Below are 115,343 nucleotides of genomic sequence, written 5' to 3' on the forward strand. Positions count from 1 at the left end.
AGGCATTGGCATTCTCTACGCAGCAGCCGTTACATTTAAATGGCACTCGTCTGTATACCCAGCGCTTTTGGCAGTACGAGCAGCAGTTAGCCGCCAGTTTGAAGCAGCGTATGGGGCAGGCAAAAACTCAACCAGAGAATTTAACCGAGTTATTACATCGCTTATTCTCCGTAAAGAGTGTCATCAACGGGCAACCCGTGGTGGACTGGCAAAAAATCGCCTGCGCCTTAGCCAGTCAGCAATTTTTCACCTTGATTACTGGCGGTCCGGGAACTGGCAAAACCACCACAGTGGTGCGTTTGCTGGCACTATTGCAACAGGTGGCGTTACAACATAATCCAAAGCAACCCTTAAGAATTCAATTAGCGGCGCCAACCGGTAAAGCTGCGGCTCGGTTAACAGAATCCATTGGCGCTCAAATTGAGCAATTGCCGATTGCGGCAGAGGTTAAGCAACAAATTCCGAAAGAAGTACTGACTCTGCACCGGTTGCTGGGTAGTCAACCTGAAAGCCGAGCCTTTAGGCACAATCAAGATAACTTACTGATGCTAGATGTGTTGGTGATTGATGAAGCCTCAATGATTGATTTAGAGATGATGTATAGCGTGCTGCAAGCGCTGCCAGTGCATGCCCAGCTGATTCTGCTAGGCGATAAAAATCAGCTGGCTTCAGTTGAGGCGGGTGCAGTGCTGGGGGATCTCTGTCACTTTGCTGAGCAAGGTTATTATGCGCCAGAGTTAATCGAGCAACTGTCGGCTACTACAGGGGAGCCAATCGCCAGTGAAGGCTTGGTTTCAGGTCAGCACTTACTGGCGCAGCATACCGTTATGTTGCGTCATTCAAGGCGCTTTTTTGCCGACTCTGAAATTGGTCAGTTAGCCACTGCGGTTAATCAAGCAGAAGCAACTCAGGCTGAACAGCTATTAATTAGGCCAAGCAATCAAGAGTTGTTGCATTTATCAGCGATCAGCAGCAATGAACTGCTGAAGTTTGTGATTAACGGCGTTGCCTCAGGTAACTCTCAGCGTTTGGGTTATGCGTATTATTTAGAGCAGCTAAAAGCTAAACGTCCTGACAAAGCCTGTTCCGATGTGAATCAATGGCAACAGTGGAGCGCAGAGGTCTTAAACGACTTTAGCCAGTTTCAACTATTGGCAGCGGTGCGTAAGGGCGAATACGGTGTTGAGCAACTCAATCAGCGCATTGCTGAACGTTTGGCCAAAATGCAGCTTATTCATCAGCCGTATGGTTGGTACGAAGGCCGACCGGTGCTGATCACTCAAAATGACTATAGCTTAGGCCTGATGAATGGCGATGTGGGCATAGCACTCTACGTGCCGACCTTTACCCAGCAAGGCCGAGTCAGTGAAGGGCTGAGCTTAAGGGTAGCCTTTGCTAAAAATGATGGCAGTGGCGCAGTGCGCTGGTTGCTACCCAGTCGTTTAAGTGCAGTGGAAACGGTATTTGCGATGACCGTACATAAATCCCAAGGCTCGGAATTTACCCATACCGCACTGATCTTGCCTGAGCAATTAAACCCAGTGTTAACTAAAGAACTGGTCTATACCGCCATTACTCGGGCGAAACAAAAATTCAGCTTAATTGAGCCAGTCCGCGGAGTGTTTTCTCAAGCAATACAGCGTTCAGTCAAGCGTAACAGTGGATTGTTAGAGGCTATTCTTAATGATTAGTCACAAAGCCAGCAGGGAATAAATTATTGGTTTGATGGTCAAACCAGCAATCGCTGGTTGCGAAGCCAGGTAAATAAAGCAAGTCACAGGAGTAACGAAAATGATTGTGACCACAACGCAATCGGTAGAAGGTCAACGCATTACTCATTATCACGGTATTGTGGTGGGTGAGGCTATTTTAGGCGCCAATCTATTTAAAGACTTGTTTGCCAGTGTCCGAGATATTGTCGGTGGCCGCTCAGCTACCTACGAAAAAGAGCTACAAAAAGCGCGCAGTATTGCTTTGCAAGAGCTAGAGCAGTGGAGTGAACCCCTTTTCTTGGACTCTTAAGCCACGCTTTTACTTAGGTACTGAGCTCTGTATTGAGCAGGGCTCATCTTTAAATTAAGCATGATTCGTTCGTTGTTATAGTAGCTAATGTAATCTTTTATTTCCTTCATCAGTGATTTTTCTGATTTGCCCTTGAAACGATAAAAGAACTCTTTTTTAAAGGTAGCGAAGAAACTTTCCATGGCTGCATTATCGTAGCAATTACCTTTGCGAGACATGCTTTGAGTGATGTTGGCGTTAGCCAACGACCTTTTAAAGTCATACATGCGGTAATGCCAACCTTGATCTGAGTGCAGAAGCGTTGTCTTGCTGCTATCAAGCTGCGGTATTACTTGGTTGAGCATCTCCTCTACAAGGCTATAGGTAGGCCGTTTTGAGATCGTGAACGCTGTTATTTCACGATTAAACAGGTCCATTATCGGCGATAGATAGTATCTTTTACCCTTGAACTTAAGCTCTGTAATGTCTGTGGCAAGCTTGGAGTCAGGCTCTTTCGCTTTAAACTTTCGAGCTAAAATATTTTTGACTGCAGCACCTTTAGCTGAGCCTTGCAGGTAAATATATTTACGTTTGGGGCGGACAGCTTCTAGATTAAGTTCGTTCATAAGACGCAGCACTTTCTTGTGATTAACGATTAAGTTTTTCGCTAAGCGTAAAGCCATCGTTATCCTACGGTAGCCGTAGCGCTGCTTGTGTTGCTGGTAAAGCTCGCTGATATCTACCTTTAGCTGCGCATCTTTATCGTGTCGCTGCAAACACTGCAACTGATAATAGAACGTGCTTTTCGCAAGCTGTGCTGCACGCAGCAGCAGTTTTAAAGCATGCTCCTGCCTTAATGCATCAACAATTATCGTTTTTTCTTTGGCGCTGACTTTTTGCTTTGCATTAAGGCGTCCAACTTTTTTAGATAAGCATTCTCCGCACGCAAGTACTCTATCTCTTCAAGCGCTTTAGCCAGGGCCTGCTGCTCTGGAGTGCGTTTTTCATCAGCGTTAGAGTCTTTGGGTTTATTTACCTTCGCAGCCATACGCTCACCTTTTGATTTAAGAGCATGAATGCCACCTTGCTCGTAAAGCCTCTGCCAGCGCTTCACGGTGCACTGACTACCCAGGTTAAATAAAGCGGCAGTAGCAGAATAAGTTAGCTCATCTTCTTCCATTCTCTGCAAGACAGATCGCTTAAAGTTAGCATCATATCGGGTTGATACCTTCAGTTCGACATCAAAAGCAGACTTACCATGCTGTTTATAACGATCAGCCCATCGCTTTAATGTTGCGTCATTAAGTAAGTATTTTTTTGAAAACTCAGCACTACTTAAATGCCCTTTAAGGTATTTTCGTACCGCGTTTATTTTAAAAGCTTTGGTGTGTTTCGGTCTTTTCATTGTGAACCCTTCCAGTTGAAAGTTTAGTCCAACTTTAGGGGTTCACTCCAGCAGCGCGCTGCAGCACTGGGCGCTAATGCAGTGGTTGGCGTTGATTTAGACTTTGAAGTGCTAGGTCAAAATAACGGCATGCTCATGGTCTCAGCCAGTGGAACTGCAGTGACCATTGAGTAATTAGTCGTCTTGCATTCACCTAAGGCCTTAGCAAATACTGAGCCTATTCATTTGATCAATTAATAGCGGAGTTTTTATGAGTGATATTAATAACGTAAGTCATAATGCAGACAAGCTTTGCTTTGAAACTACAGTAGATGGGCATAGAGCCCATTTAGATTATCGAACCATCGATGAGGATACCTTAGATTTTCATCATACCTTTGTACCAGATGAATTAAGAGGGCGTGGCGTGGCCGCAGATTTGACCGAAGCGGCTTTAGCTTATGCAGAAGAGCAGGGGTTCAAGGTGCACCCCAGTTGCTCCTACGTTGAAACCTTTATGAAGCGTAAGGGAATTCCTGCCGCTTAAATTAAAGGCTCTGCCGTTGAGTTAGCGGCAGAGCCTTTTTAGCTTTAACTAAACAACGCTTCGAGCTTGATTTGATCTTGGGCGAACTGGCGAATGCCTTCAGCTAATTTTTCGGTTGCCATAGCATCTTCATTATGAGCCCAACGAAATGCGGCTTCGGTCATTGCTGGTGGTCGCTCTTGCAAGCTCGGCACAGTTAATTGAGGTGTCAATTCACCACATTGTGCAGCTAACTGCTCAATTAACTCAGGACTAATAGTTAAACGATCGCAACCGACCAGTTGTTCGATTTGTCCGATATTTCTAAAGCTAGCGCCCATCACAATGGTGGGGTATTGGTGCTGCTTATAATATTGATAAATTCGGCTTACCGATTGCACGCCTGGGTCTTCAGCACCCTGATAATCAATTCCTGAACGTTTTTTATGCCAGTCATAAATGCGTCCAACAAACGGGGAGATTAGATAAACTCCTGCTTCAGCACAGGCAATTGCCTGTGCCATCGAAAATATCAAGGTGAGGTTGGTCTGAATACCTTGCTGTTCTAAGCGCTCCGCCGCTTTAATTCCCTCCCAAGTGGCGGCAATCTTAATTAAGACGCGCGCTTTTTCTACTCCAGCAGCTTGATAAGCAGTAATCAAGCGTAATGCTGCCTGATAGGTTGCTTCGGTATCAAATGAAAGGCGTGCATCCACTTCGGTTGAAATGCGCCCAGGAATTTGTTGCACAATTTCACTGCCCACCGCGACCGCAAAGGCTTCAGTGGCTGCCTGTAGATCAGTAGCATGCTTTTGCTTAATCGACTCGATTAAGGCCTGATAAGGCTCAAGTGCTGCTGCTTTTAGTAATAATGATGGGTTAGTAGTAGCATCTTGTGGCTGCAAGCGTTGAATCGCATGTAAATCACCGGTATCAGCCACAATGACGGTATGTTGCTTTAGTTGTTCAAGTTTAGAGGACATAATGCTCTCTTCGTCAGGAGTTCTAAGTGTCAGCAGCGGCTTAGCGCGCTAGTTGGCGTTAGTGTTACGCTGTTTTAGTCAGGCTAACGTCGCTGTATTACCTTTTAATTTCTTCTTCAGGGTTATTAGCATAGGGTAACGGTAACAGCAGCAGTTCTGGTCCATCAATAGCTCCTAAGCGTACGCTACCTTGCAGTGCCGACTCTTCTAATGCGACCGCTAATAATTCAACCACTGATTCCGCTGGATTGAGTGCTGCGATAATGACCTCACCAATGGCATTGTTTTTGTCCACTGAAAATACCCGGGTGCCCGCTGCAGGCAAATCCTCACTGTTGAGAGCAAAGCGAAATAAATGACGCTTTAATTTGCCTAGGTATTGCATTCTTGCCACAATTTCTTGGCCGCTATAGCAGCCTTTTTTAAAGCTGACTGCGTCCAATGCAGGTAAGTTAAAAATTTGTGGAATAAAGCTGTCGCTGGTTGCTTCAGTAATATAAGCAATACCTGCACTGATTAACCCCAAATGCCATATATTAGTGTCGCTTTCAGTTGCACCGTGACTGATTAAGCGCTTGGTTAAACAACTGGCTTCATCTGCAGGGCACCATAATTCGATAAGGCTAGGACTCACGCGTACTGCTGTTAGGTGATTTAAATGCACTACGCTATTACTTTCATAAGGCAGCTCTAGGCCTAACGCTTGAAGTGTGGCCTCAGCATCGACTAAACCAAAGCGAGCCCATTCTGCAGAAACATTGCTTAAGCTCGATTTAGAAAAAAGCGCGTATTTTTTTAACTCTTCAATTTGCAGGTCAACTAAAGAGTGATCCATGGCTAATAAATAACCTTCTGCGACCTGCAGCACGCGAAAGTTTGAGATCATGCGTCCCTTAGGATTGCATCTCGCGCCTAAGCTGGATCGGTTATCATGTACATAGTCGAGATTACAGGTGATCTGACCTTGTAAAAACTTTTTGGCATCACTGCCTTTGACCGATAAAACACCTTGTTCAGAAAGCAGGGTAAAATATGCTTGGCTCATTACTCAAATCTCACTTAATAAGTTCTGCTGATTTTCACTCATCATACTCGCTATTTTAGTAGCGAGTGCGCTTAGGCACGTTGTCGCCTATACTTAGCTCATTCGCTAAGGGGAGTTACTTATGGATTCAAATACAAAGGTTTCACAAACTGAATTAAATCGCCTGTTTTGGCATAGTCGCCGCGGCATGCTTGAGCTAGATGTGCTGCTAGTACCTTTTGTTAAAGAGGTCTATCCAGAGCTATCTGCTGAAGATCAAGCGCGCTATCGCAAGCTGTTAAGCTGTGAAGATCAGGATATGTTCGGTTGGTTCATGCGACGCAATTCTCCTGAAGATAGCGATTTAAAATATATGGTTGATATGATTTTAACGCGTGCCCAAAACCCATAACACTTTCAGTATAACCCTACAGCCTTCTAAGTGTAGAAGGCTGTTGGGCATTTGTAGTCTAGTACTGCTTTTAATGAGCAGTTTTTTACTGCAATGGTCATGGAGTTTGTTCGGGGTATATGTCGCAGCAATACTAGCCAGTATCTGGGAAATGCAGTTAGCCCGCTCAACAGGTAAAACCCTCAGTTATTCTGCCCAGCAATGGCATCTTGCTACGGCGCAAAATCCTGCGCTTAGTCACCCAATCCAAGTCTACGGCGAAACGGTGGTCACGCCTTGGTTAGTAGTTGTACTGTACCGGCTGCCTAATCAATACTTTAAGCGTTCGCTGGTTATTCCTGCCGATTCACTAAACTCCCAACAGCACCGCCAATTAAGAGTCAGGCTCCGTTTTTCGCGAGCGATTATTCATCATTAAGGCTGTGATCACTCAGCTTATAGTTATCTGGCGTAAGCAGTGTAGGGATCGCTTTGGCTAATGTATCAGGATAATCGAGAGTGTAATGTAAGCCGCGACTTTCTTTGCGGGCAAGGGCGCAATTAATGATTAATTCGGCCACAATGGCTAAGTTTCTTAGCTCCAGTAAATCTTTACTGACTTTGTAGTTAGAGTAAAAATCTTGAATTTCACTCTGTAATAACTTAATCCTGTGCTGCGCCCGTAAAATACGTTTATCAGTACGCACAATACCAATGTAGTTCCACATAAAACGGCGTAACTCATCCCAGTTATGGGCGATGATAATGTCCTCATCAGAATCAGTTACTTGTGAGGCATCCCAAGCGGGAATTGGGTAAGGCGTAGCAACGGGGTGCTGAATAATATGTTGAGCCGCCGAGCGAGCATAGACAAAGCACTCAAGCAAGGAGTTGCTGGCCATCCGATTAGCTCCGTGCAAACCGGTAAAACTAGTTTCACCAATGGCATACAGCCCTGCAAGATCGGTTTGTCCATGCTGATTCACCCAGACTCCACCACAGGTGTAGTGAGCGGCTGGCACTACTGGAATGGGTTGCTTAGTAATATCAATGTCAAAGTCTAAACAACGCTGATAAATCGTCGGGAAGTGTGCTTTAATGAAGTCCGCTGGTTGATGCGAAATATCGAGGTAAACGGAGTCTAGCCCCCGTTTTTTCATTTCATGGTCAATGGCTCTGGCCACAATATCACGGGGCGCAAGCTCGGCCTTAGGATGATACTGCGGCATAAAGCGCTCACCTGATGGCAGCTTGAGATAAGCGCCTTCACCGCGTAAAGCTTCAGATATTAAAAAATTCTTGGCATGCGGATGATATAAGCAGGTAGGGTGAAACTGATTAAATTCTAAGTTGCCCACCCGACAACCGGCACGCCAAGCCATCGCGATACCATCGCCAGTCGCACTATCTGGGTTACTGGTATATAAGTACACCTTAGCTGCGCCACCTGTGGCCAAAATCACTTGTTTGGCGGCGTAAGTGGCTACTTGATTGGTGCTGGCATCTAGCACATAGGCACCGACGCAACGTTTGGCTGAAGGATTAACGCTGCATGGTTGAGTAATAAGATCAATCGCTACTTGATGCTCAAAGAAATCAATATTTGCCTGTTGTTTTGCATTAGCCAGTAAGGTGGTAAAGATAGCCGCGCCGGTCGCATCAGCGGCATGAATAATTCGTCGCTGGCTATGTCCGCCTTCTTGGGTGAGGTGAAAGTCTAAAATAGAACGACTATCTAAGGGGGCACCATCATTTTTAGTAAAGGGCACGCCCTGATCAATTAACCACTGAATAGCCGCGCGACTATTTTCCACGGTAAAACGCACCGCGTCTTCATCGCACAAACCAGCGCCTGCAACTAAAGTATCTTGAATATGCGACTCTACCGTATCGCCTTCATCCAGTACCGCAGCAACGCCGCCTTGGGCCCAGTAAGTAGAGCCTGCATGCAAAGAGCCTTTACTGAGAATGGCAATGCTATAGCTAGCCGGTAGATTGAGCGCTGCAGTTAAACCAGCGGCACCACTACCGATAATTAACACATCATAGGAATAGTGAAGGCTCATAACAGGGTATCGATTCTAAGCAGTAAAAGAAGCTAGCCAATGTAAACCCGATAGGTGTTTTTGGCTAGCTGTTATCTTTATTGTTTGGCTTGCCATTGAGCTGGGCGCTTGGCGATAAAGGCATCAATTCCTTCAATGGCATCGGCTTGGGTTAAATTATCCACCATCACCTGTCCCGTATAACGATAGGCCTCAGTTAACGGCATATTCAGTTGCTGATAAAAAGCGTGTTTACCTAGCTTTAAGGTGGCAGGTGATTTACTGGCAATTTTTTCAGCTAAGGCCACGGTAAAGTCTGCAAGCGAGGAGTTGTCCACGGCATGATTAATCAACCCTATTGCAACGGCTTGCGTTGCACTAATCATCTCGCCGGTGAGCAGCATTTCCAGTGCATGCTTGGGGCTAACCACCCGAGATAGCGCCACCATCGGCGTTGAGCAAAATAAGCCAATATTAACGCCTGGGGTAGCAAAGCGCGCACTCTCTGCGGCAACTGCTAGATCACAAGAAGCTACAAGCTGGCAGCCTGCCGCGGTGGCAACGCCTGACACCTCGGCAATCACTGGTAAGTCTAAGTTCACTACTTGCTGCATGACTTTGCTGCACTGATCAAATAGCGCTTGATGCTGCTTTGGGTCACCAAAAGCTTGCTGGATTTCTTTAAGGTTGTGGCCTGCACTAAAGGCTGGACCTTTGGCTCTAATAATGAGTACATGGATCGCTGGATGCTGTTCAGCTTCGAGTAATCGTTGCTCTAACTCTTGCAACATAGCCAGTGATAGGCTATTGCGTGACGATTGATTATCAAGGGTAATAACCCCGACATGATTGGCTAAAATCTCTAAGGTAATAGGCTCGGTCGACATAATGCATATCCTAAAAAATAATCGGTTAAGCCTAACTGAGTTCGAATCTAGAGAGTTACCGACTAAAGCAGGGGGCGCTGTAGGGATGAGAAAAACAACCTGCGGTGGCTGTGTTAGAATTTGTGGCTTTTAATCGTAACGTACTGGAATACAACTCATGTTAGGAATGTTTCGTGCATATCGCGAGCGCGGCTGGCGAGAAATTAGCCCTGCCGAATATGCCCATTGCTGGGAACAATGGGGCGGCAGTGTGATCACTCATCCGCGTATTGTTGAGCGCTTAGCTTTGCTGGCCGAAATTCCGGTACGTTATTTAGGCTGGCCGGCCAGCGGAGCGCTGCAAGCAGCGATTCCAACATGGGGCCAACACTTAGCGCTAGCTAAAGCGGTGCTTAAGCGCAAAGGCAAGCGTGGCTTATTTGATTTGGGCAACGCCGAAGTGATTTTACCCATGGCCGAGGGCGCCCACATTGACTTGCGCTTTAAGGCAGAAAACCTGTCTGAGCGCAGTGCGGCGCAGATTAAACAAACACAGGCCCATCCCTTTGGTTTAGCACTGGCCCGAGCGCCTGAAGATTACAGTAAAAAATTTCGCTATAACCAGCGCCGTGAACTGCGTCTACTAGAAGAAGCCGGCGGGCAAGTCCGTGACATACAGCAGCTCACTCCGGTCGAGCGGGCCACTATTTATAGCCAGCTATTTGAACGGCGTTGGTCTTTTGATGTGCCCGGTAAACAGCACCTCAGTGAAGTATTTACTTTGTTGGATGAGTTTATGACTGGCTCGGTGTTGTATTTAGCGGAGCAACCGATTGCGATTCAAATTCTATACAAGGTGCAGTCACCGCAGTGGATCAGTGTTGAGTACGTCAATGGCGGCGTTGCGCCAGATCATAAGGACTTCAGTCCAGGCAGCGTGTTGAGCTTTATCAATACCCAAGCCGAGTGGCAATTAGCCAAGGCAGCCGGTAAAACGCTGCGCTATTCTTTTGGCCGTGATGAGCAAGCCTATAAGCAGCGTTGGTGCCATTCGTCAGCTATTTATTTCACCCGCTAAGGTGGTGTTATGTCGAGTAAAAAACAACAGTTACTCCAGCAGTTTCGGCGTAAAAAACGCCTTAGTTTGTTATTGCTGCTGACAGTTTTAGTGCTGCTCAGTGCATTCTATAGCCTGTGGTTGCTGCCGTTAGCTTTAGTGCTGACGTGGGTCATCCATGAGGCTTGGTTTGCCGATCACTTGTTTTACTCGCCGCGCAGTGATTATCACTATCAGTTTCCAGAGTATAGCCAGCAGCTGGCCTGTCAGTTACAAGATGGCAGACTGCAGCTAGCACAGGCGTTGCCCGGGTCAATTGGGGCAGGCAGTACTTTGGTACTTGCAGTTCATTTACGCAGCAGCTGGTTAGGTCGCCTATTTGATCCAGTGCTAACTGTGGGCTGCGATCGACAAACGTTTGAGCGGGGAGTCTGTGGGGTGCGCTATCTCAATTTAACTGGGCAATTGTCAGAGTTGGTTGAGCACGGCTTGCCGCTGAGTACACGTTTTTGTCAGGTTCAGCTGCATGGGCCGATCGTAGCTTGGCCGGTTCAAGACTTGAGTCAGCGGCGGATTATGTTTATTGCTCCCCATGCTGATGATGCCGAACTGGCTGCCTTTGGCTTATACAGTCAAGCCGCAGATGTTTCGTTGGTGACTTTAACTCAAGGTGAGATAGAGGCAGAAACCTATCAGCAACTGGGTTTAGCTCCTAAAGCAGCTGCTAAACTCAAAGGGCGCTTGCGTAGCTGGGATAGCATGGCCATTCCTCTATGGGGTGGAGTACCCACCAGCCATTGTGTACAGCTGGGCTATTATTGCTTGCAGTTACAAGCAATGCAGCAGCAGCCAAGCCAAGCATTTGGCTCTAAAGAGTCTGGCGAGGCAGATACCCGTAGCGTACGCCAGATGAATGTCTGCCGATTACCAAGCGATGCAAACGGGGTGCCCAGTTGGGAAAACTTGATTGCCGATCTTACACAGCTTATCGCTGATTTTAAGCCAGAGCTTATTGTTACCCCGCACCCAGAGCTAGATCCCCATGGCGACCATATTGCTGCGACTGCTGCCGTGCAAGAGGCGCTAGCCCAGCAACCCCATTCGGTACAGGGCTTACTGCTGTATGCCAATCATTTAGCAGACAATGATCGCTGGCCGATGGGCAATGCCGGAGAGGGCGTTGCCTTGCCGCCAGTAACCGATGCAGCGTTACCCGCCGATGAGCTCTGGAGCTATGTACTAAGCGTGGAACAACAACTAGATAAAGCATTGGCACTAGCGATGCAGCATGATTTGCAAGGGTCATTGCCGTTGAAAAAACGTCTGCGTCGAAACCTGCAAAAGCTATTGCTGGGTCGTCGTTGGCCTGTTACTGGTGATAATGAGTTTTTTCGTAAAGCTGTACGGCGGCACGAACTGTTTTGGGTGAGGCCGTTACAGCAAACAAGTCCGCATGATTAAACACGCTGCTTATTTTTGCCGCGGAATACCATAACGCTGTCGCCGTTCCCATAAGCACTTACGACTAATACCGAGTTGTTTAGCTAACTCGGTTTCGGTCATTTGTTGCTGATTATTGATTACAAACTGATAAAAGTAATCGTCTAGGGATAAGTTGTCAGCAGGGGATGGTTCAGAGGTGGCACTTGCCTCAAGATTGCCAGCTTTAGCTGGGGGTGACCACTCGATACCCAGTAAATCAGGAGTAATCTGTGGCTCATCACATAGAATGACTGCTCGCTCAATAGCATTTTCTAGTTCGCGCACATTGCCAGGCCATGGATAGTTTTGTAACAGCTGCAATGCCTCAGGGCTGAAGCTTAAGGCCGCTGCATCGGTTTTAGCTAGCTGCTGCTGCAATAGCTTTTCTGCCAGTTCGATCACATCTGACCCGCGTTCGCGTAGTGCAGGAATATGCAGCGCAATCACATGCAAGCGGTAATACAAGTCTTCACGAAAGCTTCCCGCTTGAGCCCGCGACTTAAGATCGCGGTGAGTGGCAGCCATAAAGCGGACATCGACCTTAATTGAGTTAACCGAACCAACGCGCCGCACTTCTCCTTCTTGAATTGCCCGTAATAACCGTGCTTGAGCTTCTAACGGTAACTCACCAATTTCATCCAAAAATAAAGTGCCGCCATTGGCTGCCTCAATCAATCCGGCACGGGCTTGATTAGCACCAGTAAAGGCGCCTTTTTCATGGCCAAACAGCTCTGACTCAATCAAAGACTCGGGAATAGCGGCGCAGTTGACATTAATTAATGGCCCCTGAGCGCGTTTAGAGTGCTCGTGGATGGCTCTAGCCACTAACTCCTTACCAGTACCTGACTCACCTAAAATCAAGACGTTGGAATCAGTTGGTGCCACTTTCATGATTTTGTTAAACAGTGCCTGCATCACCGCACTGCTGCCAATAATGTTCAGTTTACTGGCAAGGCTGGAGTTTGCTGTTTCGGGGGAAGTCGTGAGGCGGTCTTGAGTTTTTACTGGGCTATTGGCTTCTTGTAAAATACGCGCAACAGTACTGAGCATATCGTCATGGTCAAAGGGCTTAGCAATGTAATCGACCGCTCCTTGGCGCATTGAGTCAACCGCTGAGCGTAAACTAGCGTAGCTAGTCATAATCAATACCGGCAGATCTTTTGCAATCTCAATTAAATCAGTGCCTGGCGCGCCAGGTAAACGCAAGTCGGTAATAATTAATTGCACAGTCTGAGTATTAAGCAGCGCTTGGGCTTCAGCCACGGTACCTGCTTCAAGAACGGAGTAATGATTTCGCTCCAAGAGCCGCTTTAGCGCCCGCCGAATAATGGCTTCATCTTCAACAATTAAAATAGACTGCATCACAACACTTTATACCTCAAAATTCACCGCCTGAGTAACAGGCAGTAATGGACTCGCGGTTAAGGCCGCAGGCAACTGAATGATAATTCGTGTGCCTTTTTGCTGCTCGGGTAGAGCAGGACTGATAATGTCAATTTTACCTTGGTGCTGCTCAATAATCGAAAACACCATTGCCATGCCTAACCCTGTGCCTTGGCCAGGATCTTTGGTCGTAAAAAATGGCTCAAAAATTCGTTTAAGGTGCGCCTGCTCAATACCATGCCCCTGGTCCTCAACCTGCAATTCAATATAAGAACCCTTCAGGCGCGAGCGCAAGGTAATCCCCCCAAGAACAGGACTTGCATCACGGGCATTGCTTAACAGGTTAACCATAACCTGGACTAAACGTTGCTGATCACCCAAGACATTATGTTCAGTTGCACATAGATTAACAAAGTGCACCTCCTTGGCTGCTTTATTCAATTCCAATAGGCTAATGGCTTGCTGGCAAACCGCTCTAATAGAGCACGCGGCATAGGGCGTGATGGCATGTTGCTCACCGGCATGGGAGAAGTTCATCAAAGATTGCACAATAGCCGTTATACGCTGGGTCTGCTCTAAGATAGCCTGGCTGTTTTCTAGAATTTCTGGGTCATTGGCATAATCGGTCAGCTGGTTTTGGGCTAAGCAGGCAATGCCGGTAACCGGGTTACCAATTTCATGGGCCACTCCAGCAGCTAAGCGCCCGATTGAGGCTAAACGCTCCGCATGCTCTAAATAACTTTCTAGGCGCTGGGTTTCAGTGGTGTCTTCAATCAGGAGTACCACGGCCTTGGCTTGATAGTGCTGGTTGGGCGAATCATCAATCGCTGCTTTGTGTAAATTTAACCAACGGGACTCATAGTTACTTTTAAGCGGATATTTATACCAATGAGCTTCTTGGCTGAGATAAAAGTTTAGCAAAATATTGCGCCAGGGCTCATCTAGAGCGTCTAAGCGTGAGCCTATCACCCGTGAAGCGGCTATTCCGGTCATGACCTCAAGGGCTTTATTCCAAATGAAAATTTCCTGATCTTTAGCCAGTGAGCAAACACCCAAAGGCAAATCTTGCAAGGTTTGTCGGTGAAAGCGACGTAAGGTATCAAGTTCTGCAGCTAAACCGGTTAGGCGTGACTGGTAGTCTTCTAAGCGTGATTCAATTAGATGCAGGTCTTCACTACGAAAGCTGTGGGCTTGTTTTTTATAGGGAATAAAACTGCTAATAATTTCTTGTGCAATACTGGGGCCCATCAAGCTAGATAGATTCACTTGCAATTGCTGGCGTAAGCGGCGTAAGGCAAAAGGACGTTGTTCATCGTAGCTGTATTCCAGCTCACGTAAGGCCTGCTCCAGCTCTCGTTGAGCGGTGACGGCACCTAAGGGTTTGGCTAGTGCGGTGGCAAAGTCTTGTGCAGAGCTTGCCTCTAATTCGCTATGCAAATGCTGGCGCGCCTGATTGATGCAACAGGTTTCGGCCGCTAGCGTTTCTTCAACGCTACGACTGCTAAATAACGAGACGCCGGCAAAGGTTAGGGTATTAACCAGCAAGGCAAAAATAGCAGCTAGGTGCCAGCTATTGTCGGTAATAGAATCCGAAAAATTAAAATGACCTAAGCCTAGTTGTTCTAAAGGAATAAAGGTAGGTAGCAGCAAACACACAAACCAGGTGATTAAGCCTAAGGTCACCCCAGCAATAAAACCTTTTTTATTAGCCGCAGGCCAATACAGGACTGACAGAGCAGCGGGCAAGAACTGCAGGGAAGAGACGAATGAAATTAACCCCAACTGGGAAAGACTGTGTCTTGCTTGTAACAATAAATAAAATACAAAAGCCAGCATTAACAGCGCAATAATTAACCAGCGTCTTGCACCGCGTAACCAGCGATAAATATTAGTGGTGTGCTTGGGTTGATACAGCGGCAGTAAAACATGGTTTAGCAGCATGCCAGATAAAGCGAGGGTTAATACAATGATCAAGCCACTGGCCGCCGACAAGCCACCGGTATAAGCCAGCAAGGCCAACATGGGTTGCTCTAAATGAATTCCTATCGCCAAAGTAAAGTACTGTGGCTCAGCGGCTAAATTAAGTTTTAACCCTGCCCATAAAATAATCGGAATCGGTAAGCTCAGTAAGAGCAGTAACAAAGGGACGCCCCAGCTGGCAGTATTCATTGCCCGCGGATTTTTATTTTCGGTAAAAATCATGTGATACATGTGTGGCATCACAATTGCAGCGGCAAAAAATATCAATAATAAGGTGCGCCAAGGACCATCTTGTAATGGGGTATGTAGGGCGTTTAGTTGAGCTTGATGGGTGTGTAGCCAAGTCTCTAATCCAGAAAGCCCACCCAGTACTTGAAACAGCAAATAGCCGCCAATCAACAGTAAAGCGATGACTTTGAGTAAAGACTCAAAGGCCATAGCAAAGACTAAACCTTCATGTTTCTCCCCTGAAGCCACCTGCTTGGCACCGAACAAAATGGCAAATAAGCCAATTGCGATACAAAAAATTAACGCTGATGCCAAGGGTGGTAATTGTGGGCTTAGTAATTGAATGCTTTCAGCAACAGCTTGAATTTGTAGAGCTAACAGCGGTAAGCAACCTATCAGTAAGCCTAAGGTAGTCAGTGTGCCTACACCTTGGCTACGATAACGAAAGGCAAACACATCGGCTAATGAGGTTAACTGATACTTGCGGGCTAACTGTAAAAATGGATGCAGTAGAACTGGAGATAAGAAAAAAGCGCCAGAAATACCCAGATAAATCGCCAAGTAGCCATAGCTGTATTGATGGGCTAGCGCCACCGAGCCATAAAATGCCCAAGCACTGGCATAAACTCCCAGAGATAAGACATAAATGGCTGGGTGTTGTTGAATCTTTTGCGGAATCCAGCCCCGTTCGCTGATCCACGCCACGCCAAATAAGCAGCCTAAATACACCAGGCTAATCAACAGTAGCTGATAAAGGCTAAAGTTCATCGTGTTTTCTATGGGGTTGCAAAAAGAAGGTCATCACGATTAAGCAAAACCACAAAATAAAGGGTCGATACCAGCTATTGGTGTTGCTTGCTGTCCACCACTCCATAATCGCTGGGGAAAACAAATACATGCTTACCACCAACATAAGCACTAATCGATGCAGATACATAGTTTGCCTAATTTTGTTGCATTAAACAGAAAATGAAGCTGTCACTTAAAGTAACAATTATTGATTCTTGGGCACAGACTAAGGCGGAACTAAGCAGGGCGCGATTAGACGTATTAACTAGCTAAACCTAAATTTACCCTCTAGAGTATAGGAGGTAACTGACGCAGAAATTACAGGAGTAAGCATGCAAACAAAATCAACAGATGTACTAATCATTGGTGCAGGCACTGCTGGCTTATATGCTTTAAGAGAAGTTAAGCGCGCTAAAAAAGACTATTTAGTCGTCGATACAGGGCCGCTTGGCACCACCTGTGCCCGGGTCGGCTGTATGCCCTCTAAGGTGTTACTGCAAGTAGCACAGGAACACCAAGCCGTTCAGCAACTGGTGCAAGATCAGGTTCTTAGCGCAGCGCCACCAGCCATTAATGACCAAGCCGCACTCAAGACGGTGCGCCAGTTACGTGACCGATTTGCCACGGGGGCAGCACAAGGAGCTCAGCGCGCAGCAGGTGAACATTTGATTATCGGAAAGGCCTCTTTCTTAGCACCTAACCGGGTTCAAGTGGCAACCGCTGAAGGGTTGCAGGTGATCGAGGCACAGGCGATTATTTTAGCTACCGGTTCTAGCCCTGTAGTGCCTAGTTTTTTATCTGCAGTGGCTGATCGCATGTTAACGACAGATGCTGTATTTGAGCTCGAACACCTGCCTAAACGCTTAGGTATTATGGGGCTAGGTGCCATCGGTCTTGAGTTGGGCTTAGCTCTAGCACGCTTAGGTGTGCAAGTGACTGCAGCCGATATGGCTGATCAATTAGGAGGTGTTCAAGATCCCGCTATTGCTCAGGCAGCGCAGAAAACTTTTTCCAATGAGATGGATATCTGGTTAGGCCATCCCGCGGAAGTTGAGCGCACCGAACACGGGGTGTTACTCAAGGCCGGCGATCAAGCCGTTGAAGTGGATCAATTGTTGGTTGCACTTGGGCGTCGACCTAATTTAGCCGAGCTGGCGCTAGAGAACGCTGGATTGCCATTAGATGACAAAGGCGTGCCGGTGTTTGATCCGCACACTATGCAAGTAGGTGATACCCGGGTTTTTATTGCCGGTGATTTAAATGCCGACCGAACCCTAATGCATGAAGCCTGTGATGAGGGAGCAATTGCTGGTTATAACGCCAGCCGTACAGTAGTAACTGCTTTTGAGCGTAAAGTACCTTTAGCGATTGCCTTCACTAAGCCGGATATTGTGAGTGTGGGAGCAAGTTTTCACTCATTAACTGCAGGCAGTTATTTGGTGGGTGAAGCCAAAGCAAATGGGCGAGCAATTATTAAGCACGATGAGCAAAGTCTGATTCGCCTGTATGCGGACTCCCATTCTGGCAAGCTGCTCGGTGCCAGCTTATTAGGTGTCGATACGGAACACCTTGGGCACTTTTTAGCGCTAGCGATTATGCAGCAGATGACAGTTGCAGATTTGCTACAGGCACCGTATTACCATCCAGTAGTTGAGGAGCAGCTGCAAGCGGCGTTACAAGATTTACTAAAACAGCTACCACAACTGCAAACAGGCTTACCTTTTGGATTAACCCAAAAAAGTTAGGCTCACTAAGCTGGCGCTTAAAAATAAGCGCCAGTTCTTCTTAGCGAACCCAAGAATGTTCATCAATCAGTACCGAACACCAAGTGAACTAATCTCTAGTTCAGCACTCAATGCTGTGCTTATCTTTAGTAGTTCACGAATTTACGCTCAATTTAAGTTAAGCTAGACGGACTGAGTAACTGTTAATGTATGAAGTCTTTTACTTATATCAGTCTATTAGAATTTAAGGAATGTACATGACGCCTGAAGATGATCAGCAGCTGGTAGAGCGCGTTCAAAAAGGCGATAAGCGCGCTTTTGATTTGCTGGTACTCAAATATCAGCATCGAATTTTAGGGTTAGTAGTGCGCTTTGTGCATGATCCACATGAAGCACAAGATGTTGCCCAAGAAGCTTTTGTAAAAGCTTATCGGGCTTTAGGAAACTTTCGGGGTGATAGTGCGTTCTATACATGGCTATATCGAATCGCTATAAACACCGCGAAAAACTACTTGGTTTCACGTAACCGCCGTCCACCGAGCAGTGATGTGGATGCCGGAGACGCTGAGTTTTTTGATGGTGATCACGCGCTAAAAGATATTGAAAGCCCAGAACGTATGATGTTGAGGGATGAGATCAAGTCAACGGTACAACATAGCATTAGCCAGCTACCAGAGGACTTGCGAGTAGCTCTCACTTTGCGTGAGTTCGAAGGATTAAGTTATGAAGACATTGCTACGGTTATGAAATGTCCCGTTGGAACGGTACGGTCACGAATTTTTAGAGCCAGGGAAGCAGTAGATAAGGCGCTACAACCTTTATTGAATAATGAAGCTTGACGAGTAATCGGTTGAGCAGGAGTGAGAGTAAATGAGTACTAAAGAAAGCTTGCAGCAAGCGCTATCTGCTTTGATGGATAATCAAGCAGATGACTTGCAGTTGCAACGAATACTTCAATCCATAGATGACTCAGAAGTACGTGAAACCTGGGTGCGCTATAATGTGGCACGCGATGCAAGTCTAGCTGCAGATGCGCAGGGAGTATTTGCAGGTGTCGATCTCTCTGCAGGCATCAGACAAGCGATCCAGGAGACTGAAGATAGCTTAAAAGCTCAGACCGCTGAGCAACCAGCCGCTCGCTCAATGCCTGTTTTTGGTCGTTTAAGCAAAGTCGCGATTGCAGCCTCAGTGACCTTAGCGGTCTTGGCTGGTGTGCGTTTTTTAAATCAGAGCGAATTGGCCTCCACAGAACTTACAGCAGATGCTGGTGAGCCAATGGAAATGCTTGAAGCTGTGGGCATGCCTGGACAAATCTCCGAATTAACCAGCTTTAATGAAAGCAAACATAGCCCAGTGGCAGAGGCCTTAGAAGGTGAGGGTAACTGGCATAATGATCGTCTGCCAGAGTATTTACGTCGCCATGCCCAGCAAGCACCTGCTCACGCCGATACTGATACCCAAGTAACGCCAGTTAATACCGCACAAGAGTAACCTCAGCATGAAATGGCTATGGGCTATCAGTATCCTGTGTATGACTAATAGCCCTGTGCTTTTAGCCGATCAAGCAAAAGACCTTACTTCCGAACAGTTGGCTTGGTTAGCGCACGTGCAACAAGCCGCTGTTCATACCAGTTACAGTGGCCACCTAGTCTATGAGCGCAAAGGCGTATTTGCTACCTATGCCACTCATCACTTGGCTCAGAATCATGGCTTTACCCAACGCATTGTTCGACTAGATAATACCCAGTATGAGTTGCTACGTAATCAGGAAGGTGTTTTGTGCAGTTTTTCAGAAACCAGCACGCAAACACCTTTTTATTTGTCTGACTGGCCAAGCAGCCTCGCGAGCTTGCAACATATAGAACAGAACTATCAATTAAGCTGGGGGGAAGAAAGCCGAATTGCTGGCCGCCCAACCTATAGCCTCAACTTTGCCGCAAAAGATTCTTATCGCTACTCCATGCAACTCAAACTGGATCAACAAACGGGGGTTCCCTTACAAACCTTGCTGCTTAATAACCGCCAACGACTGTTAGAACGCACGCAGTATGTATCATTCGCTCCTGTCCAACCTGTTCCCAGTGCACTACAGGCCTCAGCTAACTGCAGTCGCCAAGCAGTGCAACAAAACTCGCATTCAGATAGCGTATGGGATCCTAAATGGGTGCCAACAGGTTTTGTTAAAGTGCAAAGTAGCGTTTTTCAAGTAGCAGGTAAAACCAATACCTACAACCGTAGTTACAGCGATGGTTTAGTACACTTTTCTGTATTTATTGAACCTAATCATTCGCGGGTTCGCTTGCCAGAAGTTAAAAAGTCACGCACTTTAGGCCCCACTGCGTTAGTCAGCTTATCTGGCTGTAAACACGTTAAACCACCAGTAGTTATTACGGTTATAGGGGAGTTGCCGATGTTAGCTATAGAGCGTATTGCGCATTCTGTATGTCCTAAAGGTCTGAACAGTGATTAAAGAGCAGGGCACAATTATTGCAACCGATGCCGTCAATCAAGTGGCTTGGGTTGCGCTACAAAAGCATACAGCCTGTGGAGCCTGTAAGGCTCGAGCAGGTTGCGGCCATGGTAAATTAGCCGATTTACTGCAAACAGCTAACAGTCCACAGGTAAGTACCCTTAATCTTCCCTTAAACTCCAATCAATATTTTACTCCAGGGGATACCGTCGAAGTGGCTATTCCCGAGCAAGGGTTATTGTTGGCTTCTGTTCTGGGCTATTTGCTGCCATTGCTTGGGCTATTGTCAGGCTTACTAATGAGTGCTGCATTCGATGCCACAGAGCCACGGATAATTCTTTCAAGTTTTTTCGGGCTCTTTGCAGGCTTGCTGCTTGCTCGTATGATAAGCAATCGGTACATGCGGCGGGGCACGCTTGCTCCGCAACTTAGCAAAAGTTCTTCAATTACTAATTTAAGTTAATCTGATCGACGTTCTTATCATTTAGGAGTGTTAAATGAGCAAAATGAAAACGTGCATTGCCGCGGTATTTTCAGTCTTTTTATTGAGCAGCAATGTAACTCTAGCTAAAGAACTGCCTGATTTTACTCAGCTCGTAGAGCAGTCCTCCCCAGCAGTTGTAAATATCAGTACGCGGCAAAAAGTTAACATCCAGGCGCAGCGAGCACCACAGCATTTAATGCCAGACCTCGAAGGTTTGCCGCCCATTTTCCGTGAATTCTTTGAACATAGTTTCCCGCAACCACGGCAAGCGCCACGCGGTCAGCAACCACAAGCACAATCTTTAGGCTCTGGTTTTATTATCTCGCAAGATGGTTATATTTTAACCAACAATCATGTGATCGATGGGGCTGACGAGATTTTAGTTCGCCTATCAGATCGCAGCGAGTTACAAGCTAAGCTAATTGGCGCTGATCCTCGCACTGATGTGGCGCTGCTTAAAGTAGAGGGTAAAAATTTACCTGTGGCTAAAATCGGTCAGTCGAACGATTTAAAGGTGGGTGAGTGGGTATTGGCCATTGGCTCACCTTTTGGTTTTGATCACTCGGTTACCAAAGGCATTGTTTCAGCTAAAGGCCGTAGCCTGCCCAACGAAAACTATGTGCCTTTTATTCAAACTGATGTTGCAATTAACCCAGGTAATTCTGGTGGCCCTTTATTTAACCTTAAAGGTGAGGTGGTGGGGATTAACTCACAAATCTTTACCCGATCAGGGGGATTTATGGGGCTTTCCTTTGCGATTCCTATGGATGTAGCAATGGGTGTTGCCGAGCAGCTAAAAGCTGAGGGTAAAGTGAATCGTGGTTGGTTAGGTGTCATTATTCAAGAAGTGAATAAGGAATTAGCTGAATCCTTTGGTTTAGATAAGCCCGCTGGTGCTTTAGTGGTGCAGATTTTAGAAGATGGCCCTGCAGCTAAAAGCAAGCTACAAGTAGGCGACATTATTTTATCCGTAAACCAGCGAGCAATTACTTTATCTTCAGATTTACCGCACTATATTGGCACTTTAAAAGCAGGCGATACCGCCAAGCTGGAAGTGCTACGCTCAGGTAAAAAACAAAATATTGCAGTTAAAGTAGGTGGCTTGCCTGAAGAGGGAGCAGCACAAGCTAGCGCTGCTAAGCAAAGCAGTAATAGCCGCTTAGGTATGAGTGTGCAAGACTTGACCAAAGAGCAATTAAAGCAGCTGGAAATTACCAGTGGCGTGGTTGTGAATCATGTTGAACAAGGTCCTGCGGCATTAATTGGATTGCGTCCAGGTGATGTCATCACACACTTGAACCAGCAAACCATTGAGTCAGCTAAAGCCTTTAGTAAAATCGTCGCTGAGTTACCTGCCGGCAAATCATTGTCGATGCGAGTGCTACGTCAAGGGCGAGCCAGCTTCATTTCATTTAAATTATCTAAGTAATTGATAACACTCCAAAAAGCGGCTGAATAAGCCGCTTTTTGGTTTTTCTGGTTCGCATTTGCGAACAAAGGTGACGAGCGCTAGTTAAATCAAGTAAACTTAGCCCTATTTTTCGGCCAGCATCAGGTTGGCGCTACTTATTTTTGGTGAAGTTCTGTGAGTGACTTGAGTCATATTCGTAATTTTTCAATCATTGCCCATATTGACCACGGTAAGTCTACCTTGGCAGATCGATTCATTCAGATTTGTGGCGGCCTTAGTGAACGTGAAATGGCCAGCCGCGTGTTGGACTCCATGGACCTTGAACAAGAGCGTGGAATCACCATTAAAGCTCACAGTGTGACCTTAGGTTATACCGCAGAAGATGGTAAAACCTATCAGCTAAACTTTATTGATACGCCAGGCCACGTTGACTTTAGCTATGAAGTTAGTCGCTCATTAGCAGCCTGTGAAGGCGCATTATTAGTAGTCGATGCTGGACAGGGGGTTGAAGCTCAGTCAGTGGCTAACTGTTACACCGCCATTGAGCAAGGCCTTGAAGTGATGCCGGTGTTAAACAAAATTGATTTACCCCAGGCTGATCCTGAGCGGGTACAAGAAGAAATTGAGCACGTCATTGGAATTGATGCAACGGATGCCGTGACCTGTAGCGCTAAAACCGGACTAGGAGTAGAAAACGTTATTGAGCGTTTAATCAAAACTATTCCTGCTCCAGAAGGTGAAATTGATGCACCACTACAAGCCTTGATCATCGACTCTTGGTTTGATAACTACTTAGGCGTCGTTTCTTTAGTGCGAGTCAAACACGGTCGCGTGAAAAAAGGCGATAAAATTTTAGTGAAGTCGACGGGTAAAGTTCACCAAGTTGATAGTGTTGGGGTGTTTAATCCTAAACATACCAATACGGCTGAACTTAAAGCCGGTGAGGTTGGCTTTATTGTTGCGGGTATTAAAGAAATTCAAGGCGCACCAGTTGGTGATACCTTAACCTTATCTAACACGCCTGAAGTAGAAATGCTGCCCGGATTCCAACGGGTAAAACCTCAGGTTTATGCCGGTGTATTCCCAGTTAGTGCCGATGACTTTGAAGCCTTTCGTGATGCTTTAGAGCGTTTAACCCTCAATGATGCCGCGTTACAATACGAGCCCGAAAGCTCGGAAGCTCTTGGTTTTGGTTTCCGGATTGGCTTTTTGGGCATGTTGCACATGGAGATTATCCAAGAGCGACTCGAGCGCGAGTACGACCTTGATTTAATCACCACCGCGCCTACGGTGGTATTTGAAACGGTCATGAAAAATGGCGACATTATTTATGTCGACAACCCTTCCCGGATGCCTGACCCTGCCAACATCCAAGAAATGCGGGAACCGATCGTTAAAGCCACGATCCTAGTTCCTCAAGAGCACCTTGGTAGTGTGATTACGCTCTGCGTTGAAAAGCGTGGTGTGCAAACTGACATGCAGTTTATGGGAAATCAAGTGCAAGTCTGCTATGACCTTCCTATGAATGAAGTGGTGCTTGATTTCTTTGACCGACTAAAATCAGTGAGCCGTGGTTACGCCTCACTTGACTACGCTTTTGATCGTTTCCAAGCAGCGAATTTATCGCGCTTAGATATTTTAATTAATGGCGAAAAAGTCGATGCATTGGCGCTGATTGTGCACCGTGATATTGCTGTTAGTCGTGGCCGTCTACTGGCCGAAAAAATGAAAGACTTAATTCCACGGCAAATGTTTGATGTGGCCATTCAAGCGGCTTTAGGTGGACAAGTGATTGCCCGTACCACAGTTAAAGCACTACGTAAGAACGTACTGGCCAAATGTTATGGTGGGGACGTTAGCCGTAAGCGTAAACTGTTAGAAAAACAAAAAGCAGGTAAAAAACGCATGAAGCAAGTAGGTAACGTAGAAATTCCACAAGAGGCATTCTTAGCTGTGCTAAGAGTGGATGATTAATGCACATTGATTTTCCCTTGCTCTTAACCCTTGCGGTTATTATTACTGGAGCCTTGGCATTAGTTGATAAGTTCTACTTTGCCAAGCGCCGAGAGCAAGCAGTTGAGCGTTATCGGCAGTCGGTAGCGACAACTGCGCCAGAAACCTTAGAGCAGTTGACTAAGCAACCCGCTGTACTTGAGTTTGGGCGCTCATTATTTCCAGTGCTGGCATTTGTTTTTGTATTGCGCTCATTTTTATTTGAGCCGTTTCAAATTCCCTCAGGCTCGATGATTCCCACTTTACAAGTAGGGGACTTTATTTTAGTAAATAAATTTTCCTACGGAATTCGCTTACCAGTGATTGATAAAAAGCTGATTCCGGTCGGTGATCCGCAGCGTGGCGATGTTATGGTGTTTAAGTACCCAGAAGATCCACGAATTAATTACATTAAGCGGGTAGTTGGGGTGCCAGGTGATCACATCGAATACACCTCAGGCAAGCGCTTAATTATCAATGGGCAGTCAGTGGCTGAACAGCTGATTGGCTCAGAGCCTGGCAGTTTAGGCAGTGCGAAAATTTATGCTGAGTCCTTAGGGCAAGCAGAGCACCAGATTCGCAAAGAAATGGATCACTACCGAATTGAGCCAAGTCGTGAGTGGACAGTGCCTGAAGGGCACTATTTTATGCTTGGCGATAACCGTGATCGCTCAAAAGATAGCCGTTATTGGGATGATCCCCATATTAGCCCTGAGTTACAAGGTATGGTGCCAGATCATTATATTGTGGGCAAAGCCTCAGCAATTTGGATGACTTGGAAAACGCCAAAACTTAGCCATTTACCGAGTTTTGAACGCGCCGGTTTTATTCAATAATTGTGGCTCGCTGCTGCAGGCTACAGTAGCGAGCACCTCCTTCCTGTTTTATTTAACAATACGTGTGTATTTCTAGTGAGCAACTCCCTACAAAAGCTACAAACTAAACTTGGCTACGAGTTTAATGATGCTGCGCTACTCAAAATTGCGCTAACTCACCGCAGTTATGCGGGAAAAAACAATGAACGCCTCGAATTCTTAGGCGATGCAGTTTTAAACTTTATTGCAGGTGAAGCCTTATTTAAGCGCTTTCCTGAAGCGCGCGAAGGACAGTTATCACGTCTACGCTCTCGCTTAGTTAAAGGCGAAACCTTAGCTATTCTGGCTAAGGGCTTACACCTAGGCGATCATTTATTGCTGGGTTCTGGCGAGCTAAAAAGTGGTGGGTTTCGTCGTGAATCTATTCTTGCCGATGCAATGGAAGCCATTATTGGAGCGATTTATTTAGATCGCGGTATGACAGCCGCTGGTGAGCGCATTTTGTTTTGGTTAGAGCCGCACTTTGAAACTTTAACGTTAGTTGATACCAATAAAGACCCTAAAACGAGACTGCAAGAGCTTTTACAGTCTCGAGGCTGTGAACTGCCTAATTATGAAGTGATTAATATTCAAGGCGAGCCGCATTGTCGTGTATTTGATGTAGAGTGTAGCGTAAGTCTCTTAACTGAAAAAACCTATGGTCAGGGTGCTAGTCGCCGAATTGCAGAGCAAATGGCAGCAGAAGCTGCATTAACTGCGTTAAATCTTGAGAAAGGGGCAAAGCATGAGTGAGTTACGCTGTGGTTATGTCGCCGTGGTGGGGCGTCCAAACGTAGGAAAATCTACGCTGGTCAATCATATTTTAGGGCAAAAATTAGCCATTACCTCGCGCAAGCCGCAAACCACTCGGCAAAACATGCTTGGCATTAAAACCGAAGGTAACGTACAAGCCATTTACGTAGATACCCCCGGCATTCACCAAAACACGGTGACTGCCCTGAACAACTACATGAACCGCGTAGCCCAGCAAGCGCTACGTGATGTTGATGTGGCGTTGTTTGTGGTGGACCGGATGCGCTGGACCGAAGAAGACGAGCTGGTGTTTAATCGCATCAAGCACCTTAGCTGTCCATTAATTGTGGCGGTTAATAAAGCTGATCGCTTAGAAGACAAAAGCCAATTGCTTGAGCACTTACAGTGGCTGTCAGAAAAAATGCCCAATGCCGAGATTGTGCCAATTTCGGCGTTGCATAATCAAAACCTGGAGCGTTTAGAGCAGTTGGTTAATCAGTCTTTGCCAGTGAGTCCTTTTTATTATTCAGAAGAGCAAATTACTGATCGCTCCAGTCGTTACCTTGCGGCTGAATTAGTCCGCGAAAAAATCACCCGTCAGCTGGGGGCTGAACTGCCTTATCAAGCAACCGTTGAGGTGGAAGACTTTAAGTATGAAGGACGTATTTTACATATCCATGCGCTTATTTTAGTGGAGCGGGATGGACAAAAGAAAATCCTGATTGGTGAGAAAGGTGAGCGGATTAAGCGCATCGGCCAAGAAGCGCGAAAGGATATGGAGGTCCTATTTGACAGTAAAGTCATGCTGAATTTATGGGTTAAAGTCAAAGGTGGTTGGTCGGACGATGAGCGCGCGCTACGCTCGCTGGGTTACCTCGACTAACCCATGCATGCCTACGTGTTGCACTCACGGCCTTACAAAGAAACCAGCGCCTTGCTCGATGTGTTTACCGAGCAAGGACGACAACGGGTAGTATTACGTGGGGCAAGGCGCAGCAAAGGGCATAAAGTGCAGCTATTTAGCTTATATGCCATTGAGTGGGCAGGGCGCAGCGAATTAAAAACCCTAACTCAGTTTGATAACCTGGAGTTTACGCCACCACTTATCGGCGAGCGATTATTTTGCGGCTTTTACCTTAATGAACTATTAACTCGCTTATTACCCGAGCACGACGCTTACCCAGTCTTGTTTGAGCTTTATCAGGTGGCTCTTTTCGCGCTACGTGAACAGCAGCCCATTGAGCCGATATTACGGCAATTTGAGTGGCAGTTAATTGTGCAACTAGGTTATGGCTACTCATTAACTGAAGACAGTGACCAGCAACCGTTACAAGCTGAACAGTATTATCAACTACAACCCGATGTGGGCTTTTGTGCAAGCTATCCTCATCAGCAGCATTATCTCGGAGCTGATATTTTATGCTTATCCGAGGCTGACTGGGAGAAACAACACACCTTGCGCGTAGCCAAGCGTTTAATGCGCCAGACCTTAGCCTTTCATTTAAAAGGTCAGCCTATTATTAGTCGCGAGTTTTTTACTCGACCATTATGAGGAACAGATTATGAATCTTAAGCAGCGTATTTTACTGGGTGTAAACATTGACCATATTGCCACTGTTCGCCAAGCCCGCGGCACCAGCTACCCTGATCCAGTTAAAGCCGCGCTTGATGCCGAGCAAGCCGGAGCCGATGGCATCACCATCCACCTGCGTGAAGATCGTCGACATATTCAGGATCGTGACGTAAAACTACTAAAAGCGGTGATGCAAACCCCAATGAACTTTGAAATGGGGATCACCGAAGAAATGCTGCAAATGGTAGAGCAAGTTAAACCCGCGCACGTTTGCTTAGTACCAGAAACCCGTGAAGAGCTAACCACTGAAGGCGGCTTAGATATCTTAGCCCAAGAGCAGCGAGTGCAGCAGGCGGTAGAACGCCTAACTAATGCTGGCTCAATCGTTTCAATTTTTATTGATCCAGAAGCCGAGCAAATTCAAGCCGCTGCACGTGTAGGCGCCACCACTATTGAGCTGCATACTGGCCGTTACTCTGAAGCAAACTGTGTGGCTACACAAACTGCAGAACTTAAGCGCATTCAAGCAGCGGTTAAAGCAGCGCAAGCACAAGGATTGATCATTAATGCGGGGCACGGCCTGAATTATAACAACGTAGAGGCCATTGCCGCGATCCCTGGCATTAATGAGCTAAATATTGGCCATGCCATTGTTGCCCATGCGCTATTTGTTGGCTTTGCTCAAGCTGTAAGCGAAATGAAACAGTTGATCACTGCTGCAGCTCAAGCTTAAGTCGCTAGGGCCACCAAGTCTTTTAGTGACCAGTTGTGGAGTTATAGTTTTAATACCGACTCTAAATAGGCATACTAGGCTTATCTGAAACTGACTTGGTGGTCTTATTATGCAAACAGTACCGCGTAAAGTTCGCGAATTTAAACGCCGTGAACAAGAAATTTTAGATACAGCGCTGAGTTTATTTTTAGCCCATGGTGAAGATAGCGTCACCGTGGAGTTAATTGCTGATACCGTTGGGATAGGTAAGGGCACTATCTATAAGCACTTTAAGTCAAAAGCTGAGATTTATTTGCGCCTAATGCTCGACTATGAGCGCGATCTTAACGCCTTATTTCAGTCTGAAAATGTTGCCCGTGATAAAGAAGCTTTGTCGCGAGCTTATTTTGGTTTTCGCATGCGTGACCCACAGCGCTATCAGCTGTTTGATCGGCTGGAAGAAAAGGTCGTCAAAGGTCAGCAAGTGCCTGAATTGGTAGCCGAACTGCATGCTATCCGTGCCTCAAACTTTGAGCGCTTAACCGATTTAATTAAAGATCGGATTAATGAGGGCAAGCTCGAAGATGTGCCCCCGTATTACCACTATTGCGCGGCCTGGGCCTTAGTCCACGGCGCAGTAGCACTTTATCATTCGCCATTCTGGAGTAATGTTCTGGAGGACCAAGACGGTTTTTTCCAATTCTTAATGGATATTGGGGTGCGCATGGGCAACAAGCGTAAGCGTGAACACGACTCCAAGCTTGAAACAGAAGAATCTTAAGATCAGAGGTGAACATGAGCCAGTTGTTTCCTATTGAGTACATTGAGCCGGTGTTTCGTCCACCGAGTGAGGCCAATTCGTTAATTCTGCCGGTAACCAATGGTTGTTCATGGAATAAGTGCACTTTCTGTGAAATGTACACTGCGCCGCAAAAAAAATTTCGTGTACGAGATGAAGCGCAAGTCATTGAAGAAATTAGGCGCACCAGTGAGCAGTACCAAGTACGACGAATCTTTTTAGCCGATGGCGATGCCATGGCGCTTTCAACCCGGCGCTTAGTAACGATCTTAGAAGCTATTCGCCAATATATGCCTGAGGTGGAACGGGTCAGCAGTTACTGTTTGCCAAGTAACTTGAAAAACAAATCCGTGGCAGAGCTCACAGAACTAGCTGAGCTGGGCCTAACCATGGCCTATGTTGGCTGCGAATCTGGAGACGATGAAGTACTACGTTTAGTCAATAAAGGCGAAACCTTTGCTAGCTCTGAAAGTGCCTTAAATAAACTCGGCGCTGCAGGGATTACACGCTCGGTAATGATTTTAAATGGACTCGGTGGGCAACGCTTATCAGAGCAACACGCTACTCACTCGGCACAGCTAATGAATGCTACCCAGCCAGAGTATGTATCCACGCTGGTGGTTAGCTTTCCTTTAGGCGAACAGCGCTTTCGCAGTGAATACCCTGATTTTAAGCCCTTAACCCAGCTACAACTGTTTCAAGAGCTTGAGTTGTTTTTAAGCACTCTCGATTTACAGCAAACCGTATTTCGTAGCGACCACGCCTCCAACTATTTGGTGCTAAAAGGGGTGCTTGGAAAAGATAAAGCGCGCTTATTACACCAAGTGCGTCAAGCGATTGCCCATCCAGAACAGGCACACTTACGTCAAGAGTGGCAACGAGGACTCTAACCATGGCCAATACGCTGAGCTTGCAACAACTCGCCGAGCAATTAGAGCAACAGACCGAAGCGCCTGCGATTAACCAATGGCAACCCGCTGACTGTGGCCCTTTAGCCATGCGGATTGATCACCGTGGCCAATGGTTTTACCAGGGAGAGCCAATTCGGCGGGAGGCTTTAGTCAAGATCTTTAGCGATATTTTGCGCAAGGAAGGTCAGCATTATTATTTAGTAACGCCAGTAGAAAAATTTCAAATTCAAGTGGATGACTTACCCTTCATTACACAAGAGCTAGAAGTGAAGCAAGACCCAATAACCCAGCAGCAGCTACTGGTTTTAACCTTAAACCACGGGCTTAGCGTTACCCTCAGCCAAGCACAACCACTAATATTTGCGCCTAATGCGGAAGGTGATCTTTTGCCGGCAGTGTATGTGCAGCGCCAATTGTTAGCGCGTTTACATCGCAATCATTATTACCAGTTAGCTGAACTTGCTGAGCCAGCTGACTCCAACGCAGCTCAGGACTCAGAGCAATGGGGTGTATGGAGTAGCGGCCAATTTTTTCCGCTGATGCCGGCTGACCCTTCAGCCAATTTTAATCTCTAGGTAAAGCGTGCAGTTTATGTCAGAAGCATTAGTTATCGAAAACCTAAAAAAGGTGTATGGCAACGGCCATGTTGCCCTAAAAGGTATTGACCTTACCGTGCAAGAGGGCGATTTCTTTGCCCTGCTAGGTCCCAATGGGGCAGGAAAATCCACCACTATCGGCATTCTTTCGACCTTAGTGAATCCAAGTAGTGGTCAGGTCAAGGTGTTTGGTCACGACCTAGCCACTGACCCTTCGGCAGTTAAGCGCTGCCTAGGTCTAGTGCCTCAAGAGTTTAACTTCAACCAGTTTGAAACAGCCTTTAATATTTTAGTTACTCAAGCAGGCTACTACGGTATTGCCCGTAAAACAGCGGTAGCACGTGCCGAAGCCTTACTTAAGCAGTTAGGCCTATGGGATAAACGTGATACCGCCTCACGCATGCTCTCTGGCGGAATGAAACGCCGGTTAATGATCGCTCGCGCGCTGATGCATGAGCCACGCTTGCTGATTCTTGATGAGCCAACAGCAGGGGTAGATATCGAATTGCGTCGCTCGATGTGGGAATATCTGACCGAGCTGAATCAACAGGGCACGACGATTATTTTAACTACTCACTATCTAGAAGAAGCTGAGCAACTGTGCCGCAATATAGCCATTATTGATCAGGGCGAAATTGTTCAAAACACCAGTATGCGCAAGTTGCTTGATCAGTTACGGGTAGAAACTTTTATTTTAGATTTAGCCCAGGCGCAAACTAAAGCCCCAGAACTACAGGGTTATCCCTGCCAATTAACCGATGCCCAAACCTTAGAAGTGCAGGTCGATAAAATTATGGGCATTACTGGTTTGTTTACCCAATTGGCCGAAAAAAATATCGAGGTGATGAGCTTACGCAACAAAAGCAATCGCTTAGAAGAGCTGTTTGTGTCCTTAGTTGATAAGCATTTAGAGGAGAAAAAACATGCAAACTGAGTTCGCATCTAACTGGATTGCCTTAAAAACTATTGTTTACCGTGAAGCACGCCGTTTCCTTCGAATTTGGCCGCAAACGTTATTACCACCGGCTATTACCATGGTGCTGTATTTTGTGATTTTCGGTAATTTAATTGGCAGTCAAATCGGCGATATGCGCGGCTTTAGCTATATGCAATATATTGTGCCCGGTTTGATTATGATGTCAGTGATTACTAACTCGTACAGTAACGTGGTATCGAGTTTTTTTAGTGCTAAGTTTCAGCGCTCGATTGAAGAAATTTTGGTCTCGCCGGTATCTCCGCATACGGTATTGATTGGCTTTGTTTTGGGCGGCGTAATGCGTGGGCTGTTGGTCGCGGTGATTGTGACCTTACTATCATTGTTCTTTACTAAGCTGACCATTACTAATCTGTGGGTCACGATCATCGTGATTTTCTTTACCGCGACGGTGTTTGCTTTAGGTGGCTTTGTTAACGCGGTGTTTGCCCGCAACTTTGACGATATTTCAATCATTCCCTCGTTTGTTCTAACCCCTTTAACCTATTTAGGTGGGGTGTTTTACTCGATTGATTTACTCTCACCATTTTGGCAAAAGCTGTCACTGGCTAACCCTATTTTGCACATGGTGAACTCCTTTAGATACGGCATTTTAGGGGTTTCAGATATTAATATCTGGACCGCTATCAGCTTGATGCTACTGACCACTGCAGTCTTGTATCTGTGGTGTATTCGCCTACTCAAATCAGGCCGCGGTATGCGTCAATAAACCTGACTTAGATAAACGTACTAAGCATAAAGTCACACAATGGGGTAAAAAGTTTGCAAGTTAAAATAGGGGCGTGCAAAATACGCCCTTATTCTTTTCCCACAGATTGATGCTATGGACTCTATCAAATCTTTTTTGCGCTTGGTGACGCCTTTAGGGTTAGCTACTTTACTCTCAGCCTGTGCTTCTTTTAATGAACAGACCGAGTTGCGTGCGCACCCAGTGTCAGCCAAACACGTTAGCGCCAAGCAGCATGCTAAAGCCGAAGCCATTCACAGCTTACTGGACGATATTGAACAAACCACCAGTGACCTATTACTCGACAACAATGAATATCAGCTGCCAAGTTTAGCCGACTCTATTTTAGAAGGCGGCTTAAAGTTATTGGGCACACCCTATGTTTGGGGCGGCAATAACTTAAAAACCGGATTTGATTGCAGTGGTTTTATTGGCTATGTTTATCGCAAGCAAGCCGGTATTGAGCTGCCACGAACTACAGCTGATTTGTACCGTATGGATGCCCCGGTAATTGCCCGTGCTGATTTAATTCCAGGCGATTTAATTTTGTTTAATAAGCGTGGGCGCGGACAAGTCAGCCATGTAGGCATTTACATGGGGGAAAATAAGTTTTTACACGCATCTAGCAATAAGCGTACCGGCGGGGTACGGGTAGATAGCTTAAGTAATAGTTATTGGAGCGCCAGCTTTATGCGCGGCAAACGTGTGCTTGAAGAAGGTTTTGCTGAGACTGCGATTAACTTAGCCAGCAACAAGTAATCAGCTGTTACTGGCAGCGATTGATCATTAATAGGGGTAACGATAGATGCCTAGAGTATGGTTAGTGGGGCTGGGAGTCAGTCTATTATTAGCAGGCTGCAGCAGTCAGCCTAAAGCGCCTAGTAGCTCCGTGAGTCAACCGTTACCTGAAATCACCTATAAACCGCAGACTGGGCACTCACAAAATGTCTTATTCCATGCGCTTGGTTTAATCGGAACACCCTACTTATGGGGCGGCAACACCCCCGAAACGGGCTTTGATTGTAGTGGCCTGATTGCCTATGTATATGATCAAAGCGCTGGGCTGCAATTACCCCGTACCACCTCGCAGATGCACAGTTATAGCTCAGCCCCCAAAGTGGCGCGCAATCAATGGCGTAGCGGCGATATACTTTACTTTGCTACTGCCGGCAATGGCAAAGTGAGTCATGCGGGTATTTATGTGGGGGAAGGACGTTTTGTGCATGCGCCGTCTTCTGGTGGCACCGTGCGTTTAGACCGTATGGATAATATCTACTGGAGCAAAGCGTATATTGGTGCTAATCGTCCGCTAGCTAAAAACTAAACAAATTAATTCATCTATTTATACCGCCCCAGTGCTTTTTTGTACTGGGGCGTTTTGCGTTAGGCTAAGCCTAATAAGTTGGCCACATAGTCTGCGTCCTTATCACCACGGCCAGACAGGTTTACTAAAATCCGTTGTTCAGGATCCAAACTTGGTGCAATTCGTATAGCCCAAGCTACCGCATGGGCACTTTCTAGAGCGGGGATAATACCCTCAACCCGAGATAAGCGCATAAAGGCATCTAAGCATTCTTGGTCTGTCACGCTGTCGTACGTCACTCGTCCATGATCTTTTAGATAACTGTGCTGTGGCCCTACGCCTGGGTAATCTAAACCCGAAGCAATCGAGTGTACTGGCAGTGGTTGACCTTGTTCATCCTCTAATACATAACACGCCATGCCATGCAAGGTACTAGGTTTACCTAGTGTTAAAGTGGCTGAGTGCTGATCGGTATCAAGCCCTTTACCTGCAGGCTCAACCCCCACCAACTTTACCTCCGGATGCTCTAAAAATGCGCTAAACATACCAATCGCATTTGAGCCACCGCCGACACACGCAGTTACGTAATCTGGCAGTTGATTAAAGCGCTGAGTGAATTGCTGCTTTGCTTCTTTCCCAATAATTGCTTGGAAGTCACGCACCATTTTGGGGAAAGGATGAGGGCCTACCACAGAGCCAATAGCATAAATAAAATTATGGGGATCTTTTAGGTATTCTTCAAAGGCGCTATCCACCGCATCTTTTAAGGTTGCAGTGCCACGGGTAACAGGCACGATAGTGCAGCCTAAAACCCGCATTTTAACTACGTTGGGATGCTCTTTTTCAATATCCACTTGGCCCATGTGAATTTCGCAGGGGATTCCAACTAAAGCGCAGGCAGTCGCCAGCGCAACGCCATGTTGCCCGGCGCCGGTTTCTGCAATCACCTTGGTTTTACCCATATATTTGGCAAGTAAGGCCTCACCTAAACAGTGGTTAATTTTATGCGCACCGGTATGGTTTAAATCTTCACGCTTTAGGTAAATTTGTGCGCCGCCTAATTGCTCACTGAGGCGTTTGGCATGAAAAATCGGACTAGGGCGGCCAACATAGTCAGCAAATAACGAGGCCAACTCTGTTTTAAACTCATCACATTGGCAGATTTCTTCATAGGCTTGATTAATCTGATTCATGATTTCTTTGAGTGGCTCAGGCACAAACTGGCCACCATACTCACCAAAGAAACCTGCTTGGTTTGGCATTTCTGCAAACGCTAAGTCACTCATTGACAGATCCTTAATACTGTATTGTGTAGTTATTGACAATCATCGGCTTGGGCAGCGCGAACTTTTTTTACCGCAGTCACTTTAAAGCCACTGCTGTAGGCCTGACATAATTCACAGTCTGCCGCAGGTTGTTTAACCCCTTCCAATTCGGCAAAAACCTCTTGATAGGGTTCTACTGTTAGATTGTCATAGGCTGTTTGCAAGGTATTGAGCTGCATTTCATCGCCATACAACCATGCATCATCCTTGGCTTTACATTCCTTAAAAGCACTGACTTCATGGCCTAAAATAATATGACCGCGCACTAACGAAGAAGAGGAGCTTGAAGAACAGGCAGTGAGTAAAATAAACGATACCCCTAACAGGGAGTAAGCGAGTCGTTTAAACATAAATTTCCTATAAAAACCAAATGAAAAAGCTAGTATACGCAATTGTTACTAAAAAAATTATTTTGGTTTATCGCCTTTAAGATTAGAGGCTGTTGATAATATTCTAATCAATGTTTTTATTGACTCACATCAGCAAAATCTAATTTAATCCTTGACTAGCTGTGATCTAGTGCTTACTTTGAGCACGCAAAGGAAAATGCATTAGGTTCAATCCTACACCCGCCCATTGGGTTACCCAGTGTTTTTTATTAGTACAGGTTATTTGGATGTTCGTGTATTAATGTCAAATGGTATTCAGGTAAGCATTCGAATGACCAATAATCCTAAACTGATAGATATCGTGGATAAAATTAAGTTGAATATTCCCCCAGAAGTTATTTTCGATGAGAGCAATGCTGCCACACTCATTGAGCATAAAGACCTACTCTTAGCTAAAGGGCCGGGCATGGTTGATGCGTTCTATGCCACCTTAATGAACTACGAAAAAACTAAAGAAATTTTTAAGGAAGGCGAGCTACCCGATCGGATGCGCGATTTTCTTGCTTGGTGGGAGCGCTCAGTCCAAGGCCCGTTTGATAACTCCTATTGGGAATGGCAGGCCTTTGTTGGGGTGATTCATGTACAACGTGGCGTCACTAATGCAATGATGCTTAGTATGTGGGGCTGGTTACAAAACTACATTGAGCAAGCCATTACCGATGAAGTTGACTCCAGTGTACGCCTAGCTATATGCCAGAGCTTACGTAAACTGGCATCAACTGCCCAAGCCTACGCCGCAGACAGCTTTATGGAAACCTACGTGAATGGTGTTATGCGTGCTACCGGCTTTAAGCGAGTATTACTTGATCGCATGGTGCATACTGAAATCGACGATATCGTTAAAGATCATCGTGATTAACAGGCAAGTTAACCTTGACTTGAAAACCCATGGGTAGATTGCTAAAGCACAGCTGCCCTTGGTGCTGCTCTATAATTCGCTGCACAATGGTAAGCCCCAAACCGTAACCCTCGGCTGCATTCTGCCCAGCCACCCGATAAAAGGGCTCACTTAGCTTAGCTAAATGCTCTTCAGCCACACCTGGTCCATCATCACAGATAGTGATGCAAAGTTGCTGCTCAACTAACTGCCAACTAATTTGTACCTGATGCTGGGCAAAGCGCCAGGCATTACGCAGCAGGTTATCCAGTGCTCGCTCAAAGGCAGCAGCTTGCACCTGTACCGATAACCCTTTAGGCCCTTGTAGCTTGATGGTTTTTTCCGATACGAGGCCTTGATAGGGACTAATTAATTGTTCGAAGAAATCATCTAGTGATAACCACTGCCAACTATGACTGTGGTCATCCAATCTAGCCAAGTCTAAAATTTCGCTAATTAATTGATCCAAACGATCACACTCTAGCTCCATTCGCTGTACTTGAGTTGGCAATTGTGTAGGCGTACTGCGCTCAGTAAGTGCTAAAAGTAATTTTAAGCGGGCCAGTGGCGAGCGCAATTCATGGGAAACATCGCGCAATAACTGTTGCTGTCGATCGAGTAAGTGCTGTAAGTCCGTACCCATGCGTTTAAAGTCACGTGCCAACATGCCTAACTCATCCTGCCGCTGGGATAAAATCATTAGCGATTGCTGCTTAAAATTAGTATTAGCTAAATCTTGCACGGCTAGACGTAGGCGTTGAATGGGGCGAGTGATTGATAAACTTAAAAGCAAGCTAATGACTAATAGCAACAATAAAGTTACTGCTAAATAACTGCTTATTTTTAGCCAATGATTAAGCTGCCAGCGCTGCAATTCTTGTTGGGCGATTCGATAGACAAAGAGTAATTCTTGCCCTGTTGGAGTGTGTACCTCTTGGGTCACCCGGCGCCAGCGCGGGCCTGAGCCATGGGCCAGCCGTTTATCATGGTGTTTGGCAAGTTCTGGCGAGCGACTGATTAGTTGCTCATGATCCTCATTAATATCAAACACCTGAATATAGATACTGTGCTGTTTGCGCACTTCTTTAAGTAAGCGCGCTGTAGCTTTCGGATCATTGCTGGCTTCGGCTTGCTGCCACTGCTCTGGAAACTTCTGCAGTGCAGGGTGGTGATTTAACAACCAATAGTCTTGGTTAAAGAACTGCGCCAAGAGAAAGGTAGCGCCAACCACCAAGATTAATGCCAACCACAAAGCGGCAAAGACGCGCCAAAACAACGAGTGAAAAAATGTTGGCATTAACCTTAGCTATCCTACTTGAGGGTTATTAAGAGCGGTGCATCCGAGGTTCTGCGCTATCTGACTTGTGCTTGCGCTCTGGCTTATGTATGCCTTTATGATGCTTTTTCATGGTTGAGCGATGCTTTTGTTTTAACTCACTCCATTGCTTGCGCTGCTCTGGTGTTAAGATCTCTTGCATTTTTTGCTGCTGTTTTTCAGCTGAGCTTTTAAACTCAGCATGCATAGCTTTGCGCTTAACTTCAGGCAAGTATTTATCTTGAATTGCGCGTCGCTCTTGGCGTGAAGCTTCACGCACTGCTTGCAGTTGCTTAACTTGCTCATCACTGAGCTTAAGCTCCTGCTGCATTTGCTGAGCGTAACGATCATGCTTGGTCGTACGGCGAGTTTCTGCGTCTGCAGCTACTTTGGGTGCTGGCAATACTTTATGGATACCGGGTTTATTTAAGTATTGCTTGGCTTCTTCAGGTGGCATGGCAAAGCTAGTGATTGGAAGCGCGATACTGGTAATCAAGGCTAAAGGCGTTAAAAACTGACGCATAAGATGTTCCTCTCAATGACAGGGGTAAATAATTGAGTAATACCTCACTCAATGTCGATGGGGCTAGTATGCCAGATGCACAGTTTAGTGCTGTCAATCGAGTGTAAAGCTTAGGTAAAGGTGCGGTTACTGTTTAACGTAAAAATAACCACGACCACGTAGGGCCTGGATTCGGCTACTGCCATCAGCTAAATTACCCAGCTTTTTACGCAGGTTACTGATATGCATATCAAGACTACGATCAAACGCAGTTAATTTTTTTTCCAATGCTTGCTCAGACAACTCATCCTTACTCCATACTTCGCCAGGTCGGCTGAGGAGTAGGTCCAACAAACGTCCCTCAGAAACGGTGAGCTGATTTTGCTGATCGAAGGTTAATACATTGCCCGTGCTGCGCTGAAAGCGTAGATCGCCATATTCAAGCCAATCCTCCAGGGCCTTAGTATTATCTTCGGTAGTTGACTGGATCCGCCGATAAATTGCCTTGAGCCGCGCACTTAACTCACGGGGGTCGCAAGGCTTAGCTAAGTAATCATCGGCTCCCAGTTCTAACCCCAGCACCCGATCCATAGGCTCACCACGGGCCGACAGCATTAATACTGGCAGCTGTGGTAAGTTTTCCCGTAGTTCTTTTAACAGCTCTAAGCCATTGCCATCAGGCAGCATGACATCCAAAATCACTAAATCATAGCTCGCTTCAGTGCTCAGTAACTGCCGCGCATGTTGTGTGCTGTGGGCATAAAACACCTGATAGCCTTCTTGACTCAACCAAGCGCCTAATAGCTCGCAGAGCTCCACATCATCATCAATTAACAATAGCTGCTGCATGGCTTATTCAACAACAGGTAAAACCTGTTTAAAGGGTTTAACTATGACCTGCTGATAGACCTGCGCCGCACAATAAGGATCGGCTGCAGCCCAAGCTTTAGCCGCGGTCAATGACTCAAACTCAGCCACTACTAAACTGCCGGTAAACCCTTCAGCGTCGGGGTTAGGGTGGGGGCCAGCGAGCACTAAACGCTGCTGTTGCTGTAGCTGCTCTAAGCGCGCAAGATGAGCGGGACGTGCTGCCATACGTGCTTCTAAGCTGTCAGGCGCATCAGTGGCGATAATTGCAAATAAAGACATGGGCTTAATCCTTAGGTTGGTCGGAGCTGGCTGTATCGGCTTCCGGCTGAATATGACGTGCCATATAAATACCTTGAGCGACTAAAAAAATTAAGGTCATGCCTAAACTGCCAAACACTTTAAAATCGACCCAGATCTCATGGAAAGTAAAGGCAACGAACAAGTTGGCAGCGCCAGAAAAGATGAAAAATAGCACCCAAGCCCAATTTAGCTTGCGCCAAATCGCATCGGGTAGGTTAACTGCATGCCCCATCATGCGCTGAATCAATGGCTGCTTGCCGATAAACAAGCTGGCTAAAAAACCACTGGCAAATAACCAATTGACGATGGGCGCCTTCCACTTAAGGAAGGTTTCACTATGAAAGGTCAGCGTTAAGCCACCAAAAAACAAACAACCAAGTAACGTTAACCACTGGCCTTTCTCTAAACGCCGCTGAGCGATGAAAAGCAAACCATAGACAATCACTGAACTGATGATTAGCACAGCAGTAGCACTAAAAATACCACCAAACTCAAAACTATGGCCTAGTAACTCAACCGTATTAGGGCTGGTTTTATAGACGATGAAGAATAAGATGAGGGGGATAAAATCGATAAACTGTTTCACAATACAAGCCAATAGTGGATAGAGCAGGCATAATAGCAAACCCAGCCTAAAGCGTAAGCCCTTGATTTATGGATATTGATCTACATTGTCACAGCACTGCCTCCGATGGCGTTCTTTCCCCCACTGAACTGGTGCAACGCGCCGCTGCGCAAGGGGTAAAAACGTTAGCTTTAACCGATCACGACACCATTGAAGGCTTAGCTGAAGCCCAGCATGCAGCCAAACAATGTGGGATCCAGTTAATTAATGGCATTGAGCTATCGTGCAGCTGGAATGGGGCCACCATACATATCTTAGGTTATGCCTTTGATGCACAGCATCCGGCGATTATACGGGTGACTCAACAAATGCATCAGGCCCGCTGGGAGCGTGCAGAACTGATTAGTCAGCGTCTAGCTAAAAAAGGCTTCCATGATGCGCTGGCCGGTGCCCAAGCAATTCAAGCAGAATTAGGCGACAGCCAAAATGCTCCCGCACGCCCACACTTTGCTAGCTTTATGGTCCAGCAAGGTTGGGTAAAGGATTACAATGAAGCTTTTCGTAAATGGCTAGGAGCTGGCAAAGTCGGCGATGTTAAACAACATTGGCCAAGTTTTGAGGCAACCTTACAGGTATTAAAAGAAGCTGAAGCACTGATTAGTTTAGCTCATCCTTATCACTACAACTTTACCCGTACCAAGCGCCGGCGCTTGGTGGCTGATTTTGTCGAGCACGGTGGGCATGCTATTGAAGTAGTCAACGGCTGGCAGCCGGCTGAGCAAATAGGGGTGTTATCAATTTTAACTCGAGAGTTTGGCTTACGTGCTTCCGCCGGCAGCGACTTTCACTTACCCAAATCTTGGTCGGAACTAGGTAGCTACCGCGCGGTTCCAACAGATTTACCACTGTTATCTGAGTTATTGGCTTAAACGGGAGTTCTATTATGTCGAGTTTTTTTCAAATCCATGCCGAAAATCCACAGCATCGCTTAGTGTTGCAAGTGGTGGAAGTCCTCAAGCAAGGAGGAGTAGTCATTTATCCTACTGACTCATCCTATGCGCTTGGCTGCTTATTAGGTGAAAAACAAGCGATTGACCGTATTCGACAGCTACGCCAATTAGATGATAAGCATAATTTTACGCTGATTTGCCGCGACTTATCTGAGCTAGGGCTGTACGCCAAAGTTGATACCGTTGCTTTTCGCTTACTGAAAGCCCATACCCCAGGGCCTTATACCTTTATTATGAATGGCACCCGTGAAGTACCGCGGATGTTGATGCATGCTAAGCGCCGCACCATTGGTATTCGGGTACTGAGTAACCCCATTGCCCAAGCTATTTTAGAGGAACTGGGCGAGCCAATGTTAAGCGTCAGCTTGATTTTACCAGGACAAACGCAGGCGATGAATGATCCCTATGAGATTCGTGATGCCTTAGAAAAACAAGTGGATTTAATTATCGATGGTGGCTTTACTGGCACTGAACCTTCAACTGTAATCAATCTGGTCGATGATCAAATTGAAGTGATTCGAGTCGGCTGCGGTGATCCAGCACCTTTTATGAGCTAAACATGGAAACTGCCTCCCTAGTTACAGCCACTGAGCCTGCAATACTCACAGAACCACTGGCCCTAGTTTACGGTCAAGCGCTGATTGAAGCGCCACAAGACCTATATATTCCACCAGATGCGTTGGAAGTGATTCTTGAGGCTTTTGAAGGTCCACTGGATTTGCTGCTGTACTTAATCCGTCGGCAAAATATCGATATTTTAGATATTCCAGTAGCGCAGATTACCCATCAATACATGGGCTATGTTGAGTTGATGAAGGCGGTCAAGCTGGAGCTTGCTGCTGAGTACTTAGTAATGGCTGCCATGCTGGCGGAAATTAAGTCGCGGATGCTGCTACCAAAGCCAGAGCAAGCGCCAGAAGAAGAGGCTGATCCACGGGCTGAGCTGATTCGTCGCTTGCAAGAGTATGAGCAATTTAAGCAAGCCGCTGAAGATTTAGATCAACTGCCACGCTGCGAACGAGATGTGTTTCCAGTACAACTTGCTGCGCCCATTGCACCACAAGCAGCCACAGTATTTGCCGAAGTAGCATTACAAGAAGTATTACAGGCCATGGCCGACATCATGCGCCGCAGCGAACTATTTGAAAGCCATCAAATAAGCCGCGAAACCCTTTCGACTAGAGAGCGCATGAGCCTGATTTTAGACAAAGTAAAACAGGGCGGTTTTGTGCCTTTTTCTGAGTTATTTACCCTTGAAGAAGGGCGGTTAGGAGTCGTGGTTAGTTTTATGGCGACCCTTGAACTGGTGAAAGAAGCCCTGATTGAACTGGTGCAAAACGAGCCCTATAGTCAAATTTATGTTCGAACCCTAAGTCATGAGTAATGCCATTATCCTTCCTGAGCTGGTCCGCATCCTTGAAGCCTTATTACTGGTGCATCCTAAACCATTAACTATTGAGCAATTGCAACAGCTCTTAGAGTCAAAAGCCTTCACTGCCAGTAAAGCTCAATTAAAGCAGGCTCTGACTGCGCTAGCTGATGCCTATCAACAGCATGCATTAGAGTTAATCGAGGTTGCTAGCGGCTATCGACTACAAATCCGTAGCAGCTATAACACCTGGACCCAAGTTCTGAGCGAGGAAAAACCCAGTAAGTTTTCTCGGGCAATGTTAGAAACCCTAGCGCTGATTGCCTATCGCCAGCCGATTACTCGCGGTGAAATTGAAGAAGTGCGCGGAGTCAGCGTCAGCAGCAATATTATGCGCAGCCTACAAGAGCGTGAATGGATTCGCGTGGTAGGCTATCGAGAAGTACCAGGTAAACCGGCAATGTTTGCTACCACTAAAGCGTTTTTAGATTACTTTAATCTAAAGGGGTTAGATGAGTTACCGAGCTTGATGGCGCTCCGGGATTTATCTGAAATCGAGCGTAGCATTCCACAACAACTACCGTTAACGGTCAGCAACGAAATCACCACCGAAAAACTCTTAACCGAACACACCCAAGCAACAGAAGAAGTCAGCTTCAGAAGTTTGCTCAATGAGCTCGATGCGATGGAAGAACATCTAGTCACAGAGTTTAAAGACTTAACCCCAACAGATACGGCGCAGGATTAATCAATGCTGAGTCTGGTTAGCGCTAAAGCTTTGGACGCTAGCAAAAAACTAGTGTTATGACGAGTCAGACATAATAGCTATAATCAATATTATGTTAAATTGCAGCTATTGCATGTTTTACTTTTACTTGTTGTCGTTGATTAGTTTACGTTATGGCCCTGCTCTTGATTAGCCAGTTGCCTGAATAAATAGTCGTTGATAAAAAGCTAACTCGCGCTGCAAAGCATCGGCCAATATTTGGCTATCTCTAAAACCGTGACCTTGGTTTGGATACTCATAATATTCGGTTAGCACTTGGTTACGCTGTAGCTGTTGCCACATACTTTGGGTTTGCTCAGGTACGACCACCACATCTAACGCACCTTGAAAGAAAATCAGCGGAGTTTGGATCTGATCAGCTAAATAAATTGGGCTATGGGTCTGATAATAATCACACGCTTGCTGCGGATCACCCAGCAGCCAATCTAAATAGTCACCTTCAAATTTATGGGTTGCTTGGCGTAAATTCAGTGGATCGGTCACCCCGTACCAACTGGCCGCTGCGGCAAAGATGGGCAGTTTTGCCACAGCCATTAAGGCACTGTAGCCACCGGCACTGGCGCCTCGAATGACTACTTGGGCTGGATTAATCGCGGCATGTTCGATCACATAATCTACCACCGCTGCAATATCGGCAATTTCTGCCTCTCCCCAGCGCTGCTGCAAAGCATAACGATAAGTTCGGCCAAAACCGGTACTGCCACAATAATTAATATCCACCACAGCAAAACCGCGCTGCGTCCAAAACTGGATTCTCGGATCAAACACTGGATAAGCTGCCGAAGTTGGTCCACCATGCAAAAACACCACTAATGGCGTTAATTGAGCGCTATCTGGTAGCGAATAAGCGCTATTTTTCGCCTTAAATAAAAAAGCGTGGGTGGTTTTTCCAGCGCTTGTCGAAATGTGTAGTGGCTCAGGAGTCGCAATGTCACTGCTATTTAAGCCAATACTCAGTTGCTTAATGCAGTGCTCTGTAGCGCTGGCTCGATGCCACAACATCACAGCAGACCCCGCTTGACTGTAAGAAGCAATAGCAATGATATATTCAGCGGTAACCGCTAGATGCCGAATCCGCGACGCAGAATTAAAGAGCTGTTGAGTCATGCTGTGAGTGCTCAGTGAATAAATTCCACAATGGCCAAAGCCTTGCTCAAACCAAGTGATCAGCAACTGGTTCTGATCCAGTGGCCAATAATTACAGCCGCCCATCTGCCATGGTGCACCCGCCATATCCGCCTGTAATTGGGTTAACTGAACAAAGCTGCTATCCGACTGCTCAGCCCATGGCTCCCAGTAGCCGGCTTGATCATTAAGTGCAAACAGCTGCTGTCCATTAAATCGTGGTTGCTGCAATGCAGCATCACCTTGCTCACCCGCTATAGTTTTAATCGTAACCCCTGGATCAAACCACGGCGTACTAACTGCAGCGCGCTCAGCTAACAGTAACCGAGTTTGGGTCCAAGGTTGATCAGGACGATCCCATTCAATCCAAGCTAGGCGTAAACCATCGGCACTTAATACCGGCGAGCTATAAAAGTCAGCGCTTTGCTGTAATACCTGGCGCGCCACTAACTTAAACTGAGCATCCAAACGCAAACAAACTAAGCGATGCACTACCCTTGCCGCTTCTTCAGCTTGCTCAATTGCAATCAGGCAATGCTGCGCAGAATCATACAATGGCTCGGCATAACGACAGTGTGGATAATCAGTAATTGGTTGCGGCTGGCTTAAAGCCGCGCGCCGTTGCAGATAAATTTGCTGATCTGCTTCGTTAATAAATAACCAATGCAGATCGTCGATCACACTAAAAGCACCACCGCCATACTCATTAACTCTAGAGCGTACGGAGTAATCTTCGCAGGTCAATAACACTGGCTGACGCTGGATAAAGTCTGCGCTATAGAGCAAGGTGCGACCATCGATTGGACTGTATTCAGTCCAATACACTGCTTGCTCAGTTGCTTTAAGCTCCATTAGCTCAGCACTGGCTTGGGCGGCTAATTCAGCGCTCCAGCTGCTGCGCCAAAAACCTGGTAAGTCCTGCATAATTTAAGCCTTAGCGATCAATTTGGAAGCGGCGGCATTACGAAACTGCATATCGGCCACGGTTAACTGGCTAGTATCTGCAGCGTGGCGCGCCTCAAGAATAACCCCGTGATAGTCCGACTTACTGCACACAGGGTCGGCATTTTCTGCTTGTCCCGTCAGCATATAGGCCTGACAGCGACAACCGCCAAAGTCATGTTCTTTTTCAGGGCAAGAACGGCAAGGCTCGGGCATCCAATCCAAGCCTCGAAAGCGATTAAAGCCAAAGGAGTCATACCAAATACTGTGCAAACTTTGGTTTTTAACATTCGGAAATTCGATCGGTAATTGCCGCGCGCTATGGCAAGGCAAAGCTGTACCATCTGGGGTAATATCTAAAAATACCGCCCCCCAACCACTCATACAGGCTTTAGGTCGTTCCTCATAATAATCAGGGGTCACAAAAATCAACTGGCAAGGATGATTTTTCTGCTGCAGTTTTTCTCGCCAGCGCTGGGTGGCTTGCTCTGCGAGCACTAATTGTGCCTTAGAGGGCAATAACGCTTCACGGTTTAAGTGAGCCCAACCATAAAACTGGCAAATAGCCAACTCGACAAAATCAGCTTCCAACTCAAGGCAAAGCGCAATAATTTGCTCAATTTGAGCAATATTCTGCCTATGAATGACAAAATTCAGCACCATCGGGTAACCAGCTGCTTTAACTGCTTTAGCCATAGCTAGTTTTTGCGAAAAGGCTTTTTTCGAGCCAGCCAACATATCGTTAACACTGGCGTCTGCGGCCTGAAAACTAATTTGAATATGATCTAACCCTGCCTCGCTTAAACTCTGCAAGCGAGCTTCAGTCAAGCCAATTCCAGATGTAATCAGATTCGTGTAATAACCTAAATCTCGGGCTGCTTTAACTAGCTCCGCTAAGTCTTGCCGGACTAACGGCTCGCCCCCTGAAAATCCCAGCTGCGCGGCACCTAATTTACGACCTTGTTCAAACACCGAAATCCATTGTTCAGTGCTAAGTTCTTGTTTGCTGTGGGCAAAGTCGGTCGGGTTAGAGCAATAAGGACACTGCAATGGACAACGATAGGTCAGCTCGGCCAATAACCAAAAAGGTGGCTTAACCAAAGACTCATTACTAGCAGTTTTCGATCCAGAACTTAGCATAAGCCTCCTCCAAAAATGCGAGCACATCATCAGTCAGTGCAGCATCGGCTTCTGGAAACTGAAGCTGTAAAGCCTGAATGATTTGCTCGATGTTTTGCTCGGCATTGACTTGCTGCAAAATACTGGCCGCACTTAAATTAAGTTGAATCATGCCTTCGGGATAGAGCAACACATAACCCTGCTGCACCTCTTCCCACTGCAAACGAAAGCCTCGACGAATCCGCGGAATAGCCGTTAACTCGATACTCATAAGCTAATCCCCTTATGCCATACTGGCTGGTCAGTTACGCTATGGTACGGTGGACGATTTAACTCATAGGCCATGCTCATGGCATCTAACATGCACCATAAAACATCCAATTTAAATTGCAGTATTTCCAGCATTCGTTGCTGTTGTTCATAGCTGATGTAGTGCTCCAAGGTAATTTGCAAACCATGCTCTACATCGCGTCGAGCTTGACTAAGGCGAGTCCTAAAATAGTCATAACCGCTTTGTTCAATCCATGGATAATGCGTAGGCCAAGCCTCTAAGCGTGATTGATGAATATGCGGAGCAAATAATTCGGTCAGCGAACTACTGGCTGCCTCTTGCCAACTGGCACGGCGTGCAAAGTTAACATAAGCATCCACTGCGAAACGCACCCCTGGCAAAACCAGTTCACCGGATAATACTTGGTTCCGATCCAAGCCAACAGCTTCGGCTAAACGCAACCAAGCTTCAATCCCGCCTTCACTATCAGGTAAACCATCATGGTCTAACAGCCGCTGAATCCAATGCCGACGCACTTCTCGATCGGGGCAGTTAGCCATAATTGCCGCATCTTTCATCGGGATATTAATTTGATAATAAAAACGATTAGCCACCCAGCCCTGAATCTGTTGTTTAGTTGCCGTACCGTTATGCATCGCCACATGGTAAGGATGATGAATATGGTAATAGGCCCCTTTGTCTCGGAGCGCCTGCTCAAATTCGGCAGGGCTTAATGCACTTGCTTGCTTCATGGCCGGCCTTACACTTCAAAGTGCATCCCATCAAATGCGACTTCAACATTCGCTGCCTGCACCAAGGCGCGCTCTGGCGAGTCTTCATTTAAAATGGGATTAGTATTATTGATATGAATTAAAATTTTTCGTGCTTCGGGGTAAGCACTAAGCGCTTGCAGCATACCGTGCTCGCCACTTTGTGCTAGATGCCCCATTTCACTACCGAGCTTGTCACCCACGCCAGCTAATTGCATTTCATTATCATGAAACACGGTGCCATCCACCATTAAGCAGTCGGCCCGCTGCATCCAACTGGCGACATAGTCATCAACCTGCCCCAAGCCTGGGGCATAAAATAAGCTGCGCTGACTGCGTAAATCCTCAATAAACAGGGCGATATTATCACCACGATCAGGATTGTTACGTCGTGGCGAATAAGGTGGTGCATTGCTTAAAATAGGTACTGCGGTAATCTGCAGTTGTGGGCAACCAGGTATGCTAAACGGTGTAAAGTCTAAAGCAATGGGCTGATACTCAAGCCCACCATTCCAGTGCGATAAAATATTAAATACTGGAAAGCCTTGGCTTAAATCCTGATGTACCTGAGGGGTGCACCACACCTGATGCGGACAGCCTTCACGCAAGGTCAGTAAACCTGTGACATGATCAATTTGACTGTCCATTAAAATAATTCCGGCTAAAGCAGTATCGCGTTTTGCCCGTGCCGGTTGGAGCGCAGAAAACTGCTCAAACTGCTGTCGAATATCCGGTGAGGCATTGCATAAAATCCACTGCTCGCCATCATCACTAATGGCAATTGAGGATTGTGTTCTAGCCGTTGCCTTAAGCGTGCCCTGACGTAAGCCATGGCAGTTATCACAATTACAGTTCCACTGGGGAAAGCCCCCACCAGCAGCCGATCCTAACACATGAATATACATGCCTGACTCCCTAAAAGCCCCAGCGAACTGGGGCTTTATCGATTAACGATTGGAAATATAGAGCGTTACTTCAAAGCCCATACGCATATCGTTATAAGTCGGTTTAGTCCACATAGCACATTCCTCATTGTTATTAGAATTCCGGTTAATTCCGGAGCTCTATTAATAGCGATTTATCCCTCAGTTAAAAACGGCACTTTAGAACTAATTTGCGCAAACATTAGTACTCTGCTTTAGGTGCTCCTCTGGCCAATTAGTTTGATTAAAAAAAAGCGCAGTCCTTAGACTGCGCTGTTTACCCTCGCTGTTTATCAGCTCAGTGCTTAGAAAAAACCTAGCGGATTAATGTCGTAACTCACTAGTAGGTTCTTGGTTTGCTGGTAATGAGCCAGCATCATTTTATGGGTTTCACGGCCAACCCCTGATTTTTTATAGCCACCAAAAGCCGCATGAGCAGGATACAAGTGATAGCAGTTAGTCCAGACTCGGCCGGCTTGAATACCACGTCCCATGCGATAGGCTCGATTGATGTCACGGGTCCACAAACCTGCACCTAAGCCAAACTCGGTATCATTGGCAATAGCTAGCGCTTCAGCTTCATCTTTAAAGGTGGTTACAGCGACTACGGGGCCAAAAATCTCTTCTTGGAAGATGCGCATTTTGTTATGGCCTTTGAGCATGGTTGGCTGAATATAATAGCCATTGGCATAATCTCCCTCTAACTGCTCAGCCTGACCGCCGGTGATCAGTTCAGCGCCCTCTTCTTTGGCAATATCCATATAGGAAAGAATCTTCTCAAACTGCTGTGCAGATGCTTGAGCGCCGACCATGGTCTCTGTATCCAGTGGGTTACCCCGACGAATCTGCTTAACCTTCTGCATCACCACTTGCATAAACTCGTCGTAAATCGACTCTTGGATCACCGCTCGCGAAGGACAGGTGCACACTTCACCTTGGTTAAAGAACGCCAGTACCAAGCCTTCAGCGGCTTTTTCAATAAACTCAGGCTCGGCCTGCATAATATCTTCAAAGAAGATATTGGGTGATTTTCCGCCTAACTCCACCGTACTCGGAATAATATTTTCTGCGGCACATTTCATAATATGTGAGCCGACTGGTGTAGAGCCTGTGAAGGCAATTTTTGCGATACGGGTACTGGTTGCCAACGCCTCTCCAGCTTCACGACCAAAGCCTTGAACGATGTTGAGCACGCCTGGTGGTAATAAATCGCCAATGACTTCCATTAAAATGGTAATCGAGAGCGGAGTTTGTTCAGCAGGCTTCATCACAATACAGTTACCAGCTGCTAAAGCAGGAGCCAGTTTCCATGCGGCCATTAGCAGTGGGAAGTTCCATGGAATAATCTGCCCAACTACGCCTAGTGGCTCGTGGAAATGATAGGCTGCGGTATGCTCGTTAATTTCCGCAGCAGTCCCCTCTTGAGCACGTAAACAACCAGCAAAATAACGGAAGTGATCAGCGGCTAAAGGGACATCGGCATTGAGTGTCTCGCGCACGGCCTTGCCGTTATCCCAAGTCTCAGCGACCGCTAATAACTCTAGGTTTTGCTCAATTCGATCGGCAATTTTCAATAAAACTAAGGCGCGTTCTTGAACAGAGGTTTTTCCCCAAGCACTGGCAGCGGCATGGGCTGCATCAAGTGCTAAATTAATGTCATCGGCATTAGAGCGTGGGAACTCACCACAGATTTCACCGGTGACTGGGGTGGTATTAGTAAAATATTCGCCATTCACTGGCGGCACAAACTCACCATTAATATAATTACCGTACCGGGGCTTAACGGTGAATAAAGCGCCTGGAGTACCTGGTTGTGGGTAAATCATCTGTCGTTTCCTCATTATTGTTGTGCTAACGCTGTGTTATTTAGTCACTGCTAAGCAGTCACTGCACTTGCATACTTGGATCATAGCGACTGAATAAACTCCGCCCTATTCACCTAATGCAGCAGAAATCTACTCATTTAGTAGTAAGCGAATCGAGTAGTAGTGCCTAACCATTGCTTAATGCCAAGCTTAATCAGTGCTATTGAGTAACTGAAAAACCTGCTTTTCGTATGTTGGGTACAGATGGCTAACCGTGCGCGTCAGCTCATAACGGGTCAAACTGATTGATTTAAACTGTGCTGGAATATCACTACGCAGCACTTGATTCATATCTTCACCAGTGGCGGCCGCGTGACGCAACAATTGATCCAGCCAATTTAAATAGGCATGCATTTGTGCAAAAGGTGCTTGATTGTTAGCTATCGGTCCATGGCCTGGCACAATCACACGCCATGGCAATTGCTCTAACTGAGTTAAATCAGCCTGCCAAATAGCTAACCCAGGGGTGTGCGAAGTGGTCAAAGCGCGCTGATAAAAGACTAAGTCACCGGCAAATAACACCCCTGTTTGTGGATCAAATACGACTAAATCAGCACCAGTATGGCCGCTCAAAGCATACAGCTGTAACTGATAGTCGCCTAGTTTAAGTGGGCCGGCAGCTACCTCTACATTGGGCAGTAACACTTCGGTGCCGCGCATCCCGTCTCCCACTAAGCGATACATATTTTCCGCCAGTGCCTCACCCTCCTGCGCCAGTAACGCGGTAGTTGATGTTAAGGCCGCAATAGGAATATCACTAAAGGCTTGATTGCCCAAAACGTGGTCTGGGTGATGATGGGTAAGCAGAACCTTAATGATCGGTTTATCACTGACCTCGGCAATCGTTTGCCGAAGCGCTTGCCCATATAAAAATGAGGGTCCGGTATCAATCACCACCACACCGACCGGCGTTTCAATAAAGCCAACATTAACAATGTTACCGCCATTTTGCGGACTGAAATTATCAGTTGAACCTTCAACCACCCAGGTGTTTGCAGCGATTTTTTGGGCGCTTAAGGTGTATTGAGCTTGTAACTCAAGGCTGCATAAACAGATTAAAACACCTGCCACTAATCGACGTACCACAGGCTTTACCTCGCTCCAACAGTTGCGCAAATAGACACACCTTTAACCGGCTAAGGCAAATGCGCTAAAAACTGATTGCCATTATTATCGCTGAGCCATAACTCTGTCGCTTGATGCTGAGTAAGACCCAGAGTGAGTGTTGGATTTTCACTCAGCGCAGCAAACAACTCTAAATCAGCTAGTACTTCGCCACTGGCAGTACGCAGCTCGGCCTGATTTAAATAAAACTCAGGAATAGCACTGTTTAATCCATTGTCCATCGGATGAGCAATCGTGAGCCGTAAGCGACTATGGCTGCCGACTTCAAAACGGGCCCCCAACACCTGTCCTAAGTTTTTCTCCCAGCCTGCTTTCGCCTGTAATGTACTGGGCATGGTACAACCACCTCCGGCAGCATCAATCCAAGCACTGCCCACATGCCACAGCCCATCATCCATTAGTAATGCTGCTCGGATCGGTGTAGCCTGCTCCACCCGAATGCGCACCGCTAAGAAGTTTTCCACCTGATCGGGCTGCAGTACGTTTAAGCTCAATACCTTGGGTATTGGATTTAATTCTGCCCAAATAATCATCTTTTGCACTTTACCCGTCAGGGCACGGGCATCGACTTCAATGGGTACCTGGGCAGAGTCTTCAGCAAACGCTGGCACACTGACCTGAACCTGGGCGTCAAATACATAGGGCTGTTGCTCTAGCATTCGCAGATGAAAATAATCCCACATTGACGACTGTAAAGGGTCTGCTAATACCTCAGCCCACCCCCAAGCAGGTGCAGCCAGCAATCCAACGATTAACAAACTTCGAGCTAACTTCATGGGCGCAGCTCCTACTTGGCAGGCGGGATAGATTTACTCTTCGACGCGGCTTTCAATATAGGTTCTGATAGCCCACAGCGCTTCTTGACTAATAAACTCGGCCATTTTTGGCATATAAATCGCCCCATTGCGCACCGCACCATTAATCACCCGCTCTTTGTACCACTCATCTCCTTCAAGGCCCGGCTCAAGCAAGCGTAAGTCAGGGGCAATACCTCCTGATACCGCTTCTAAACCGTGGCAGCGGGCACAGTTTTGATTATAGGCAGATGAGCCAATTTCAACGGCTAAGGCATGATCTTTATTAGGTTCACGGTAGGGGTTTTCATCTAGCCACTCCTCACCTAATGGCGTCAGTCCGTCCACATTCACAGCTTGAGGTACCACATCGCCATGGGCATTGGCCAGCAAGTTAAAACTAAAACCTGCAATTAGAGCTAAGGTGGTGCTTGCTTGTGTTATTTTCATTATTCTCACCCTTGAATTAAGTGCTGTAACGCATAAAAGAAAATTCAGGGGCTCATCTTAAAAAGCGGCTTCTAGGCTGAGTACGCTGCTTTAGTTTCCTCGCTCTCCTCCCTTAGTACAGGGTGTAAAGATGCAGTTTCTCTTGGCTTAAGTGCTAGTGCCAAGTTATAGCGCTACTGGGAATTTATCCCGTAAAGTGCGGGAGTTTTTCCGTAGTGTTTTGTTGCGTAGTTTCCCAACATAAGCCCAGTCGCCCACTGCAACTATTTCAGTGTTTGACCTAATAACAACAATTGATGGGAAGTACGCTAATGACCATGAACTCATTACCTAGCTCTGCCAAACCCTTAGCTTTGTGCGTTAAAGGCATTGCCTTAGGCATTGGCTTGCTGGCTGCCACTAGCAGCTTGGCCAAACCTGTGACTTGGGAAGATATTGCTAAAGATCACCTCACAACCACCAACGTCTTGCAGTACGGCATGGGCACTAATGCACAGCGCTATAGCCCGTTGGCTGAAATTAACGATCAAAACGTGTTCAAGTTAACCCCTGCCTGGACTTACTCTTTTGGCGATGAAAAACAACGCGGCCAAGAATCTCAAGCTGTGGTGCATGATGGGGTCATTTATGTAACTGGCTCTTACTCACGGGTTTGGGCACTGGATGCCAAAACCGGACAGCGCCTCTGGAGTTATAGTCATCGTCTACCCGATGATATTCGTCCTTGCTGTGATGTGGTTAACCGTGGTGTGGCGATTTACGGTGATCTAGTTTATGTAGGTACCCTCGACGCCCGCGTCGTCGCACTGAATAAAGACACCGGTAAAGTGGTATGGAATAAAAAGTTTGGTGACCACGCCGCAGGTTACACCATGACTGGCGCACCAACCATCATCAAAGACAGCCAGTCAGGCAAGGTGATGTTAATCCACGGCAGCTCTGGCGATGAGTTTGGCGTGGTGGGTCAGTTGTTTGCTCGCGACCCAGAAACCGGTGAAGAACTATGGATGCGCCCCTTTGTTGAAGGGCACATGGGCCGCTTAAATGGTAAAGAAAGCACCCCTACCGGTGATATTAAAGCGCCTTCTTGGCCAGATGATCCGAACCACCCTACAGGTAAAAAAGAGGCCTGGAGCCAAGGTGGCGGCGCGCCATGGCAGAGCGCCAGCTTCGACCCAGAAACCAATACCATTATTATTGGTGCCGGTAACCCAGCTCCGTGGAACGGTTGGGAACGTACCGCCGATGGTGGTAATCCCCGTGATTACGACAGCCTTTACACTTCAGGCCAAGTTGGAGTTGATCCCACTACTGGTGAAGTGAAATGGTTCTACCAACATACTCCTAACGATGCCTGGGATTTTTCTGGTAATAACGAGCTAGTGCTCTTTGATTACAAAGATAAAGACGGAAAAGTAACTAAGGCCACAGCCCACGCCGATCGCAATGGCTTCTTCTATGTGGTAGACCGTACTAACGGCAAACTAAAAAATGCCTTCCCCTTTGTCGATAACATTACCTGGGCTAGCCATATTGACCTAAAAACCGGTCGCCCGGTTGAGGTTGAAGGGCAACGTCCACCTAAACCTGCGCCAGGTGAAAAACGTGGTGCCTCGGTTGAAGTCTCGCCGCCATTCTTAGGTGGTAAGAACTGGAACCCCATGGCTTACAGCCAAGATACCGGCCTATTCTACGTACCAGCGAACCACTGGAAAGAAGATTACTGGACCGAAGAAGTGGCTTACAAAAAAGGCTCAGCTTACCTAGGTCAAGGCTTCCGGATTAAACGCATGTATGACGACCACGTCGGTATTCTGCGAGCAATGGATCCAACCACAGGGAAAATTGCTTGGGAGCATAAAGAGCGACTACCGTTATGGGCAGGTGTTTTAGCCACTAAAGGTAATCTTGTATTCACCGGAACCAGTGATGGTTACTTCAAAGCCTTTGATGCCAAAACCGGTAAAGAACTGTGGAAATTTCAAACGGGTAGCGGCGTGATTTCTCCACCAGTGACTTGGGAGATGGATGGTGAGCAGTACATTGGCGTGACCTCAGGTTATGGCGGTGCCGTACCATTATGGGGAGGCGACATGGCGGAACTCACTAAACCCGTTGCCCAAGGTGGATCATTCTGGGTGTTCAAATTACCGGCTTGGGATAAATAATCGCTAAGCATTACTTATCAGCCACTGAATACCAGCCATCACCGCCAACTATAAGGTGATGGCTGTTTTAAGGAGCGCGTTTTATGTATCAATACACCCTACCTCTACTGGGTTTAGTTTTTAGTGTCAGCGTGCTAGCTGATGACGCTAGCCAAGCCCGCAGCATTAATGGCTGCACCCTAGAGCCCGGCGCTGATTGCTCGGGAATGGATTTACGAAACGCCGATTTAAGTAATTTAGATCTCAGCCGAATCAACTTAAGCCAAGCCAACTTAAGCGGCGCTAACCTTCGGCATACCAAGCTGGATCTAGCAAGCTTAGAAGGCGCTAACTTAAGTCAGGCAAACCTCACCCGCGCCAGCTTACAACAGGCCCGCTTGCAAGGCGCTAAATTAGCTAAAGCACAATTAGTGGCAATTAATGGCTGGGCGATGCTGGCCCAAGGTGTGCAAGCCGAAAAGGCTAATTTATACGCTGCTAATTTAGAGTTTTCCCGCTGGTCGGGCGCCAAACTCATGGGCGCTAACTTGACTGCCAGCAATTTGGAGATGGCTTGGTTTACCCGTGCCGATTTACGCAAAGCCAAGTTGATAGACAGTAATATGCAAGAAGCCAAACTGAGCGAAGCCAATATGGCCAAGGCTGATATGAGTGGTGCACGCCGGCATTACGCCACCTTTTTAGGGGCGCATATGGATGGCTGTAAAAACTGCCCGTTAGACTGGTAACGCATTATTAGCCGCCTACTCAGGGTGGCTAACCAGACTGCTCTGGTGAATTTAAGCCAAGCGTAGCAGACCCATATCAATGGCTAAATGAACTAATTCAGCCTGATTAGTGACCTGTAGTTTATGTTTTAACAAGGTCATGTAGTTCGCCACCGTTTTACTACTGATACAAAGAGTCTCAGCAATCACTGCAGTACTCATGCCCCGCGCTACCATTAAGAACACCTCGTGTTCCCGCGGTGTCATGCTAGCTAAGCGGCTGTCAGTTTGGTTATCCGTGCTCTGCTGATAGGCTAATTGCGTGGCCAACTCGGGCTCAATAAAGTGATAACCAGCCACTAAACGCTTAATAGCTTCTTGCAGTAGCGCCAGCGAGCTAAATTTAGAGAGATAACCTGAAGCACCACTGGCTAAAGCTTGGCGTACAGTGGCTAGCTCTCGATGCTGAGTTAAAAAAGCCACCGGCAGTTGCGGAAAACGCTGTTGTAAGCGGCGACACAGCTCGATTCCACTGAGCTGCGGTAGACTGACTTCAAGCAGTACCAAAGAAGGAATACGGTTATTCAGCAAAACTAAGGCATGCTCGGCGCTATCTGCTTCTAGCAACTCAAGCTCAGTAAATAAAGACTGCAATACCGTTATTAAGCCTTGACGTACTATTGGGTGAGGTTCAACCAGTAACACTCTCATCAGCACTCCATAGTAGGTTATTAATCGAGTCACTAGCCTAACCAGAGAGCCCCCTATACCATCCACTACCTTGGTACTGCTTCGCTGCTACTTTATAGCGGCTTTTGCCATTACCCAGCCGCTCAGTATCGTCACTTAAATTAACGCTAAACAGCAAAAGCAGTACTTTAGTACTGGGTTTCACCGCTTAATGTAGGATGTTCAAGTCGCTCAATTTTGCATTAAATGCCTACTCCCTCGTGTGTAAGGCCGTTGCTATGTCGATTCTTAAGTTCTCTTGGTGCCTGTTACCAGGCCTACTTTTTAGCAACTGGCTTGCCAGTACTGCCGCGATGGCCAGTCACTTTTCCGATGAAGGCTATCGAATTCAACATTATCGCAGCCCGACACCGACCACGAATGTCTGGGCTCAGGTGATTACTGCCGAGCAACTACTCGCGCTTCGCACTACCTATCCAGAACTGGTCTTGGTCGATGTGTATCGTAATCCTTGGTTGCATGGCCAATTTACCGCTACTGAACCCCATGCTAATCTGCCGGGCAGTCTATGGTTAGCTAACTGTGGGGATGGTGTTTTAAGCAAGGCATGGCTTAGCTATTGTCAACAATATTTAGCCCAAGCAACCGCGGATAATTTCCACCATCCAATCGTGTTTTACTGCCGCTCCGATTGCTGGCTTGGTTGGAATGCCAGCCAGCGGGCTTACCAATGGGGTTACCGACAGCTGTATTGGCTACGTAATGGCATTGATGAATGGCAACAACAAGGGTTGCCTTTAGTCACGGCGCAGCCTGCTCCCTTTATTCCTTAACTGCCTTTAGCTAACTAACAATAATGAGGTCAATGACCATGTACAACATCCTAATTGCCGATGATCACCCATTGTTTCGTGAAGCGATTTGCGGCGTGATTCAAGCGGGTTTTCCAGGTGCTCACTTGGTTGAAGCCGAAGATCTAGACACCGCGATGAGCTTAATCCAAGCACAGGAGGATTTTGATTTAATCCTCTTAGATTTAAATATGCCTGGCATGCAAGGGCTAAATGGCCTAGTTAATTTACGTAATGAAGCACCAACGATTCCGGTAGTGATTGTCTCGGCCGAGCAAGATAAACATATTGTGCTGCAAGCAGTAACCTATGGCGCCGTGGGGTTTATTACTAAATCTACCCCGCGCGAGCAAATGACCGCTGCCTTAGAGCAAGTGCTCAGTGGCCATATTTATTTACCGGCCGATATCATTCGCGCCGAGGCCAGTCAGCGCCGTGCTCCTAAAGAATCCAGTATTCCACCGGAACTACTCCAAGCACTCACGCGTAAACAGTTACAGGTGCTAGAGCGCATGACCAAAGGCGAATCCAATAAACAAATTGCTTATAATTTAGATATTGCAGAAACTACAGTCAAAGCGCATGTTTCGGCGATTTTACGCCGACTCAATGTACACAACCGAGTCCAGGCGATTTTATCGGTCGGCGATATTGATTTTTCAGTGTACCTACGCCGCTAACTGTTATTAGCTCAGGATTAGACTTGACGCTGTTGCTCCAATAGGTGGCCCATAGTGATCTTTAAGCGCATGGGCTTCACCGGCTTATGCAGCAAAGTGTAACCGAGCTGGCGCATTTCTTGTTTTAACTCTTTGCTGTAGTTGGCGGTAATCATTAACGCTGCTACCGGCTGCTGTCGCTCCTGATTAATTTCTAATACCACATCTAAGCCATTTACATCATGATCGAGGTGATAATCAGCAATTAACAGATCTACCGGCTGATTAAGGCCACCCACTTGCTGTGCCAAGTCAGTTTTTGATAGTCCCGTATGAACCACACAGCCCCATTCCCCCAGCAAAGTCTGCATCGCTTGGCAAATAGCCGGGTCGTTATCTAGCACCCAAACTTTAGCACCTTGCAACTGATTTAAGCTGTGGGTAGGCAACTCTAGCTCACTAACCAAAGGAATATCCGTGGTGCGCGCTAAAGGCACTTTAATACTAAAACAAGAGCCTTGGCCTAAACTGGAGCGCACTGCAATAGGATGATTTAAAATTCGCGAGATTTTATCAACGATCGCCAGCCCTAGACCCAAGCCTCGATCATGCTGCGCTCCATGCCAATCACCACGCTTAAACTCTTGGAAAATTTCTTGTTGTTTGTGCGGGGCAATACCTACACCGGTATCCCACACTTGAATCAACAGCGCCCCTGGCACACGGCGGCAGCCAAGTAATAAGCGGCCATGCTCAGTATAGCGAATCGCATTGGTTAAAAAATTCCGCAAAATGCGTGCCAGCAAATGAATATCACTATTCACCACCGCCGTTGATGGTACAAAGCTTAATCCTAAGCCCACACTGCTGGCTAGTTGTCGATACTCTGCTGCTAGGTTTTCCAGTAAATCATTAATTGCAAAAGCGGCTAAATCCGCTTTAATAACCCCTGCATCCAGCTTAGAAATATCCACTAAAGTCCCTAGAAGATTTTCCACATCATCCAATGAGTTGCCAATATTGCGCATTAAATGGCTGTAACGTGAGTCTTGTAACTGTTCAACCAAAGCGCCAGTAAACAAGCGCGCCGCATTCAATGGTTGTAATAAATCATGGCTTACGGCAGCAAGAAATTTGGTTTTAGAAAGGTTAGCTTCTTCAGCCTCACGTTTAGCTTCTAGTAAGCGGGTTTCGATTAATCGGCGCTCTTGAATTTCAAGCACTAATTGCTGATTTAATTGCGTCAGCTCAGCGGTGCGCTCGGCTACACGCAATTCAAGATTTTGATAGGCTTGATGCAAGGCTTCAGCGGTGCGCCGCCGTTGGGTAATATCACGCACCAGCACGAAAATACCCACCACTTGGCCATCGGCTTGGCGGTTAGGCACATAGGAGCGCTGCATGAAGCAAGTGTGTCCGCGCTTATCGGTTTCCGCCACCTCGAAAGTTAAACTTTCTCCGGCCAGTGCCCGACGGATATAAGGCTCTAAACGGGTCATATGCTGTTGGTTATGCACTTCGCTTAACGGCAAGCCTATCGCTGTGCCTCGCGGCCAGTCATACCATTCTTCATAGACTTTATTTAAGAACTCATATGAAAGGTCGCGTCGAACATAAGCAATCATGGCGGGCACATGATCGGTAATTAAACGGATCCAATTTTCACTTTTACGCAAGGCTTCTGCATGCTCATAACGTTCCGTAATATCAGTAAAGGTGGCAACATAGCTACCTTCAGGCAGGGCATGGACACAAATATCCAGCATCCGCCCATCGGCCAAACGCTGCTCACTTTGCGCACAAGTGGCTAACTCATTCGGCAAGTTGAGCGCACACTGAGTCTGCATTAGCTCCGTAAATGGCGTATTCGGAGCAATGTCGGCTAAACCATACAACTCTAAAAAACGATGATTCCATAGCTCAAGCACACCTTGGGAGTTCACCATGGCCACCCCTTGAGATAGGTTATCTACGGTTTGCTGTAACAACACAGTTTTCTGCGCCAGCGCTTGCTCACGCTGTAATTGTTCACGTAGTTTTAACTCGGTAATATCGGTGTACAAAATTACCAAGCCACCTTCAAGTGTTGGGCGCTCAGTTACCTGCAACCAACGTCCCGAAGATAAGCGATACAGCATACGCTGGGCACCACTGCGTTGAGTTTCTTTAACCAGCCCCGAGCGTTCGATAATACGTTTCGCTTCAGCTAAATGGATACCGGTACTGATTGGATTACCGTGTCTAGCCCAGAAAGACTTAAAGTGCCGATTAAATAAAATAATCCGCTGTTGTTGATCAAACAGCACAAAACCATCACTGATACTTTCAATCGCATCGACTAGATGTTGGTGTGCAACTTCTGCTTTGTGTCGTTCTTGGGTCAGCAAGCTATTACTGGCTTTGAGTTGAGTTAAGGCATGGGTGAGTTCATCGGTGCGTTCACGCACCTGTTCGGCTAAAACCACCGAATGACGAAATGCTGCGTAGGCTTCATTGCTGTGCAGTTTGCCGGACTCTACCCGTTCAATCAGCGCCGCATTAATTTTACGGAGCCTGGCTATTTCTTGATTAGCGGCAGCCAGTTGCTCTGCAGCTGACTGTTGAGGCTCAGCTGCGGCGTTGTTTGTATTTTTTTCCAATGGCCACCCCAGTAAAGGTTTGATTGACATGCATCCCGTTAATTTGCTCGCCGTAGGTATTAAAGCCAACCACCTGCTGCTCGATTAAAATTTGCTCAACCCTTTGGTGCTGCCCGGTAATTTCGCTTTCTAAGCGGCGAAGCACACAGTCACAACCGATCGTCAGTAGTAACTCGCCAAGGCGTTGATTAATCCCTGCAAACAACTGATTTAAGGTGTCAGTCAAGCTTTGGCGCTGCATCGCGGTCAGCACAATGCCGTTATCTACTGCACAGTAAAAGGTTAGGCTTTGGTTAGGATTAGCTTTCTGAATCGCGCGGGGATAATAGTTTTCACCAATTTTAACCGCCAACGGATGGCAGGCAAACACATCCATTCCCAATTGCTGCGCAGCGGTTAGTTGCTGATAAGCGCTTACTGCAGGTTCTGCATTAACCTCTAATACTTGGCGCAGCTGGCTATCAACCTTGGTCACCACCAACTTTTCTGCCGATGGTGTGAGGTGGTGCATATTAAATACCTCAAACTCCAATGGGGTATTAATCAACACCACAATCGCTGCCCCACTATGAAAACGGCCCTGATAATAGACATGGGTTTGACTTAAGTAATTGTCATCACCGGCCGAGCCACCAAATAAAGGAATGCCGCCTAAAGCAGCGCTGAGCGCCGCCAGCACTGTTTCTTCGCGGCTAGCTAGGCCATCAAATAAGGTTAAAACAAAACTATGGTCTTTAATTGGCAACACCGCTTGGGCGCTGCTGCGGCACTGATTAATTAAACCGCCGACCAGCTCTTGGGCTTTGATCAGCGAGAACTGCTCCATTTCTTCGATCAGCGCGGCCCCTACGGTAAACAACTGGCGACTAAAACCCAGGGCACAAATACATCCCCGCGCATACCCAAAGGGGGTAATTTCTCCGGCGGTGGTGCAACCAACCACCATCACCTCAGGCTGACTTTGCTCAATGGCTATCGATAAGCGAGCCAAATCAAATTCTGCCGAGCAAAAAAACAGCACAAAGCCAATCTCAGGATCAGCCAGTTGCGCAGCTAATTCTTGCGCAGCCTGCTGTGTGTCTAAGGCATAAGAAACCGCGCGGGTAATTACTTGATTCATTTGCTGCATCGCCCTGCTGCTCCTTATTAACCCTAAGTAAAGAATGGCCTACCAGCAAACTCTTCATGCTTTATAGACTGCACACAATGCTTAAAGACCGAGCTAAATATTAGCAGTCTTTAAGCATTGAAAATGGACTATTCTTTACTACTTTGTGGCTACCAATTCACCACTGCACCTACAGCAAAAGTATTAGTCTTTTCGTTCAGTGCCTTGGTTTTATGGCCCTCCAGCTTAAACTGGTTGTACTCTGCCACTAACTGTAAATGGCTATTCACTTCTCTAAAATAAGCCAGTGCCCGCGTATTGTAGTCGGCTCCGGTGGTGACTAAGCCATTGCCGTCATCTTTGGTTTTGCCATAGCTCAGCGCCACACGGTTTTTATCAAAGCGATAGGAGCCTTGTAGTAAATAACCTTGACTATCAACATCACGCAAGGTGGCTTTACCTAGATTATTGGTAAAGAACGGATTTAAACCCTTCGCAGTAAAACCTGAAGCAGTTAACATCAGATCACCCATGGTAGCCTGCACCCCATAACCTAATCCTTTAGAGGTGACACGCCGCATTGTTGCGTCAGTATTATCCGAAGTTTGATGGGTGCCATTGACCCATGAATAAATAGTGGCCTTGCTCAAATCTAAGCTATAAGTCACTTCACTCTCAAAGCGTGGATTTTTCTGATAGGCCTTACCCAAGGCCCCATTATCCGTGGTATCGACAGGATCCATTACCCCAGCCGCCACGCGCACCCCGTGGAACTGAGGAGAACGGTAAGTAATTTGCGAAGTAGGAAATGGATAAGGATAACCACTGCCAATATTACCAAAGGACACCCCACCGCCATCGACTAAACCCAAGGTGTCACTGACCTGACCATAACCTGCAAGCAAATGATCAAGTAAAATATTCGAACGTGCAAATAAGCCAAAGTCCTTACCAAGTAATACCTCACCCCACGACCCTTTAACCGTCCCGTAAAATTGGCGCACATCGATATCTGTACCGGTGCCATTATCTTGGCTGTCATTAATTGTTACCCAAAATGAAGCCCGGGCGCCTAGGGTTAAATCATCAATTTGCTGGCTCATATTAAAGCCAAGATAATTAGGCAAAAATCCCATTTTTACCCGTGATTGCCGCCGATCTAGCGACTCACCACTGGCTGCATCGCGCTTAATTTTACTGTTGACATAAAACGCATTGATATAACCATCGGTCGCAAAGGTCGTCCCCTCTTGCTCGTATAGCATAATTTCAGCATGGGCCATGGGCGTTGCACCTAATGCAGCACTGGCAAGGGCTAGCGGTAAAGCCGCTTTAAAATACTTAGTCATCATGTCTCTCCAGAAAGTGTGGGCTGAGGGTTCAACCACTGAAGAGCGATTTTTCATGGTCTGCCGAGGGAAACCTACAGCGTTTTGGTTGCTGTTTACCTCTCTTTGCTGCTAGCTCGGCTTATGTAACGCCGCCGCGACTTAAGTCCTTGTGCGGCCTAGCTAAGCCGTGTTGTTATAGTCGCACAGTGCTAAAGTCATAATTTTGTCATCTGTAACAGAGCTAATAGTAATTAGCCCTTACCAAGTGGCCATGCCATTAGTTAGCCACGACATAGTTTGTCGCGCATAGGGTGTTTAATCCTTTTCTTAGGTTAGGAGTGTTGAATGGATTGGAATCAATTACTAAATCGTGAACGTCTCTGTAAGTTAACCCACAGCCCTGAAGAGCTGGGGCGTAGTCCATTTCATAAAGATCATGACCGGATTATTTTCTCGGGTGCTTTTCGCCGCTTAGGCCGTAAAACCCAAGTACACCCTGTATCCAGCAATGATCATATTCATACTCGTTTAACCCACTCATTAGAGGTGAGTTGCGTCGGGCGCTCGCTGGGCATGCGGGTTTCCGAGATGATCCGTGATCAATTACCTAGTTGGTGCAGCTCGGGTGATGTGGGAATGATTGTGCAATCGGCCTGTTTAGCCCACGACATTGGTAATCCGCCCTTTGGTCACTCCGGTGAAGACGCTATTCGCCATTGGTTTGCTCAAGCAGCCGAGCGTGGCTGGTTAGACGATATGGGCGATAAAGAGCGCAATGACTTTTTAAGTTTTGAAGGTAATGCCCAAGGCTTGCGCGTCCTCACTCAGCTGGAGTATCACCAGTTTGATGGTGGTATGCGACTGACTCACGCCACCTTAGGTGCCTTTTTAAAATACCCTTGGACCTCTGAATATGCACCGGCCGATGGCTATAAAAAGCATAAGTTTGGCTGCTACCAAAGCGAACTACCTTTGCTGCGCACCATTGCCGAAAAACTAGGACTGCCTGAAATCGAGCCTAACCGCTGGGCCCGTCACCCGCTGGTGTATCTAATGGAAGCAGCAGATGATATTTGCTATGGCCTGATTGACTTAGAAGACGGCCTAGAAATGGAGCTATTGGAATATGCCGAAGTGGAAGCCTTACTCTTGGGCTTGGTTGGTGATGACTTACCGGAAACCTATCGTCTACTTGGCCCCCAAGATTCACGCCGACGCCGTTTAGCGATTTTACGCGGCAAGGCCATCGAGCACCTAACCAATGCCGCGGCCAATGCCTTTGTTGAGCAATTACCCGCCTTAATGCAAGGCGCACTGCCCGATGATTTAGTTGAGCACATGCATGGCCCAGCAAAAACCTGCGTGCTTTCGGCTAAAAAAATGGCGCGGGAAAAAATCTTCCAAGATAAACGCAAAACCTTGCATGAAATTGGTGCCTACACCACCCTCGAAATTTTACTCAATACCTTTTGTGGTGCCGCTCTGCAGCAGCACAGCGGTCAGGCTTTGTCGTTTAAAAATCAGCGCGTTTTTGATTTGCTCGGTAATAACGCACCCCGCCCAGAAGATACCCTGTATATGGCCTATATGCGGATTATTGACTTTATTGGCGGTATGACCGACAGCTACGCCACTGAAATGGCCAAAGAAATGACTGGTCGCTCAAGCCCGACGTAACTTAAGGAGTTCTAATGTCACTCTCAGATCGCGCCCTTGGCTGTTTACTTGGCTTAGCCATTGGTGATGCGTTAGGCACTACCTTGGAGTTTTGCCCACGCGACAACTACCCAGCGCTGACGGATATGGTTGGCGGCGGCCCTTTTCAACTACAGGCAGGCCAATGGACCGATGATACCTCGATGGCGTTATGCTTGGCCGATAGTTTATTAGCCCAGCAAGGCTTTGATCCTGCCGACCAAATGCAGCGTTACCTTAACTGGTATCGCTCAGGTGAACGCAGCAGTACCGGGCAGTGCTTTGATGTGGGTTGTACCGTAGAAGATGCGCTGCTTAGTTTTGAGCAAAATCAAAGGCCGTATGCCGGAAGCACTGATCCCTATAGTGCTGGTAATGGCAGCTTAATGCGCTTAGCCCCGATTGCCTTGTATTATCATCGCTCACTGGCCAATACCTTGCATTACGCTAAGCTCAGTTCGCTAACCACCCACGGCGCGCCCGAGGCAGTAGAAGCCTGCGTGCTGTTTGCTTGGCTATTAAATGCCTGCCTATATCAAACTTACCCTAGCATTCAGCAGCTATTAACCGCCCCTGCGCTAACGCAACTGAATCTGCAATGCCCCAAGCTGCAAGCCATTGCTAAGGCTGATTATTTAACTAAAACACGCACCGAAATTCATAGCAGTGGTTATGTGGTTGATAGTTTAGAAGCCGCGCTCTGGTGCTTTGCGCAAACCGACAACTTTGATCAAGCGGTACTGATGGCGGCCAATTTAGGCGATGATGCCGATACCGTAGCGGCTATTTGTGGGCAAATCGCTGGCGCGTGGTATGGACTTAACGCAATTAATCCAAGCTGGCGCCAACGCTTATACCTAGCCGATGAATTGCAAACCTTAGCTAAGCAGCTTGTCGCCTAGCTAGGTAACACGATCGATTTACTCGGATTAGCGCCGCTATTTAGCTTATACTTTGCCAGTACCAGACAGAATCAATTTTTAAGAGCGCTCTTAACTTAATGGCTAAATTCTTTTTATTTTTTATTCTTTTTATTTTATTTCTGATCATTCGCGCGCTTTATAGAGTGACCCGCACCGCGATTGATGCCGGCAAAGCCGCTTATGACTCAGTGACTAATAGCCGCAATTTTGATGAAGCCTATCAAAACTTTGCCAAGAACCTTAACCAGTCACGCAATTCGCGCCGCCAGTCAGCTAAACATAGCCAGCTTCAGTTATTAGAAGAAGTGGTGGCGTTAATGGCTAAGGTTGCGGCCAGTGATGGTCGCGTCAGTCGTGCTGAAGTGGAGTATATGAGCGATACCATTGTCAGTATGACCGATAGCCTACGCGCTGCAGGCGTACAGCCAAGCATTACCGAGCAGATTAAACAAAACCTGTTTAGCCTGGCCAACTCAGCTAAACGCGATAACCAACCGCTGGCTTATTACACGCGTATACTCGCGCGCACTGATACTGAGCTGCGCAAACGGGTAATGCTGCAACTAATTAGCTTTGCCAGTATTGATGGCATGAGCCAAAATAAATTACAGCTATTAGTCAGCATTGGCGCTAACCTAGGCTTTAATTCAGCAAGCGTACAACAGTTTATCCAGCAGGTCTTTGGTAATAGCCAGCAAGCCGAAGCAAAAACCACTAATCCCTATGAGGTCTTAGGCTGCCAAGCAAGCGACAGCTTCGATACCATCAAACTCGCCTACCGCCGTCTAGTAAAAAAGTACCATCCCGACTACATGCACGGCCAAGGTGCCGACGACGAAGCCGTTCAACAAGCCACGCAAAAAATCCAAGAAATTAACGCGGCTTATGAGTTGATTAAGAAGATGAGGGGGTAATGTGCTCATCTTCAGTTACTAGCCATAGGTAAACCGTGTCTTTTACGAATTATAGTTTTCTATAGGCGTATTAGCGACACCGAAAGGGATATGAACAGAGGCGATAGAGTCTGCTGTTTTTTCAACATGAGTTACTTGATCATCAAAGAAAATATGGGGCTGCAAGATTTCTAGCACTTTTCTTTTTTCGATCCCTCCCAGAAAAAACGCCTCATTAATTGTCTCTATACCCCACGAGCGCAATGAATGTATCACTCTTTTATGAGCAGGAGCATTTCGTGCGGTAACGATAGATATCCGTAGTCTACTTCTATATTCTGGATGCGCTGCCTGATACTTTAACTCTACACTTTGCAACCTATAAAGTTGTTTTAATAATCTATGAAGAGGTCCGATATTGGCAGGTTGTTCAGCTAAATTACTTTCATTTTCAATGAATGCGGGTAATCCACCTTCTTTGAAAACTTTTTCAGAAGCATCATCAGCAATAACCCCATCAAAATCAAACGCAATCCTTAGTTCTTGATCATTTTCAAAGTCTACTATTTGTCCTTTTAGTATAAGTCCCGCAGGATAGCCCGCATTAATTGCCTGGTTAACATCAGCTTCATTTGCAGATAAAAAAAGACTAATGTTAAGCGCATTTATATATTTGTGAGGTGTTCTTCCCTGCAAAAAAATAGCTCTTTTAATATCAAGATTATAATGCTCAATAGAGTTCATAACTCGCAACCCAGTATTGGGATCATTACGAGATAATAAAATTACTTCTACAAATGGCTTTTCTTTTGGAAAAATACTATTAATACTTAGCAACCGCTGAATAAAAGGAAAAGCAACTCCTTTTTCTAAAGGCGTATTTTCATTTAGTTTTTGATACGTACGGTACTCCAGCTCTCCTTGTGTTCTAAATACTTGATCAGATTCCTCTAAGTTAAATAAAGCACTCGACGCTAAACCTATCACTAGCTTTTGCTCTAAACTATATCCACTCATTCTTATCTCCTTATAATTTAGCCTCTAAACCTCTCATCCAACCGACTCATCCCCATGCCCTGCCCTTTACTGACTTTAATTTGCACTGGAATACGTTCTTTAAGGGCTTCGACGTGGCTAATGACGCCTACCATTTTGCCGCTAGCATTTAGGTGATCGAGGGCTTCTAGGGCGATATCCAGGGTTTCGCTATCAAGGGTGCCAAAGCCCTCATCAAGAAAAAGTGATTCAATTTTGGTTTTATGACTCACTAAATCAGACAGCGCGAGCGCTAAAGCTAAACTCACTAAAAAACTCTCACCGCCGGATAAGGTTTTAACATCCCGCACCGCATCGGCCTGCCAGGTATCTTCAATGGCTAGCTCTAACTCTTTATTCGACTGGCGCACCAATACATAACGTCCATGCAAACGAGCTAAATGCTGATTAGCCAAATAAGTTAGCTGATCTAAGGTAATACCCTGCACATAGCGTCGGTATTTAGCACCATCAGCCGAGCCAATTAAGCCATCTAAACGTGCCCACTGCTCACACAGCGCCTGTTGCTGTGCTATTTGCTGCTGTACGCCAGCTACCGTAGTGCGTTGTGCCTGATCATTTTCCAGCTTGCTGGTAATCGAACCAAATTGTTGATGCAGTGTAGTCAGTTGCGCTTCTAGAATTAGCAGTTGTTGCTCAATTTCTGCCAGCGTAAATTGAGGCTGGCTGGACTCATGCTTAAAGCGAGCCAATTGAGTTTCTGCTTGCTGCAGCTGCACTAAAGACAGCTGCTGTTGCTCAGTCAGTATTTGTAATGTTTGCTCAATCGTTGCCACTTGCTCAGCCGACAATAACGCCGCGCTAAACGCAGCCTCACTGGCAAAGCCCTGTTCTGCTAATACGCTCTGCCATTGCTGTTCTTGCTCAGCTAATTGCTGTTGCTGCTGTTGTAATTGTTGCTGCAGTAATTCAAGTTGTGAGTGTTGCTGCTGATAGCGAGCCAACAATTGATTAAATGCCTGCTGCTCAGGCAAGGTTAATGGCGCGCAGTCCTCAGTCAGCACAGTTTCGGACAAGGCTAACAGCTCGGCTTGAGCCTGCCAAAAGGTCAGCTGCTGAGCTAACTGCTGTAACTTAGCCTCTTGCTGAAGCGTACTTTTTTCCAGCTCAACCAGCTCAGTTTGCCACTGCTGCGCTTGCTTTAAATTCTGCTGCTGCGCTTGTAGCCATGTTTTAACCGCGGCGTAATCAGCCAAAGCTGCCGTAACCTTGGCTGCAGCTAGTTGCTGCAACAAAGCATTTTGCTTAGTTTGTTCAGCCTGCTGCTTTTCTGTCCGCTCAGTAGTTGCTTGACTTAACTGCAGCTCGTACTCAGTTAAACGTTGAGTTTCAGTCATTTGCTGAGTAGTTAGCTGCTGCAGAGCAATGGCTGCCTGTTGCTTAGCCGCCATGAGTTGTTCATGCTGCTGAGTAAAATGGCTTAAGCTGTGTAACTGCTCGGTTTGCTGGGAAATTAATGCTGTCAGCTCGCTGCCCGAGCTAATAGCTAATTGAGCTAGGCAGTCAGCTAGTTGTTGCTCAAGCGTCAAGACTGCTGGTTGTAACTCATCAATGCGCGCTTGGCTATTAGCTTGTTCAGTGCGTAACTGTACCTCTTGATTACCAAGCAACTTGCCCTCGTTGGTCAGTTGCTCTAACTGCTCCTCTAACTGCTGTAAGGCCTGTTGCGTGGTAGAAGGATCAACAGTCTGATACTGCGAAACACTGGGATGCTCTAAGGAGCCACACAGCGGACAAGGCTCATCGGCCTGCAGTTGAGCACGATACTCTGTTAGCGACTGCACGGTTCGCTCAAGCTCATAAATTCGTTGCTGATCTTTTTTCTGCTGATTCAGCTGCGTCCAGCGTTCACGTAGTGCCACTAACTGTGCCGATAGCTGCTGTAATTGCTGCGTTTTTTCAGTAACAAGCTGCTGCTGATGCTGCAGCGAGTGAGCCATATTGCGCTGATCATCCAGCAGCTTTTTTGCCGTAGCAGCGGTTTGTAGCTGCTGGTTTAGCTGCTGACTGTGCGCCAATAATGAATCAGCACGATCTGCCCAATAGGGATAGCGCAGCTTCAGTTCTGCTAATTGCTGCTCAATGTGCCGTACTGCTTGCTCGTGCTCTGGCTGCTGCTGGCTCAACTCCGCCACCACTTGCTGCTGTTTTAGCTGGGCTTGCTTAGCTTTTGCCTGGTGAGTATCAGCGGTTTGCAGCTGATCAATGGCGCGTTGCCATTCACCGAGTTGCTGCTCCCAGTCACTAAAATATGGTGCGAGTTGCAAAACTGATTGCTGCTCGGCGATTTGCTGTTGCAAATGGCGCTGCTGGGTTAATGCCAACGCCTGCTGTTTTTGTATGCTGGCTTGCGCCTGTTGTAAATACTGCAGCGCCTGCTGAACTTGCTGGGTGAGCTCGGTTTTAAGCGCGGGCAAAGCATGCTGCGCAGTCGTCACTGCCTGTTGCTTAGCCTGATACTCCTCGCGCGCTCTAGCTAGCTGCTTAAATTCGGGGCACAGCTTGGCTGCTGGCTGATGGCGTTTAAGCTGTAATTGCTCAGGCTCTGCCGCTTGCAACTGTTGCATCGCTTGCTGTTGCGCTTGTTGCTTCTCGCTGATGATCGTGGTTAAACGCTGTAATTGCTCATACCATTTTTGATCAGCTTGTAAGCATTTTTGCACACTTCGTTGCTGTTCTGTTTGCTGAGTAATTTGCTGCTGCTGAGCTTGCAGTTCTTGAACTTGCTCAGCACTTAATAAGGCTAAATGCTCAGTTTGTGCTTGCAAGCGCTTAACCACTTCTTTTTGCTCACGATGCTGCTCAAAGACTTTTTTCGAGATTTCGCCATAAATCTCGGTGCCGGTCAGTTGCTCCAATAATTCCGCCCGCTCACTGCTTTTAGCTTCTAAAAAGGCAGCAAAACCACCTTGGGCCAGCATCATCGATTTAGTAAAGCGCGCAAAGTCTAGCCCAGTTAGCTCTTCAACTAACTTAACTTTCTCACTGAGTTTATTAGTCAAAATGCTGCCATCGGCAGTGACTAACTCAGCATGGGCTGGCTGCAATTTTCCGTTAGCCGAGTTCTGCGCTCGATGCTGACTCCAAAATGCCCGGTAACGCTTACCCTTAATTGCAAACTCTACCTCGGCCAAACACTCAGCGGTGGAGCGAGTCATTAACTCGTTGCTGTTGGCCGAAATGATGCCCATTCGCGGCGTGCGATGATACAGGGCCAAACAAATCGCATCGAGCAACGTAGTTTTACCCGCGCCCGTCGGGCCAGTAATAGCAAATAAGCCGCCTTGAGCAAAAGGCGCTTGGGTAAAATCAATTTTCCACTCGCCCTTTAGCGAGTTCAGATTTTTAAGCCGTAAAGTTAAAATACGCATCAGACTGACTCCGACTTATCTGGCGAACTGACGGAGGCTTCAGCCAGCGGATCCAGTAACTGAGTTAACACCTGTTGATGCAGCTGCTCTAACTGCTGTTGCTGCGCTGAGGTGAGTTGCTCCTCAGCCAAACGCTGGGCAAATACTTGCTCGACACTCAATTCGGCCAAACTGGTTTGGCTATCCTCACTGGTCAAACTAGTTGCTGCTGAGCGCTGGCGTTTAATCCGTAATACCTCAAGCGGCAAACCCTCGCACAGCGTGTCAATGCGCTGGGCAAGACTGGTTAAATAAGCCTCATGCTGCACTTCTATTTCCAGCCAAGCGCCAGGGCGATCTATAGCCACCTGCTGTAATTGCTGCTCAATGGCTGATAAATCGCCGACGATACGCACTAATGGCTGAAACAATGGCACGGTTAATTCTTCAATAGCCACTACCTGCTCTTTAGCGCACTCCACCAGCACCACTTGCTTATCACGCCCGACCTCATCAAAACTCAGCGGAATTGGTGAGCCGCTGTAACGCACATGGGCTTGCCCAGCCACTTGCTGTGGCCGGTGAATATGCCCCAATGCAATGTAATCGGCTGGCGGAAAAGCATCGCTAGGAAACGCTTTTAAATTGCCCACATAAATATCCCGCACCGACTCACTCAAGCTAGCGCCCAAGGTGGTGAGATGTCCGGTTAAAATAATCGGTAGTTGCAAACGCTGTTCAGCCAGAAAAGCTTGGGCCGCAGCAAACAGTTGCTGATAGTGCGCGGCAATCGCTTGTTGCAGCGCCTGTTTTTTCTCAACGCTAGACTCCCCAGCTTGGCTTAACAGCATATCCCGAGGGCGCAAAAAAGGGATCGCTGCCACTAAGGCAAAGGGCTGTTGTTGCCGAGATAACAACACCAGTTGCTGAGTTAACTCGTCTGCCGGTTGAGTGATCACCCGCGTTGAGAGCTGAGCTAACAGGTTTTTGCTCTCATTAAGCACTGCTACTGAGTCATGATTACCGGCCAGCACAATTAACTGACAATCTAGCTGGTGTAAATCAATCACCAACTGGTTATATAGCTCACGGGCATAACTCGGCGGTGTGCCAGTATCAAACACATCGCCAGCGACAATAATTGCACTGATCTCATGCTGCTTAACTTGCTCAAGCAACCAAGCAAAAAAAGCACGATGTTCAGGCAAGCGGGACTTGCCCATAAAGTTTTGCCCTAAGTGCCAGTCCGAGGTATGCAAAAAACGCATGCGTATTCCCTTAATTAAGTTTTATGAGTTAACCCCTGCTATTTTTAGCTGCTTTTTTTGCCGCCCGCCATTGTTGGTTAAACTCGTGCCTTGAGATGGTTTTTCCTGCGTATTGCTGGGCTTCTAGGGTAGTTAAAAACCGCACGATAGGCTCAGCATTAGGCAAATCAGCGACCTGTTGTCGATAGGCGTGCAAGCCTTGACTGCTGGAGTAGCTAATACCGCGTTTTAACAACAGCTGCTGTAATGCGGCTAAACGTGCCAAGGGAAGATTGCTTGGCTGTTGCCAGGGCTTGCTTAATCCAAGCCATAACAGCAACAGCAGAAACAAGGTACCTATCAGCAGCCCGCTGCCAATCTGCACCCAGTCCACCCGCCCCAACCACTGGCTTAACCAGTTGAGTTGACGCTCTCGCTGATACCCCAACACCTTACTTTGCCAAAGGTGATTTAGGTTTTCCCACTCCATGCGCATGCTGGTCAGCCAGCCAACATGGCTAAAGCGTAACGCTGAAAATGTATCTTGCGCCAAAAATTCTGATTGATCTGATAAAGCTTCCTGTAACCCCAGATCAATCCGATTCGGTGCCACCTGAAAGGTCGGATCAGCGGTAATCCAGCCCTTACCGGCAAGCCAATACTCGACCCAGGCATGGGCATCAAACTGGCGGACCTGCACAAAGTTGCCTTTTTGGTTGATTTCACCGCCTTGATAACCTGTCACGATCCGCGCTGGAATCCCCGCAGCACGCAATACAAACACCATGGCACTGGAGTAATGCTCACAAAACCCACTCTGGGTGTCGAATAAGAACTCATCTACCGTGTGCTGCCCTAACTTCGGCGGCTTCAGTGTGTAATGGAAAGGGGCTTGATTAAAGTGCCGTAAAACGGCCTGCACTAATTGCTCTGGCTCTGGGTACTGCGCGCTCAATTGCTCGGCCCACTGTCGCGTGGCGGGGTTAGATTGTCTTGGCAGCTGCAGATTACGCTGCATCTCACGCGCAGATAACTGCAAATCACGTGCGGCCTGTAACCAAGCACTGGCGTTGTATTGATAAGCACTGTTGACCGGCGTACGGCGCTGCAGACGATAGTCATGCATTTGCCGCGCATCGGCTTGCTGGGTGGCTGATACATCCAAACTAAATAACCACGACTGAGAGGTGGGCTGCATAATCACACGGTAATCAACCCGCTCGCCTTGGGGTTGCCAGCGCGGCGCTTGAACATCATTGCGCCGCGGCGGATGGCTCCAAGCCCGACCATCAAAATAATCCATGGTCAGCGCACGCCAATACAGCTGATTTTTTTCTGGAATATCTCCGTCAAAACTCGCTCTAAATGCCAGCGCTGAAGACTGACTTAATTCTGCAATATCACCTGGCGCTAGGTTATCGGATAAACCAGTAGTGGCTTTATCACTGGGCTGAGGCAAACTCCACAATGGATCCAAACGGGGAAAAAATAAAAACAGCAGCACCATCAGCGGTACCGCTTGCAATAAGAGGAGACTGGCCGTTTTTAACGTGGTTTTTGGTTGTTCGCGGCGACTGCTAGGCTGTAAACCAATTAATGCCGCAATTAATGCAGTTAAGGGGAATAGGCTATAAATTGCAGCTAGCAATCCATCATCAAATAAGTAACTGGTGAGAACAATAAAAAAGCCTAAAAATATCACCACTAAGGCATCACGCTGGGTTTTCATCTCGATCAATTTGAGCGTGAAGGCAGTCACCAAGAGTGCCACGCCACCCTCAACGCCAATAATGCTGCCACGACTGATAAAGACCCCCGCTACACCGGCTAGCGCCAGTAGCAACTTGGTTAGCTTGCCAGGATAGAACGCACGCATGCGATAAATTTGCACCCGCCACAGCGCGCAAACCACCCAAACTAGGGCTGTCCACACCGGTAAATAAAATAAATGCGGGGTGACGGCTAGACACTGGGCAATTAAAATCCAAATGAGTCCTGAGCGCGGAATTAAAGGCGCGGCCGTTGTCTGTGTCACTCGCTGGGTAGCTGATTTAAGCATGACCCTCACCCACTAATGCCAATGCCTGTAAGCAAGCTTCTAAGTGCCCAAGCCCTTGTCCGGGGCCGATACTGGTCTGTGGCAAATGCAAACTAAAACTTTGCTGTTGCTCGGTTAAGGCCAACACATGATAGGTCAGCACTGAGAGTCGCTGCTCCACATCGCCACTTAAGCTGGCAAAATCTAACTGCTGCTGACTACCGGTCAGCTGATTAAACTCTTTAACCAACAGACCTTGACCACGGGACCAGGCTTTCCAGTTAATCCGGCGTAAGGACTCGCCGGCTTGCCATTGCCGAAGTCCTTCATAGTCATCAACGCCGGCTTGGCGCGCTTGGCTAGCCTGTTGATCTTGCTGCTCGCCCGCTACTTGACTGGCTAAAGGCAGGGCTAAAGGTTCAGGGTAAACCAGTGCCGATTGCTTCAGTTGAAAATGACTCCAGGCCTGCCAAATCCCCAAGGGGTAAGTGCTCACTAAGCGGATACTAGGCGCGACTAAACGCCCACGGCGTTGGCCAACTAAATGTAGCTGAACCACCTGCTCAGCGCCTTTAGCCAAATCCAACCACTGTGGTTGAGCGCCTTGCCAGCCAATACCTAATGCTAAGCGCTCAGCACCACGCGGCGAGTTTAATAGTTTGATCTGAAAGCCCGCAGCTTGCTTAAAAAAGCAGTGGCTGACCCCGGCCGGCTGCAACTGTAAACGCCATAAATTACGCCAAGTGTGTAATAGCGATAGCAAAGCTAAAGAGGCCAGTAAAAATGTCAGGCCATAGGCCATACTGTTTTGGTAGTTAATCGCCGCCAATAGCATCACAATCAATGCTAATAGCAAACCAAACCCCGCTTTAGTCGGCAGCACATAGATTTTGCGCGCCGTCAGCAACACCTCGCTGCTAGCCCTCGGTTTGCGCCAGCCTCTGTCTTTGCGTCCTTGGTTGCTCATCTATAGGGCCGGTACCGTAGTTAATAAGTGCTGGGTTAAGGCGCCACCTTGTAATTGCCCCTGCGCTGTTTGCTCTTGTAAGCGGTGCCCGACCACTGCCGGCAATACCTGCTGCACATCCTCAGGAATCACATACGCTCGTCCGGCTAAATAAGCCCAGGCCTTGGCCGCACTCAGTAGTGCCAAACTGGCACGGGGCGAGAGACCAAAGGTAAATTGCGGCTGAGTTCGGGTGGCATTGACTAAACGCAAAATATAATCCAGCAATGCATCGCTAGCTTGTACTTGCTGCACTTGCTGCTGAGCAAGACGCAATTGCTCAGCGCTTAGTAGCGGTTCTGCTTGCTGCAATTGCCGGCGTTGCCCGCTTTGTTGCAGCAGTTTTTTTTCTGCCACAGCGGCTGGGTAACCCAAAGAGATACGCATTAAAAAACGATCCAGCTGCGATTCAGGCAACGGAAAAGTGCCGCTTTGACTAGAAGGGTTTTGCGTGGCAATGACAAAAAATGGCTCTGGCAGCGGCCGCGTCTCTCCCTCAATACTCACCTGTCCCTCCTCCATCGCCTCTAATAAGGCGCTTTGGCTTTTAGGCGTAGCGCGGTTAATTTCATCGGCTAGCACTAACTCAGCAAAAATTGGGCCAGGATGGAATACAAAGGTACTGCTTTGCTGTTCAAAAATCGCTGTACCTAAAATATCGCCGGGCAATAAATCGGAAGTAAACTGAATCCGCTGATAGGATAATCCCAGCGCCTCCGCTAGGGCATGACTCAACGTGGTTTTACCCATGCCGGGTAAATCCTCTAGCAATAAATGCCCCTTGGCCAACAAACACGTTAGCGCCAAACGCACCTGCTGCGGCTTGCCTAATACCACCTGATTAATTGCTTCTAAACAGCGTTCTAATAGCGCCTGCATGATTTTCCTCTAGTGACGGTTAGCGTCCTGCCCGTGATTCACGAATATAAAAGCGTGCTTTTTGTGCTTTTTGTGTACAACCACGGTAGCCTTCAAATTGTTGCTGGGTTTTGGCCGCGGTTAATAAGGTTAAGGCTTTAGAGTAGCTGACGCTGCCGGCAAACCCTTCCACCTTGGCAATATCTAGCTCTTGCCAAGCGGCATCCAGTTGGCTGGCGCAACTACTACGGTGACTCACCTTGGCCGAGCAACCGGCTAGCGACAAACTGACAAACACCAATAACAGCGTACTACGCTTGAGCATTAGGCATCTCCTTGAGCATTCTTTTTCGGCTCGGTACAAGGCGCGGTGGTTTGGCCAAGTAATAAAGGTTGGCTAGTAGAAATCCAATCGCTGACCAAGCTATAAGCCACTGCCAGCAAAGTTGGGCCTAAAAATAAGCCCATAAAACCAAAGGCAAAGAGCCCACCAAAGACGCCCATCAGCACCACCACTAAGGGTAAATTACCGCCACGGCTAATGAGGTAAGGTTTTAAGAAGTTGTCTACGCTGCTGATCACCAAAAAGCCCCATAAACTTAAGAAAATTCCCATCCCCACTTGATCTTGCCAAAATAGCCAAGCCGCAGCGGGTGCCCACACCAAAGGGGGCCCCATGGGAATTAAGCTCAGCATAAAGGTCAAAATCGCCAGGAAAATAGCACCCGGTACACCTGCCACCCAAAAGCCAAACAAAGCGACCAAAGCTTGCGCCACCGCGGTTCCTATGACTCCATTCACCACTCGCTGAATAGTACCGGCAATTAATGTGGTGTAATGCTGGGCCCGGTCACCAATTAGGCGCTGCAATAAATCTTCAGCAAAGGCTGCTAAGCGCGGGCCATCGCGATAGAAGAAAAACACCAAAATAACACTCAGCGCTAGCTCTAAAATGCCTGCGCCAATTCGTGCACTGCGAGCTAATAACCAGTTACCTACTTGCCCGGTATAGGGCTTGATATTGGCTAACCAAACCGAGCCTTGTTTATCTAAGGTGCTCCAGTAAGCCACTAATCGATCACCAATAAATGGCACTTTTTCTAGCCATGTCGGCGCCTCGGGAATACCCGTAACCCTGAGGTTTTTAAACAGCTCCATTCCTTCACGAATATGGTCAGCAATGTTAAAACCGAGCCAAACTAAGGGCATAGCGATTAAGAAAATCCACACCCCAGTTAAAATAGCCGCCGCTAAACTGGTATTGCCCTTAAGTGCTCGGGTAAGCAAGCGCATAATCGGCCAGCTGGCAAAAGCTAAAACCGCGGCCCAAAATAACGCTGATAAAAACGGCATCAGCACCCAAATACAAGCAGCGAGTAAGGCTAACAGTAAAATCTGCGCCAACAAGCGATCATTATTAAACACTTTCATCCTTCGCTCTCATGCACTTAGCGCTTCTTTAAAATTAATCCAGGCGCTGGCTGGTTAGCATCGACTGCCAGTTGCTGTGGACGAACTCCGGCAGCCAACAAGGCCGCTTGCCAATCAGCGGCATAAGCGCCTTGCAAGGTCACTTGCAATAATGCATTACGCTTAATGCTGCGCGCTAACAACTGCACCCACTCAGGGCTTGGTGCTTGGGTTAAATGGGTCAGCGCTAACTCACCTTCTTTGTTGAGCTGTTTCAGCAAGGTGGCAGGCTCTGGTAAAAGATCACTCGGCAGGTGCTCCAATTGCATCTGTTCTTGGTGCAGATAGGAGCGGCCATTACCGCGCTTAATCGCATAAAAAGCGATCACGCTGACTTGCTGATAATCAGGGTCTTGCGGCAACAGCATTAAAGCATAAGCCTGATTATCATCAGGGCCGTATAACTGCGCGTTATTAAACACGCTATTGGCCCACAAACTACTAGCTCCACATTCACGACCCTCGCACCAGTACAGGGTATGTGCGCCCTGCTTGCGCCAATATTGGCGCACCTCGGCAAAGGCGCGCTCTGCACTATGTAATCCGGCAATTTGCCAAGTTTGGGTGGTTTTACTGCCAACGCCTCTCAGCTCAGCACTGTAACGCAAGTTACCACTGATGCGGCGCACAGAACCGGCAGGATAGACCTGTTCAGCCAATGCATACTCCGCCTGCTCTAACTCAGTCGCACCAGTAAAGGCTTCCAACTGCTCAACCTGTGCCTGCGCGACTGTACTGCTAAACAGCGCAGCCACTAACCAGGTGCATACACCATATTTATTCAATTAACGCACCACCATGCTTTTCGCATCAGTTAAGGATTGCTCTACAGGTCTACTCGGTGGTAGCTCAAGACCTTTTTGCACCGCTGGCCGCTCAGTTATTTGCTGTAACCAGCGAGCTAAATGAGGTAATCCCTCAATGCTAACCCCGGCCCAGTCGTACAGGGTCACCCACGGGTAAGTGGCGATATCGGCAATACTGTAGGTGCCCGCCAGATACTCCACTTCGGCTAAACGTGTATTAAGTACTTCGTACAAGCGGCGAGTTTCTTTTTGGTAACGATCAATAGCTGCTGGAATTTTCTCGGGAAAATAGCGATAAAACACATTGGCTTGTCCCTGCATTGGCCCTACACCACTCATTTGGAACATTAACCACTGCATAACTTGCGAGCGCTGTTTAGGCTCTTGTGGTAATAACTGCCCGGTTTTTTCAGCTAGGTACCAAAGAATAGCGCCCGACTCAAATACTGTGAAGTTATCATTATCTCGGTCAATAATCGCGGGAATACGGCCATTGGGGTTAATAGCTAAGAATTCAGGTGCTTTTTGCTCTTTTTTATCAAAAGATAAAACATGCAACTCATAAGGCAGCTGCATTTCCTCTAAGGCAATTGACACCTTATGCCCATTGGGGGTGGCTGCGGTATACAAATCAATCATCAGAAGGACTCCACTAACAAAGCCACTCAGCCTGCAACAGGGTGAGCAGCAAAAAATTGATTCAGGCACTCAGCAACGGCTGTGGCTCCTTTAGCATCATCTAAATGCAAATGGTGCCCGCCTGGTAATCGATGTTGCTGGTAAGGCAGCATCGCCAGGAAAGGCTCAAGTCCACGCTCTTGGAGCAAAATACCTTCAGTGGCTAAGATTAAGCACACCGGACATTTGACGGCTAAAGCAAAAGAAAGTGCATGGGCTTTAGTTAAGCGCAGCGGTGACGGTAAAGTTAAGCGGGCATCAGTATTCCAGGTAAAGCCACCGCGCACGGGGCTTAAACCGCGCTGCACCAATAACTCTGCTGCTTCCCGACTAACCGCAATTAATCCCTGCATCCGTGCTTTAATTGCACTTTCCACCGTAGGATGCACAGGCTTGCCCTTATCTTTTAAGGCAATTTGCGCCAGTAGCGCCTCACGCAATTTCTCTGGTGCTTCATCCGCTTCGCCAGTGTAAGGTGCTAAACCATCAATCAGTGCCACGCGCTCAATTCGCTCTGGCATCGCACCAGCTAATAACACCGAGACAATTCCCCCTAACGAGTGCCCAAGCAAGCTAAACTTATCCCACCCCAGATGCTCAGCCGCAAGAAAAGCGTCCATTGCATAATCCCATAACTGGTAGCTAGCATCTAAACTTCGGTGCTGCGAGTAACCGTGGCCGGCCATATCTAAGGCTACAATGCGTAGGCCTGGTAGCTGCGGCGCGAGGCGCTCAAAGCTCATGGCATTATCTAACCAGCCATGCAAAGCCAATACCGGCTCACCATCCGCAGGACCATAGACTTTAGCGGCTAATTCAATATGCGGAAGTTGGATGCGTATATCTTCTACCTGTTGCAACATAACCAAGGTTCACTCCTCAAGGCAGGCAGATCAGTTAATTCGTGCAATTAACGGGGAATATCTGCATGGAATATTTGTTTTAATTGTAAGCTTCCGGCACCTAACCAACTGCCTTCAAATTGTGCAAGACTAGCGGTACCAAAGGGAATCTGTTGCTTATGGCCATACTCCAGCCAACCAGCCAAATAACCCAACAAGGGTTGATGACTGACAATAAGCAGATGTTTGTACTGCGGGTAATAATTTTCCAGCCCATTCAGTACATCATGTACGCGATCATCTGGAGTAATCCACGGCACAGTGGTCACAGGCACAGCTGCACGCTGGCGATTTTCATAGAAACGATGTTGCACCACCTGGGTGGTTTCTTTCGCCCGCACATAAGGACTGGTCAGAATCATATCTAACGGCTGATCCACTAGCTGCTCTGCGATAAAACGCACCTGCTCAATCCCATAAGGCGTTAGTTTACGCGCTTCATCACTTTCGGCTTCAGGATGGGCTTCGCCATGTCGCAATAACCACAGTGTCATCTTTACTCCTTAGGGGCTGTCACCTCGGCTGCTGGACTAACTTTAGTTGCCTTTGGGGTCTCTGGCGCCGGCCAATCGGCGACCGGCCAAGGCTTTTCTTCTGTTTGAAAGGCGCCAAAGCGACCAATCTGCATTAAATACTGACTTAAGCTATCGCCCCATTGCATCAACCCCAAATGCGGCTGACCTTGAACCAGGCGATACACTAACTGTAATAACACCATCACCGCTAATAAAGGGGCTGCTATTTGCCAAGCCAGCAAGAATAGCAGCATCCACAGTATCCGAATGACCAATGACTCACGTTCTAAGCGCTTCGCTGAAGCTTGCATGTTGTTCTCCTCTTAACTAAAACCGGCAACGGTAATAAAGTCCACATCGGTTTTAGGTTCACCACTCATTAAACTACCAATCACCTTAGTTAAGGTTTGGCCTTCAAATAAAATCGCATGTAAAGCCGACACTAGCGGCATATACACCTCCAGCTCATCAGCCTTAGCTTTAAGCACTTTTAAGGTGTTAACTCCTTCTGCCACTTCGCCTAAGCGCTGCACTGCCTCTTCTAAACTACGCCCTTCACCTAAGGCATAACCTACTTGGTAATTACGGCTTTTCGGCGAAGTACAGGTCACAATCAAGTCACCAACCCCAGCCAAACCTAAAAAAGTCATTGGGCTGGCGCCTAAACGTACAGCAAAGCGCGTCATTTCTGCCAAAGCTCGGGTGATCAGCATGCTGCGGGTATTCTCCCCCATCCCTAAGGCGGCGGCCATCCCTGCAATAATCGCATACACATTTTTTAACGCACCGCCCAACTCGACCCCGTAACGATCACTGCTGGCGTACACCCGAAAAGTCGAACCATGCAGCACCTCCTGCACTTGCTGGCACAGCGCCTGATCTTCACTGGCAATCACAGTCGCAGTTAACGCACCGGCTGCCACCTCTTTAGCTAAGTTAGGACCGGATAAAACCCCTACCCGTGCTTTAGGCACAATTTGCTCAATGATTTGGCTCATTAATAAAAAGCTATCCGCCTCAATCCCTTTAGTGGTACTAATCAAGCCCTTACCTGCTAATTGCTCGGCATAAGGTGTGAGTACTTGGCGTAAGGCCGTAGATGGCAAGGCAACAAAAATCAGCTCACAAGCTAATGCCTCGGCAATTTCACTGGTTGGCTGTACGCCATCCTGCAGCGGCACTCCCTGTAAATACTTAGGGTTTTTCCGCTCAACTTGCATGGTTTGCGCTTGCTGTTCATCGCGCATCCATTGAATAACGGGGTGGTTATTGCTCGCTAATAAGTTGGCAACAGCAGTTCCAAAACTACCACCACCAAGAACTGCAATTGGTTTGCTCATGGGTATCCACTACTCGTTTAGCCAAAATGGCGATGGCGGCATTATACGTTGCAATCCAGCCATTATCAGTAGCTTTTGCAAGATAATCATTTAGAATTAAATCCATGAACGAGCAAAGAGGCCCTCTTTACGAAGTCATTCAGAGTGATAAATTTTACTTGCTAGCACTCTGGGTCCCTTAGACATGAACCAACACTTTAAGCTCGCTATCATTATTTTGTAGCAATGATCGCCATTTCTATAATTTATCTTTTTCGCTCTCATATTTTTAAGTACTGATAGCTAGGTGTTCAATGACTCTTTTACAGCGCTGGCATACCGGAACTATTCACCGCCATACCTTAATTGTCAGCTTAGTCCCTGCATTATTAATTGCTACTTTACTAACGACTTACTTTACTTACTCACGCTTCCAAGACTTACAGCAAGGCCTACTCACTACTGGTCAGTTATTAGCTAACCAGATTGTTCCAGCTGCTGCGTATGGCCTGGAATCTGGTAATTTTGCTTATTTACAAACTTTAGTTAGTGCCGCCTCCAGTACCCAGTATGTGCGTTGTATTAATGTCTATAATCAAGACAATCAAAAAATTGCATCCATCACAAAAAGCTGCCCTGATTACAAACAATCTTTTAAGTTTGACGCTCCTATTTACCAGCACTCCACTGAGCCGGATACCCATGAGGTAGCTACGCCCCCCATTCCTAAACAAAAAAAACTGCTAGGAAGAGTCGTTGTAGTGATGACTGACGTTCAGTTACGCAAGGAACAGCAACAAAGCTTATTGCAAGCCAGCTTATTAAATGGCTTTGCTTTTATGCTAACTTTATTATTAGCTCATGCACTATCACGTAGCCTATCTCTGCCCTTAAAACGCATGAGTTACTCTCTAAAAGCCATGCAGCAAGGGAATTACAGCCCAGTTAAAGTTACACGCTATACCGGTGAAATTGGCGAACTAGCTAACAATATTAATCGACTGGCTGAAGACCTAAGCCAAGCCAAAAAAGATCAGCAGATTCAGTTACTGCAAGCCACTAAAGCCTTGGAAGAAGCTGAACATGCGAACCGCAGTAAATCAGACTTTTTAGCTATGATGAGCCATGAATTGCGTACGCCAATGAACGGCATTTTAGGCATGCTACAGCTACTTGAAACCACTGAGCAAAGCAGTGAGCAAAAAGAATACACCCAGTTTGCCACCACTTCAGGCCAACAGTTGCTACAAGTCATTAATAATATTCTTGATTTTTCCCGTCTCGAGCATCATGCCATCGGCTTAGAGTATTTATCCTTTAACTTGAAAGAGTTATTTGATCAAGCCTTTAAGCCATTTGAGTTAGAAGCTAAGCAGCGTAAGCTCGATTTCAGCGTAACTTATAGCCCCCTAGCCCGCGATAGCTTCTTACTGGGCGACCCGACACGTATTAAGCAGGTGTTAGTCAACCTAGTCAGTAATGCCTTTAAATTTACCGAACACGGCTTTATTAAAGTCAGCTGCCAAGCCTTTATGAAAAATAAGCACAACTTGGATTTAGCCATTAAGGTGACCGATAGTGGCATTGGTATTGCTAAAAGCCGTATTAAGTATATGTTTGATGCCTTTAGCCAAGCCGACAGCTCTATTTCTAGGCGTTATGGTGGCACCGGATTGGGTCTATCCATCTCCCATAGTTTGGCCGTACAAATGGGCGGCACCCTGACCTGCTCTAGCCAAGAGCAAGTAGGCACACTGTTTATGCTGAAAATTCCGCTACAAATTGATCAGGCCAAAACACAGGAATAACTTGCCCTCAGCAAAACACTGTATATAATACCAGTCATACAGTACTTAATGAGGGCGAACACCATGAAGCTAACTAAGCGCCAAGCAGAGATATTGGCATTTCTCAAAGAGTGGATTGAGCAACACGGCTATCCACCTACCCGCGCTGAAATCTCTCAAGCCCTTGGTTTTCGCTCGCCCAACGCAGCTGAAGATCATTTACGCGCACTGGCCCGAAAGCAAGCAATTGAAATGATTCCTGGTGCCTCGCGTGGCATTCGCATCATTGAAGACGAACTAACAGCAGCGCCTGATCTTAGCTTAGCCCTTAACGATCATGAGCTGCCAATTATTGGTCAAGTTGCTGCCGGACAACCCATTTTAGCCCAAGAACATATTGAAACTACCTGTGCAATTAGCCCTAATTTTTTTAAACCCAAAGCTGATTATTTGCTGCGCGTTAAAGGCAGCAGTATGCAAGACATTGGCATCCTAGACGGTGATTTGCTGGCAGTGCATAAAACCCAGCAAGCAAAAAATGGCGACATTGTTGTAGCCCGCATCGATAACGAAGTCACCGTTAAGCGCTTTAAGCGCGAAGGCAATACTGTTTGGTTAATTGCTGAAAACCAAGATTTCGCCCCGATTGAAATTGATCTAAGCCATGAAGAGTTAGTGATAGAAGGCTTAAGTGTCGGTGTGATCAGGCACTAACTGGAGAAACCTACCATGCAAAACTTAAACAGCAATCGTGTGGTGCAGAGCCTGCCCCTGTCAATTTTGCGCAAACCAGCACTCAATCAAAGCCTGCCGCTTGGTGAACCCAAATTAGGCATAGCTCAAGAGGCCTTTAGCGAGCTGATTATCAGTGGTGGCAAGCAGCAGTTTTTAGCGCTGTTAGCACCCGTATTACAGTCCTTAAGCCATGAACAAGCCGACCGCTGGTTAACCTTGGTAGCACCACCTGAAACTATCAGTAATCAGTGGCTCCGCTCGATCGGAGTCAATCCACAGAAAACCATGGTGATCAGCGATCGCTCACCAGCAAAAGTGATGAAAATTTTACGCCAAACCCTGAGCTTAGGGCTAAGCCATACCGTAGTTAGCTGGATTGATGTGATGCCTGAAGGCCTAAAACAACAGCTCAGTCGTCAGGCGGCTTACACCCAAAGCAAGTGGCTTAATATTAAGCACCCCTTCACTCTCGCCTGCTAAGTTCATCTCCTAACTGGGCAATAACAATGCCCGCCGCACCTACTCTGGGCGACGGGCCTTGAAATTTACACAATAATCAGTGCAGCATCAGCCTTAAGCCAAAGCGACCTTGTATTGCTTCTCCCATTCTTTAGTTTCTTTTTTCGAGGCGCCCCCCAAAAACTCTAGGGCTTGGCGCAAACGGAAACGAGTTAAATCCGGGCCTAAAATCGCCATGGCATCTAACACCGAAACCGAGCTGCTTGAACCGGTAATCGCCGGGAACATTAACGGCATAATATCCCGCAATTTTAGCTCTAGCGCCGCACCAACTTCATTAATACAGGCCATAATCGCGTCTTTATCCCATTGACGCTGCGCTTCTAAACGCCACAACACAAACTGCAACACCTGACGCACTTGCTTTTCATCGAGCTTTTTATGCGCAAACAATTCTGCATTTAAAGGCACGCCAGCGGTAAAGAAAAAGTTTGCTAGGGGCGCAATTTCACTGAAGGTTTCTACCCGTCCTTGCACATGGGGGGCAATTTGCATGAGGTATTCAGGATTAAATGCCCACTGCTGCACTTGCTGAACAAAGTCTTCAACGCTTAACTCACGCAACCACTGACCGTTTAACCAAGACAGTTTCTCAATATCAAACACCGGGCCACCTAAGGAAACACGGCTTAAGTCGAAGTTTTCAATCATTTCTTCAAGGCTAAATTTTTCACGCTCATCGGGCATCGACCAGCCCATACGCCCCAAGTAGTTCAGCATGGCTTCTGGCATAAAGCCCATACGCTCATAAAACGTAATTGAGGTTGGATTTTTACGCTTAGAGAGCTTACTTTTATCAGGGTTACGCAGCAGCGGCATATAGCACAATACAGGCTGTTCCCAGCCAAAATACTCATACAGCTTAATTAACTTCGGCGCCGAAGGCAGCCACTCTTCGCCGCGTAGCACGTGAGTGATCCCCATCAGATGATCATCTACCACGTTGGCTAAAAAGTAAGTAGGCAACCCATCGGCTTTCATGAGCACCTGCATATCCATGCGGTCCCAGCCAATTTCGACTTCGCCACGCAGCATATCCTTAACCACGCAGACCCCTTCGGTCGGTACCCGCATCCGAATCACGTGGGATTCACCTGCCGCTACTCGTGCTTGCGCTTCACTCGGGTCAAGGTGTGAGCAATGCCCATCATAGGCCGGTGTTTGCTTATTGGCCATTTGCTCGGCACGTACCGCATCTAAGCGTTCAGCAGAACAGAAGCACGGAAAGGCATGGCCCTTAGCGACTAATTCATCTGAATATTTTTTATAGATTTCACCGCGCTCACTTTGACGATAAGGACCATGGGGACCACCGACATCGGGGCCTTCATCCCATTCAATCCCTAACCAACGTAAGGCATCGTAAATCTGTTGTTCAGACTCTTTGCTCGAGCGAAGTTGGTCGGTGTCTTCAATTCGCAAAATGAATTGGCCGCCGTGCTGGCGCGCAAAACACATATTAAACAAAGCAATATAAGCCGTTCCTACGTGGGGATCACCGGTAGGAGAAGGAGCGACACGGGTTCTAACAATAGTCATGAAGGCTCTCAAGTAAGCGAGTTAAAAATAAACAGCGCGTGAAAATAAAGGCCTAGCATAGCAAAAATAGTGTTTTGGCTCTAGACGCATGCACCAGAGCCAATCAAGAATGTACGGCTACTAGGCCTGGGGATTTTGCCAAGCCGACTGCGCTTTTGCCGTCATTTTCACTTCATCTAAGCGCCAAATTAACCAAGCAATGGCCACAACGACGGGGATCGAGAGCCAATTTAACCAAGCCCAGCCCAGCAGGACGACACCCTGTCCGGCCAGTAAGCTGCCAATCGCTGAAGCACTAAACACTAAAAACTCGTTAATGCCTTGCACCTTACCTTGCTCTGCCGGGCTATAAGTGAAGCTGAGTAAGTGCGTAGCGCCAATAAAAGTAAAGTTCCAGCCTACGCCCAATAACAATAGCCCGCTAAAATAGTGCCAATAACTAACGCCTGAAATATTAATCAACGCGCAGATCACTAAAATAATGCAGCCCCACAAAATCACTGTACGCGATGAGAACTTGCGAATCAGCCAGCCAGTAAAAAAGGACGGCACAAACATCCCCAGAACATGCCACTGAATCACAATCGCCACATCCTCAAAAGGAAACTCATGGTGATCCATAGCTAAAGGGGTTGCTGTCATCAACAGCACCATAATCGCATAACCCACGACGCCAGATGCAACCGCCGCAATCAGCAGTGGCTGCTGAAACAGCTCAGCATAGCTGCGCACCCGATCCGTTGGCTTCACCGTCACCGCTTTAGCCAAAGGCAACACACTGATTAGCAGCAACGCCACCACATAGATCGCAAACAAGCCATAAAATGCACCTACAAACGGCTTATCTGCCCAGTTTTGCGACCAAATGGCCAAGTTCGCTCCCAGCACTGCGGCAATTACGCCGCCGCCCATCACGATTCCAATCGCACGTGAACGCTGCTCCACACTGCATAAATCTAATGCGGCAAAGCGATACTGCTGCCCGACGCCAATAGCCATGCCGATCAATAAAGTACCGCAAGCAAAGCCGTATAAGCTCGAAGCTTCTAAGCCCTGTAATGCCACCCAAGTACCGACCAAACCAATTAGATTACCTAACACAAACCCGACCTTGCGCCCTAGTTTTTGCATCAGTAGCGCCGCTGGAATGGTGGCTGCAATGAGCCCCAAAAACTGCGCAGCAACCGGCAAGGTAATTAATAACGGATGCGCCGCGAGCTGTTTACCAATCAAGGCAGAGACCGCAACTAATAAGATATTTCCTGAGGTTAATAAAGCTTGGGCAATCGCAAGGCCCCATACAGTTATAGGCAAAAGGCTTTTCCTTTCAAATAGTTATAAGTATAGCCACAGCACTACCACACAACCTTCTACGTGTTGTGCGCTAGGCTGCTACAGAGGCTAAATTAACGAGTAGGCAAATAGGGTATTGGATCTACGGACTTGCCCTGACGACGAATTTCAAAGTGCAATTTAGTGGTATCGGTGCCGGTAGAACCCATCTCGGCAATTTTTTGTCCCGATTTTACCTTTTGCCCTTCATTGACCAAAATGCGCCGGTTATGCCCATAGGCACTCAAGTACACATCGCTGTGCTTAATGATAATTAACTCACCGTAGCCCACCAATCCGCTACCGGCGTACACCACGGTTCCATCAGAGGCTGAGACAATCGGATCGCCAGCATTGCCAGCAATATCAATGCCTTTATTGGCACCCGAAAAACGGCCAACCACTTGACCACTGGCCGGCCAACGCCAACCTTTGCTAGAAACCGCAGCAGTACTGACCGATGCCGAGCTACTAGGGGCTGGCGTCGGCTTAGTCGTCGTGGTCGGCTGACTCACCACAGGACGGCTAACCGTGGTTTGTGGTGCTGTTTTTGCAGGGGTGGTTTTAGCTGGAGTAGTTACTACCGTAGCTGGCCGTCTAACGGGTGTTACCGGTTGCGCTTGGCCACTAAAGCGAATCACCTGCCCTGGGTTAATGTTGTAAGGGGCAGCAATTCCATTGAGCGAGGCCAAGGCTTTCCAGTTCCAACCATGGCGCGTAGCAATTGAGTATAGGGTGTCACCACGCTGTACACGGTACTGGCCACTGGTTACAGCCGGCACTGCATGCTGGCGATCGACCACCTGTACCCTTGCATTATTGCTACAAGCCGTCACCCCTAGTAACGAGACTAGGGCGCTAATCAGCAAAGGACGCGATATACCTGCGGTTTTAGCTCGACTCACAGCACCACCTTGATGATTAATTAAATCCATACTGAACCACTTGTTCTTCATTACTTCACCGCTTCCAAGCTCGAGGCTAGCGAACTGTCGGGGCTGTTGCCGCCCCTGCTAAACGACTCGACCAATACTCTAAACCTAAAACCAATAGCACGCTGAGCACGGCTAATAGTAGTGCGCCGGCTAACTGTGCATCTAACTGGGTGAGCACTTCATACTGCCACGGACTCACGGGTACCTGTTGCAGCGGCACCTGCTCTCCATGCCGATTAAGCTGCCACTCTAAGGTTTCTTTCCAAGGCCACACCTTCAGTAAAGAACCCAACATAATACCCAGTAAAAAGCTCAATGTTACCTCACGGTAGTGCTGCATAGTAAATTTAAGCACATGAGCAAATAGCAAAATACCGCTTAAGCAACCCAGGGCAAACACCCCTAAGGTGACGACATCTAAGCTTTTAACTGCACTGATAATGCTGTCGTACATGCCCATTAAGACCAGTAAAAAACTGCCGGAGATGCCAGGTAAAATCATTGCACAGATGGCAATGGCGCCGGCAAAAAAAACGGCCAGCAAGCCACTACCCCAACTAATGTGCGCAGCTAAGCTGATATACGCGGCCAATCCTATTCCCAGTAATAAAAACAAAAACTGCGGCCAGTGCCAGCGCTGAACTTGCTTAGCCACCAGCCAACATGAAGCGACTATCAAGCCAAAAAAGAATGCCCATAATAATAAGCCATGCTGCTGCAGTAACCAATGGATCAGCCCAGCTAAACTAAAAACGCTGGTGACAATACCGGCAAACAATACCAATAAAAAATTAGCGTCGAGGGTGTGCCAAGCCTTTGCAAACTGCCCCTGCACTAGCCACCAACCAGCCTTAGGTGCCTGACTGATAGCCCCCAATAAACGCTCATAAATGCCGGTAATAAAAGCAATGGTACCGCCGGACACACCAGGCACGATGTCGGCAGCGCCCATCGCGAGGCCTTTGAGAAATAATAAAATGGCTGCTTTCATATTTAATGCTCAATCCCACTCAACATAGGCACAAAATAAACCGGAGTTATGGCTTGTTGAGTATAACCATGACTTTGGCGACGAATCAGATAAAGTTTTTGCGCTTGCCCGCTCCCGATTGGAATTACTAGCCGTCCACCCACCGCCAACTGCTCAATTAGTTTGAGCGGCAACTGATCGGCAGCAGCGGTCACTAAAATTCCATTAAAGGGTGCAAACGCTGGCCACCCTTGCCAACCATCTCCCCAACGAAACACCACATTGGTTTGCTGCAATTGCGCCAGCCGTTGCTTAGCCTGCTCTTGCAACGGCTGAATCCGCTCCACAGTAAACACCCGTTCAACTAACTGGGTTAATACTGCCGTTTGGTACCCTGAGCCAGTGCCAATTTCTAGCACTTTATCCAAAGGGCCTTCCGCAAGCAGTAATTCCGTCATGAGGGCAACCGTATAGGGCTGCGAAATAGTTTGGCTATGACCAATCGGTAAAGCGGTATTGTCGTAAGCTCGATAGTTAAACGCACTGTCCACAAAACGCTCGCGTGGCACCTGATAAATTGCCTGCAGCACGTCAGGATGGGTAATTCCCTGTTGCTCAAGCTGCTCAATTAAGGCAAGGCGTGAGCGATCAGCAATTTGACTCACACTCAAAGTAAGGCCTCTAGCCACTCACTAAGGCTATCTAGCTGCTCAAAGTGAGTTCGGTCAACTAAGATCGGAGTGACTGAAACATACCCCTGCTGCACTGCTGCAAAGTCGGTGCCCTCACCGCCATCCTCAATGCCTCCGGCCACCGACAACCAATACCCTTCTTTACCGCGCGGATTGACAAATTTCACCGGCGGCTTTGCATGCAATCGATGACCTAAACGAGTCAGTTTTATGCCTTTAATTTCAGTCAGCGGCAGATTTGGAATATTGACATTTAAAATGCTGTGCGCTGGTAAATTAAACGCTTGCTGCTGTTGAATCAGTTGGCGGGCAATATGGGCAGCGGTTGGTAAATGTTCTGGGCTGCGTGAAGTTAAGGAAAAAGCAAAGGCTGGACGCTTTAAAAAACGCCCTTCTAAAGCCGCGGCTACGGTACCGGAATACAGCACGTCATCGCCTAAATTAGCGCCTAAATTGATACCTGAGATCACCAAATCGAATGATTGCGCAAAATAGCCATTAATCCCCAAGTGGACACAATCGGTGGGGGTGCCATTCACGCCAACAAAACCATTAGCTAAAGACTTAGGATACAGCGGCTGATCTAAAGTCAAGGAGCTACTGGCACCGCTGCGATCACGGTCCGGCGCTATCACTTGACAGTCTGCTAAATCCTTTACTGCCTCATGCAAGGCCATCAGCCCAGGAGCAAACACCCCATCATCATTCGAAATTAAAATGTGCATGCACCAACCCTTCTTAACCTCACTACTCGCTCACTGCAGTAGTTAGCTCAAATAATTCACGTAATACCACGGTAGCGTAACAGCCAACCGGTAATTGAAAAGCCAATTGTAAAGCATCAGCATCAAGCCATTTGACTGTTAGCTGCTTAACCGGCAAGCGCAAATTGCGTCGTTCTTGTTTTAACCCGGCAGCGGCTAACCAGCTGGCTAAGTCTGCTTCTTGTTCAGCGACACTGTGCTCGTAGGCTGCGGCTTGCGCACTGCTTACTAACTCGCCCTTACCCCATAAAGCGCCTGTTGGATGAGTATCAAGTTGGGCAAAACGTAGATCATCCGCCTGCATTTCGGCTGCAGGAAAAAAGCTAGCACTATCGGTAAAACTTAAAATATCGCCACTAATTAACTGATTCCACTCACCACTAGCCACTCGCTGGGCGAGTATTTGATTAAATAAAAAGCTGCGCGCAGTGGACAATAAGCGAGAACGTACATTGCGTTTGTCTGGCAGGCTGTGGCTAGCGGCAAATTGGCGGGCAAAAGCTAGATTAAACCCTTCGCGGCCAAAGCGTTGCGGGCCAAAATAATTTGGCACACCCTGTTGACTGATCTGCGCTAAACGCTGCTCCAACGCTTCAGGGGCTACGTCAAGGGCTAGCTGCCTTAAGGTAATCACAAACTGATTCGCTTTATGACTCCCCCGTTGTAATTTGCGCTGATGCCGGGTTTGCTGCAGCACCTTTAGCTGCTCACTATTAAGCTGAGTAAAGTCAGGCGGCTGCTTACCAGGTAGTTGTAGGCTAAACCATTGCCGCGTAATTGCCTGCTTATCTTTTAGCCCAGCATAGCTCACCTGACGCACCGGTACCTGAGCAAACTCAGCTAAGCGCTTAGCCACCTGCTCGGTATTCAGCTGCTGCTTTTCAATATACAGCCAACTGTGCTCGCCCTCACCGGTAAAGGGAATATCGAGCACTTCATTTACCTGAAAATCAAGGGGCGCACTTTTTAGCCATGCACGACCTAATGCGGCGCCGTAAGCGCGAGGCCCTAACAATTCGGCTTCAGTCATACACTGGCCAACAGCACAATGGCCTGGGCGGCAATGCCTTCTTTACGCCCAACAAAACCTAACGATTCGGTAGTGGTGGCCTTGACGTTAACCTGGGTAACGTCAAGCGCCAAGTCGCTGGCAATCACTTGGCACATACGCTCAATATAAGGCGCCATTTTCGGTGCCTGAGCTAAAATTGTTAGATCTAAATTCACCACCTGATAGCCTTTAGCCCGCACTTTACTCATCACATCTTTCAGTAACAAGCGGCTATCGGCACCTTTAAATTGCGGATCAGTATCGGGATAATGACGGCCTATATCACCTAGTGCACAAGCGCCTAACAGCGCATCACACAACGCATGCAACAGCACATCGCCATCTGAGTGGGCAACAAAGCCATGACTAAAAGGGATTGTTACCCCACCAATTGTTAAATGATCACCGGCACCAAAGCGGTGCACATCATAACCCTGTCCAATACGCATGAATCTACCTTCTCAGCAGCTAACTGACAGCTATCGGCGTGAATAGCACAAAGCGCGCATTCTACCTGTTTTCTACACAGCTCGCAGGGATGTTACGCCCGATCTTTAAGGAATTATTTTTTCTAGCACAAAAAAAGGCCTAAGCTGGATTTAGCTTAAGCCCTTAATCGTTAGCTAGCTGGTAGCGTATAACTTAGCCAGCCTGCGGATTGCGATAACCTGCGGCAGCGGCGGTAAATAGCACGTCTGTTGAAGAGTTCAGCGCCGTTTCAGCACTGTCTTGGAGCACGCTAATCACAAAACCAACACCAATTACTTGCACTGCCAGTTCGTTAGGAATACCAAATAAACTACAAGCCAGCGGGATCAACAATAACGAGCCGCCAGCTACTCCAGAGGCACCACAGGCGCAAATTGCTGCCACCACGCTTAATAGCAACGCGGTCAGAAAATCCACTTCAATACCTAAGGTGTTAACCGCAGCCAGAGTAAGTACCGTAATAGTAATCGCCGCTCCACCCATATTAATGGTGGCGCCTAAAGGAATTGAGACGGCATAGGTGTCTTCATTCAGTCCCAGTTTTTTACACAGTGCCATATTCACGGGAATATTAGCCGCTGAACTACGGGTAAAAAACGCGGTAAGGCCGCTTTCGCGTAGACAGGTAAACACCAAGGGGTAAGGATTTTGTCGAATTTGGCTATACACAATCAGTGGGTTAATCAGCAATGCTACAACCAACATGCAACCTAGCAGCACGCTTAATAGCTTAGCGTAATCGTAAAGCACACTAAAACCTGTAGTGGCAATGGTGCCGGCGACTAAACCGAAGATTCCCAGCGGTGCAAAACGAATCACCAAGCGCACAATTTGAGTCACTGCCTGGCTAATATCCAGCGCTAACTGTTTACTGGTATCCGATCCGCTACGCAGCGCAACGCCCAAACCAATCGCCCAAGCCAAAATACCTACGTAATTGGCATTTAATAAGGCATTCACTGGATTATCGACGATATTCATTAACACACTGAGCAGTACTTCGGTGATATTGCCAGGCGGGGTTAGGGCCTCAGCTACCGGTTTTAGCTGCACTGTCAGTGGAATCCAGTAACTAGCTAAAACTGCCACCAAAGCAGCTAAAAAGGTTCCTAACACATACAGCTTAATCACTTGTCCGATGTTACTGCGGGCTCCCGTGCGGTGATTAGCAATCGAAGCGAGCACTAAAATAAACACCAGTACCGGTGCCACTGACTTCAGCGCGGTGACAAATAAATCGCCTAATAAAGCGAGTGAGCGAGCAGTTTCTGGCAAAAAATAAGCCAGCGCGATACCGGCGATTAAGCCGATGACAATTTGCACCACTAAACTGCCTTGCAGAATAAAGCGCATGAACGAGTTTTCGGCATTCGCCATGATCAGTTCCTAACAAATAGAGGTGGACGCTGTGCCGGTGGCTTCAGTAATTGAAGTCAGGCCAGCACAGCACCTAAGTGCGGCGCATCTTAACATTTTTTAATCAGCAGACCAGCACCGGGCCGCAGAGCGGCCCTTAGATTGAGTTGATTTAATCCAAGCAGAACACTGCCTTGACTAGAAACTGCGCTTATAAAATAAATCAATCGAGTTAGCGACTCCACTGGCGGCCTCAATGTATAAGCGTTTGGTCAACTCATAGCGCAAGGATAAAATAGTCGATGGCTCAAAGACTCCTACGCCATAGCGCATACTTAATTTGTCATTGATTTTACCAGTAGCCGCAACACTGGTGGCATCACCGCTGCCTTCAGAATCTAAAGAGAACTCTTTTAGCCCAACCGATTCCGCCAACTTATTAACTACTGGGGTGCTGCCCATTAAGCCAAGCGCTAGCGCCGCTTGCGCCATGGCGTTACCATCACCTCCACCGTCTAGCGGCCGCCCTAACAGTAACCAAGATAACGCTTGCTCCTGACTCATGGAAGGATCAGAGAAGATTTCACTGGCCGGCTGACTGGCAGGGCCAGTCAAACGTAACCCAGCAGTGACATCACCGGTTACCCGCACCGCCTCAATATCTAAGAACGGCTCACTAATGGGCCCTTCAAATAATAGTTGTGCTTTACGAATCTCTAGGCGCTGACCATAAGCATTATAGCGGCCATTGGCTAAGGCTAACTGGCCATAGCTGGCCATATTGTCGCCCATCTTCAAGTGCCCTTTAATATCCGCGGTTAAGCCAAACCCATTAAATTTAAGTCGCTCCTCCCCTACTTCAATGGTGACATCCATCGCCATTTGCATACCCGGTTCTGGCTCTTGTTCACCCACAATGCGCGCATCAGGCGAGACTCGAGTGGCCGAGGCGGGTAGTTGTGGTACCTCAATTTGCCCTTTAGGAACCCGCACCACTCCATTAATTTGCAGTCGATTGTCCGCCAGCTCAATCACTAAGTCTGGCTCAACAATCACATCGGCATAGGGTTCAACTACCACCGGTAGCTGCGTGCCTTTCACCAAGACATTCACATCTAAACTTGGCTCCCACTGCACATAGCCACCGACCTGACCTTGGCCTTTAGCACCGCTATGCCAGCCACCGGTTAAATCCACTCGGCTGCCGGCAATTTTGGCTTCCAACGCCAGGTTTTTCATTTCCATTGGCAAATCGCCACCGGCTAACAGCCCTTGCTTCAGCGCAATTACCCCAGTGACTTGTGGCGCCATTAAACTGCCGCTAATCACCCCTTGCCCAGCCACTTTGCCCTCAAGCTGTTCCACCTGAGTAACAAACGGTTTTAATACTGACAGGTCCACCTCTGACAAGGTAAAACGGCCACTGATAGGCTTATCAGCTGGTTGCGGATTAAGACTGATCTCAGCAGTTAAAGCACCGGTGGTCGCTCCTTTAAACTGCACCCGCGACAGCACTTTTTGTGGCGTTAGATCACTATCAAGCGTTAACGTCTTCCACGCCAATTGTTGCCACTGCCCTTGATCTTTTACCTCTGCCAGTCCATTACTGGCATCTAGATAGATTTTGCCTTTAGGGCCTGCAGCCGGTAATGCCAACTGCAGCTGACCATTCACCTTACCGCTAAGCTTAATATCCTCGGGCAAAAACTCTTGTAGAGAGGCTAAGGAAAAGTTGCGCAGGCGATAATCAATATTAGGCTCAGGTAATAATTGCTGTTGACGCTCGGCACAGAGACTGGCCTCTTGATTATTCCAGCAGTGTGCTGAGACAGTTAATTTGCCGCTATGTAAATAATTAATCTGCGTGGCTTGATCTAAAGTAAAACGCTGACCTTCAGCCGCAATAAACATCCGTTGCAACTGTCCTCGCCAATCCCCCTGCTGATTAACCCCTCCGGCTACAGCTAACGCGGTATTTAGGGTTGGTCCCGTTAGGTCCAATTGCAGTTGATGCTGCGCCAGTTTGCCCGAAGCCTTAAGCGCAAGCTGTCCTAGATCTGTCTCACCACTCTCAATTCCCGTCAGCTCACTGGCCAAATTAAGTTGTTGTTGGTTAGACAGCTTAGCGTCCAGCATCAACTGCTGAATTCTAAAGGTGTCATAGGCCACTTTTTGCCCATTTAACTTGGCGTTTAGTATTGGCTGATCAAGAATACCGGAAACTTCAGCTTGACCTTTAAGCACCCCAGATAAGTCTGGCCATAACTGGGACAGTTGAGCTAAATCTAAGTTAAGGTCGGCTTTGACTTGCTGTTTAACTAAGCTGCCTTTGGCGTTAATCCGGTTACTGCCCATCAACAACTGCAGCTGTTGTAAACGATACTGATCGGGTTTGGCATCTGCACTCAACAGCAGCTCTGTTTGCTGGTTGCGCAACTTTCCTTTTAGCGCCAGCTCTGCATCGGCTGTCAGCGCCTCACCTTGCAGCTGACCTTTAGAGGTCAAGGTTCCAGCTAACGTACCTGGTAGTTCTTGCACCCAATAGGCCGGGTTTAGTTCGTGTAGGTTAATCTCGGCCAGCCAATCAATTTGCTCGGCAAACCCTACCTGCACATCACCGGCTAATCGCCCCTGTCCGGCCACTAACTGTAGATTTTTAATCAGTAACTGCTGAAAATTCCCAGTCACTGGTGCGGATAAAGTAAACACGCCCTCTGGCCCTGTCAGACTGGCATCCAGCTGTCCTTGGTAAGTTTCATCCTTGAGCTCAAGCTCAGCCGTTAGTTGATCTAAGGTTACAGGTAGCGGCTCACCTGGCAGTAATTGCTGCCAAGGAAACGCTTGCCAATCCAGCCTAAGCTGCGCCTGTAGCTGATCCTGCCAGCTCAGGTTGCCTGTCGCTTTAATGTATTGCTGCGGATCGGCACCTTGTAAGGTTAACTGCTCAATCCGAGCCTGGTCCAGTTGAGCAAAGGCCTTTAAATCCAGCAGCACAGGCTCAGTATCACCCTTTAGCCGCCCTTCAGACTGAATACTAAAACCCTGTTTCAAGTTCCCTTGCGCGCTTAATCCTAACCGCTCGACCGTTAAACTGGGCTGCTCAGGCGTGGCATTAAAGTCAGTTATTTCAAGCGTAGCAGTTAATGGTAAATCAACCGCTAGCGCATCAACCTCACCCGATAATGTGCCTTGCAGATAACCTGAAGTTGCGCCAGTTAACTGCAACTGATTAAGCGGGCCTGCAGCCTGCAGCTTAGCAGTCAGTGGCTCGGCCTCAGGCTCAAGTGGGATCACCGCCTGCAACTGAAGATCGGTCGTCCACAGCGCAGCCGCCGGATCAAGCGAGCCTTGGGCTTGCAGCGCAATGTCAGCGTAATGCAGGACTAAGTGATCAATGCTGACACCGCTGTTTAACCACGCCAATTGCGCTTCTAGCCCCGTCACTAATGGCTGTTGATTAAGTAGTAAACGATTAACCGCTAAGCGTTTAATTTCAATTTCAATCGGTAACTTAAGTGCAGGCAAGTCTAGATCGGCATCCCTAGGTGGAGTTGGCTCAGTCTCTTCGGGTAACTCTAGCTGAATTTCGGCCACTTCTAGATGATTAATACAGATCCGTTTTTGCATTAAGCAACGACCGCTTAAATGCATTTTAGGCTGCAGCAAGAGAGCCTTTGTATCATCTTGCTGCCAACTAATTTGCTCTGCCGACCAATCACCTAATAACTTGCCCTGAAAGCCTTGCACCTCTAAGCCCGGCACTTTACTTAAGGCCCAGCGATTGCCCGCTTCGCTATATAAGATGGCAGCCACACTGAGCAAAATAAGGCTAATTAGCCCAAAGAAAATACCTAACCCAATAAGTAACTTACGCTTCATAACTCTGGCCCCATTGAGAAATGGATACGCCATCCTTTGTCTTTATCATTAATTGGCTGCGCATAATCTAAGCGCAACGGCCCAATCGGTGACACCCAACGCACCCCGATCCCGGCACTGGTTTTCATCGAGTCGCTCCAACTATCCACTGAGTTACCATGATCGACAAAGGTTGCCACCCGCCATTTATCGGTAATGCCGTACTGATACTCAGCACTGGTAGCTAATAGGTAACGACCACCAATGCGGTTGCCTTCAGCATCACGAGGCGACAAGGTTTCAAAGGCGTAGCCGCGAATACTTTGATCGCCGCCGGCAAAAAAGCGCATCGAAGGCGGTACTTTGTCGTAGTTATTACTATCAATTGCACCCATTTCAAAACGGCCTAAGAAACGATGGCGATCTGCCACCGTAGTTAATCCCTTAACTAAGGCATTGACATACACCAAATCCGCATCGGCTAAGAAACCCTCACGGGCCATACGTACATCCAGTTGCGCACGATAACCATGGCTGGGATCAAGCGGTGAGTCACTTTTAAGTTTGGAAAACACCACACTGGGCATTAAAAATTCCGTGGTGCGTTTTTTAGTATTGCCGCCAAAATCAAACTTTTCTTGTTCATAGCGCAGGCCTACAATCCGTTGCCAATCCCATTTCACTTGTTTTTGCCACTGCAAACCCAAGGTAGCGCGCTCGGTATCGGCATCAATTAGCTCTCGTCTCTCATAACCGCCAAAAAAACGCAAATGATCACTTAAAGGACTGGTCAGAGGAATTTGATACCAAGTGGTGACATTTTGCCGTGGCGCAGATAACTCGGCATCAAAGCCATACTTATGGCCGGCGCGATTGACTCGGTGCCGCTCCCAACTAAAACGCCCACGCACGCCCACATCCGTTGAATAGCCAAATCCAACGCCCATAGTGCGCGGTTTGGCAGGCAAAGCTGTAACCTGCACCGGAATAATATGCGTGGAACTGGCGTTTTTATCTGATGCATCCACCCGCACATCCGCAAAGTAGCCGGTTTCTTGCAAATTTTGCGTCAACTTGGCAACCCGCGCAGAGTTGTAAGGCTCGCCGGCCTTAAAGGGCACTAAACGCTGTAATAGGTCTTGATTAATTTTGCTGTCGTCATTAAAAGACACTTCGCCCAATAAATAACGCGGGCCACTATCAAATACCAAATGAATATCCGCAAGGTTAGCCGCCGGATCAATCACAAGGGCATGCTCGATAAATTTGCCCTGAAAAAAACCTAAACGTAACGCGGCATTTTGAATATCGCTTTTACGTCCTTCATACAGGCTATGATCTAAACGCGCGCCAGGCTCTAGCTTAGGCTCTGGCTCAAACTGAAAAGCCTTTAACTCAGCGGCCGGCCCGCGCACTTCAATATTAACCACGCCTAAACGTACCGGTTGGCCGCGCTGCACCTTAACTTTCAGGGTCGGCTTATCGCCCTCAACCACTTCGGTGCTGATCTCGGCGTGATAATAGCCTAAGGCTTGGCTGGCTTGCTCAACCTGGGCTTTTACTGCGCGCTCATAACGGCGCAACGCCTCGGCATCGCGGTCTTCTAAATCCCCAATATAGGCTTCGATATTCTCTTTTAAGGCTTTACTGGCGGGCTCCACGCTCACCTCAAGTTTTGCCTCCGCAAATGCCATGCTGGTCGAAGCCAGCAGTAGCCATCCTGATAGTTTTTTTAGCACGCTAGCTCTCTCTGGTTAGGATGCGTCTAGTATAGCAACTCAGTTTTATCCCCATCTGTACTATGGGCCTAATTAACGCTAGCCCGCTTGTTTACCTACAGATGCAGCATTTGAATTTTACAAAAGGCTATACTTTAACAGGACTCACTTTAAATTCATTAACAGAGCTAGACCTATTTCTATGAAACTTGTTTCATTTAACATCAATGGCCTACGCGCCCGCCCCCATCAACTCAGCGCTTTAGTGGAAAAACATCAACCCGATGTGATTGGTTTTCAAGAAACCAAAGTTGCTGACGAGCAATTTCCCAGTCACTTATTTGACGAGCTTGGTTACCACGTACATTTCCACGGCCAAAAGGGCCATTACGGCGTCGCCCTAGCCTCTAAAAAAGCACCTCTGGCAATTCATAAAGGTTTTCCAGATGATGCCGAAGATGCCCAACGGCGCTTTATCTGGGGTGTTTATGAAGATGCCCAAGGCACTCCGATTACCGTGATGAACGGCTACTTCCCCCAAGGGGAAAACCGCGCCCACGAAACAAAGTTTCCCGCCAAACGTAAATATTATGAAGACTTACAGCAGCTGCTAGAAGGCCAATTCACCCCGCAGGACCCTGTGATTGTCATGGGCGACTTTAATATTTCACCGGCCTGTGAAGACATTGGGATTGGCGAGCAAAATGCTAAGCGTTGGTTACGCACAGGAAAAACCAGCTTCTTACCTGAAGAGCGTGAGTGGCTGGAGCGGTTAAAAAACTGGGGCTTAGGCGATAGCTTTCGCCAGCTGCATCCACAAGTCAATGATCAGTTCAGCTGGTTTGATTACCGTAGTCGCGGCTTTGAGGACACTCCTAAGCGCGGGTTACGCATTGATTTAATTATGCACTCGCCGGCGTTAGCTGATCGCTTACAAGACGCCGGTATCGACTATGAACTGCGCGCCATGGAAAAGCCCTCGGACCACGCGCCGATCTGGCTGAGCCTAACCAACTAAGCGCTACTCAACAGAATACCCGCCCTTAATTGAGCCAATACTTCACCGCCGTTAACGGCGGTGGAGCTGGCAGCTCCTGAGCTTCCAGTAAGTTAATGTCTAAGGTGCGCTCAATGGCAAATAGCGGTAACTGATTGGGCTGCTCGCCAAAGGGCTCTTCTAACTCAGCACTGAGTGCATCTAAGCCAAAAAACGCATAAGCCACCACACAGCTAATAATCGGTGTGGTTAGACCGGTGGTGGCGATCAGCGCAAAAGGCAATAAAAAACAGAACAAATAGGCTGTGCGATGCGCCAGCAACATATAAGCAAAGGGTATGGGCGTGGCTTTTAAGCGCTCGCAAGCGGCTTGCACATTGGCCAGTTCAGAAATTAACGACTCAAACTCTGCGGCCATAATTTCACTTAACCAGGCCTTACGCCGTGCATAGGCCACCTGCTGGCTTAGTAACAACAATAAATAGTCGGCGGGATTCGACTTTTTCGCCACGCGCTGCGCCTGCTCGGCGCCTAAAATGGCAGCTAATTCAACGGCTACGGGCTTATCGCGCAACCCATAAATCAAACACCGATTAAACGCCCGTAGCAATAAGAAAATCTGCTGCTGAGTGGCCTGGCTTTCCGCTTGAGTAAGATGACTGGCTGCCAGTCGCCCCAATGAGCGAGCATGCATAATTAATGCACCTAACTGCTGACGCCCTTCCCACCAACGGGCGTAACTGGCGTTGTTACGAAACCCAAGCAGTAACGACAGCAATAATCCCAGCAAACCAAAGGCCGAGGCACTGTAACTGGTAAAGTAATTGGGCAAGTAGTCATACATCAGCCAAGCAACACCACTGAGCAGTGCCACTAACAAGATTTGCGGCAGCACCCTTGGTAATACCGAGCCTTGCAAGGTTAAGAGTAATTGCCAAAACCCACGTTTTGCTGGAACAATCATTGCCGCCTCATCATCTGCTCACCCACAACCGACCTAGCAGCTACTGGCTGATTAGTGCGGGCAGTTTTCTAAAATGATTTAAATTGCTGCTAGAATATCGTCCCCGCAATTTTAAAGCTCGGCTTTTCTTAGCTAGCGCATCGAGCGCGAGAAATTGACGAGCTTAGACGTCGCTAACCGACGCCAAGCGTTAAGAGACTTATGACCCAACTTGCTAACCATACCCCGATGATGCAGCAGTACTTGCGCTTAAAAAGCCAGCACCCAGAGCAAATTATGTTCTATCGCATGGGGGATTTTTACGAGTTATTTTATGATGACGCCAAAAAAGCCGCGCATCTGCTCGATATCACCCTCACTTCACGTGGCCAGTCAGCCGGCAAAAGTGTACCCATGGCCGGAATCCCCTTCCATGCGGCGGAAGGCTATTTAGCACGCTTGGTCAAACTTGGCGAATCGGTGGTTATTTGCGAGCAAGTGGGTGATCCTGCCACTAGTAAAGGGCCAGTAGAGCGCCAAGTGGTGCGCATTTTAACGCCGGGCACCGTCACTGATGAAGCCCTACTCGATGAGCACAAAGATAACTATCTGGCCGCCGTTCAAGGCGATGAAAAAGGCTTTGGCTTAGCCGTGCTGGATATCACCAGTGGCCGTTTTAGTGTGCAGCAGCTACAGGGCTGGGAAAGCCTGCTGGCTGAGCTTGAACGGCTTAAACCGGCGGAGTTATTAATCCCTGATCAGTGGCCAAGCGACTCGCCCCTTGAACGCCGTCGTAACTGCCAGCGCTACCCCAGCTGGGAATTTGATTTTGATAGCGCCCATAAAGCGCTGTGTCAGCAATTTTCTACCCAAGACTTAAAAGGCTTTGGCTGCGATCAATTACCGCTAGCGATTGGCGCTGCTGGTTGTTTATTAGCCTATGCCAAAGAAACCCAGCGCACCGCGCTGCCGCATATTCGTCGTCTGATTCACGAGCGCTTAACTGATACGGTGATTATGGATGCAGCAACTCGGCGTAACCTTGAGCTAGACCTTAACTTAGCTGGCGGACGCGATAATACCCTGCAATCAGTCATGGATCGCTGTCAAACCAGTATGGGCAGCCGTTTATTGACCCGATGGCTGCATCGCCCGTTACGCATTGAGCAGACCTTATTAGCCCGTCAAGCAGCCATCCAAAGTTGTTTGGATCACTACCATTACGAGCAATTACAGCCTTTACTCAAAGAAATTGGTGATATTGAACGAATTTTAGCCCGAATTGGCTTACGTAGCGCCAAACCCCGTGATTTAGCCCGTTTACGCGATGCCCTAGCTGCCTTGCCTAAATTACAACAACAACTCAGTGCCCAGCTCGCCCAAAGTCCTGCGCCTCATCTGCAACAACTAGCCACTGAAGTCAACCTCTACCCTGAGCTGGCAGATACTTTGCAACGGGCGATTATTGATAATCCTCCGGCCGTCATTCGTGAAGGAGGCGTGCTAAAAACTGGCTACGACAGCGAACTGGATGAGCTGTTGTCACTAAGTGAAAACGCGGGCCAGTTTTTAATGGATCTTGAAGCGCGGGAAAAAGCCCGTACCGGGCTAGCTAATTTAAAAGTTGGTTATAACCGGGTGCATGGCTACTTTATTGAAATTCCAAGTAAGCAAGCAGAAAGCGCCCCAGCTGAGTATATTCGTCGGCAAACCCTAAAAAATGCCGAGCGCTTTATTACTCCAGAACTTAAAACCTTTGAAGATAAAGCGCTGTCCGCCAAAAGCCGCGCACTGGCTCGGGAAAAGCAACTTTATGATGAGCTAATTGAGCACCTGATTGAGTTTTTAGCCGACCTACAAACCACTGCTAGCGCCCTCGCCGAGCTGGATGTACTGGCTAACCTTGCCGAACGCGCCATGACCCTCGATTTAAGTCGTCCGCACTTTAGCCAAACCCCTTGTTTAAAAATTGAACAAGGTCGTCATCCGGTGGTGGAGCAAGTATTAACTACCCCCTTTGTTGCCAATGATCTGGACTTAACCGAACAACGCCGCATGCTGATTATCACCGGGCCGAATATGGGGGGTAAATCGACCTATATGCGGCAAACCGCGTTAATTGCTCTGCTGGCGCATATTGGTAGTTTTGTTCCTGCTGCAGCGTGCGAGCTGTCATTATTGGACCGTATTTTTACCCGCATTGGCTCCAGTGATGACTTAGCCGGTGGGCGCTCAACCTTTATGGTGGAAATGAGTGAAACAGCCAATATTTTGCATAACGCCACCGCCAATAGCTTAGTGCTGATGGATGAAGTGGGCCGTGGCACCAGTACTTTTGACGGCTTATCGCTGGCCTGGTCGGCAGCAGAAGAGCTGGCTGATCTAAATGCCTGGACACTGTTTGCCACCCACTACTTTGAACTGACTGCACTGCCCGAAAGCTTTAGCCAAGTCAGTAACGTGCATTTAACCGCTACCGAGCATCAAGACAAAATCGTCTTTTTACACCACGTTAAACCTGGCCCTGCCAGCCAAAGCTATGGCTTATCAGTCGCCCAGTTAGCCGGGGTTCCAGAGCATGTGATTCAACGGGCTAAGCAGCATTTATCACGCCTAGAAACTGCCGAGCAGCAATCAACTGCAGCTAAAACTGCACCGCCTCCAAGCACCGCTCAAGCAGTGCCTGAAACACCTCTGCAGGCTGATTTATTTGCCGCCAAGCACCCCCACCCTTTGGTTAAGGATTTATCAAAAGCTAACTTAGATCAATTAACCCCGATTGAGGCTTTGAATTTGTTATATGAATGGAAGCGGCAAATCTAACTTTTACCTCGGTAAACTGCTAGAATCGCCCTCGTTTTTACTTTTAGAATGTAACGCCATAAAGAGCGCTTATTTGCTGTCATTACCCAAGCAGCACCCTTGAGGAGAGAATTAACATGACATTCGTGGTAACCGATAACTGTGTTAAATGTAAATACACTGATTGCGTTGAAGTTTGCCCAGTTGACTGCTTCTACGAAGGCCCTAACTTTTTAGTGATTCACCCCGACGAGTGCATCGACTGCGCCCTGTGTGAACCAGAGTGCCCTGCCGAAGCGATTTTTGCCGAAGATGAGCTGCCAGAAGATCAGCAAGAATACTTAGAGCTAAACGCTGACCTCGCCGAAATCTGGCCCAACATCACCGAAAAGAAAGACCCACTACCAGATGCTGAAGAATGGGATGGGGTGAAAGACAAGCTGCAATATTTAGAGCGCTAACTGTTTAGTGTTAGCTGCAATCAGGCTAGCGCGGTATTTCACCGCCAGCCTGATTAATTAGCCTAAGTTAATCAATCGCTGCTTTCTGAATCAGCAAATTCAACCATTTATCCTGCCTATCTACGCGGTTATCCGCTGTCACCCAGAGTTTCAATACCTGAATATTAGCCAAACCGCTTAAGAGTGCATTAAGCTGCGACTCATTGAGATTGACGAAGCTACGCCCAGCTTGACTGCTGTCGTGCACGCCGCACTTAAACGAGCAATAACCTACGCCACCTACTTTTAACGCTCTGATCAAGCGCTGAAACACTTCAGGTAATCGCTCTCGCTTGCAATGCAATAAAGAAGCACACGCCCAAAAGCCATCGTACTGATTATGGGCCTCTAGGGTGTAAAAACTTTTATGCTCAATAGGCAATCTAGTTCTTATTCTTGCTAAGGCTACTAACTCTTGAGCGGAATCAAATGCATCTACTGAAAATCCTTGCCGAGTAAAATATAAAGCATCACGTCCAGAACCGCAGCCAACATCTAAGATACGGCCATTTTTTTCCATATGCTGTAGAAAAACCGCATAGATATTGGACATATCGACCTCAAAGGTCGCCTCAACAAAGTGCGCGGCATGCTGATTATAATAATGCTCGCTCCTCATTAGCGCTCCTCACAGTAGCTGAACTAGAAACTACTACCTAAAATTTCTTTAGGCTGCCATGAAGCCGCTCGTAAACTACAAGCATATTCAAAGCGTTTACGTAAAAATTCTTTTCGCTTCTGTACTGTATATCCTGTGCTTCTAAGAATATTTTCTTTTAATGGATGAGCACTCTCAATCAGATACTCATTACGACGATGTAATGAGGCTATAGATTTAAATAACGGCATATTATCTGCTTTATCACTGCACAATGGGCAAGCTAACACTAAGTTCCAAGCCTCATTTAACTGTAAGTCTTCACGTGCCCCCTGTTGAATTGACAGTGGGATAACATGATCTACATTACAAAACGTAGCTTGCGACGCCGTAATAGAAAGAGGGCCGTAACAATAAAAGCACTTACCCTTCTGATAACCATTAAGCGGCTTACGGATAGCTGTTAAATCTGTCCGCAAATAAGAAGCTTTACCTTCCTCATTAACCGCTGCTTTCGCATAAAAAAGTTGTTCGGTAGCAAGATCATACTCAAGAGCAATTTCACTATTTTCTGTCCAAGCCGACTCAACCAAACACCAGCGTCCTTCTACTTCTGCCATCAAGTCAGTACTACTTTGTTGAGTGGCCAAATCGAACAACTCATCGGTCAGGCTGATTCCTTGGTAACTCCCTTGCCCTACCTTATAAAAGAAAGGAGTAGCTTGCTGACTATTTGGCAGGCGATGAAAAGCATCTAATACATACCTAAAACCTTCAGCTCGAACCACCTGCAACATTTGTTGCTCTGTAATTTGGCCAAGGCTGTACAAGGTCAAGACATTGAGCATTTTGCCGACGCCACCTGTCCCATTAATTTGCCGCTTACCGGTTTGTACGTGTTCTAACAAGTACTGCGCAAAGATTGGGGTCAACTCATCCAAACTAACAAAGGTTTGATCCTGACCTTGATAACTTAGCAAAGCTTTAGCAAGGGCAAACTTATAGCTGGCAGTATTAGCCCCCAGTAAATAAATCGAGCGAAACTGTGAAGCTAATGACGTATCGCCTGCCAGAAACTGACTATCCATAGATCCATTTCCAAACTAATACTCAAATTATCCCTAACCCGCCACCCTCAGATGACTGATTAGGAATTAATTGGGCTGTTGTGATCAATCAAACCAACAAACAGCCCCAAGTCTAGGGTTTACTTAGCTACCCGCTCGGCTTTTAAAATAATCACCGGCTCAACTGGCACATCGCGGTTCATACCAAAGCTACGGGTCGGAACCTGGGCGATTTTATCTACCACATCCATTCCTTTGGTCACTTTACCAAACACCGCATAACCAAAATCACGGGCACCGTTATTTAAAAAATCATTATTGGCGTGGTTAATAAAAAACTGCGAAGTAGCTGAGTCCACCACCTGAGTGCGAGCCATAGCAATGCTACCGCGCTCATTTTTCAAACCATTATCCGCTTCATTTTTAATCGGCGCATGGGTCGCTTGTTGCTGCATATTGGCGTCAAAACCACCGCCTTGAATCATAAAATTAGGAATCACACGATGAAAAATCGTGTCGTTGTATTTGCCTTCATCTACATAGGTGAGAAAGTTAGCCACACTGATCGGTGCTTTTTCATCATTTAACTCAAGCTCAATCTCACCGGCACTGGTGGTTAGCATCACCTTAGGAAAATCAGCCGCCAATAACTGGGCTGAAAATAAAGCAGCGGACGCTAAAACGGTTATTTTTTTTAACATGGTAAGTATCCTAAATTAACTACTTTTAAAAATTAAATGCTGTTCCCAATCATCTTCAGCCACGCTTAACTCACTGACCATGCGACCACTGTAAGAAATGCGCTCAACATGTACCGCATCAGTGTTTTCACACACCAGATGATGCCAGACTGGCAAATCTTTGCCTTCAGCCACTAGTCGATAGGCACAGGTTTTTGGTAACCATTTAAAGTCATCCACTTGGGCCGGTGTCAGTTGAATACAGTCGGGAACAAAGGTTTTACGCTCGGCGTAATTGGTACACTGACAGCTGTCTAGATCTAATAATTTACAGGCAATATTGGTGTAATAAATATCGCCATCTTCTTCATCTTCAAGCTTTTGCAAGCAACAAAGCCCACACCCATCACACAAAGACTCCCACTCTTCTGTGGTCATCTCTTGCATGGTTTTACGCTGCCAAAATGGCGTGACAATTGCTGCCATGGTTACTCTCTAACTAAAACACTGGCCAAGGTTGCCAGCAAAACTCAAGGGATTCAAAACCGGCAGCGGTTAACTGCGGAAAATTGGCCACCGCCACTAACTGCTGCTGATGCCAAAGCAGTGGAATCCTATCACGTAAAAAACTAGGTAACTGCACTTCTTGCAACAAGCGCTTTAAATCACGCTGACCACGCCCTGCTAACTGCAAACGCTCCCCGCCTTGACGCGTGCTAATCCTGAACTGCGGCCGCGCTAACGGGGTAACTCCTGTCAGCTGTACTAATCCTTGAGGGGTCGTCCATTCAGTCTGCTGGCCTAGATCAAAAGCTCGAAACGGCGCTGCCTGCAACCACGCATTGGACAACCAATACAAGCGTTGCTGATAACGCTGCACTTGCCCACCGGCTAAACGCCACAACGGATTTTTATCTGGCTGCGCATCACGTAAGTCAAACCAACCTTGCCAGTGCGCGGCATCAGGCATCAAACTGAAATCACGCAACCAATAGCGCAGCAGATTTTTTTGCCGCGCCGTGGATAATTGCTGAATAACGGTTAAGTCTAAACTTGGAAGGGATAACCAGCTAAATGCTGGCGCTAACTGCGCTTGCTGCAGATCTTGTGCTGCCAGCTCATCTAATAACTGCTGGGCTTCAGCACTGTGCTGTGCCACCCGTGCCAAACTTTGGGTAGACTGAGGCCAGCGCTGAGTTAACAGCGGAATGACTTGATTGCGAATAAAGTTTCGATCATAGCTATCACTTAGATTGCTAGGATCTTCCACCCAAGATAAGCCTTGAGCACGTACATAATGCTCCAGCTGCTGCTTGCTCACTTGCAATAACGGCCGCACTAACTGGCCCGCAGCTAAGGGCCGCTGCACTGGCATAGCCGCTAGCCCTAGCACTCCTGATCCGCGTAAGGCGCGAAATAAAACCGTTTCCGCTTGATCATCGAGATGATGCCCGGTTAGTAATACCTCACCTGGCTGAATAAACTCACTAAAGCCACGGTAGCGCGCGTCACGGGCCGCTTGCTCAACACTCGCTAGACGTTGATCAACTTGCACTTGGCGCCAGCTAAACTCAACGCCTAATGCAGTAGCCAGCTGCTGGCAAAACGCCGGCCAAGCCTCCGCTGTTGCCTGCAACCCATGATGAATATGCAGCGCCACCAGCGGTGGCGTAGGCTGTTGCTGGCGCATCGCGGCCACCGCACTCAGTAATGCCACTGAGTCGACCCCGCCCGAAAAAGCGATGACCCAGCGTTTAGCCGTTAGCCAAGGCTCAAGCTGCTGGCGCACCAAGCTGACTAACGACATACAAGCAGCAACTAGGCGATGCCGTAGCTCATTAAGCGCTCATAGCGTTGGGCTAACAAAGCCTCTGTTTCGAGACCTTGTAGCTCACGTAACTGCACTAATAACTGCTGTTTAACATCACTCGCCATTTGCTGGTAATCACGGTGCGCACCGCCCAGTGGTTCATCAATCACCTTATCGACAATCCCTAAGCCTTTTAAACGCTCGGCAGTGACGCCCATCGCTTCAGCCGCATCGGCTGCTTTATCAGCCGTTTTCCATAAGATCGATGCACAACCTTCGGGTGAAATCACCGAGTAGGTTGAATACTCCAGCATATTCAAACGATCACACACCCCAATCGCCAACGCACCACCTGATCCACCCTCACCGATTACGGTAGAGATAATCGGCGTTTTTAGGCGCGACATCACCCGCAGGTTCCAAGCAATGGCCTCACTTTGGCCACGCTCCTCAGCATCAATTCCTGGGTAAGCGCCTGGCGTATCAATAAAGGTAATGATCGGTAACTTAAAGCGCTCAGCCATTTCCATTAAACGGCAAGCCTTACGGTAGCCTTCAGGACGCGGCATACCAAAGTTGCGGCGCACTTTCTCGCGAACTTCACGGCCTTTTTGATGGCCAATGACCATCACCGGAATGCCCTCTAACCGTGCTAAGCCACCGACAATGGCCGCGTCATCAGCAAAGTGACGATCGCCATGCAGCTCTTCAAACTCGGTAAAAATATGCTCAATATAATCCAAGGTATAAGGACGCTGCGGATGACGCGCTAAACGCGCAATCTGCCAGCTGCTTAGGTCAGAGAAAATATTTTTGGTCAGTGATTTACTTTTCTCTTCTAGGCGAGAGATCTCTTCACCAATATTTAGCTCATTGTCATTGCCCACGAGGCGAAGCTCTTCGATCTTAGCCTGTAGATCGGCAATCGGCTGTTCAAAATCTAGAAAATTTGGGTTCATCTAGTTATCCATCTTGCTGCTACGACCCATGGGTCGGAAGCTGACTAATTAAAAGGTTTTACTGTAAAAGATTGCGCAACGAATGTCAGCGATAATCTAAAAAGACGTTATCCTCACCAAGTAAGTCACGTAGCGACTGAATCAGCGTATCGTTCGGCGCAACTTGCCACGCGTCTGCTAACGACAGTAACGCCTTTGCCCCTGGCGTACTATAGTCAATTGTGACTAAGCAAGCGCCTCTGTGCTGTTGCAAATGTTGCTGAATTTGCTGTAACTGCTTGGGCGGCAGCCGATAATCTAAGCGCAACTGTAAGCTGCTGGCTAAATTAGTTCGGGCTTGCTCTAAGCTATACACCTCATTAACCCGAAAGCGTAATCCACCGGAAAAATCATCATGACTAACCACCCCCTTGACCACCACTAACGCATCGGTTTGCAATAAGGTCTCGGCCTGACTAAAGGCATCGGCAAATAAGGAAGCCTCGATTCGCCCGGAGCGATCATCAAGGGTGATAAAGCCCATTTTATCGCCCCGCTTATTGCGCATCACCCGTAAATTCACAATCAACCCAGCAATAGTTTGTGGCTCGCGCGAAGGATGCAGATCACTGATTTTTTGCTTAGCAAAACGCCGAACCTCAACTTCGTACTCATCAATTGGATGGCCGGTGAGATAAACCCCTAAAGTGTCTTTTTCTCCTTTGAGACGCTCTTTCATGCTTAGGGGGCGTGACTGTAAGTATTTTTGATAAGGATTCACCTCAGGCTCGGCAAACACACCGCCAAATAAATCCATATGACCACTGTCTCGATCGCGCACGGTTTGCTCAGCGGCCTGAATCGCCTCTTCCATGGATTGCAATAAAATCGCCCGATTAGCATCAATTTGCGGTTTATAGCGCTCAAAGTTCTCATCAAATAACGGCCCTAATCGATCAAAGGCGCCAGAACGAACCAAGGCATCGAGGGTGCGTTTATTAACCCGCTTTAAATCAATCCGCGCACAAAAATCAAACAGGTCTTTAAAGTCTGTCGCTCCACGCCCTTCAATAATGGCCTCAACCGGACCTTCACCCACCCCCTTAATCGCCCCTAAGCCATAGACCACTTGCTGCTGCTCATCAACAGTAAACTTATAATCTGAGCTATTGACATCAGGCGGCAACAGATTCAGCTGCATACTGCGACACTCTTCAATCAGCGTCACCACCTTATCGGTGTTATGCATATCGGCCGACAAGACTGCTGCCATAAACTGCGGTGGGTAATGGGTTTTCAGCCACGCGGTTTGATAAGACACCAGCCCATAAGCCGCCGAGTGCGACTTGTTAAAACCATAACCGGCAAACTTTTCCACCAGATCAAAAATATTACCGGCCAAATCGGCATCAATATTGTTACGTGCACACCCTTCAATAAAACCACCGCGCTGCTTGGCCATTTCTTCGGGCTTTTTCTTACCCATGGCCCGCCGCAACATATCCGCCTCACCGAGGCTATAACCGGCCATCACCTGGGCAATTTGCATCACTTGCTCTTGATACAAAATAATCCCGTAGGTCGGCTCCAGCACCGGCTCAAGCCCGGCATACTGATAATCAGGGTGCGGATAGGCTAATTCGGCGCGGCCGTGCTTACGGTTAATAAAGTCATCGACCATGCCCGACTGCAAAGGACCAGGACGGAACAACGCCACCAACGCAATTAAGTCTTCTAAACAGTCGGGCTTGAGCTTTTTAATCAGCTCTTTCATCCCCCGTGATTCCAACTGGAACACCGCGGTGGTTTCAGCTCGCTGCAATAACTGATAGGTGGGTTTATCGTCTAGAGGAATAAAATCAATCACCAAGGGTTCTTCACCCAAGGCGGCACGGTCACGGTTAATGGTTTCTAGCGCCCACTTGATAATGGTGAGGGTTCGCAGTCCCAAGAAGTCAAACTTCACCAGCCCTGCAGCTTCTACGTCATCTTTATCAAACTGAGTAACTAGGCCGCTGCCATCTTCATCACAGGCTACCGGAGAAAAGTCGGTTAACACCGTAGGCGCAATCACCACCCCACCGGCGTGTTTACCGGTGCCTCGGGTTACCCCTTCAAGCTTGAGCGCCATTTCCCAGATTTCTTTAGCCTCTTCATCATGGGTCACAAAATCACGCAGCGACTCTTCCATCTCAAAGGCTTTATTTAAAGTCATCCCCACTTCAAAGGGGATCATTTTCGATAACCGATCGCCCAGTGAATACGGCTTACCTTGCACGCGCGCCACATCGCGCACCACCGCTTTAGCGGCCATGGTGCCAAAGGTAATAATCTGGCTAACAGCATCACGGCCGTAAGCATTGGCCACGTACTCAATCACCCGGTCACGACCATCCATGCAGAAGTCGACGTCAAAGTCGGGCATCGACACCCGCTCGGGGTTTAAGAAACGCTCAAACAGCAGGTCATACTGCAATGGATCAAGGTCAGTAATATGCAGCACGTAAGCCACTAAGCTTCCCGCCCCCGAACCCCGGCCAGGGCCTACCGGCACGCCGTTATTTTTCGCCCACTTAATAAAGTCCATGACGATTAAAAAATAACCGGGAAAGCCCATCTGAATAATAATATCCAGCTCGAAGGTTAGCCGATCAACATAAACTTGCCGTTTCGCTGCATAATCCTCAGTGTCTGTTGGCAAGCTCACAGAGAGCCGCTCTTCTAATCCCTCAAAGGACACATGGCGTAAGTAATCATCAATGGTCATGCCTTCTGGCACCGGAAAGTCGGGCAAAAAGTGCTGACCTAAGCGCACTTCAACGTTACAGCGCTTAGCAATTTCTACGGTATTGGCCAGCGCTTCAGGGATATCCTGAAATAGCTGAGCCATTTGCTCAGGTGTTTTTAAATATTGCTGATCAGAGTAGTTACGTGGCCGTCTGGGATCATCTAAAATCCGCCCTTCTCCGATACATACCCGTGTTTCATGGGCCTCGTAGTCTTCTTGGGCCAAAAAACGAACATCATTAGTTGCCACCACCGGCAGCTCAAGCGCCGCTGCTAACTGAATTGCCTGTTGCACATGTTCTTCATCACCAGGGCGTTGGGTGCGTTGTAACTCAAGATAAAAACGCTCAGGAAAAGTGCTCTGCCAAAAACTCGCCAACTGTTTAGCTTTATCACTGTTGCGCTGCAATAAGGCGCGCCCAATTTCTCCCTCTTTGGCTCCGCACAGCGCAATTAATCCTTCACTATTAGCCACTACCCACTCTTTTTGCACCAGCATCTGGCCTAGATGCTGGCCTTGGGTATAGCCTAAAGAAACAATTTCGGTCAGGTTACGATAGCCCTGATTATTCATGGCCAGCAGCGTTAACCGCGTTGCAGATTGATCACGCTCCTCAGCCGCCAACCAAATATCGGCACCAATAATGGGCTTAATCCCCTTACCCATTGCACTACGATAAAACTTCACCAGCGAGCACATGTTGCTCTGATCGGTGATCGCCACCGCTGGCATATTCATCTGCGTCAGGGCGTCCATCAAGGGTTTAATCCGCACTAAACCATCGACTAAAGAAAATTCACTGTGCAAACGAAGATGAATAAATGAAGGGTTCATAGCTAGCCTAGATAAGATAAATCGCTGGTTAGTTTAACTGATTTAGCGCGAGCTGTTCTTAGCTTGCAGATAGTTTTGCTGATAACGTTGCTCACCCATAGCGCTAATTTGCTGCTCAATTAAGCAGTTAAAGGGTCGCAACAAGGCATCAAACCGCTGCGGTTGCTCCAGTGTATTTAACGCAACAGTAATGGCTTCAATGGTTGATAACGCATTGGCTTCTTTGGCCGCCCGCAAACGATACTCAGAAGCCGGTGGTGAGGCTAAGGTAACGGTTGGCAACTGCGCTAAGCTAGAATTGAGATAGATCAATTTACGAGCTTTTTTCCAGGTGCCATCGGGCACCACCAACAAATAAGGTTTTTCAGCGGCTGCCAAAGGCACTTCATTACTAATTGTTTCAGCCTGTTGCTGGAGCGGGTGCTCAACAACATAAGGCAGCAGCACCTGGGCTGAATCATTGGGATAGAGCAGTACGGGACGATAATGCAGCGCCTGTTGCGCTAAGTAAGTAGCCAGCGTTTCAAAGTGCTCACCGACCCACAACTCTGCATTACATAGCCCTAAATACGCTAGGCGCGCGGTATTTAAAGCATGGGACTGCTCGCTGTGATGCTGCAAAATTAACACCTTGGTTTGGCTAGCGAGTTGCGGGATCTGCGCGCATAAGCAATAGGCAACAGGACGGGCACAGCGCTCACACCTAGGTCTTTTTCTCATATAACACACTGCATATTATTTTAGATTGTCTTACAATCAGCTGTGACTTTTGAGTCGCTGCTTGGGTCTCACCCTTTATCTAATTGAGTATTTTGCATCGGGCATGAACAATAGCCGCAGCTAAAGGGCGAGTCACTCAGCGACTAGCTGAAAAACTTTTGCCGCAGAAGCATTATACTCTACCGCTAAATATTTGATTTGCCATACAGCCATAGGCACTTGAGGAACCCGCATGACAAAACAAAACGCCTTTACCTACGAAGAATTGCTGCAGTGCAGCCGTGGAGAGCTCTTCGGAGCAGGTAATGCGCAATTGCCCGCACCCAACATGCTGATGATGGACCGTATCGTGCATATCAGTGAAACTGGCGGTAAATACGGTAAAGGAGAAATCATTGCCGAACTGGATATTACCCCTGATCTGTGGTTTTTTGATTGCCACTTTAAAGGTGATCCAGTCATGCCAGGTTGCCTTGGACTCGATGCCATGTGGCAACTCGTTGGCTTCTTTTTAGGCTGGTTAGGTAATCCTGGCCGTGGCCGAGCGTTAGGCTCGAAAGAGGTCAAGTTTTTCGGCCAAGTACTGCCGACGGCAAAAAAGCTTACCTATAAAATCGATATCAAACGCACCATCAACAGCTCACTTATTCTAGCCATTGCTGATGGCTCAGTGAGCGTTGATGGCCGTGAAATTTACAGTGCCGACGGTTTACGCGTTGGTTTATTTACCTCTACCGATAACTTCTAAGGATGCCATTTATGCGTCGTGCCGTTATTACTGGGATCGGAATCGTTTCTTGCTTAGGTAATGATAAGCAAACAGTCTCTACTCACTTACGTGAAGGCCAATCAGGTATTCGTTTTAATCCTGATTATGCTGAAAAAGGCTTACGTAGCCAGGTATCTGGCTCGGTTGATCTAGATCTCGAATCGTTAATTGATCGCAAAGTCTTCCGTTTTATGGGTAACGCTGCAGCCTATGCTTACCTTGCTATGCAGCAAGCGGTAGCAGACAGTGGCTTATCGGAAGAACAAATTTCTAATCCGCGGGTGGGCCTAGTAGCCGGTTCCGGTGGTGCCTCCACTCTTAACCAGATGGAAGCCATTGATATTCTGCGCGAGCGTGGAGTTAAACGAATCGGTCCATACCGTGTGCCACGCACCATGAGCAGCACCGTCTCTGCCTGTTTAGCCACGCCCTTTAAAATTAAAGGGGTAAACTACTCCATTGCTTCGGCCTGTGCCACCAGCGCTCACTGTATTGGTCACGCTTGGGAGCAAATTCAGCTAGGCAAGCAAGACATCGTCTTTGCTGGCGGTGGTGAAGAAGAACACTGGTCACAAAGCTGCTTATTTGATGCCATGGGCGCTTTATCTACCCAGTATAACGACACCCCAGAAAAAGCGTCCCGCGCCTATGATGCCAACCGTGATGGCTTTGTTATTGCTGGCGGTGGTGGCATGGTGGTAGTAGAAGAGCTTGAGCATGCCCTAGCCCGCGGCGCGAAAATTTACGCCGAAATTATTGGCTATGGTGCCTCTTCCGATGGTTATGACATGGTCGCACCCAATGGTGTAGGCGCCATGCAGTGTATGCGCCAAGCGCTGGCTACCGTTGATGGACCGATTGACTACCTAAACACCCATGGCACCTCTACCCCAGTAGGTGATGTAGCTGAAATCAATGCCATTAAAGAAGTATTTGGCGATCAAATTCCTGCTATCAGCTCCACTAAGAGCTTATCTGGCCACTCCTTAGGCGCCGCTGGTGTGCATGAAGCGATCTACAGCATGCTGATGATGGAAGGCAACTTCTTGGCTGGTTCGGCCAATATCGAGCAGCTAGATCCTGCTGTTGAAGGCCTGCCTATTTTGTT

The 115,343-nt window shown here is 47.6% G+C and carries 109 protein-coding genes and 1 pseudogene (2 of these 110 only partly in view); 47 read left to right on the top strand and 63 right to left on the bottom strand.

The genetic code is table 11. From position 1 onward, the window contains the following. Together recD and AC2T15_RS05380 are read left to right on the top strand one after the other, a co-directional pair. A protein-coding gene (gene recD / locus AC2T15_RS05375; protein ID WP_486779022.1) for an exodeoxyribonuclease V subunit alpha crosses the window boundary here: on the top strand, positions 1-1,691 show its 3' portion. Its footprint begins 379 nt before the window's first position; only the last 1,691 of its 2,070 coding nucleotides appear in the window; the start codon falls outside the window, past its left edge; its stop codon occupies positions 1,689-1,691. A 100-nt stretch (positions 1,692-1,791) separates the two neighbouring features. Further along, positions 1,792-2,022 (top strand): heavy metal-binding domain-containing protein, encoded by a 231-nt coding sequence (locus AC2T15_RS05380; RefSeq protein WP_486778932.1) that lies wholly within the window; start codon positions 1,792-1,794, stop codon positions 2,020-2,022. Here the strand turns inward: AC2T15_RS05380 and AC2T15_RS05385 are convergent. Together AC2T15_RS05385 and AC2T15_RS05390 are read right to left on the bottom strand one after the other, a co-directional pair. Then, positions 2,019-2,873 carry an IS3 family transposase gene (locus tag AC2T15_RS05385; RefSeq protein ID WP_350325120.1) on the bottom strand — a complete coding sequence of 285 codons (855 nt, stop codon included), beginning with the start codon at positions 2,871-2,873 and terminating at the stop codon, positions 2,019-2,021. The genes AC2T15_RS05380 and AC2T15_RS05385 overlap by 4 nt on opposite strands. Further along, the gene (locus AC2T15_RS05390) at positions 2,870-3,406 is read right to left on the bottom strand and encodes a helix-turn-helix domain-containing protein (RefSeq protein WP_373331822.1); all 537 of its coding nucleotides are present in this window, start codon (positions 3,404-3,406) and stop codon (positions 2,870-2,872) included. The genes AC2T15_RS05385 and AC2T15_RS05390 overlap by 4 nt, the downstream gene beginning before the upstream one ends. 54 nt (positions 3,407-3,460) lie before the next feature. Between AC2T15_RS05390 and AC2T15_RS05395 the strand changes: the two are divergent. Together AC2T15_RS05395 and AC2T15_RS05400 are read left to right on the top strand one after the other, a co-directional pair. After that, a pseudogene (locus tag AC2T15_RS05395) lies at positions 3,461-3,580 on the top strand (heavy metal-binding domain-containing protein); the annotation flags it as partial. 76 nt (positions 3,581-3,656) lie between these two features. Further along, on the top strand, positions 3,657-3,932 hold the full coding sequence (locus tag AC2T15_RS05400) for a GNAT family N-acetyltransferase (protein WP_053102348.1): 276 nt from the start codon (positions 3,657-3,659) through the stop codon (positions 3,930-3,932). Positions 3,933-3,976: 44 nt separating this feature from the next. On the opposite strand, the gene tal is transcribed toward AC2T15_RS05400, so the two are convergent. Both tal and ygfZ read right to left on the bottom strand, forming a co-directional pair. Then, positions 3,977-4,894 carry a transaldolase gene (gene tal, locus AC2T15_RS05405; RefSeq protein WP_286593652.1) on the bottom strand — a complete coding sequence of 306 codons (918 nt, stop codon included), beginning with the start codon at positions 4,892-4,894 and terminating at the stop codon, positions 3,977-3,979. Between the two features lie 97 nt (positions 4,895-4,991). Further along, positions 4,992-5,939, bottom strand: a complete 948-nt coding sequence (gene ygfZ / locus AC2T15_RS05410; protein ID WP_486778933.1) for a CAF17-like 4Fe-4S cluster assembly/insertion protein YgfZ — start codon at positions 5,937-5,939, stop codon at positions 4,992-4,994. 121 nt (positions 5,940-6,060) lie between these two features. Here ygfZ and AC2T15_RS05415 point away from each other — a divergent pair, with 121 nt between their 5' ends. Together AC2T15_RS05415 and AC2T15_RS05420 are read left to right on the top strand one after the other, a co-directional pair. After that, positions 6,061-6,330, top strand: a complete 270-nt coding sequence (locus tag AC2T15_RS05415) for an FAD assembly factor SdhE (RefSeq protein WP_053099510.1) — start codon at positions 6,061-6,063, stop codon at positions 6,328-6,330. Beyond that, positions 6,314-6,748, top strand: coding sequence for a protein YgfX (locus tag AC2T15_RS05420; protein ID WP_486778934.1), 435 nt, complete (start codon positions 6,314-6,316; stop codon positions 6,746-6,748). The genes AC2T15_RS05415 and AC2T15_RS05420 overlap by 17 nt, the downstream gene beginning before the upstream one ends. Here AC2T15_RS05420 and nadB read toward each other — a convergent pair. Continuing rightward, positions 6,735-8,375, bottom strand: coding sequence for an L-aspartate oxidase (gene nadB / locus AC2T15_RS05425; protein ID WP_286593650.1), 1,641 nt, complete (start codon positions 8,373-8,375; stop codon positions 6,735-6,737). The two genes, AC2T15_RS05420 and nadB, sit on opposite strands and share 14 nt — an antisense overlap. A gap of 77 nt (positions 8,376-8,452) precedes the next feature. Next, on the bottom strand, positions 8,453-9,241 hold the full coding sequence (locus AC2T15_RS05430) for an enoyl-CoA hydratase (RefSeq protein ID WP_486778935.1): 789 nt from the start codon (positions 9,239-9,241) through the stop codon (positions 8,453-8,455). Between the two features lie 157 nt (positions 9,242-9,398). On the opposite strand from AC2T15_RS05430, the gene AC2T15_RS05435 reads away from it, so the two are divergent. After that, the gene (locus AC2T15_RS05435) at positions 9,399-10,298 is read left to right on the top strand and encodes a GNAT family N-acetyltransferase (protein WP_486778936.1); all 900 of its coding nucleotides are present in this window, start codon (positions 9,399-9,401) and stop codon (positions 10,296-10,298) included. Between the two features lie 9 nt (positions 10,299-10,307). After that, positions 10,308-11,738 (top strand): PIG-L deacetylase family protein, encoded by a 1,431-nt coding sequence (locus AC2T15_RS05440; protein WP_486778937.1) that lies wholly within the window; start codon positions 10,308-10,310, stop codon positions 11,736-11,738. 9 nt (positions 11,739-11,747) lie between these two features. On the opposite strand, the gene AC2T15_RS05445 is transcribed toward AC2T15_RS05440, so the two are convergent. Both AC2T15_RS05445 and AC2T15_RS05450 read right to left on the bottom strand, forming a co-directional pair. Then, on the bottom strand, positions 11,748-13,121 hold the full coding sequence (locus AC2T15_RS05445; protein ID WP_053102355.1) for a sigma-54-dependent transcriptional regulator: 1,374 nt from the start codon (positions 13,119-13,121) through the stop codon (positions 11,748-11,750). Between the two features lie 9 nt (positions 13,122-13,130). After that, positions 13,131-16,118 (bottom strand): ATP-binding protein, encoded by a 2,988-nt coding sequence (locus tag AC2T15_RS05450; protein WP_486778938.1) that lies wholly within the window; start codon positions 16,116-16,118, stop codon positions 13,131-13,133. A gap of 353 nt (positions 16,119-16,471) precedes the next feature. On the opposite strand from AC2T15_RS05450, the gene AC2T15_RS05455 reads away from it, so the two are divergent. The 19 genes from AC2T15_RS05455 to AC2T15_RS05545 all read left to right on the top strand — a co-directional run bounded on the left by AC2T15_RS05455 (position 16,472) and on the right by AC2T15_RS05545 (position 33,463). Next, entirely contained in the window at positions 16,472-17,884 is a 1,413-nt protein-coding gene (locus tag AC2T15_RS05455; protein WP_486778939.1) for a dihydrolipoyl dehydrogenase, read from the top strand. 236 nt (positions 17,885-18,120) lie between these two features. Next, on the top strand, positions 18,121-18,702 hold the full coding sequence (gene rpoE, locus AC2T15_RS05460) for an RNA polymerase sigma factor RpoE/AlgU (protein WP_053099519.1): 582 nt from the start codon (positions 18,121-18,123) through the stop codon (positions 18,700-18,702). Positions 18,703-18,733: 31 nt separating this feature from the next. Further along, on the top strand, positions 18,734-19,354 hold the full coding sequence (locus tag AC2T15_RS05465; protein ID WP_486778940.1) for a sigma-E factor negative regulatory protein: 621 nt from the start codon (positions 18,734-18,736) through the stop codon (positions 19,352-19,354). 40 nt (positions 19,355-19,394) lie between these two features. Further along, positions 19,395-20,333 (top strand): MucB/RseB C-terminal domain-containing protein, encoded by a 939-nt coding sequence (locus AC2T15_RS05470; protein WP_486778941.1) that lies wholly within the window; start codon positions 19,395-19,397, stop codon positions 20,331-20,333. Then, on the top strand, positions 20,326-20,796 hold the full coding sequence (locus AC2T15_RS05475) for a SoxR reducing system RseC family protein (protein ID WP_486778942.1): 471 nt from the start codon (positions 20,326-20,328) through the stop codon (positions 20,794-20,796). Before AC2T15_RS05470 ends, AC2T15_RS05475 begins: the two co-directional genes overlap by 8 nt. Positions 20,797-20,830: 34 nt before the next feature. Continuing rightward, on the top strand, positions 20,831-22,246 hold the full coding sequence (locus AC2T15_RS05480) for a DegQ family serine endoprotease (RefSeq protein ID WP_286593633.1): 1,416 nt from the start codon (positions 20,831-20,833) through the stop codon (positions 22,244-22,246). 156 nt (positions 22,247-22,402) lie between these two features. Beyond that, positions 22,403-24,202 (top strand): translation elongation factor 4, encoded by a 1,800-nt coding sequence (gene lepA / locus AC2T15_RS05485; protein ID WP_286593631.1) that lies wholly within the window; start codon positions 22,403-22,405, stop codon positions 24,200-24,202. Beyond that, positions 24,202-25,056, top strand: a complete 855-nt coding sequence (lepB, locus tag AC2T15_RS05490) for a signal peptidase I (protein WP_486778943.1) — start codon at positions 24,202-24,204, stop codon at positions 25,054-25,056. Before lepA ends, lepB begins: the two co-directional genes overlap by 1 nt. Before the next feature lie 75 nt (positions 25,057-25,131). After that, positions 25,132-25,827: a ribonuclease III gene (gene rnc, locus AC2T15_RS05495; RefSeq protein ID WP_053101852.1), complete on the top strand. Its 696-nt coding sequence runs from the start codon at positions 25,132-25,134 to the stop codon at positions 25,825-25,827. Continuing rightward, positions 25,820-26,710 (top strand): GTPase Era, encoded by an 891-nt coding sequence (gene era, locus AC2T15_RS05500; RefSeq protein ID WP_486778944.1) that lies wholly within the window; start codon positions 25,820-25,822, stop codon positions 26,708-26,710. The genes rnc and era overlap by 8 nt, the downstream gene beginning before the upstream one ends. A 3-nt stretch (positions 26,711-26,713) precedes the next feature. Further along, positions 26,714-27,379 (top strand): DNA repair protein RecO, encoded by a 666-nt coding sequence (gene recO / locus AC2T15_RS05505; RefSeq protein WP_053099528.1) that lies wholly within the window; start codon positions 26,714-26,716, stop codon positions 27,377-27,379. Between the two features lie 10 nt (positions 27,380-27,389). Then, the gene (gene pdxJ / locus AC2T15_RS05510; protein WP_486778945.1) at positions 27,390-28,133 is read left to right on the top strand and encodes a pyridoxine 5'-phosphate synthase; all 744 of its coding nucleotides are present in this window, start codon (positions 27,390-27,392) and stop codon (positions 28,131-28,133) included. Between the two features lie 109 nt (positions 28,134-28,242). Beyond that, positions 28,243-28,893 carry a TetR/AcrR family transcriptional regulator gene (locus AC2T15_RS05515; protein WP_486778946.1) on the top strand — a complete coding sequence of 217 codons (651 nt, stop codon included), beginning with the start codon at positions 28,243-28,245 and terminating at the stop codon, positions 28,891-28,893. Between the two features lie 14 nt (positions 28,894-28,907). Next, a complete protein-coding gene (locus AC2T15_RS05520) occupies positions 28,908-29,801 on the top strand; it encodes a radical SAM protein (RefSeq protein ID WP_486778947.1) in 894 nt (297 codons plus the stop codon). Positions 29,802-29,803: 2 nt separating this feature from the next. Continuing rightward, positions 29,804-30,397, top strand: a complete 594-nt coding sequence (locus AC2T15_RS05525) for a DUF1285 domain-containing protein (protein ID WP_053099532.1) — start codon at positions 29,804-29,806, stop codon at positions 30,395-30,397. Positions 30,398-30,413: 16 nt separating this feature from the next. After that, positions 30,414-31,352, top strand: coding sequence for an ABC transporter ATP-binding protein (locus AC2T15_RS05530; RefSeq protein ID WP_053105319.1), 939 nt, complete (start codon positions 30,414-30,416; stop codon positions 31,350-31,352). Next, positions 31,342-32,121, top strand: a complete 780-nt coding sequence (locus AC2T15_RS05535; RefSeq protein ID WP_286593627.1) for an ABC transporter permease — start codon at positions 31,342-31,344, stop codon at positions 32,119-32,121. Before AC2T15_RS05530 ends, AC2T15_RS05535 begins: the two co-directional genes overlap by 11 nt. A 114-nt stretch (positions 32,122-32,235) precedes the next feature. Then, positions 32,236-32,898: a C40 family peptidase gene (locus AC2T15_RS05540; RefSeq protein ID WP_053099535.1), complete on the top strand. Its 663-nt coding sequence runs from the start codon at positions 32,236-32,238 to the stop codon at positions 32,896-32,898. Positions 32,899-32,944: 46 nt separating this feature from the next. Further along, on the top strand, positions 32,945-33,463 hold the full coding sequence (locus AC2T15_RS05545) for a C40 family peptidase (RefSeq protein ID WP_486778948.1): 519 nt from the start codon (positions 32,945-32,947) through the stop codon (positions 33,461-33,463). A 59-nt stretch (positions 33,464-33,522) separates the two neighbouring features. Here AC2T15_RS05545 and trpB read toward each other — a convergent pair whose 3' ends face one another. Together trpB and AC2T15_RS05555 are read right to left on the bottom strand one after the other, a co-directional pair. Next, positions 33,523-34,728 (bottom strand): tryptophan synthase subunit beta, encoded by a 1,206-nt coding sequence (gene trpB, locus AC2T15_RS05550; protein WP_053099537.1) that lies wholly within the window; start codon positions 34,726-34,728, stop codon positions 33,523-33,525. 29 nt (positions 34,729-34,757) lie between these two features. Then, a complete protein-coding gene (locus AC2T15_RS05555; protein ID WP_486778949.1) occupies positions 34,758-35,117 on the bottom strand; it encodes a hypothetical protein in 360 nt (119 codons plus the stop codon). A gap of 310 nt (positions 35,118-35,427) precedes the next feature. Between AC2T15_RS05555 and AC2T15_RS05560 the strand changes: the two genes are divergently transcribed. Continuing rightward, positions 35,428-36,015, top strand: coding sequence for a protoglobin domain-containing protein (locus AC2T15_RS05560; protein WP_286593617.1), 588 nt, complete (start codon positions 35,428-35,430; stop codon positions 36,013-36,015). On the opposite strand, the gene AC2T15_RS05565 is transcribed toward AC2T15_RS05560, so the two are convergent. The 5 genes from AC2T15_RS05565 to AC2T15_RS05585 form a co-directional block, all read right to left on the bottom strand. Next, positions 35,996-37,330, bottom strand: a complete 1,335-nt coding sequence (locus tag AC2T15_RS05565) for a sensor histidine kinase (RefSeq protein ID WP_486778950.1) — start codon at positions 37,328-37,330, stop codon at positions 35,996-35,998. The two genes, AC2T15_RS05560 and AC2T15_RS05565, sit on opposite strands and share 20 nt — an antisense overlap. Positions 37,331-37,358: 28 nt before the next feature. Beyond that, on the bottom strand, positions 37,359-37,871 hold the full coding sequence (locus AC2T15_RS05570; RefSeq protein ID WP_286596478.1) for a Spy/CpxP family protein refolding chaperone: 513 nt from the start codon (positions 37,869-37,871) through the stop codon (positions 37,359-37,361). Between the two features lie 126 nt (positions 37,872-37,997). Next, entirely contained in the window at positions 37,998-38,699 is a 702-nt protein-coding gene (locus tag AC2T15_RS05575; protein ID WP_053102373.1) for a response regulator transcription factor, read from the bottom strand. Between the two features lie 3 nt (positions 38,700-38,702). Then, entirely contained in the window at positions 38,703-38,999 is a 297-nt protein-coding gene (locus AC2T15_RS05580; RefSeq protein WP_053102374.1) for a YciI family protein, read from the bottom strand. 4 nt (positions 39,000-39,003) lie between these two features. Next, positions 39,004-39,606: a septation protein A gene (locus AC2T15_RS05585; protein ID WP_053099543.1), complete on the bottom strand. Its 603-nt coding sequence runs from the start codon at positions 39,604-39,606 to the stop codon at positions 39,004-39,006. 68 nt (positions 39,607-39,674) lie between these two features. Here AC2T15_RS05585 and AC2T15_RS05590 point away from each other — a divergent pair, with 68 nt between their 5' ends. Genes AC2T15_RS05590 through scpB form a run of 4 tightly spaced genes read left to right on the top strand, consistent with a single transcriptional unit; the run spans position 39,675 to position 42,712 of the window. Continuing rightward, a complete protein-coding gene (locus AC2T15_RS05590; protein WP_486778951.1) occupies positions 39,675-40,514 on the top strand; it encodes a PHP domain-containing protein in 840 nt (279 codons plus the stop codon). A gap of 14 nt (positions 40,515-40,528) precedes the next feature. After that, positions 40,529-41,152: an L-threonylcarbamoyladenylate synthase gene (locus AC2T15_RS05595; RefSeq protein ID WP_053099545.1), complete on the top strand. Its 624-nt coding sequence runs from the start codon at positions 40,529-40,531 to the stop codon at positions 41,150-41,152. A gap of 2 nt (positions 41,153-41,154) precedes the next feature. Then, positions 41,155-41,979 carry a segregation and condensation protein A gene (locus tag AC2T15_RS05600; RefSeq protein WP_486778952.1) on the top strand — a complete coding sequence of 275 codons (825 nt, stop codon included), beginning with the start codon at positions 41,155-41,157 and terminating at the stop codon, positions 41,977-41,979. After that, positions 41,972-42,712 (top strand): SMC-Scp complex subunit ScpB, encoded by a 741-nt coding sequence (gene scpB, locus AC2T15_RS05605; protein ID WP_486778953.1) that lies wholly within the window; start codon positions 41,972-41,974, stop codon positions 42,710-42,712. Before AC2T15_RS05600 ends, scpB begins: the two co-directional genes overlap by 8 nt. Before the next feature lie 168 nt (positions 42,713-42,880). Here the strand turns inward: scpB and AC2T15_RS05610 are convergent, their stop codons facing one another. From AC2T15_RS05610 to pedF, 10 genes are all read right to left on the bottom strand, one after another. Further along, entirely contained in the window at positions 42,881-44,800 is a 1,920-nt protein-coding gene (locus AC2T15_RS05610) for an alpha/beta hydrolase family protein (RefSeq protein WP_486778954.1), read from the bottom strand. A 3-nt stretch (positions 44,801-44,803) separates the two neighbouring features. After that, a complete protein-coding gene (pqqE, locus tag AC2T15_RS05615; RefSeq protein WP_486778955.1) occupies positions 44,804-45,958 on the bottom strand; it encodes a pyrroloquinoline quinone biosynthesis protein PqqE in 1,155 nt (384 codons plus the stop codon). Then, on the bottom strand, positions 45,930-46,208 hold the full coding sequence (pqqD, locus tag AC2T15_RS05620) for a pyrroloquinoline quinone biosynthesis peptide chaperone PqqD (RefSeq protein ID WP_286638725.1): 279 nt from the start codon (positions 46,206-46,208) through the stop codon (positions 45,930-45,932). The genes pqqE and pqqD overlap by 29 nt, the downstream gene beginning before the upstream one ends. Beyond that, positions 46,205-46,960: a pyrroloquinoline-quinone synthase PqqC gene (gene pqqC / locus AC2T15_RS05625; RefSeq protein WP_486778956.1), complete on the bottom strand. Its 756-nt coding sequence runs from the start codon at positions 46,958-46,960 to the stop codon at positions 46,205-46,207. The genes pqqD and pqqC overlap by 4 nt, the downstream gene beginning before the upstream one ends. An 8-nt stretch (positions 46,961-46,968) precedes the next feature. Further along, positions 46,969-47,883, bottom strand: a complete 915-nt coding sequence (pqqB, locus tag AC2T15_RS05630) for a pyrroloquinoline quinone biosynthesis protein PqqB (RefSeq protein WP_053107791.1) — start codon at positions 47,881-47,883, stop codon at positions 46,969-46,971. A gap of 42 nt (positions 47,884-47,925) precedes the next feature. Then, positions 47,926-47,997: a pyrroloquinoline quinone precursor peptide PqqA gene (gene pqqA / locus AC2T15_RS05635; RefSeq protein ID WP_080995574.1), complete on the bottom strand. Its 72-nt coding sequence runs from the start codon at positions 47,995-47,997 to the stop codon at positions 47,926-47,928. Positions 47,998-48,206: 209 nt separating this feature from the next. Beyond that, positions 48,207-49,727 carry an acetaldehyde dehydrogenase ExaC gene (gene exaC / locus AC2T15_RS05640; RefSeq protein ID WP_053099553.1) on the bottom strand — a complete coding sequence of 507 codons (1,521 nt, stop codon included), beginning with the start codon at positions 49,725-49,727 and terminating at the stop codon, positions 48,207-48,209. A gap of 189 nt (positions 49,728-49,916) precedes the next feature. Then, on the bottom strand, positions 49,917-50,852 hold the full coding sequence (locus AC2T15_RS05645; protein ID WP_486778957.1) for a quinoprotein relay system zinc metallohydrolase 1: 936 nt from the start codon (positions 50,850-50,852) through the stop codon (positions 49,917-49,919). 50 nt (positions 50,853-50,902) lie between these two features. After that, positions 50,903-51,667 carry a quinoprotein dehydrogenase-associated SoxYZ-like carrier gene (locus AC2T15_RS05650; RefSeq protein WP_486778958.1) on the bottom strand — a complete coding sequence of 255 codons (765 nt, stop codon included), beginning with the start codon at positions 51,665-51,667 and terminating at the stop codon, positions 50,903-50,905. A 33-nt stretch (positions 51,668-51,700) separates the two neighbouring features. Beyond that, positions 51,701-52,135 carry a cytochrome c-550 PedF gene (gene pedF / locus AC2T15_RS05655; RefSeq protein WP_286593595.1) on the bottom strand — a complete coding sequence of 145 codons (435 nt, stop codon included), beginning with the start codon at positions 52,133-52,135 and terminating at the stop codon, positions 51,701-51,703. A gap of 311 nt (positions 52,136-52,446) precedes the next feature. Here pedF and exaA point away from each other — a divergent pair, with 311 nt between their 5' ends. After that, a complete protein-coding gene (exaA, locus tag AC2T15_RS05660) occupies positions 52,447-54,303 on the top strand; it encodes a quinoprotein ethanol dehydrogenase (RefSeq protein ID WP_286593593.1) in 1,857 nt (618 codons plus the stop codon). Positions 54,304-54,386: 83 nt separating this feature from the next. Further along, on the top strand, positions 54,387-55,031 hold the full coding sequence (locus AC2T15_RS05665; protein ID WP_486778959.1) for a pentapeptide repeat-containing protein: 645 nt from the start codon (positions 54,387-54,389) through the stop codon (positions 55,029-55,031). Positions 55,032-55,082: 51 nt separating this feature from the next. On the opposite strand, the gene AC2T15_RS05670 is transcribed toward AC2T15_RS05665, so the two are convergent. Then, the gene (locus AC2T15_RS05670; protein ID WP_486778960.1) at positions 55,083-55,721 is read right to left on the bottom strand and encodes a response regulator transcription factor; all 639 of its coding nucleotides are present in this window, start codon (positions 55,719-55,721) and stop codon (positions 55,083-55,085) included. A gap of 257 nt (positions 55,722-55,978) precedes the next feature. Between AC2T15_RS05670 and AC2T15_RS05675 the strand changes: the two genes are divergently transcribed. Together AC2T15_RS05675 and AC2T15_RS05680 are read left to right on the top strand one after the other, a co-directional pair. Further along, positions 55,979-56,533 (top strand): rhodanese-like domain-containing protein, encoded by a 555-nt coding sequence (locus AC2T15_RS05675; protein WP_486778961.1) that lies wholly within the window; start codon positions 55,979-55,981, stop codon positions 56,531-56,533. A gap of 38 nt (positions 56,534-56,571) precedes the next feature. Further along, the gene (locus AC2T15_RS05680; protein WP_053101856.1) at positions 56,572-57,231 is read left to right on the top strand and encodes a response regulator; all 660 of its coding nucleotides are present in this window, start codon (positions 56,572-56,574) and stop codon (positions 57,229-57,231) included. Between the two features lie 17 nt (positions 57,232-57,248). Here the strand turns inward: AC2T15_RS05680 and AC2T15_RS05685 are convergent, their stop codons facing one another. The 3 genes from AC2T15_RS05685 to AC2T15_RS05695 all read right to left on the bottom strand — a co-directional run bounded on the left by AC2T15_RS05685 (position 57,249) and on the right by AC2T15_RS05695 (position 62,309). Next, positions 57,249-59,879 (bottom strand): PAS domain-containing hybrid sensor histidine kinase/response regulator, encoded by a 2,631-nt coding sequence (locus tag AC2T15_RS05685; protein WP_486778962.1) that lies wholly within the window; start codon positions 59,877-59,879, stop codon positions 57,249-57,251. After that, positions 59,818-60,978 (bottom strand): nitric oxide-sensing protein NosP, encoded by a 1,161-nt coding sequence (gene nosP / locus AC2T15_RS05690; RefSeq protein ID WP_053105496.1) that lies wholly within the window; start codon positions 60,976-60,978, stop codon positions 59,818-59,820. Before nosP ends, AC2T15_RS05685 begins: the two co-directional genes overlap by 62 nt. A 149-nt stretch (positions 60,979-61,127) precedes the next feature. Beyond that, positions 61,128-62,309: a porin gene (locus AC2T15_RS05695; RefSeq protein WP_053105498.1), complete on the bottom strand. Its 1,182-nt coding sequence runs from the start codon at positions 62,307-62,309 to the stop codon at positions 61,128-61,130. Between the two features lie 324 nt (positions 62,310-62,633). Between AC2T15_RS05695 and AC2T15_RS05700 the strand changes: the two genes are divergently transcribed. The 3 genes from AC2T15_RS05700 (at position 62,634) to AC2T15_RS05710 (ending at position 65,820) form a co-directional block, all read left to right on the top strand. Beyond that, entirely contained in the window at positions 62,634-63,965 is a 1,332-nt protein-coding gene (locus AC2T15_RS05700; protein WP_053099563.1) for a deoxyguanosinetriphosphate triphosphohydrolase, read from the top strand. A 14-nt stretch (positions 63,966-63,979) separates the two neighbouring features. Continuing rightward, entirely contained in the window at positions 63,980-64,885 is a 906-nt protein-coding gene (locus AC2T15_RS05705; RefSeq protein WP_486778963.1) for an ADP-ribosylglycohydrolase family protein, read from the top strand. Between the two features lie 98 nt (positions 64,886-64,983). After that, entirely contained in the window at positions 64,984-65,820 is an 837-nt protein-coding gene (locus AC2T15_RS05710; RefSeq protein WP_486778964.1) for a DnaJ domain-containing protein, read from the top strand. A 42-nt stretch (positions 65,821-65,862) separates the two neighbouring features. Here the strand turns inward: AC2T15_RS05710 and AC2T15_RS05715 are convergent, their stop codons facing one another. From AC2T15_RS05715 to AC2T15_RS05780, 14 genes are read right to left on the bottom strand one after another with little or no spacing between them, the layout of a single operon-like run. Then, a complete protein-coding gene (locus AC2T15_RS05715) occupies positions 65,863-66,816 on the bottom strand; it encodes a 5'-nucleotidase (protein ID WP_486778965.1) in 954 nt (317 codons plus the stop codon). 17 nt (positions 66,817-66,833) lie between these two features. Next, positions 66,834-70,226, bottom strand: a complete 3,393-nt coding sequence (locus tag AC2T15_RS05720) for an AAA family ATPase (RefSeq protein WP_486778966.1) — start codon at positions 70,224-70,226, stop codon at positions 66,834-66,836. Then, the gene (sbcD, locus tag AC2T15_RS05725) at positions 70,226-71,473 is read right to left on the bottom strand and encodes an exonuclease subunit SbcD (protein WP_053107800.1); all 1,248 of its coding nucleotides are present in this window, start codon (positions 71,471-71,473) and stop codon (positions 70,226-70,228) included. Before sbcD ends, AC2T15_RS05720 begins: the two co-directional genes overlap by 1 nt. Positions 71,474-71,501: 28 nt before the next feature. Further along, a complete protein-coding gene (locus AC2T15_RS05730) occupies positions 71,502-73,511 on the bottom strand; it encodes a transglutaminase TgpA family protein (protein ID WP_486778967.1) in 2,010 nt (669 codons plus the stop codon). Further along, positions 73,504-74,457, bottom strand: coding sequence for a DUF58 domain-containing protein (locus tag AC2T15_RS05735; protein ID WP_486778968.1), 954 nt, complete (start codon positions 74,455-74,457; stop codon positions 73,504-73,506). Before AC2T15_RS05735 ends, AC2T15_RS05730 begins: the two co-directional genes overlap by 8 nt. After that, the gene (locus tag AC2T15_RS05740; protein ID WP_286593572.1) at positions 74,458-75,375 is read right to left on the bottom strand and encodes an AAA family ATPase; all 918 of its coding nucleotides are present in this window, start codon (positions 75,373-75,375) and stop codon (positions 74,458-74,460) included. Positions 75,376-75,394: 19 nt separating this feature from the next. After that, complete coding sequence (locus tag AC2T15_RS05745; protein ID WP_053107801.1) at positions 75,395-75,679, bottom strand: hypothetical protein; 285 nt, start codon at positions 75,677-75,679, stop codon at positions 75,395-75,397. Then, entirely contained in the window at positions 75,679-76,779 is a 1,101-nt protein-coding gene (locus AC2T15_RS05750; protein WP_486779023.1) for an AI-2E family transporter, read from the bottom strand. The genes AC2T15_RS05745 and AC2T15_RS05750 overlap by 1 nt, the downstream gene beginning before the upstream one ends. 23 nt (positions 76,780-76,802) lie before the next feature. After that, entirely contained in the window at positions 76,803-77,609 is an 807-nt protein-coding gene (locus AC2T15_RS05755) for a DUF4892 domain-containing protein (RefSeq protein ID WP_286593570.1), read from the bottom strand. Beyond that, on the bottom strand, positions 77,610-78,269 hold the full coding sequence (locus AC2T15_RS05760; RefSeq protein ID WP_486778969.1) for a glutathione S-transferase family protein: 660 nt from the start codon (positions 78,267-78,269) through the stop codon (positions 77,610-77,612). Positions 78,270-78,295: 26 nt separating this feature from the next. Next, positions 78,296-79,171 (bottom strand): alpha/beta fold hydrolase, encoded by an 876-nt coding sequence (locus tag AC2T15_RS05765; RefSeq protein ID WP_486779024.1) that lies wholly within the window; start codon positions 79,169-79,171, stop codon positions 78,296-78,298. A 47-nt stretch (positions 79,172-79,218) separates the two neighbouring features. Continuing rightward, positions 79,219-79,704, bottom strand: coding sequence for a phosphohistidine phosphatase SixA (sixA, locus tag AC2T15_RS05770; protein WP_053102395.1), 486 nt, complete (start codon positions 79,702-79,704; stop codon positions 79,219-79,221). A 2-nt stretch (positions 79,705-79,706) separates the two neighbouring features. Then, complete coding sequence (locus AC2T15_RS05775) at positions 79,707-80,036, bottom strand: DUF4389 domain-containing protein (protein ID WP_286593566.1); 330 nt, start codon at positions 80,034-80,036, stop codon at positions 79,707-79,709. A gap of 12 nt (positions 80,037-80,048) precedes the next feature. Further along, positions 80,049-81,065: an NAD(P)H-dependent glycerol-3-phosphate dehydrogenase gene (locus tag AC2T15_RS05780; RefSeq protein WP_053099575.1), complete on the bottom strand. Its 1,017-nt coding sequence runs from the start codon at positions 81,063-81,065 to the stop codon at positions 80,049-80,051. A gap of 293 nt (positions 81,066-81,358) precedes the next feature. Between AC2T15_RS05780 and AC2T15_RS05785 the strand changes: the two genes are divergently transcribed. From AC2T15_RS05785 to AC2T15_RS05795, 3 genes are all read left to right on the top strand, one after another. Then, a complete protein-coding gene (locus AC2T15_RS05785) occupies positions 81,359-82,852 on the top strand; it encodes an ATP-binding protein (RefSeq protein ID WP_486778970.1) in 1,494 nt (497 codons plus the stop codon). 63 nt (positions 82,853-82,915) lie between these two features. Then, positions 82,916-83,545 carry a transcriptional repressor LexA gene (lexA, locus tag AC2T15_RS05790; RefSeq protein ID WP_486778971.1) on the top strand — a complete coding sequence of 210 codons (630 nt, stop codon included), beginning with the start codon at positions 82,916-82,918 and terminating at the stop codon, positions 83,543-83,545. Between the two features lie 15 nt (positions 83,546-83,560). After that, positions 83,561-84,046 (top strand): cell division inhibitor SulA, encoded by a 486-nt coding sequence (locus AC2T15_RS05795; RefSeq protein ID WP_486778972.1) that lies wholly within the window; start codon positions 83,561-83,563, stop codon positions 84,044-84,046. A 93-nt stretch (positions 84,047-84,139) separates the two neighbouring features. Here the strand turns inward: AC2T15_RS05795 and gltX are convergent, their stop codons facing one another. The 11 genes from gltX to AC2T15_RS05850 form a co-directional block, all read right to left on the bottom strand. Beyond that, on the bottom strand, positions 84,140-85,624 hold the full coding sequence (gltX, locus tag AC2T15_RS05800) for a glutamate--tRNA ligase (protein ID WP_486778973.1): 1,485 nt from the start codon (positions 85,622-85,624) through the stop codon (positions 84,140-84,142). Positions 85,625-85,744: 120 nt separating this feature from the next. Then, entirely contained in the window at positions 85,745-86,938 is a 1,194-nt protein-coding gene (locus tag AC2T15_RS05805) for an MFS transporter (RefSeq protein WP_053099580.1), read from the bottom strand. A 92-nt stretch (positions 86,939-87,030) separates the two neighbouring features. Next, the gene (locus tag AC2T15_RS05810; RefSeq protein WP_231692721.1) at positions 87,031-87,912 is read right to left on the bottom strand and encodes a peptidoglycan DD-metalloendopeptidase family protein; all 882 of its coding nucleotides are present in this window, start codon (positions 87,910-87,912) and stop codon (positions 87,031-87,033) included. 25 nt (positions 87,913-87,937) lie between these two features. Then, positions 87,938-88,882 (bottom strand): DUF368 domain-containing protein, encoded by a 945-nt coding sequence (locus tag AC2T15_RS05815; protein WP_486778974.1) that lies wholly within the window; start codon positions 88,880-88,882, stop codon positions 87,938-87,940. A gap of 2 nt (positions 88,883-88,884) precedes the next feature. Next, complete coding sequence (locus AC2T15_RS05820; protein ID WP_486778975.1) at positions 88,885-89,526, bottom strand: protein-L-isoaspartate(D-aspartate) O-methyltransferase; 642 nt, start codon at positions 89,524-89,526, stop codon at positions 88,885-88,887. 2 nt (positions 89,527-89,528) lie between these two features. After that, the gene (gene surE, locus AC2T15_RS05825) at positions 89,529-90,278 is read right to left on the bottom strand and encodes a 5'/3'-nucleotidase SurE (RefSeq protein WP_053099583.1); all 750 of its coding nucleotides are present in this window, start codon (positions 90,276-90,278) and stop codon (positions 89,529-89,531) included. Positions 90,279-90,300: 22 nt separating this feature from the next. Further along, positions 90,301-91,347, bottom strand: a complete 1,047-nt coding sequence (gene truD / locus AC2T15_RS05830) for a tRNA pseudouridine(13) synthase TruD (RefSeq protein WP_486778976.1) — start codon at positions 91,345-91,347, stop codon at positions 90,301-90,303. After that, positions 91,344-91,817, bottom strand: coding sequence for a 2-C-methyl-D-erythritol 2,4-cyclodiphosphate synthase (ispF, locus tag AC2T15_RS05835; RefSeq protein ID WP_486778977.1), 474 nt, complete (start codon positions 91,815-91,817; stop codon positions 91,344-91,346). The genes truD and ispF overlap by 4 nt, the downstream gene beginning before the upstream one ends. 193 nt (positions 91,818-92,010) lie before the next feature. After that, positions 92,011-93,234, bottom strand: a complete 1,224-nt coding sequence (sstT, locus tag AC2T15_RS05840; RefSeq protein ID WP_486778978.1) for a serine/threonine transporter SstT — start codon at positions 93,232-93,234, stop codon at positions 92,011-92,013. Between the two features lie 177 nt (positions 93,235-93,411). Beyond that, positions 93,412-97,092 (bottom strand): translocation/assembly module TamB domain-containing protein, encoded by a 3,681-nt coding sequence (locus AC2T15_RS05845; RefSeq protein WP_486778979.1) that lies wholly within the window; start codon positions 97,090-97,092, stop codon positions 93,412-93,414. Then, positions 97,089-98,765, bottom strand: coding sequence for an autotransporter assembly complex protein TamA (locus AC2T15_RS05850; protein WP_486779025.1), 1,677 nt, complete (start codon positions 98,763-98,765; stop codon positions 97,089-97,091). The genes AC2T15_RS05845 and AC2T15_RS05850 overlap by 4 nt, the downstream gene beginning before the upstream one ends. Before the next feature lie 226 nt (positions 98,766-98,991). On the opposite strand from AC2T15_RS05850, the gene xthA reads away from it, so the two are divergent. After that, entirely contained in the window at positions 98,992-99,807 is an 816-nt protein-coding gene (xthA, locus tag AC2T15_RS05855) for an exodeoxyribonuclease III (protein WP_486778980.1), read from the top strand. 25 nt (positions 99,808-99,832) lie between these two features. On the opposite strand, the gene AC2T15_RS05860 is transcribed toward xthA, so the two are convergent. Further along, positions 99,833-100,750, bottom strand: a complete 918-nt coding sequence (locus AC2T15_RS05860) for a bestrophin family protein (protein WP_486778981.1) — start codon at positions 100,748-100,750, stop codon at positions 99,833-99,835. A 201-nt stretch (positions 100,751-100,951) separates the two neighbouring features. Between AC2T15_RS05860 and mutS the strand changes: the two genes are divergently transcribed. Both mutS and fdxA read left to right on the top strand, forming a co-directional pair. Continuing rightward, complete coding sequence (gene mutS, locus AC2T15_RS05865; protein WP_486778982.1) at positions 100,952-103,552, top strand: DNA mismatch repair protein MutS; 2,601 nt, start codon at positions 100,952-100,954, stop codon at positions 103,550-103,552. 116 nt (positions 103,553-103,668) lie between these two features. After that, a complete protein-coding gene (gene fdxA, locus AC2T15_RS05870) occupies positions 103,669-103,992 on the top strand; it encodes a ferredoxin FdxA (protein ID WP_053099591.1) in 324 nt (107 codons plus the stop codon). Between the two features lie 67 nt (positions 103,993-104,059). On the opposite strand, the gene AC2T15_RS05875 is transcribed toward fdxA, so the two are convergent. The 8 genes from AC2T15_RS05875 to AC2T15_RS05910 all read right to left on the bottom strand — a co-directional run bounded on the left by AC2T15_RS05875 (position 104,060) and on the right by AC2T15_RS05910 (position 113,466). Further along, positions 104,060-104,650, bottom strand: a complete 591-nt coding sequence (locus AC2T15_RS05875) for a class I SAM-dependent methyltransferase (protein WP_486778983.1) — start codon at positions 104,648-104,650, stop codon at positions 104,060-104,062. A 23-nt stretch (positions 104,651-104,673) separates the two neighbouring features. Next, positions 104,674-105,717 (bottom strand): HNH endonuclease, encoded by a 1,044-nt coding sequence (locus tag AC2T15_RS05880; protein ID WP_486778984.1) that lies wholly within the window; start codon positions 105,715-105,717, stop codon positions 104,674-104,676. A 119-nt stretch (positions 105,718-105,836) separates the two neighbouring features. After that, a complete protein-coding gene (locus AC2T15_RS05885) occupies positions 105,837-106,397 on the bottom strand; it encodes a peptidylprolyl isomerase (RefSeq protein WP_053105351.1) in 561 nt (186 codons plus the stop codon). A 15-nt stretch (positions 106,398-106,412) separates the two neighbouring features. Then, positions 106,413-106,862, bottom strand: coding sequence for a YcgN family cysteine cluster protein (locus tag AC2T15_RS05890; protein WP_053099594.1), 450 nt, complete (start codon positions 106,860-106,862; stop codon positions 106,413-106,415). A gap of 13 nt (positions 106,863-106,875) precedes the next feature. Then, entirely contained in the window at positions 106,876-108,183 is a 1,308-nt protein-coding gene (tilS, locus tag AC2T15_RS05895) for a tRNA lysidine(34) synthetase TilS (RefSeq protein ID WP_486778985.1), read from the bottom strand. Positions 108,184-108,194: 11 nt separating this feature from the next. After that, positions 108,195-109,145, bottom strand: coding sequence for an acetyl-CoA carboxylase carboxyl transferase subunit alpha (gene accA, locus AC2T15_RS05900; protein WP_486778986.1), 951 nt, complete (start codon positions 109,143-109,145; stop codon positions 108,195-108,197). Between the two features lie 85 nt (positions 109,146-109,230). Next, the gene (gene dnaE / locus AC2T15_RS05905) at positions 109,231-112,746 is read right to left on the bottom strand and encodes a DNA polymerase III subunit alpha (protein WP_486778987.1); all 3,516 of its coding nucleotides are present in this window, start codon (positions 112,744-112,746) and stop codon (positions 109,231-109,233) included. 42 nt (positions 112,747-112,788) lie between these two features. Beyond that, positions 112,789-113,466 (bottom strand): tRNA-uridine aminocarboxypropyltransferase, encoded by a 678-nt coding sequence (locus tag AC2T15_RS05910; RefSeq protein WP_486778988.1) that lies wholly within the window; start codon positions 113,464-113,466, stop codon positions 112,789-112,791. 232 nt (positions 113,467-113,698) lie between these two features. Here AC2T15_RS05910 and fabA point away from each other — a divergent pair, with 232 nt between their 5' ends. After that, positions 113,699-114,214 carry a 3-hydroxyacyl-[acyl-carrier-protein] dehydratase FabA gene (gene fabA, locus AC2T15_RS05915; protein WP_053099598.1) on the top strand — a complete coding sequence of 172 codons (516 nt, stop codon included), beginning with the start codon at positions 113,699-113,701 and terminating at the stop codon, positions 114,212-114,214. An 11-nt stretch (positions 114,215-114,225) separates the two neighbouring features. Further along, positions 114,226-115,343 carry the 5' portion of a beta-ketoacyl-ACP synthase I gene (gene fabB, locus AC2T15_RS05920; protein WP_486778989.1) on the top strand. 100 nt of this gene lie beyond the right edge of the window, so the window shows 1,118 of its 1,218 coding nt (coding positions 1-1,118); its start codon is at positions 114,226-114,228; its stop codon lies off the right edge, out of view.

This window comes from Thiopseudomonas sp. SA1F2-1K, assembly GCF_057443035.1.

Bases quoted from the DNA above. Each gene is read 5' to 3' on its own strand.
- AC2T15_RS05400 (WP_053102348.1), top strand. From the start codon at position 3,657: ATGAGTGATATTAATAACGTAAGTCATAATGCAGACAAGCTTTGCTTT.
- AC2T15_RS05740 (WP_286593572.1), bottom strand. From the start codon at position 75,375: ATGCAGGCGCTATTAGAACGCTGTTTAGAAGCAATTAATCAGGTGGTA.
- AC2T15_RS05610 (WP_486778954.1), bottom strand. From the start codon at position 44,800: ATGCAGGACTTACCAGGTTTTTGGCGCAGCAGCTGGAGCGCTGAATTA.
- AC2T15_RS05575 (WP_053102373.1), bottom strand. From the start codon at position 38,699: ATGCAGCAGCTATTGTTAATTGATGATGATGTGGAGCTCTGCGAGCTA.
- fdxA (WP_053099591.1), top strand. From the start codon at position 103,669: ATGACATTCGTGGTAACCGATAACTGTGTTAAATGTAAATACACTGAT.
- gltX (WP_486778973.1), bottom strand. From the start codon at position 85,624: ATGACTATTGTTAGAACCCGTGTCGCTCCTTCTCCTACCGGTGATCCC.
- sixA (WP_053102395.1), bottom strand. From the start codon at position 79,704: ATGACACTGTGGTTATTGCGACATGGCGAAGCCCATCCTGAAGCCGAA.
- AC2T15_RS05580 (WP_053102374.1), bottom strand. From the start codon at position 38,999: ATGTCTTTATTTGCAATTATCGCCACTGATGCGCCTGACAGCTTAGAA.
- AC2T15_RS05880 (WP_486778984.1), bottom strand. From the start codon at position 105,717: ATGGATAGTCAGTTTCTGGCAGGCGATACGTCATTAGCTTCACAGTTT.
- truD (WP_486778976.1), bottom strand. From the start codon at position 91,347: ATGACTGAAGCCGAATTGTTAGGGCCTCGCGCTTACGGCGCCGCATTA.
- AC2T15_RS05700 (WP_053099563.1), top strand. From the start codon at position 62,634: ATGGATTGGAATCAATTACTAAATCGTGAACGTCTCTGTAAGTTAACC.
- xthA (WP_486778980.1), top strand. From the start codon at position 98,992: ATGAAACTTGTTTCATTTAACATCAATGGCCTACGCGCCCGCCCCCAT.
- AC2T15_RS05890 (WP_053099594.1), bottom strand. From the start codon at position 106,862: ATGGCAGCAATTGTCACGCCATTTTGGCAGCGTAAAACCATGCAAGAG.
- lexA (WP_486778971.1), top strand. From the start codon at position 82,916: ATGAAGCTAACTAAGCGCCAAGCAGAGATATTGGCATTTCTCAAAGAG.
- AC2T15_RS05860 (WP_486778981.1), bottom strand. From the start codon at position 100,750: ATGATTGTTCCAGCAAAACGTGGGTTTTGGCAATTACTCTTAACCTTG.
- AC2T15_RS05875 (WP_486778983.1), bottom strand. From the start codon at position 104,650: ATGAGGAGCGAGCATTATTATAATCAGCATGCCGCGCACTTTGTTGAG.
- AC2T15_RS05590 (WP_486778951.1), top strand. From the start codon at position 39,675: ATGGATATTGATCTACATTGTCACAGCACTGCCTCCGATGGCGTTCTT.
- pqqE (WP_486778955.1), bottom strand. From the start codon at position 45,958: ATGCTAAGTTCTGGATCGAAAACTGCTAGTAATGAGTCTTTGGTTAAG.
- AC2T15_RS05815 (WP_486778974.1), bottom strand. From the start codon at position 88,882: ATGAAAGCAGCCATTTTATTATTTCTCAAAGGCCTCGCGATGGGCGCT.
- AC2T15_RS05545 (WP_486778948.1), top strand. From the start codon at position 32,945: ATGCCTAGAGTATGGTTAGTGGGGCTGGGAGTCAGTCTATTATTAGCA.
- dnaE (WP_486778987.1), bottom strand. From the start codon at position 112,746: ATGAACCCTTCATTTATTCATCTTCGTTTGCACAGTGAATTTTCTTTA.
- AC2T15_RS05435 (WP_486778936.1), top strand. From the start codon at position 9,399: ATGTTAGGAATGTTTCGTGCATATCGCGAGCGCGGCTGGCGAGAAATT.
- AC2T15_RS05910 (WP_486778988.1), bottom strand. From the start codon at position 113,466: ATGAGAAAAAGACCTAGGTGTGAGCGCTGTGCCCGTCCTGTTGCCTAT.
- AC2T15_RS05515 (WP_486778946.1), top strand. From the start codon at position 28,243: ATGCAAACAGTACCGCGTAAAGTTCGCGAATTTAAACGCCGTGAACAA.
- AC2T15_RS05600 (WP_486778952.1), top strand. From the start codon at position 41,155: ATGGAAACTGCCTCCCTAGTTACAGCCACTGAGCCTGCAATACTCACA.
- AC2T15_RS05720 (WP_486778966.1), bottom strand. From the start codon at position 70,226: ATGCGTATTTTAACTTTACGGCTTAAAAATCTGAACTCGCTAAAGGGC.
- era (WP_486778944.1), top strand. From the start codon at position 25,820: ATGAGTGAGTTACGCTGTGGTTATGTCGCCGTGGTGGGGCGTCCAAAC.
- AC2T15_RS05695 (WP_053105498.1), bottom strand. From the start codon at position 62,309: ATGATGACTAAGTATTTTAAAGCGGCTTTACCGCTAGCCCTTGCCAGT.
- tal (WP_286593652.1), bottom strand. From the start codon at position 4,894: ATGTCCTCTAAACTTGAACAACTAAAGCAACATACCGTCATTGTGGCT.
- AC2T15_RS05795 (WP_486778972.1), top strand. From the start codon at position 83,561: ATGCAAAACTTAAACAGCAATCGTGTGGTGCAGAGCCTGCCCCTGTCA.
- AC2T15_RS05465 (WP_486778940.1), top strand. From the start codon at position 18,734: ATGAGTACTAAAGAAAGCTTGCAGCAAGCGCTATCTGCTTTGATGGAT.
- AC2T15_RS05565 (WP_486778950.1), bottom strand. From the start codon at position 37,330: ATGCCAACATTTTTTCACTCGTTGTTTTGGCGCGTCTTTGCCGCTTTG.
- accA (WP_486778986.1), bottom strand. From the start codon at position 109,145: ATGAACCCAAATTTTCTAGATTTTGAACAGCCGATTGCCGATCTACAG.
- AC2T15_RS05445 (WP_053102355.1), bottom strand. From the start codon at position 13,121: ATGCAGTCTATTTTAATTGTTGAAGATGAAGCCATTATTCGGCGGGCG.
- AC2T15_RS05450 (WP_486778938.1), bottom strand. From the start codon at position 16,118: ATGAACTTTAGCCTTTATCAGCTACTGTTGATTAGCCTGGTGTATTTA.
- AC2T15_RS05715 (WP_486778965.1), bottom strand. From the start codon at position 66,816: ATGAGTGGATATAGTTTAGAGCAAAAGCTAGTGATAGGTTTAGCGTCG.
- AC2T15_RS05470 (WP_486778941.1), top strand. From the start codon at position 19,395: ATGACTAATAGCCCTGTGCTTTTAGCCGATCAAGCAAAAGACCTTACT.
- AC2T15_RS05650 (WP_486778958.1), bottom strand. From the start codon at position 51,667: ATGAAGTTAGCTCGAAGTTTGTTAATCGTTGGATTGCTGGCTGCACCT.
- AC2T15_RS05480 (WP_286593633.1), top strand. From the start codon at position 20,831: ATGAGCAAAATGAAAACGTGCATTGCCGCGGTATTTTCAGTCTTTTTA.
- AC2T15_RS05850 (WP_486779025.1), bottom strand. From the start codon at position 98,765: ATGGCATTTGCGGAGGCAAAACTTGAGGTGAGCGTGGAGCCCGCCAGT.
- pedF (WP_286593595.1), bottom strand. From the start codon at position 52,135: ATGAAAATAACACAAGCAAGCACCACCTTAGCTCTAATTGCAGGTTTT.
- fabA (WP_053099598.1), top strand. From the start codon at position 113,699: ATGACAAAACAAAACGCCTTTACCTACGAAGAATTGCTGCAGTGCAGC.
- AC2T15_RS05745 (WP_053107801.1), bottom strand. From the start codon at position 75,679: ATGCTCAAGCGTAGTACGCTGTTATTGGTGTTTGTCAGTTTGTCGCTA.
- AC2T15_RS05785 (WP_486778970.1), top strand. From the start codon at position 81,359: ATGACTCTTTTACAGCGCTGGCATACCGGAACTATTCACCGCCATACC.
- pqqC (WP_486778956.1), bottom strand. From the start codon at position 46,960: ATGAAGCAAGCAAGTGCATTAAGCCCTGCCGAATTTGAGCAGGCGCTC.
- AC2T15_RS05680 (WP_053101856.1), top strand. From the start codon at position 56,572: ATGTACAACATCCTAATTGCCGATGATCACCCATTGTTTCGTGAAGCG.
- AC2T15_RS05685 (WP_486778962.1), bottom strand. From the start codon at position 59,879: ATGTCAATCAAACCTTTACTGGGGTGGCCATTGGAAAAAAATACAAAC.
- AC2T15_RS05415 (WP_053099510.1), top strand. From the start codon at position 6,061: ATGGATTCAAATACAAAGGTTTCACAAACTGAATTAAATCGCCTGTTT.
- AC2T15_RS05765 (WP_486779024.1), bottom strand. From the start codon at position 79,171: ATGTTGCAACAGGTAGAAGATATACGCATCCAACTTCCGCATATTGAA.
- nadB (WP_286593650.1), bottom strand. From the start codon at position 8,375: ATGAGCCTTCACTATTCCTATGATGTGTTAATTATCGGTAGTGGTGCC.
- AC2T15_RS05525 (WP_053099532.1), top strand. From the start codon at position 29,804: ATGGCCAATACGCTGAGCTTGCAACAACTCGCCGAGCAATTAGAGCAA.
- AC2T15_RS05670 (WP_486778960.1), bottom strand. From the start codon at position 55,721: ATGAGAGTGTTACTGGTTGAACCTCACCCAATAGTACGTCAAGGCTTA.
- surE (WP_053099583.1), bottom strand. From the start codon at position 90,278: ATGCACATTTTAATTTCGAATGATGATGGGGTGTTTGCTCCTGGGCTG.
- AC2T15_RS05390 (WP_373331822.1), bottom strand. From the start codon at position 3,406: ATGAAAAGACCGAAACACACCAAAGCTTTTAAAATAAACGCGGTACGA.
- lepB (WP_486778943.1), top strand. From the start codon at position 24,202: ATGCACATTGATTTTCCCTTGCTCTTAACCCTTGCGGTTATTATTACT.
- AC2T15_RS05440 (WP_486778937.1), top strand. From the start codon at position 10,308: ATGTCGAGTAAAAAACAACAGTTACTCCAGCAGTTTCGGCGTAAAAAA.
- AC2T15_RS05845 (WP_486778979.1), bottom strand. From the start codon at position 97,092: ATGAAGCGTAAGTTACTTATTGGGTTAGGTATTTTCTTTGGGCTAATT.
- ispF (WP_486778977.1), bottom strand. From the start codon at position 91,817: ATGCGTATTGGACAGGGTTATGATGTGCACCGCTTTGGTGCCGGTGAT.
- AC2T15_RS05430 (WP_486778935.1), bottom strand. From the start codon at position 9,241: ATGTCGACCGAGCCTATTACCTTAGAGATTTTAGCCAATCATGTCGGG.
- AC2T15_RS05665 (WP_486778959.1), top strand. From the start codon at position 54,387: ATGTATCAATACACCCTACCTCTACTGGGTTTAGTTTTTAGTGTCAGC.
- AC2T15_RS05555 (WP_486778949.1), bottom strand. From the start codon at position 35,117: ATGTTTAAACGACTCGCTTACTCCCTGTTAGGGGTATCGTTTATTTTA.
- AC2T15_RS05730 (WP_486778967.1), bottom strand. From the start codon at position 73,511: ATGCTTAAATCAGCTACCCAGCGAGTGACACAGACAACGGCCGCGCCT.
- AC2T15_RS05675 (WP_486778961.1), top strand. From the start codon at position 55,979: ATGTCGATTCTTAAGTTCTCTTGGTGCCTGTTACCAGGCCTACTTTTT.
- rpoE (WP_053099519.1), top strand. From the start codon at position 18,121: ATGACGCCTGAAGATGATCAGCAGCTGGTAGAGCGCGTTCAAAAAGGC.
- AC2T15_RS05560 (WP_286593617.1), top strand. From the start codon at position 35,428: ATGACCAATAATCCTAAACTGATAGATATCGTGGATAAAATTAAGTTG.
- pdxJ (WP_486778945.1), top strand. From the start codon at position 27,390: ATGAATCTTAAGCAGCGTATTTTACTGGGTGTAAACATTGACCATATT.
- AC2T15_RS05705 (WP_486778963.1), top strand. From the start codon at position 63,980: ATGTCACTCTCAGATCGCGCCCTTGGCTGTTTACTTGGCTTAGCCATT.
- sstT (WP_486778978.1), bottom strand. From the start codon at position 93,234: ATGGCGAATGCCGAAAACTCGTTCATGCGCTTTATTCTGCAAGGCAGT.
- AC2T15_RS05810 (WP_231692721.1), bottom strand. From the start codon at position 87,912: ATGAAGAACAAGTGGTTCAGTATGGATTTAATTAATCATCAAGGTGGT.
- pqqD (WP_286638725.1), bottom strand. From the start codon at position 46,208: ATGAGTATCGAGTTAACGGCTATTCCGCGGATTCGTCGAGGCTTTCGT.
- sbcD (WP_053107800.1), bottom strand. From the start codon at position 71,473: ATGCGTTTTTTGCATACCTCGGACTGGCACTTAGGGCAAAACTTTATG.
- exaC (WP_053099553.1), bottom strand. From the start codon at position 49,727: ATGATTTACCCACAACCAGGTACTCCAGGCGCTTTATTCACCGTTAAG.
- AC2T15_RS05380 (WP_486778932.1), top strand. From the start codon at position 1,792: ATGATTGTGACCACAACGCAATCGGTAGAAGGTCAACGCATTACTCAT.
- AC2T15_RS05775 (WP_286593566.1), bottom strand. From the start codon at position 80,036: ATGCAAGCTTCAGCGAAGCGCTTAGAACGTGAGTCATTGGTCATTCGG.
- AC2T15_RS05735 (WP_486778968.1), bottom strand. From the start codon at position 74,457: ATGAGCAACCAAGGACGCAAAGACAGAGGCTGGCGCAAACCGAGGGCT.
- AC2T15_RS05760 (WP_486778969.1), bottom strand. From the start codon at position 78,269: ATGATTGATTTGTATACCGCAGCCACCCCCAATGGGCATAAGGTGTCA.
- AC2T15_RS05530 (WP_053105319.1), top strand. From the start codon at position 30,414: ATGTCAGAAGCATTAGTTATCGAAAACCTAAAAAAGGTGTATGGCAAC.
- AC2T15_RS05595 (WP_053099545.1), top strand. From the start codon at position 40,529: ATGTCGAGTTTTTTTCAAATCCATGCCGAAAATCCACAGCATCGCTTA.
- pqqB (WP_053107791.1), bottom strand. From the start codon at position 47,883: ATGTATATTCATGTGTTAGGATCGGCTGCTGGTGGGGGCTTTCCCCAG.
- recO (WP_053099528.1), top strand. From the start codon at position 26,714: ATGCATGCCTACGTGTTGCACTCACGGCCTTACAAAGAAACCAGCGCC.
- AC2T15_RS05885 (WP_053105351.1), bottom strand. From the start codon at position 106,397: ATGTTAAAAAAAATAACCGTTTTAGCGTCCGCTGCTTTATTTTCAGCC.
- AC2T15_RS05710 (WP_486778964.1), top strand. From the start codon at position 64,984: ATGGCTAAATTCTTTTTATTTTTTATTCTTTTTATTTTATTTCTGATC.
- AC2T15_RS05455 (WP_486778939.1), top strand. From the start codon at position 16,472: ATGCAAACAAAATCAACAGATGTACTAATCATTGGTGCAGGCACTGCT.
- ygfZ (WP_486778933.1), bottom strand. From the start codon at position 5,939: ATGAGCCAAGCATATTTTACCCTGCTTTCTGAACAAGGTGTTTTATCG.
- exaA (WP_286593593.1), top strand. From the start codon at position 52,447: ATGACCATGAACTCATTACCTAGCTCTGCCAAACCCTTAGCTTTGTGC.
- tilS (WP_486778985.1), bottom strand. From the start codon at position 108,183: ATGTCGTTAGTCAGCTTGGTGCGCCAGCAGCTTGAGCCTTGGCTAACG.
- AC2T15_RS05520 (WP_486778947.1), top strand. From the start codon at position 28,908: ATGAGCCAGTTGTTTCCTATTGAGTACATTGAGCCGGTGTTTCGTCCA.
- AC2T15_RS05540 (WP_053099535.1), top strand. From the start codon at position 32,236: ATGGACTCTATCAAATCTTTTTTGCGCTTGGTGACGCCTTTAGGGTTA.
- trpB (WP_053099537.1), bottom strand. From the start codon at position 34,728: ATGAGTGACTTAGCGTTTGCAGAAATGCCAAACCAAGCAGGTTTCTTT.
- scpB (WP_486778953.1), top strand. From the start codon at position 41,972: ATGAGTAATGCCATTATCCTTCCTGAGCTGGTCCGCATCCTTGAAGCC.
- mutS (WP_486778982.1), top strand. From the start codon at position 100,952: ATGACCCAACTTGCTAACCATACCCCGATGATGCAGCAGTACTTGCGC.
- AC2T15_RS05570 (WP_286596478.1), bottom strand. From the start codon at position 37,871: ATGCGTCAGTTTTTAACGCCTTTAGCCTTGATTACCAGTATCGCGCTT.
- AC2T15_RS05535 (WP_286593627.1), top strand. From the start codon at position 31,342: ATGCAAACTGAGTTCGCATCTAACTGGATTGCCTTAAAAACTATTGTT.
- nosP (WP_053105496.1), bottom strand. From the start codon at position 60,978: ATGCAGCAAATGAATCAAGTAATTACCCGCGCGGTTTCTTATGCCTTA.
- AC2T15_RS05780 (WP_053099575.1), bottom strand. From the start codon at position 81,065: ATGAGCAAACCAATTGCAGTTCTTGGTGGTGGTAGTTTTGGAACTGCT.